Source organism: Shinella sp. H4-D48 (assembly GCF_022637395.1).
In the GTDB taxonomy this organism is placed as follows: domain Bacteria; phylum Pseudomonadota; class Alphaproteobacteria; order Rhizobiales; family Rhizobiaceae; genus Shinella; species Shinella sedimenti.
Genome location: NZ_CP093337.1, coordinates 1776405 through 1887801, shown reverse-complemented (window position 1 = coordinate 1887801; position 111397 = coordinate 1776405). Strand labels below are relative to the sequence as shown.

Here is a 111397-nt window from a genome sequence, read left to right as displayed (position 1 = left end):
CACGCCGATCCAGGTTGCGGCCACACATGCGCTGAACGGCGACGGCTCCGACATTGCGGAAGTGCGCAACGTCTACAAGCGTCGCCGCGACGTAATGGTCGACACCTTCGGCAAGGCCGGCTTCGAGGTTCCGCCGCCGGCGGCCACCATGTTCGCCTGGGCGAAGATCCCGGAAAAGTTCCGCCATCTCGGTTCGCTGGAATTCTCCAAGCTGCTCGTCGAAAAGGCGGATGTGGCAGTTGCGCCTGGCGTCGGCTTCGGCGAGATGGGCGATGATTATGTGCGCCTCGCGCTCGTCGAGAACGAGCACCGCATCCGCCAGGCGGCGCGCAATATCAAGAAGTTCCTGTCGACGGCCGACGAGACGATGCACAACGTTATCTCGCTCAACGCCCATCGCTGAAATCCACCCTCCGCGGTCTGCGGAGGGTCTCTTCCAAAACGTTAGGACATGACCATGGCTGATGCCCTGAAGATCGGCATTGCGGGCTTGGGAACCGTTGGTGCCTCGCTCGCGAAGATTCTCGTCGAACGCAGGGACATGCTCACCACGACGTGCGGTCGCCCGATCGAGATCGTCGCGGTGACGGCCCGCACCAAGGGACGTGACCGTGGCATCGATCTTTCCGTAGCTGAATGGTTCGACGATCCGGCCGCCCTGGCGCGCGATGCGAAGATCGACGTCTTCGTAGAGCTGATGGGCGGGGCAGGCGACCCGGCGCTCGCGGCGGTAAAAGCCGCGCTGTCACGCGGCGTCCATGTCGTCACCGCCAATAAGGCGCTGCTCGCCGCCCATGGCGTCGAGCTTGCAGGCATCGCCGAGAAGAACGGCTGCATTCTGAATTACGAGGCGGCGGTCGCGGGCGGCATCCCGGTCATCAAGGCTTTGCGGGAATCGCTGACTGGCAACACGATCTCGCGCGTCTACGGCATCATGAACGGCACCTGCAACTACATCCTTACCAAGATGGAGAAGGAGGGCCTATCCTTCGAGGCGTGCCTCAAGGAAGCCCAGCGCCTGGGTTACGCCGAAGCCGATCCGGCCTTCGACATCGAGGGCAACGACACCGCCCACAAGCTCTCGATCCTGACGACGCTGGCCTTCGGTACGAAGATCGCGGCTGATGACATCTATCTCGAAGGCATCACCAACATCTCCATAGACGACATCCGCGCGGCGGCCGATCTCGGCTATCGCATCAAGCTCCTGGGCGTTGCACAAAAGACTGATACGGGCGTAGAGCAGCGTGTTCATCCGACCATGGTGCCGCTCGACAGCGTCATTGCGCAGGTGGATGGTGTGACGAATGCCGTCGCGATCGAATCGGACATCCTCGGCGAACTGCTGATGGTCGGTCCTGGTGCCGGCGGCAACGCCACGGCTTCCGCTGTGCTGGGCGACATTGCCGATATCGCAAAGAGCCGTCCCGGCGCGCAGACCGTTCCGGCACTCGGACGCCCGGCCGCCGCACTTTCCCCCTACAAGCGCGCGCAGATCCGCAAGCATCACGGCGGCTACTTCATCCGCCTTTCGGTCGAGGATCGCACCGGCGTCTTCGCCAGCATCGCCAAGCATATGGCGGAGAACGGCATCTCGCTCGAATCCATCGTGCAGCGTGCGCAGTCCACGGCCGAATCGACGGATCCGAAGACCATCATCCTCGTCACCCATGCGACGATGGAGGATTCCGTCCGCAAGGCCGTGGCATCGGTCAAGGCCGAGGGTTATCTGGTCGGCGAGCCGCAGGTGATTCGAATCGAGCGCCCGAAGACGGCCTGATTATCGCTGACCGCATTTCGGGACGGACTGGCTCGTCACTATAACCTTCTTCCGGCAACGAACGAGGGATTTGCCCCACGTTCTGTTTGGGGGCTTGGGGAAATTGGCGCGGTACTCTTCCTTCTTCCCTCTTACGGGGAGAAGGTGGTCGGCAGGCCGGGTGAGTGAGTGCAGGCCTTCAGATGCAGGGGCGTAAAACGACCGGAGCCGCGATGAGCATGTTGGAAAACGCCGATCCCGTCACCCGCGCCTTTCTCGGTGTCGAGCGCTCTGCGACCGGGCAGCGCTGGATGGCGCGGCTCGATCAGGCGGGAGAAAACCGCGCACTGGCGATGAGCCAGACCCACGGCCTGCCGGACCTGATCAGCCGGGTGCTGGCTGGTCGCGGCGTACCGTTTGAAAACGCGCTCGAATTTCTGGACCCGACATTGCGCCGGCTGATGCCGGAACCCTATAGCCTGTTGGACTGTGAAGCGGCCACCGAGCGGCTGGCGCGCGCCATTGCCAATCGGGAGCGTGTGGCGATCTTCGGCGATTACGATGTCGATGGGGCATCCTCGTCCGCACTGCTTTACCGTTTCCTCGTGCATTTCGGCATCGAGGCCGAAATCTACATTCCCGACCGCATTTTCGAAGGTTATGGCCCCAATCCGACGGCGATCGACCAGTTGATCGAACGCGGCGCACAACTGATCGTGACAGTCGATTGTGGCTCAACCAGCCACGAGTCGCTTGCCGTGGCGCGCGAACGCGGCGTGGATGTCGTGGTGATCGACCACCATCAGGTGGGCGTGGACCTGCCGCCCGCGCTTGCCCTGGTCAATCCGAACCGTGAAGACGATCTATCGGGGCAGGGGCACCTGTCGGCCGCCGGCGTCGTCTTCCTCGTGCTGGTCGCCCTGCAGCGGCTTCTGCGAGGGCGTGGCGATGCCCGCGCGGGGACGTTCGATCTTTTGTCCATGCTCGATATCGTAGCGCTGTCGACGGTTTGCGATGTCGTACCGCTCAAGGGCCTGAACCGTGCCTATGTCGTAAAGGGCCTCGTCGCCGCCCGTCATCTTGGCAACGCGGGATTGACTGCGTTGCTCAAGCAGGCCGGCATCGGCGGGCCCGTGACACCCTATCATCTCGGCTTCCTCGTCGGCCCCCGCATCAATGCTGGTGGGCGCATCGGGGACGCGGCGCTCGGTAGCCGGCTCCTCACCATCGATGAGCCCGGCGAGGCCGAGCGCATCGCCCGCCAACTGGACGAACTCAACCGCGAGCGTCAGGCGATGGAGGCGGCCATGCTGGCGGAGGCGGAGGCAGAGGCGCAGGCGGAATACGGCACAGGAGAGAACGCTTCCGTGATCATCACAGCCCGCGAGGGGTGGCATCCCGGCGTCGTTGGCCTACTTGCCTCCCGTCTCAAGGACCGGTTCCGGCGGCCGGCCTTCGCCATCGCCTTCGATCCATCCGGCAAGGGTACGGGCTCAGGCCGCTCGGTCAGCGGGTTCGATCTTGGGCGCATGGTGCGTGCGGCAGTGGATGAGGGCATTCTTGTCAAGGGCGGTGGGCATGCCATGGCGGCAGGCCTCACCGTGGAGCGCGCCAACCTTGGCCGGCTGCGCAGTTTCTTCGAGGAGCGTGCCGAGCGTGTCGTGCGCGATCTCGTGGCGGTGGAAACGCTGAAGATCGACGGCGCGCTCAGCGCCAGCGGCGCGACGCTCGCGCTTGCCGATCAGCTGGAACAGGCGGGGCCTTACGGGTCCGGACATCCGCAACCGATCTTCGCCTTGCCGGCGCATCGGATCCGCGATGTGCGACCCGTCGGCGTCAATCACTTGCGCGTCAGCCTGGAAGGCCCTGATGGTGGTCGTCTCGACGCCATGGCGTTTCGCGCAGCGGAAGCCGATCTCGGTCTTTTCCTGACGAAGGAACGCGGGCAGGCGGTGCATTTCGCCGGCACGCTTTCAGCCGACAGCTGGCAGGGCAACCGCCGCATACAGTTTCGTATTCTGGATGCCGCAAAGGTATTCTGAGCGCAGCTGTTTGTGGAAATATGGGAGAGGACCGTGGCACGCCCTAGGGGAGTCGAACCCCTCTTTTCAGAATGAAAATCTGACGTCCTAACCGATAGACGAAGGGCGCGTGCGGTGGGCGTCTTCTAATCAGGACAGCGGATTCGTGCAAGCCCTAAATGCAGGATTTTTCTATTTTTCTTGCCCTCAAACAAAGGCCGCAGAGCAAGCTCGAACAAGGAACGAAAAGTTTCTGAGGGAAGAACCGTGGCACGCCCTAGGGGAGTCGAACCCCTCTTTTCAGAATGAAAATCTGACGTCCTAACCGATAGACGAAGGGCGCGTGCGGTGGGCGTCTTCTAATCAGGACCGGCCGGATGCGCAAGACGAAAAATGCCGTAAGTCGCAACTTTTTCAATGCCGAACGCACGGCTCCGGATGATGGCGCGATACAAATATGGGACGGGAGAGAAGAGCCGTGGCACGCCCTAGGGGAGTCGAACCCCTCTTTTCAGAATGAAAATCTGACGTCCTAACCGATAGACGAAGGGCGCGTGCGGTGGGCGTCTTATAGAAGGGCGTTTTCGGTTCCGCAAGCGGGAAAAAGCCGTTGTGACAAAAAAATGAAAGGCCACCTCAACGGCGGCCTCCATGTCTTGAAAGCTGAGCGATCTCAGCTGTTTACGGCGGCGATGGCGCTACTTGCGCCGGCAGCGCCAGTTCCAGTCGCGCTCGGGGCCAATGTCGATATGAACAGACTCCGTATGGCAGTAGGTGCCCACACCGCCGCGGCCGGGCATGCTGCGCAGATATTCGGCGAGTTCCCATTTGCTTACACCGGCAATCTGGATATCGGCCGCCTCGCACCGCGTGTGCAGCGATTGCTTTGCACGGTTGACCTTCACATCGCGCAAGCCGGATGTGACGATGATGGGCTTGTCGTAATGGTGCTCGATCTTCTTGAGAACCTGCAGCAGTTCAGGCTTGAAACAGCCGGTCTTGACCTTCTCGGTCTGCAGCCACAGGCCGTTCGGCGCCAGGCGGGCAAGACCGGCCAGCGAGGCCACTTCCTTGAACTGCGGCGCGTCATCTTCGACTTCGTCGGATTCCGAATGGTTCGTCGAGAACATCGCGTTGGCGGTGGAAACGCCAGGCAGGGTTCCCAGTGACGCCTTCTGAGTCGTGCCGGCGGTGTCGCGGTTCAGCACCCGACGCTGTTGCGTGGCGAAGCGCTCGCCGTTGAATTCCTCCTTCGCCGCATCCCGCTTGTTAGCAAAGAGTGAGGCGAGGGTGACCTGCTTGCGCTTTCCGGTCTGCGTTTCCGGCACGCTGCCCACAGTGGCGGCAAGATTGTTCGTGCCTTCTTCGGCGGCAATCGCCATTTCGGCAGCGTTGAGGTTCTGCGGTTCCGCGACGAGCGCCGTGCGCGCTGTCTTCGGGATCGGACCGGTCTCCGGCAAGACAAGCGCCTGCTCGCCATCAGCCAATGGCTGCGCGTATGCGCCGACCTGCGGCATGTCCTCGACCGGCAGGCGCCCGCCCACCTCGGTCGCCTGCGCGGCGCCCGCGGCGTAGAGGCTCGTCGTTGCCGGATTGGTGCCGGTCCTCTCAGCTCCATAGGCGGTTCCCGACGGCGTCACCTGGCCACCATTGGAATAGATGCTGGCCCTGTTCGCATCGAGCGAAGCGGGCTGCATGACGAGGCCCGCCATCTCGGCCTTCTCCGCCTGTTGACCGGTCGCGGCCGGATCGGCCGCAGCCTCGGCAGACGCCGCTGCGGCGACGACAGGCGTGGTCGTTTCCTCGCCGCTCGCGGCGACGGTGTCGTCTTTTTCCCGGGCGGTCACGTTGTCCGCACGCAAATCTGTAGAGACTGCGGAAACGCAGCCCGAGAGTGTGGCGACCGAGACGGCCAGCAGCAATCCATACCGCAGCGTCTTGAGGCCGGGCCACTTTCCTTGCATGTCCTGCAAAGGCTTTCCCCCGCTTTCGACGTTCGGGCCTCCGATCTTGCCGCCGGAAAGGCCAATTCTTCAAACAGTCGCAACCGCAGTCGAGAAAGCCTTTTGGCCAAGCTGCGGTTGCCGCGATGTTAGCGCTTCAGCCGGTGGTGTAAAGGCTGGAGCGTCAGGTGCCGTGAGCGCAAATGGGCGCAATCCGGCCGAACAAAGGCCCGAATCGCCGCGTTACGCTTGAAGAACGGCCGGAAGGACAAGAAATCCCGGCCGAATACGGCGAAACGATGGTCTGACGGTGTTACCCTTAAGGCCCGGGGTTTGCCCGGGGCTTGCGCTTGGTGCGAATTACCAGTTGCCGGTATTCTGCATCGACGCCCAGGGTTCGGCCGGCGCAAGGTTTTCGCCCTTCTGCAGAATCTCGATGGAGATGCCGTCCGGCGAGCGCACGAACGCCATATGGCCATCACGCGGCGGGCGGTTGATGACGACTCCATTGTCCATCAGCTTCTGGCAGATGGCATAGATATCATCGACCTCATAGGCGAGGTGGCCGAAATTGCGCCCGCCGGCGTAATCCTCGCTGTCCCAGTTATAAGTGAGTTCAAGGCAAGGCGCAGCGTTCGCGCGCGCCGCCTCGACATCCGCGGGGGCGGCGAGGAAGATGAGAGTGAAGCGGCCCTTCTCGTTTTCGTACCGGCGAACTTCCTCAAGCCCGAAGAGCGTGCAGTAGAAGTGGAGGGACTGGTCGATGTCTTTGACGCGAACCATCGTGTGAAGATAACGCATGAAAATGTCCTCTGAACCCGGGATCAAGCGGAAGGTTATGGTTTTGTCAGCCTCAGGCAAGCCTTGAAGGCTACCAATGCAGCCGGCAAAAGTTTCAAGGGGGCTTGCGCAGTCGCATCGGGACAATGTTATTCTTATTCTCAAGAATCAGTTAACCGTAACTCATGTGACGCGTAAACGAGGGGCTGGCAGATCATGGCAGACAGGGTGTCTTCAAAGGAAATCACGGAGCGTGATGACCAGAGCAATGACGCCGTTGATCTGATCGAGATCACCGGGGTCATCAAGTGGTTCGACGTCGCCAAGGGGTTTGGCTTCATCGTGCCCGACAACGGCATGCAGGACATTCTCCTGCACGTGACTTGCCTGCGCCGTGACGGCTATCAGACCGTTCTGGAAGGTACGCGCGTCGTCGCGCTCGTCCAGAAGCGTGAGCGTGGACACCAGGCCTTCCGCATCCTGTCCATGGACCAGTCGACGGCCGTGCATCCCTCGCAGATGCCACCGGTGCGCACCCATGTGCAGGTCACGCCATCGAGCGGGCTCGAGCGCGTGCTGGTAAAATGGTTCAACCGTACCAAGGGCTTCGGCTTCCTGACGCGCGGCGAGGGCACCGAAGACATCTTCATTCATATGGAGACCCTGCGCCGCTTCGGCCTGACGGAACTACGGCCGGGCCAGGTCGTGCTGGTACGCTTCGGCGATGGTGAGAAGGGCCTGATGGCGGCTGAAATCCACCCGGATCTCCCGGTTGCGGGCAACAGGCCGCATTGATGGCTGTCGGCGCGCGAATGGCAGGCCTTTCACGTCTGGCCGGGTTTTTCGCGGCATTCTTTCTCCTGATTTCCTTTAGCGTTTCGGCTGCGGAAACGTTCGATACCCAGCCGCTGACCATCGTCACGCGCGACGGCCGCAGTCATGCCTTCACGGTTGAGTTGGCCGTAACGCCACGCCAGCGAGAGCAGGGCCTGATGCACCGCCACGAGATGGGGTCGGACCACGGCATGCTCTTCGCCTTTGGCGAGACGCGGCAGGTCTTCATGTGGATGAAGAACACCTATATCCCGCTCGACATGCTGTTCATCGCGAAGGACGGCAAGATCACCGCGATCAAGGAAAACGCCGAGCCCCATTCCGAATCGATCATCGATTCCAGGGGGCCGATCGACTATGTGCTGGAACTCAACGGCGGCACGGTCAAGCGCCTCGGCATCCGCACGGGCAATCGCATCCAGAACGAACTCGTGGACTCCATGCGCAAGGCGAAATAGCGCTAGGCAAAGCAGTTCTGGAGAATTCATCCACAAGCGCACGAAAACAACCGTTTGCTGTTGCGGCAGAGTTCAGATGCGTGTATCTCCCCATCGCCGGGACGGACGGAGTGTAGCGCAGTCTGGTAGCGCATCTGGTTTGGGACCAGAGGGTCGGGAGTTCGAATCTCTCCACTCCGACCACCGGCGAAATCTTCAGAACATTGTTCTCCGTGATCTCTGCAAGCGACTTTACCGGCAGTTCGCGGTGCCGTGTCGCAGCGCATTCACGCGCATCGACCGCATCAATATTAACCACGCATAAACCATAATTCGCGGAAGCCGCGCCGCAGTTTGGCGTTCGCTCGCAATTTCGCCACGTTGCTGGCATGATTAACGCACTGTTATTTACTGAGTGGCATTGACGGTCGACTTTGCAGGGGCAGGGTTAGGCTGGCACACCGTCGGGGACAATAGCGGCGTGGGACATAAAGACATCAAGAACACCGTGAACCGATTTGGCACGGCCCTCCGGTTCATCGCGATTCCGCTTGTATGCGCGGGCCTTGCAGCCTGCGCGACAACGACTGCGCCGACCAAGAAGAAACCCCGCAGCAAGGAATTCTTTGCCGAATCCGAATATGGCGTGAAGGCAAGTCCGCGCGTCGTCGAGGAGGGGCAGGCCGTTCCCAAGGGCGGTGGCCGCTATCAGGTGGGCAAGGCCTACCAGGTGCGCGGCAAGTGGTACCAGCCCAAGGAAGAGATGGGCTACAACAAGACGGGGCTCGCTTCCTGGTATGGTTCCGCCTTCCATGGCCGCCGTACGGCCAATGGCGAGGTCTACGACAAGTACCATCTGTCCGCTGCGCATCCGACATTTCCGCTGCCCAGCTATGCGCGCGTCACGAACATGGAAAACGGTACGTCCGTCGTCGTGCGCGTCAACGACCGCGGCCCGTTCCATGAAGGGCGTGTGATCGACGTCTCCTCCAAGACGGCCGACCTGCTCGACATGAAACGCACCGGCACGGCGAAGGTCCGGGTGCAATATGTCGGCAAGGCGCCGCTCGAGGGCAACGATATGCCCTATCTCATGGCATCCTATGTCACGAAGGGCTCGCGGGTTCCCGCTGCCGATCCCGGCGGCCAGATTGCAACGGGCGTGATGGTGGCGTCCGCCGACAGCCGTTCGCTGCCGAGCGACGGTTCCGGCACGCTTTCTGCTCCCACGGGCAGTGCGATGACGGCGCTTGCCAACACCGCAGCCCAGGAAAGCACGCCGTTCCAGGTGATGGAGCAGTTCGTTTCGCTGCCCGATATCGGGCCGATGCCGATGGAGCGTCCGAATTTCGTGCCCCAGCTATCCGCAGATCCGAGCTACGCAGCGGCTTATGCGGACGAGCGCGTGCGTGATGCCTCCGGCGCTTTCGACGCGATCCTCACCATCGACGGCAAACTGACGCCGCTTTCCGCACTCGCCGATAACGCCGGCTGATCGTAGCGGTTATCAAAGCCGTTTGCGATTGCCGCGTGCCTATGGGAATGTGACGGCATCCGGAGTCGTCATGCATCATCGTCTGTTCATTCTTCTCGCTTTCCTCGTCTTGATGCCGGGCTTCGCGCTGGCTCAGTCTGCAGCGCCGCAGGCCGGTTTCGACGTAAAGGCGAAGCAGGTCTACCTGATCGAGGCGGAGACCGGCACAGTGCTTTTCGCACGGGCTGAAGACGAGCCGGTGCCCGCCGCCTCGCTTGCCAAGCTGATGACCATGGCGACGGTCTTCAAGGCTCTGGCGGCCGGCGAAACCACGCTGGAAACGCAATATCCCGTCAGCGAATATGCCTGGCGCACGGGCGGCGCGCCGTCGCGCACCTCGACGATGTTTGCCGCGCTGAAATCGAATATCCGCGTCGAGGACCTCATTCGCGGCATTGCGGTGCAGTTCGCCAACGATGCCTGCATCATCCTCGCCGAGGGGCTGGCCGGTTCGGAAAGTGCCTTTGCCGAGCGCATGACGAGGGAGGCGAGGGCGCTCGGGCTGGAACGCTCGGTCTTTGCCAATGCCACCGGCCTGCCGAACCCTGATAACAAGGTGACGATGCGCGAGATGGTGGCTCTCGCCCGCCACCTCCAGACGACCTATCCAGACCGGATGGGTTACTTTGTCGAGCCGGAATTTGAGTGGAACAGGATCGCGCAGCGCAACCGCAATCCGCTTCTGGCGCTGAACATCGGCGTGACCGGCTTTGTTACGGGGTTCTCCGAAGAGGGTGGCTATTCCATCGTCGCTGCGGTCAACCGCGACGGCAAGCACCTGCTGCTGGCCATGAGCGGGCTTGAGAACGACAAGGTCCGCATCGACGAATCGCGCCGGATCATCGAATGGGCACTGTCGTCCTTCGAGCGGCGTACGCTCTTCCGCGAAGGCGAGACGATTGCCGATGCGAGCGTCTATGGCGGGGCAAGCGGCAAGGTGCCGCTGGTGGCTGGCGAGCAGGTCGATGTCTTCCTGCCGAAGGACAATTCGCAGCGCCTGGTCGCCCGCGTGGTCTACACCTGGCCGCTGCGGGCGCCTGTCCAGCCGGGGCAGGCCGTCGGCACGCTCCGGATATCCAACGAGAAACAGCTGCTGCGCGAGGTTCCGGTGAAGACTGCGGGAACGGTCGCTGTCGGCCCCCTTCGCTCGCGGGCGCTGGATGCGCTGCTGGAACTCTTCTTCTTCTGGATCTGAACGGTCAGGACGGGGCGAAAAGCGTTTCGCCTACCGGAAACATGGGGTAGTAGTGGTCCGATTCATCTCGGCCCTGCCGGATTTCGACTGAAGACGCCGCGTTGCGGCCAAAGCAACGGAAACAGGATTTGTCTGCCGCACCCGGTTTGTTTGTCACGTTCGAAGGCGGCGAGGGCGCCGGAAAGTCGACGCAGATCCAGCTTCTCGCACAGGCCTTGCGCGCGCGCGGCATGACAGTGCTCACGACGCGCGAACCCGGCGGCTCGAAAGGCGCGGAAGCCGTGCGTCACGTTCTCCTTTCCGGCGCCGCGGAACCGTACGGCATCCGCATGGAGGCGATCCTGTTTGCCGCCGCGCGCAGCGATCATGTCGAACAGGTCATCCGTCCGGCCCTTGCGGCGGGCAGCGTCGTGCTCTGTGATCGCTTCATGGATTCTTCGCGCGTTTATCAGGGCATTACCGGCAATCTTGAGCAGCCCTTCATCGAGGCGTTGGAGCGGGTCGCAGTCAATGGCGTCATGCCGGACTGTACGGTGATTTTTGACCTGCCGGCCGCCATCGGCCTCGAGCGTGCCCGCAAGCGCGCGACCGGACCGAACGAGCAACCCGACCGTTTCGAAAAGGAAGAGTTGCAGACCCACGAGAAGCGGCGCGAGGCCTTCCTCGATATCGCGGAACGCGAACCGCTGCGCTGCCGGGTCATCGATGCGACGAGGACGCAGGAGACGATTGCGGCGGACGTTCTCGCCATCATCGAGCCACTGCTGCCCATCACTGCCGCGCGTCGGCCGGACCCGGAGCACGTTTCGTGAGCGACGAGCGGCCGGGCATTCTGGATGGGGCGGTCCATCCCGCCGAGCAGACGAAACTCTTCGGCCATGCCGAGGCGGAAGATTTCCTGGCGCGCTCCTATCGCTCGGGCAAGGGCCACCACGCCGTCCTCATGGAGGGGCAGGAGGGCATTGGCAAAGCGACGCTCGCCTTTCGCTTTGCCAACCATGTGCTGCATCACCCCGAGCCGTCGTTAGCACCGGAGAGCCTTGTCGCGCCTTCGCTCGCCTCGCCGATCACCCGCCAGCTGGCGGCCGGCTCCTCGCACAATCTGCTGCACCTCACCCGCCCGGTTGACGAGAAAAGCGGCAAGGTGAAATCAGCCATCACCGTGGATGAGGTGCGCAAGGCCGGAAAATTCCTGGCACAGACATCAGGCACGGGCAACTGGCGCATCGTCATCATCGATCCCGCGGACGATCTCAATCGGAACGCTGCCAACGCCATTCTGAAAATCCTGGAGGAGCCGCCAAAGCGCGCGCTCTTCCTCGTGCTGACCCATGCGCCGGGCAAGCTGTTGCCGACCATCCGCTCGCGCTGCATGCCGCTGGCGCTGGCGCCATTGTCTGATGCCGATCTCGTTTCCGCCCTCGATAGCCTCTCCGTCGCACCGTCTGGTGAGCGGGCAGGGGCGCTGATCGCCGCCGCTCATGGCAGTGTTTCTGAGGCACTGAAGCTGGTGAATTACGGCGGCTTCGATATCGTGGAGGCTTTCCGTGCCATCGTCGGCGGGCCTGCGGAGCCACCGCGTCGAGACGTGCACAAGCTCGCCGACGTGCTCTCCGCGAAAGATAGCGACACCGTCTTTTCCTTCTTCTGCCAGCACGCGGCGGATTTCGTGACGGACAGCGCCCGCGCGGCGGCCCTCGCCGGCGACATCACCCGCGCCGACCGCCTCGCCCAGCTTTCCTCGCAGCTCAGCGAGCGGATCGCCATCGCGCAGGGCTACAATCTCGATCGCAAGCAGACGATCATCACCGTACTCGACGACATCAGGGCGGCGCTTTAAGCAACTTGCTGTTTCCCTCTGCGGCGGCATGGTCTAATACCTTGCGGCAACGCACAACCGAAAACAGAACGTAGCCTTCATGACCGACACGTCCCGCTTCTACATCACGACCGCTATTTCCTATCCCAACGGCAAGCCGCATATCGGCCATGCCTATGAGCTGATCGCCACCGATGCCATGGCGCGCTACCAGCGGCTGGACGGACGCGATGTGTTCTTTCTGACGGGCACGGACGAGCACGGCCAGAAGATGCAGCAGACCGCACGGAAGGAAGGTATCACGCCGCGGGAGTTGGCGGATCGGAATTCAAAAGAATTCAAGGATATGGCCGCTCTTCTTAACGCATCGAACGATGATTTCATTCGCACCACCGAGCAGCGGCATTACGAAGCCTGCGCCGAGATCTGGCGCCGGATGGAAGCCAGTGGCGATATCTACAAGGGCGGCTATGCAGGATGGTATTCCGTCCGGGACGAAGCCTATTACCAGGAGAGCGAGACCGAGAAGCGTGACGACGGCGTACGCTACGGCCCGCAGGGCACACCCGTCGAATGGGTCGAGGAGGAGAGCTACTTCTTCAAGCTTTCGGCCTATCAGGATCGCCTTCTGAAGCACTACGAGGACAACCCCGACTTCATCGGTCCGGCCGAGCGCCGCAACGAGGTCATCTCGTTCGTCAAGTCCGGCCTCAAGGATCTGTCGGTGTCGCGCACGACCTTCGATTGGGGTATTCCGGTTCCCGGCGACCCGGATCATGTGATGTATGTCTGGGTGGATGCGCTGACCAACTACATCACCGCCACCGGTTACCTGACCGATCCCGAGGGACCGCGTGCGAAGTACTGGCCGGCGAACATCCACATCATCGGCAAGGACATCATCCGCTTCCACGCCGTCTACTGGCCGGCTTTCCTGATGTCGGCCGGCGTGCCGTTGCCGGAGCGGGTCTTCGCCCACGGCTTCCTGCTCAACAAGGGCGAGAAGATGTCGAAGTCGTTGGGCAATGTGGTTGACCCGGTCAACCTCGTCAGCCATTTCGGCCTCGATCCCATCCGCTACTTCTTCCTGCGCGAAGTCTCCTTCGGCCAGGACGGAAGCTATAGCGAGGAAGGTATTGCGACCCGTATCAATTCGGATCTCGCCAATGGCATCGGCAATCTGGCGAGCCGCTCGCTGTCGATGATCGTCAAGAACTGCGACGGCAAGGTGCCGGAATGCGGTGAACTGACGGACGCCGACCGCGGGATGCTCGCCTCCGTCGACGCCCTGCATGCCCTTACGCGTGAGGACATGGGCAAGCAGCAGATTCACAAGGCGCTGGCTGCTATCATCGCCGTCGTCTCGGAGGCCGACCGTTACTTCGCGGGCGAGGCGCCTTGGGCACTCAAAAAGACCGATTCCGTGCGTATGGGCACCGTGCTCTATGTGACGGCGGAAGTGGTGCGGCAGATCGCAATCCTGCTGCAGCCCTTCATGCCTGAATCGGGCGGGAAACTGCTGGATCTGGTCGGAGCTCCCGCCGACAAGCGCGATTTTGCGGCACTTGGCGCGGCCGGCCGGCTGGTCAGCGGCAAGCCGTTGGAAGCACCGGCCCCGGTCTTCCCGCGCTACGTGGCGCCCGAGGCGTAAGGCTACCATGTTGATCGACACCCACTGCCATCTGGACTTTCCGGACTTTGCGGCGGAGCGCGACGATATCGTCGCGCGTGCGCACGCGGCCGGTGTGAAGCAGATGATCACCATCTCGACGCGGGTGCGGAAATTTCCAGAAATACTGGCGATCGCCGAGACCTATCCGAGCGTGTTCTGCTCGGTCGGCACACATCCGCACAATGCGGATGAGGAACTCGATATTACCGTGGCGGAGCTTGTAGCGTTGTCCCGGCATCCGCGCGTTGTAGCGATCGGGGAGGCGGGTCTCGATTATTTCTACGACAACGCGCCGCGTGATGCGCAGGCGACCGGCCTGCGCAATCACATTGCCGCTGCCCGGGAAACCGGTCTGCCGCTCGTCATCCACAGCCGCTCCGCGGACGACGACATGGCGGCCCTCCTGACGGAGGAAACGGGGAAGGGCGCTTTCCCGTTCCTGCTGCATTGCTTCTCGTCCGGTCCGGACCTCGCCCGCGTCGGTGTGGAGCTGGGCGGTTATGTCTCCTTCTCGGGCATCCTGACCTTCCCAAAGTCGGAAGAAATCCGCGAAATCGCCAAGACCGTGCCGCCGGAGCGCATGCTGGTCGAGACCGACGCTCCCTACCTTGCGCCAAAACCGTTCCGCGGCAAGCGCAACGAGCCCGCCTATGTCGCGCACACGGCAGCGGTGCTGGCCGAGACTATTGGCGTGAGCACCGATGACATCGCGCGCATAACGACCGAGAACGCCTTCCGTATCTTCTCGAAGATGCCACGGGTGTAGCCGTGGTCTATCGTCGGCGCTTCACCATTCTCGGCTGCGGCTCGTCGCCCGGCGTGCCGCGCATCACCGGCGATTGGGGCGCCTGCGATCCGCAAAATCCGAAGAACCGGCGGACGCGCGCGTCCTTCCTGGTGGAGCAGTTCGGGCCGCATGGCGTGACGACCGTCGTCATCGATACGGGGCCTGACTTCCGCACGCAGATGATCGCAGCCGGCGTCGCCGAGATTGATGCCGTTCTCTATACGCATCCCCACGCCGATCATATTCATGGCATCGATGACATCAGGGGATTCGTGCTCCAGAACCACCGCCAGGTGCCGATCTGGGCCGATGAGCCGACCATGGAGCGCATTCGCGAGGGCTTCGGCTATTGCCTGAAAACGCCCGCCGGCAGCATGTATCCGCCGATCATCACGGAGAACCTGATAGAGCCGAAGGACGCGCCGGTGACCATCGATGGGCGAGGGGGTGCCATAACCTTCCGGCCTCACCTCCAGGTGCACGGCCAGATCCATTCGCTGGGCTTTCGAATCGGTGATGTCGCCTACTGCTCCGACGTCAGCGATTTTTCCGAGGAAACCGTGTCGCGTCTGCAGAACCTCGATATGCTGATCATCGACGCGCTGCAGTACCGCTATCACTCCAGCCACCTGTCACTCAGCCAGGCGCTGGAATGGATCGATCGGTTGAAGCCGTCCCGCGCGATCCTGACACACATGCATGTGCCGCTCGATTACGACACCGTGCAACGGGAAACGCCCGATCACGTCGAGCCGGCCTACGACGGCCTGAGCTTTGAAATCACGCTGACTGACGATCAGGTGAAGTAAGGCGCCAGATTCTTACGGATGCGGTCGAGAACCGTGTTATCGGAAAGGTCGGGTACGAACGTGTTTCCAGTAATCTGTTCAAAGGCCTGGATATAAACCTTGGATGTCTGCTCGACCAGTTCGCGCGGAATTTCCGGTATTGCGTCCTTGTAGGGATCACAGCGTTCGGTGACCCAGGCGCGCACGAAATCCTTGTCGAAGCTCGCCGGGCGGCCGCCTGAGGCGAAACTCTTCTCGTAACTGTCGGCAATCCAGTAGCGGCTGGAATCGGGCGTATGGATTTCGTCGGCCAGCACGATACGGCCGTCCTTGTCCGTGCCGAACTCATATTTGGTATCGACGAGGATCAGTCCTCGTTCGGCAGCTCGCGCCTGTCCGCGTGCAAAGAGCGCCAGCGCATAGCGCGATACCGTTTCCCACTGGTCCGGCGTCAGCAGGCCTTGGGCGAGGATTTCCGCGCCCGACAGCGGCTCATCATGGCCGCCATCGAAGGCCTTGCTGGTGGGCGTGATGATCGGTTCCGGAAGTTTCTCATTGTCGCGAAGGCCATCCGGCAGCGTGATGCCGTACATCTCGCGCTCGCCCTTGCGATACTTGGTCAGGATCGACGTGCTGGTCGTTCCGGCGAGATAGCCACGCACAACGATCTCGACCGGCAGGATGTCGAGCCGCGTGCCGATCACGACATTCGGGTCCGGATAGGACTGGACGTGGTTCGGGCAGATATCGGCGGTTTCCTCGAACCAGTAGCGCGCTGTCTGCGTCAGGACCTGGCCCTTGAACGGAATGGCCGTCAGGATGACGTCGAATGCGCTGAGCCTGTCCGTCGCGATAATGATACGGCTGCCATCCGGCAGATCGTAATTCTCGCGAACCTTGCCATTGTAGCGGTTCGGCAATTCCGGAATGTAGGCGTCGGAGAGAATGCGCAAATCGCTCATGGATGAAGGCTTTCGCTGTTGGTTCCGTCTGCCGTTTCGCTTAAGGCTGGGAGAGGTTCCGGGTCAAGGCGGAAACCGATTTTCCAGCGCCTTTGGCGTATTTCGTCGAGACATTAGTTCCATAATCTATATTATGTGATTTTCGTATGGACTGAACCGAACCCACCGATTTGCCTTACTCGTCCTCGAAACGCCCCTCGTTATCCCTGTCACGTTCGTAGTGTTTCTTCACAGGAAATGGCGGTAACCAGGACTCGCGGCGGATGGTCCAGAGTTCGTAGCTCGGTGCGAACTGGTCCGGTGCGTCAAGTGAGCCCAGGTTCACTTCGATCTCGTCTTCGCTGCGTGAGAAGACGGACGAACCGCAACGCGGACAGAAGAAGCGGCCCTGATAGTCCTGTGTCTCGCCCTGCACCGTCACCGCCTCCTCGTCAAAGATCGCCGACGCATGGAACAGCGCGCCATGGTGCTTGCGGCAGTCCATGCAATGACACAGGCCGACGCGATACGGCTGTCCCACCGCCTCGATACGGACGGCACCGCAAAGACAACCCCCCGTGAGCCGCTGCATGTTTCGACCTCCACTCCCGTCGTTATACCCCGGCAGCTTAGGCCAATTCACCCGGCGTCGCATGGACTATTTCCCTTGCAAGAGCCGGCATAGGGGCGGTCATCTTCGTAGGCTAAAATTCATCTGTTTACATCGCGGGGAATGAGATAATTAGATTAAAATTATCTCATAATATATTGAAATATAAAATAAAAACTAGCATATCAGCATCAGTGAAATTTTCGGTTTTCTTTTCAGATTTTTGTGAGGAAACAGGGTATTCTGCCTCAAGATCGGAGTGAGGAGCGTGCCATGAGGTGTCCTGCCGCCATATTCCTGTGTCTCTATTCGCCCTTGCTCTTGCCGTCAGCTGCGGTGGCAGCCGAGCCGCTGGATACAGTCCAGAGTACCATCGAAAGCCAGATCGCAGCGTTCCTGAACGACGATGCGGCAACCGCATACGCATTCGCCTCGCCGGCCATCCGCGAAAAATTCGCAACCGAGGACGCCTTCTTCGACATGGTCAGGAAAAGCTATGCACCCGTTTATCGCGCCGGCAACTTTGCGTTCGGTCGATCGAAGATCGTTGGCGACATGGTGGTGCAGGAGGTGTTGATATCAGGGCCTGACGGCAAGGACTGGACGGCACTCTACCAGCTCCTGCGACAACCGGACGGCAGTTATAGAATTAACGGCGTGCATATCGTGCGCGCGGCGCCGGGTCCTGAAATCTGAAAGCGCGGGCAGTCAGAGCGGGGCGACATCGCCCCTCGCCCAGTTCTCCTGCGTCTCGGCCATGAAGTCGGCGAAACGGCTCTCCTCGATCGCCTTTCGCATGCCGGCCATCAAGTCCTGATAATAAGAGAGATTATTCCACGTCAGCAGCATGCCGCCGAGGGATTCGTTGGCGCGAATGAGGTGGTGCAGATAGGCGCGCGAATAATCGCGGGCCGCTGGGCAGTTCGATTCTTCGTCCAGCGGACGCGTGTCCTCGGCATGGCGGGCGTTGCGCAGGTTGATGCGGCCGCGTCGGGTGAAGGCCAGGCCATGGCGGCCCGAGCGGGTTGGCATAACGCAGTCGAACATGTCGATGCCGCGTGCGACGGATTTCAGCATATCGTCGGGTGTGCCCACGCCCATCAGGTAACGCGGCTTTTCGAAGGGCATGTGTGGAATGGTCGTGTCGATCATGTCGAGCATGACGTCCTGCGGCTCGCCCACCGCAAGGCCGCCGATTGCATAGCCCTTGAGATCCAGCCCCGCGAGCGCCTGGGCGGAGCGCACGCGCAGATGCGGGATATCGCCACCCTGCACGATGCCGAACATCGCCTTGCCGGGCTGGTCGCCGAAGGCCACCTTGCAGCGCTCGGCCCAGCGCAGCGACATTTCCATGGCGCGTTCGATTTCCGTGGGCGATGCCGGCAGCGCCACGCATTCGTCGAGCTGCATCTGGATATCGCTGTCGAGCAGGCCCTGGATTTCGATGGAGCGTTCCGGCGACATGTGGTGCAGCGCACCGTCCACATGGCTCTTGAACGTCACACCCTGCTCGTCGAGCTTGCGCAGGCCCGAGAGCGACATGACCTGGAATCCGCCCGAATCCGTCAGGATCGGATACGGCCAGCGGATGAGGTCGTGCAGGCCGCCCAGGCGCGCGACGCGCTCCGGGCCGGGCCGCAGCATCAGGTGATAGGTGTTGCCGAGAATGATGTCGGCGCCAAGCTCTCGGACCTGGTCAAGATACATCGCCTTGACCGTGCCGACCGTGCCGACCGGCATGAAGGCGGGGGTGCGAATGGTGCCGCGCGGCATCAAAACCTCACCGCGACGGGCCTTGCCATCCGTGGCGAGAAGCTTGAACTGGAAGGTTTCGGTCATGCGTCGTCCCGGAAAAGCAGGCTGGAATCGCCGTAGGAATAAAAACGGTAGCCGGTCGAAATGGCATGCGCATAGGCGCCGCGCATCGTCTCCAGACCGGAAAAGGCCGAAACGAGCATGAACAGCGTCGATTTCGGCAGATGGAAGTTCGTCATCAGGATATCGGCCGTGCGGAAGCGGTAGCCCGGCGTGATGAAAATACCCGTCGCACCGGACCATGGCTTGATCGTGCCGTCTTCGTCGGCAGCACTTTCCAGCAGGCGAAGCGACGTCGTGCCCACGGAGACGATGCGGCCGCCCCTCGCCTTCACGGCATTCAGCGCTGCGGCGGTCTCCTCGGAGACGTGACCGATTTCTTCATGCATGACATGCTCGGTCGTGTCGTCGGCCTTAACCGGCAGGAAGGTGCCGGCCCCGACATGCAGCGTCACAAAATGCCTGTCGACGCCGAGCGCATCGAGCTTTTCGAACAGCGCGTCGGTGAAGTGCAAGCCGGCAGTCGGCGCGGCCACGGCGCCCTCCTCGCGGGCGTAGATTGTCTGGTAATCCTTCCGGTCCGCCTCGTCTTCGGCGCGCTTGGAGGCAATGTAGGGCGGTAGAGGAATATGGCCGACGGTCGCGATGGCGCGGTCGAGTTCAGGGCCGGTCGCATCGAAATGCAGCGTGACCTCGCCGCCCTCGCCCTTGTTTTCCACGGTCGCCCAGAGCGTGCCGAAGGCGATGCGGTCGCCCGGCTTGATGCGTTTGCCGGGCTTGGCAAATGCCTTCCAGCGGTCGCCGGCGATGCGCATGTGAAGGGTGGTCGACACAGCCTGTCGGCCAGCGCCCTCCCGATGGCGGATGCCTTCCAGCTGGGCGGGGATGACGCGCGTATCGTTGAAAACAAGCGCATCCCCTGCCCTGAGCAGCGACGGCAGATCGCCGACGGTGAAATCGTCGTAGGGCGACTGCGCGCCAGGACGCACCACAAGCAGCTTTGCCGCCTCGCGTGGCGTGACCGGGCGCAACGCGATGTTTTCTTCCGGCAGATCGAAATCGAAAAGGTCGACGCGCATGGCTTTCTCAGAGGAAGCGGATCATCAGGGCGCCCGCAACGAGCAGAACGGCGCCGCTGATGCGCCCCACCGAGACTTCGCGCACGGCCATGCCGAGGAAACCGATACGATCAAGCAGGATGCCGGCAAGAAGCTGGCCGGACACGGCAAAAGCCATGACGGCCGCCGCGCCGATACGCGGTGTGAGAAAGATCGCCGTTGTGACATAGACCGTGCCCAACGCGCCGCCGGCGATGTAGAGCCAGAGGTCCGGGCCGCGCCAATCCGGTGAACGTGCTTCAAATGCGGACGTTAGCAGAACGACAAGCGCGAGGATGGCAGCGCCCGACAGGAAGGAAACGCAGGCGGCTGCGACCGGCATGCCGAGGCCACGTCCAAGCATGGCATTGATCGGCGCCTGAATTGCAATGCATGCGCCGGCCGCGATGCCGAGCAGCGCCCAGAGGAAAGCAGCCATATCGCCGATCCTTGAAAAGCGAACAAACAAAACCGCGCCCGCCAGGGCGGGCGCGGTCGAAAACGATCGGTTTCTATCAGGCCGCTACGTCGGCGGCAACCTTCATCGAAACGATGGTATCGGGATCGCGCACCGGCTCGCCGCGCTTGATCTTGTCAATATTGTCCATGCCCTCGATGACTTGGCCCCAGACGGAGTACTGCTTGTTAAGCCAGGGAGCATCGGTGAAGCAGATGAAGAACTGCGAGTTGGCGGAGTTCGGCATCTGCGAGCGGGCCATGGAGCAGGTGCCGCGGACATGGCTCATGTTGGAAAACTCGGCCTTGAGGTCCGGCTTTTCGGAGCCGCCCATGCCGGCGCGCGATGGATTGAAGTCCTTGCCGCCCGTCTTTCCGTACTGCACGTCGCCTGTCTGGGCCATGAAGTCCTCGATCACGCGGTGGAAGACGACGCCGTCATAGGCGCCTTCGCGCGTCAGTTCCTTGACGCGTGCCACGTGGCCCGGTGCAAGGTCCGGAAGCAGCTGGATGACCACCTTGCCCTTCGTGGTTTCCATGATGATGGTGTTTTCCGGATCCTTGATCTCGGCCATGGTCTCTCTCCTTCAAAAGCCTGCCCCAAAGGTGTGTCCTACCTTCGGGATTACAACAGGCACCAAATCAAAAAATGCCTTTACTTGCCGACGGTGACCTTGATCATGCGGTCAGGGTCGGTGACGGAACCGTTATTGGCATCGTCGCCGCGCTTGATCTTGTCGACATTCTCCATGCCCGAAACGACCTTGCCGACGACCGTATACTGGCCGTTCAGGAAGTCGCCGGGGGCGAACATGATGAAGAACTGCGAGTTGGCGGAATTCGGATCCTGCGCGCGCGCCATACCGACCGTGCCGCGCTCGAACGGGATATCCGAGAACTCGGCCGGCAGGTCCGGCTGGCTGGAACCGCCCGTACCGGCTGCCTGGGGCTGGAAGCCGTTCTCCATATCGCCGTACTGCACGTCACCCGTCTGGGCCATGAAGCCGTCGATCACGCGATGGAAGGCGACGTTGTCGTACTCGCCGGCGGCAGCCAGCGCCTTGATGCGCTCGGCGTGCTTCGGCGCCTTGTCGTTCAGTTCGATGACGACGGGCCCGTCCTTGAGCTGGATCGTGATGAAGTCGGCGGCCTGGGCCACGAAGGCGCCGGTCGCTGTCGCCAGGAACAGGGCGCCTGCAAAGGCGGTGCGGAGAATGTTCATGATAGCTCCCTTGATGGGTTCAGGATAATGGGGCTCAGCCCTTGTGGCGGGCCTTGAGGGCCGCAAAGACGGGCGCCGGAACGAAAGCACTGACATCGCCGCCCATGGCCGCGATCTGGCGGACCAATGTGGCGGTAATGGGCCGCGAGGCGACGCCGGCGGGCAGAAACACCGTCTGCACATCGGGCGCCATTTGCCGGTTCATGCCGGCCATCTGCATTTCATAATCGAGATCCGTTCCGTCCCGCAGGCCGCGGATCAGCAACCGCGCGCCATGCGACCGTGCGGCATCCACAACCAGATTGGAAAATGAAACAACACTGACATCCCCTGCCCGCGCCGGCAGCGCATCGGCGATCGATCGCTGAATAAGGTCGGCGCGCTCCTCGAAGGAAAAAAGCGGCGTCTTGCCGGGGTGTACGCCGATCGCAACGACAAGTTTGGATGCGACGTTCAGCGCCTGCACGAGTACGTCGATGTGGCCGTTTGTGAACGGATCGAAAGAGCCAGGATAAAAGGCGACTGTCATCGGCGAGGTCCCGTTTGCCCGCCTTTTGTCACGGACAGCGGTGATCCGCAAGGGTGCGGCCTGACGCACCCGCACCTATCCCCTGCCGAGATCATGAACAGCACATGAATGGCCCGTTCAAGGTCATTTCAGGCACGCCATGTCTAAATGACAGCATAGGGTCGGGAACAAAAGTCGTCGCGGGGCATTTTACCGACCGAATGAAGTGAATGAAGCATTGCGTTTCCTTAAACGGAAAGGAACACCAAGATGGCACTCGCTCTACTTTGCATGACCATGTTCATCGCCCTCAGCGTTGCGGCTTTCCACGCCCTTCGCGAAGAGGATCGCCCGGCAGCTGCCGAAGGTGCGGGCCGCGGCAAGTGGCTGCGTTGAGCGGGGATATGGCAATGGCGTTGCTGACGATTTTCGCTACGCTCTTCATCAGTGTGGTGTTCACATTCGACTTTTCTCGCACGATCCTCGACCTGAAGCGGGACCGTGCAGAGCTGAAGGCCGCAAGGCTGAAAACAGAAGCAGGCGGCTTCGGCGTGTAGCGCCCCTTTGCCGCCGTTAGTGCGGGTGGCTTTCCTCCAGGCCGCCCGCCAACATTGAAAAGCCGGACGGTCGTTCCCTGCCCGTCCGGCTTTTTCACGTTTTCTTGGCTGTATTGGGGAGGCTTATGCCTCGCCCTCGCCACCAGCTTCGATCTCGACATCCACGACAGCGGCTTCGCCGTCGATTTCAACCTCGTCGTCACCTTCCGGCTCGCTGATGCGTTCCACGGAGACAACCTTCTCGTCCTTGGCCGTAGAGAAGATCGTGACGCCCTTCGTGGCGCGGCTGGCGATACGGATACCGTTGACCGGCACACGGATCAGCTGGCCACCGTCGGAGACGAGCATCAGCTGGTTCGTTTCCTCGACCGGGAAGGCGGCGACGAGTTCGCCGATCTCGTTGGTCTTGGAGGTGTCCGTGGCACGAATACCCTTGCCACCGCGGCCTGACGTGCGGAAGTCATAGGAAGACGACCGCTTGCCGAAGCCCTTCTGCGAAACGGTAAGGATGAACTGCTCGCGAGCCTTGAGTTCCTGATACTTATCTTCAGTGAGGTCACCGATTTCGCCGACCTCCTCGCCGACCAGCGCAATATCCTCCTCATCGACGCCACTCGCGCGGCGTTCTGCTGCGGAACGCTTGAGATAGGCGGCACGTTGCCACGGCTCGGCATCGACATGGTTGACGATCGTCATCGAGATGATGCGGTCGCCAGCACCCAGATTGATCCCGCGCACGCCGACCGAATTGCGGCCTGCGAAGACGCGCACGTCATCAACCGGGAAGCGGATGCACTGACCGAGCGCGGTCGTCAGCAACACGTCGTCGCGGTCGGTGCAGGTCTCGACATTGAGGATCTCGTCGCCCTCTTCCTCGAGCTTCATCGCGATCTTGCCGTTGCGGTTGACCTGGACGAAATCGCTGAGCTTGTTGCGGCGCACCGTTCCGCGTGTCGTCGAGAACATGACGTCGAGGTTTTCCCACGTCGTCTCGTCTTCCGGCAGCGGCATGATGGTGGTGATGCGCTCGCCGGGCTCGATCGGCAGCATGTTGATGAGCGCCTTGCCCTTGGACTGCGGCGTGCCGATCGGCAGGCGCCAGACCTTCTCCTTGTAGACGATGCCATGCGAGGAGAAGAACAGGACGGGCGTGTGCGTATTGGCGACGAACAGACGGGTTGCGAAATCCTCGTCCTTCATGGCCATGCCGGAGCGGCCCTTGCCGCCGCGGCGCTGCGCGCGATAGGTCGCCAGCGGCACGCGCTTGACGTAACCGGCATGCGAGACGGTGACCACCATGTCCTCGCGGGCGATCAGGTCCTCGTCGTCCATGTCGGGACCACCTTCGGTGATCTCCGTGCGGCGCGGCGTGCCGAACTCGTCCCTGATGGCGCCGAGTTCGTCCTTGACGATCGTCATGATGCGCACGCGCGACGACAGGATATCGAGGTAATCCTTGATCTCCTCGCCGATCTTGTTGAGTTCCTCGTCGATTTCGTCGCGGCCGAGCGCCGTCAGGCGGGCAAGACGCAGTTCGAGGATGGCGCGGGCCTGCTCCTCCGAGAGATTGTAGGTCAGGTCCTCGTTGATGCGGTGGCGCGGGTCGTCGATGAGCTTGATCAGCACATCGACGTCCTTCGCCGGCCAGCGGCGCTGCATCAACTGCTCGCGCGCCGTCTGCGGATCGGGCGCGCGGCGGATGAGGGCGATCACCTCGTCGATATTGGCAACCGCGATGGCAAGTCCGACCAAGACATGGGCGCGGTCGCGCGCCTTGCGCAGCAGGTACTTCGTGCGGCGGCTGACGACTTCCTCACGGAAAGCGACGAAGGCACGCAGCATGTCCAGCAGCGTCATCTGCTCCGGCTTGCCGCCGTTGAGCGCCACCATGTTGCAGCCGAAGGAGGTCTGCAGTGGCGTGTAGCGGTAAAGCTGGTTGAGAATGACGTCGGCATTGGCATCACGCTTCAGCTCGATGACGACGCGGTAGCCGTCGCGGTCTGACTCGTCGCGAAGATCTGAAATGCCCTCGATACGCTTGTCGCGCACCAGCTCGGCCATCTTCTCGATCATCGTCGCCTTGTTCACCTGGAAGGGAACTTCGGTGATGATGATCTGCTCGCGATCGCCGCGCATCGGCTCGATGGTGGCGCGGCCACGCATCACGACGGAACCGCGGCCGGTCTCATAGGCCTGCCGGATGCCGGAACGACCGAGGATCAGCGCGCCGGTCGGGAAATCCGGGCCCGGAATGTGCTGCATCAGCTCGATGAGATCGATCGCCGGGTTGTCGATCAGCGCGATACAGCCGTTGATGACTTCCGCAAGGTTGTGCGGCGGGATGTTCGTCGCCATGCCCACGGCAATGCCGCCCGCGCCGTTGACCAGAAGGTTCGGGAACTTGGCGGGAACGACAACCGGCTCGCTCATCGTGCCGTCGTAGTTGTCGCGGAAGTTGACGGTCTCCTTGTCGAGATCGTCGAGCAGCGAGTGGGCGGCCTTTTCCAGGCGGCATTCCGTATAGCGCTGGGCTGCCGGCGGGTCGCCATCGATGGAACCGAAATTCCCCTGGCCGTCGATCAGCGGCAGGCGGAGCGACCAGTCCTGTGCCATACGCGCCAAGGCGTCGTAGATCGCCGAGTCGCCGTGCGGATGGTATTTACCCATCACGTCACCGGTGACGCGTGCCGACTTCACGTACTTCTTGTTCCAGTCGACGCCCATCTCGCTCATCGAGTAGAGGATGCGCCGGTGCACGGGCTTGAGACCATCGCGCACATCCGGCAGCGCACGGGACACGATCACGCTCATAGCGTAATCGAGATAGGACCGCTGCATTTCCTCGATGATGGAAATCGGCTCAATGCCGGGAGGGTTCTTGCCGCCGGGTGTCGTTTGTTCTGTCAATTTCGGTCACGATCGTTGTTCAGAATCAGATGCAATTTTATAGCCTACCGGCGGCATAAGCGCCAATTTTGCGAAGGGTTGTGAACAGCCTTTTCCCAGGAAATCCGCGAATTTGCGCATTTTCATGGTCGCGCGGGCGCCGCTTTGCGCGCGCCCTTCCCTTATGCGGCGCCCTCGCCTAACAATGTCTCTATAAGGCTTCGTGAAACGGCCGCGCAACGGCGAGGGGAATGACCGGATGCTCACCACAGACACGGTGATCAACGCGATCACGACGCTGCTCGTCACCATCGATCCGCCCGGCCTTGCGCCGATTTTTCTCGGGCTCACCGTCGGCATGACGCGCGCACAGCGCAAGCAGGTGGCGCTGCGCGGCTCGCTGATCGCCTTCTGCATCCTGGCCGTCTTCGCCGTCACCGGATCGAGCGTGCTCTCGCTGCTCGGCATCTCCATCGGCGCCTTCCGCATCGCCGGCGGCCTGCTGCTCTTCTGGATCGCTTTCGAGATGATCTTCGAACGCCGCAACGAGCGGAAGGAAAAGACCAGCGAGGTGGCAATCACCCGCGACCATATCCATAACATCGCCGTCTTCCCGCTTGCCTTGCCACTGATTGCCGGCCCCGGCGCCATTTCCGCGACGATCCTGCTGTCCGGCTCGTTTCCGTCGGCGCTGGAGCGTACCGCCCTTATCGGCGTTCTGGCGCTTTGCATCGCCATTCTCTTCCTCGCCCTCGTCATCGCCGACCGCATCGATCGCTTCCTCGGTAACACCGGCCGCGCCATCCTCACCCGCTTGCTTGGCGTGATCCTTGCTGCACTGGCCGTGCAGTTCGTGGTCGATGGTGTGAAATCGGTGTTTATTCTCTGAGAGGGACAGTCAGCGCTATCGCGCGCCGAATGTTTTCTCGAAAAGGTCAGGGATGTCGTGTTGTGAGAAAAGCTTTACACCCGTCATCATAGCCAATGCGTTGGCGCTAGGCGTGAAGCTGGCGTTGGTGAGGACTCCCGCGGCATCAACACCGTAATAGACCATGCCTGCATGGGCCTCCTGCACCGCCTTGTTGCCGACAGGGCTTCCATAAAGCTTGCATTGCAAACCGAGACGCCTGCCCGCTTTCTCGGCTATGACGTCCAGTCCCTGGTCGCCGGAGCCGCGTGTCACCTCAGCCTTCCAACCGAACCGGGTGAGTGAATGGGCTACCCACTGTTCGAAGTTGTGCCCGTCCCTTGGAAGAGTGTCGGCGTCGAATCCTGTGGCCGCTTGTGCACGCCTGCGGATGTTGAGCTGTTCAAAAACCAGCGCTTTTGCTTCCTCGAAAGAAAACAGCGCACTGTCGAGCGCAACGCTGGCAAAAAACTCGACGAGCGCCTCGTCGGTCGTGTCCTTGACGACAGCGCCGTAATCGTTGGTCCTGATGGCGAGCGCGAGATTGCGGTTCAGGGCACTGAAGTGCCTGTCCACCGCGTCGATCAACCTTTGGTGTTCGATGGATCGCCGCCGCAGAAGGTTCTGCTGGTATTCCTGCTCTTGCGCGAGCGCGGCCATGCGCATCGACGCGTCTCGTGCCTTCGCTATGCTGCGTCGCCGCCACATCCAGGTCGCGGCGAGAAAAGGGCTGAGCAAAATGATGATCGCGCCAATAATGCCCAAGGCGGTCAGTCCGGGCGTCCCACCGGCCGGCACGTCCATGGCCGCGATCAGGCTTCCGAAAAGACCGATCGCGAGTGTCAGCAATACAAAACGTACTGCACCTTTAAGAAGACTCAAAACGGCGCCCTCCTCTCACGAATGGGCGCCGTCAACCTTGACGTCAGACCGCAGCCCCCACGTAATCCCCGGGAGCCAAGGTAATTTGCTTAGAATGGGATGTCATCATCCATGTCGCGAGAAAGCGAACCGCCACCCGAACGGCTGCTGCTTCCGCCGCCACCGCCAGCCGCGCCGCCGGATGCCGGACGCGAACCGTAGTCGTCATAGCCCTGGCCGCCGCTGGCGCCGCCGAAATTGCTGCTGCCGCCGAAATCGCCGCCGCGGCTTGCACCACCGCCTTCGCCACGGCCGTCCAGCATGGTCAGGGTGGAGCCGAAGCCCTGCAGCACCACTTCCGTCGAGTAGCGGTCATTACCCGTCTGGTCCTGCCACTTGCGTGTCTGCAGCGCGCCTTCGATATAGAGCTTCGCACCCTTCTTCACATACTGCTCGACGACCTTGCACAGGCCTTCGTTGAATACGACGACATTGTGCCACTCCGTCTTCTCGCGGCGCTCGCCGCTGTTGCGGTCGCGCCAGGTTTCGGACGTGGCGATGCGCAGGTTGGCGATCGGCCGACCATCCTGCGTGCGCCGGATTTCCGGGTCCGCACCGACGTTCCCGATCAAGATAACCTTGTTGACGCTTCCAGCCATACCCGTATTTCCCGTTGTCGCGCCGGGCGAAGGGCACCCGGCATTTGTCACTAGATCGACGATACCTTATCGACTGGAGCGCGCCAGCGCGCCCCACGCAAGCGACAATCCACAGATTGCGCATTTTTGTTCTTTTTTTGTTCTATTAATTCCCTACACTCTTGTCAACCGAATCGGAAACGGGCACGGAATCTTCTCGAGGGCGCATGGACACGCGGCTGCCAATCCCTACATAGAAGCCGACCTTTCCTGAATGCGCAACGATTTCTGACGCTGGATACCATGAGCGAACTCAAGACCATTTCCATACGCGGCGCGCGCGAGCACAATCTCAAGGGCGTCGATCTCGATCTGCCGCGCAACAAGCTGATCGTCATGACCGGGCTTTCCGGCTCGGGCAAGTCGTCGCTCGCCTTCGACACGATCTATGCCGAGGGCCAACGCCGCTATGTCGAGAGCCTCTCGGCCTATGCGCGCCAGTTCCTTGAGATGATGCAGAAGCCTGACGTCGACCAGATCGACGGCCTTTCCCCGGCCATCTCCATCGAGCAGAAGACGACCTCGAAGAACCCGCGCTCGACCGTCGGCACGGTCACCGAAATCTACGACTACATGCGTCTGCTCTTCGCGCGTGTCGGCGTGCCCTATTCCCCGGCCACCGGCCTGCCGATCGAAAGCCAGACGGTCAGCCAGATGGTCGACCGGGTTATCGATTTCGGCGAGGGCACCCGCCTTTATATCCTCGCGCCCATCGTGCGCGGCCGCAAGGGCGAATATAAGAAGGAACTCGCCGAGCTCATGAAGAAGGGCTTCCAGCGCGTCAAGGTGGACGGCCAGTTCTACGAGATCGCCGAGGTGCCGGCTCTCGACAAGAAGTACAAGCATGACATCGATGTCGTTGTCGACCGCGTTGTCGTGCGCCCTGATCTCGCCTCGCGCCTCGCCGACAGCCTTGAGACGTGCCTGAAGCTCGCCGATGGCCTTGCCATCGCGGAATTCGCCGACAAGCCGCTGCCGCCTGAGGAAACCTCGGCCGGCGGCTCGGCCAACAAGTCACTCAACGACACGCATGAGCGTGTGCTGTTTTCGGAAAAGTTCGCCTGCCCGGTCTCCGGCTTCACCATTCCGGAAATCGAGCCACGGCTCTTTTCGTTCAACAACCCCTTCGGCGCCTGCCCGACCTGCGACGGTCTTGGCAGCCAGCAGAAGATCGATCCGGATCTTATCGTGCCGGAAACGGAGCGAACGCTGAAAGACGGTGCAATTGCGCCCTGGGCCAAGTCCTCGTCACCCTATTATAACCAGACGCTGGAAGCGCTCGGCACAGCCTATGGCTTCAAGCTGTCCAACCGCTGGTCGGAACTGTCACAAGAAGCGCAGAACGCCATCCTGCACGGCACGGATGAGAAGATAGAGTTCAACTACAAGGACGGTGCGCGCTCCTACAAGACCGTGAAGACCTTTGAAGGCATCGTGCCGAACCTCGAGCGTCGCTGGAAGGAAACGGATTCCGCCTGGTCACGCGAAGAGATCGAACGCTACATGTCGGCCGCGCCCTGCCCGGCCTGCAATGGTTTCCGCCTCAAACCAGAGGCACTGGCGGTCAAGATCAACAAGCTGCATATCGGCGAGACGACGGCCATGTCGATCCGCGTGGCGCGCGACTGGTTCGAGGCGCTACCGGAGCATCTGAACACCAAGCAGAACGAAATCGCGGTCCGCATCCTGAAGGAAATCCGCGAGCGGCTACGCTTCCTCAACGATGTCGGCTTGGAATATCTGTCGCTGTCGCGCAATTCCGGCACGCTGTCGGGCGGCGAAAGCCAGCGCATCCGGCTTGCCTCGCAGATCGGCTCCGGCCTGACGGGCGTGCTCTACGTGCTGGACGAACCGTCCATCGGCCTGCACCAGCGCGACAACGCGCGCCTGCTGGATACGCTCCGGCACCTGCGCGACATCGGCAACACCGTCATCGTCGTCGAGCATGACGAGGATGCGATCCTGACGGCTGACTATGTCGTCGATATCGGTCCCGCCGCCGGCATCCATGGCGGCCAGGTCATTGCACAGGGCACGCCGGAGGAGGTCATCGCCAATCCGGCCTCGCTGACCGGCAAGTATCTTTCTGGCGAGCTGTCGGTCGCCGTTCCAAGCGAACGCCGCAAGCCGAAGAAGAAAAAGGAAATCAAGGTCGTCGGCGCCAAGGCCAACAATCTGAAGAATGTCACGGCTTCCATTCCGCTCGGCGTCTTCACGGCTGTCACGGGCGTGTCCGGTGGCGGCAAGTCGACCTTCCTGATCGAGACGCTCTACAAGTCCGCCGCCCGTCGTATCATGGGCGCACGCGAAATTCCCGCTGAACACGAGCGTATCGACGGCTTCGAATTTATAGACAAGGTCATCGATATCGACCAGTCGCCGATCGGCCGCACGCCGCGCTCCAACCCGGCGACCTATACCGGCGCCTTCACGCCGATCCGTGATTGGTTCGCGGGGCTTCCGGAAGCGAAAGCGCGCGGCTATCAGCCGGGTCGTTTCTCCTTCAACGTCAAGGGCGGGCGCTGCGAGGCCTGCCAGGGCGACGGCGTCATCAAGATCGAGATGCACTTCCTGCCGGATGTCTACGTCACCTGCGACGTCTGCCACGGCAAGCGCTATAACCGCGAGACGCTTGATGTCACCTTCAAGGGCAAGTCCATCGCCGATGTGCTCGACATGACGGTGGAGGAAGGCGTCGAGTTCTTCGCCGCCGTACCGGCCGTGCGTGACAAGCTGGTGACGCTCAACCAGGTCGGTCTGGGCTATATCAAGGTCGGCCAGCAGGCGAACACGCTGTCGGGCGGCGAGGCGCAACGCGTCAAGCTCGCCAAGGAACTGTCCAAGCGCTCCACCGGCCGCACGCTCTACATTCTCGACGAGCCGACAACAGGCCTTCATTTCCATGACGTGGCAAAACTGCTGGAAGTGCTGCACGAGCTGGTCAACCAGGGCAATTCCGTCGTCGTCATCGAGCACAATCTGGAGGTCATCAAGACCGCCGACTGGATCATCGATTTCGGCCCGGAGGGCGGCGATGGTGGTGGTGAAGTGATCGCCGAGGGTACGCCGGAGGATGTCGTGAAGGTCGAGCGGTCCTATACCGGACAGTTCCTGAAAGAGTTGCTGGAAAGGCGTCCGATCAAGCGGATCGCGGCGGAATGAGTGACAAGGGAGGACGATGATGAGTACATCCGGCGCGATAAGAACCGGCATCGGCGGCTGGACCTTCGAGCCTTGGGAGGGAACGTTCTACCCGGAAAAACTGGTGAAGAAGCGCCAGCTTGAATTCGCAAGCCGCGAACTGACGACGATCGAGGTCAACGGCACCTATTACGGCTCGCAGAAACCGGAAACCTTCGCCAAATGGGCGTCGGAAGTGCCTGACGGTTTCATCTTCTCGCTCAAGGCCAGCCGGTTCACCACCAACCGCAAGGTTCTGGCCGATGGTGGCGAATCCGTCGAAAAGTTCCTGACGCAGGGCCTGACGGAGCTTGGCGAGCATCTCGGCCCGATCCTCTGGCAGTTCGCGCCGACCAAGAAGTTCGAACCGGAGGATTTCGAGGGTTTTCTCAAGCTCCTGCCGGAAAAGCAGGACGGGCTTGCGCTGAAACATGCGCTAGAAGTGCGCAACGAGAGCTTCATGAACCCGGAATTTGCTGCCTTGGCGCGCAAGTACAACGCTGCCATCGTCTATGCGCAGCATGCGGACTATCCTGAAATCGCAGACGTGACGGCCGATTTTGTCTATGCGCGCCTGCAGAAGGGATCCGACGATGTCGAAACCTGCTATCCGCCAAAGGCACTGGACGAGTGGGCGGAGCGGTTGAAGGATTGGTCAGCAGGCGGCGAGCCGTCCGACCTGCCGAAGATCGATCCAGACACGAAGCCAGCCAAGAAACCGCGCGACGTCTTCGCCTTCTTTATCACGTCGGGCAAGGTCAATGCGCCGAACGGCGCGCGCGAATTGCAAAAACGTACGCAGCCGCGCTCATAATCTATATCATTGGGGCCGAGCGCTCGGCAGCCGGGCGGCCATGCCCTGCGAACGCTCATTTGAACTGATCGACGCCGCCCAGAGCGTCGATCAACGTTTCGGCCGTCAGTCCCTCGCCGGCCGTGCGTCCCGCCTCTCCATGGCGCCAGACCGCGCTGGCGGCCGCCTCGAACGCCGGCATGCCTTGTGCAAGATGCGCGCCGACGAGACCGGCCAACACGTCGCCGGACCCGGCGGTCGCAAGCCATGGTGGCGCGTTTTCATTGACGAGTGCCCGGCCGTCCGGTGCGGCGATTACCGTATCCGCGCCCTTGAGGATAACCACGCCATTGCTGCGCGCCGCGGCCTTTTGGCCCCTCTCGATCTTCGAAAGCGTGCTGTCTTCGGCAAGATCGGGAAACAGCCGGGCGAATTCGCCGTCATGCGGTGTCAGGACCAGCCGCGGCTCTCCTTCGGCAAAGAGGTCGAAAAGCATCTGCGGGTCGTTGCGAAAAGCCGTGATGCCGTCGGCATCGAGAACCAGCCTTCGTTCGCCCGAGGCGATAAGATCGGCATAGCGCCGCGCTCGTTCTCCATCCCCGAAGCCAGGCCCAAGCACGAAGGTCTTGAGGCGGACATCCTCCAGCAAGGCCGAGAGGTCGCCGTCCCCATCGACCGGCTTCAGCATGACCGCGGTGAGATGAGCGGCATTGGAGGATAATGCTGCGGTCGGCGATAACAGCGTGACGAGCCCGGCGCCGGCACGGAGCCCGGCCATTGCAGAGAGCCGACACGCCCCCGTTGCCGTGGCAGGCCCGGAGAAGACGGCGAGATGACCCCGCACATATTTATGTCCCGCCCCCGTCTTCACCGGCAGAAGATGGCGCCACGCCGCTGGTGCATTCACCCCGATCTTTCCGCCATGGGAGAGCAGGATGCGCTCGGGTATGCCGATGTCGAAGATTTCCAAGTCACCTGCCATCATTCGGCCCGGCAGGAGAAGATGCCCTGGCTTGCGGCACATGAAGGTGACGGTCGCAGTGGCCTGGAAGGCTGCCCCCCGCACTGCGCCGGTTCTTCCGTCGATACCTGAGGGCAGATCAACCGCAAGCACGGGAACAGCGCTTTCGTTGATGGCCTCGATGGTCGTGATCACGTCGGCCGCGAGGTTCCGTGCCAGCCCAGCCCCGAACAGGGCATCCACCACGACGTCGCCGCTCTGGGGATGATAAGACGCAAGCGGCGCGACGGAGCCGGTAAAGTGCGCGTAAGCGGTTGCCGCATCGCCGCGCAGAGCCGCCGGCTCGCCCAAAACATGAACGGCGATCTCCGCGCCGGCCGCAAGCAACGCGCGCGCCGCGACATACCCGTCTCCGCCGTTATTTCCGGGGCCGCAAAGGATGACGAAGCGCAACGCGCCGGGAAAGCGGCGCAGCGCGCAGGCGGCGACCGCCTGCCCCGCCCGCTCCATAAGACCGTAGCTGGAAAGACCGGATGCCGCGGCGGCGTGATCCACCTGCTCCATCTGTTCGGGTTTAAGAAGCAATGTGTCATTATGGCTTTGCATGCCCCACCATGCCCGCAAAATCGCCTTCCCGACAAGAGTGGTGTCCCAATCCACCAACAAGGCTATTATTTATGCACTTGCTCATAATGAATGCTCAAATTTGCAGCTTTTAAAGCCATGGCGCTCAGTGGCGCCGTCTTGCATCCCTCTCACCCATGGAAAGTGATAAATTTTAGGCAGATTTCACTAGCCCTTTTGCCTGCAAAGCCGCATCATCCGGGATGTGAGGACGAGCCGGGTCTTCGGGAAACGGGATTTTTCGGATTAGGCACCCATCCTGCCTCAAGTTGGCATGCTACATGCATCAGATGTTTGCAGCGGGCGCAAACCGCGCGCAAACGGGAGAAGCGGAGAGACATTTTCTCATGAAAAAGATCGAAGCGATCATCAAGCCCTTCAAGCTCGATGAGGTGAAGGAAGCCCTTCAGGAAGTTGGCCTGCAGGGTATCACCGTCACCGAGGCGAAGGGCTTTGGACGCCAGAAGGGGCACACGGAGCTTTACCGTGGTGCCGAATATGTTGTCGACTTTCTGCCCAAGGTGAAGGTCGAGGTCGTTCTGGCCGACGAGAATGCGGAGGCCGTCATCGAGGCTATCCGCAATGCCGCTCAGACCGGCCGCATCGGCGACGGCAAGATCTTCGTCTCCAATGTCGAAGAAGTCATCCGCATCCGCACCGGCGAGACCGGTGTCGACGCCATCTAATCCCGCCTGGCCGTCCGGCCCGGGCTTTCATAACCTCGTCATCTCACACAGGGACTACACACATGACGACTGCCAATGACATCCTCAAGCAAATCAAGGACAACGACGTCAAGTTCGTCGACCTGCGCTTCACCGACCCGCGCGGCAAGCTGCATCACGTCACGATGGACATCGACTGCGTCGACGAAGACATGTTCGCCGACGGCGTCATGTTCGACGGTTCCTCGATCGGCGGCTGGAAGGCCATCAACGAGTCCGACATGGTGCTGATGCCCGATCCCGCAACGGTTCACATCGACCCGTTCTTCGCGCAGTCCACCCTCGTCGTGATGTGCGACATTCTCGATCCGGTCTCGGGCGAATCCTATAACCGCGACCCGCGCGGCACGGCCAAGAAGGCCGAAGCCTACCTCAAGGCATCGGGCATCGGCGACACCATCTATGCCGGTCCGGAACCTGAATTCTTCGTCTTCGACGACGTCAAGTACAAGGCCGACCCGTACAACACCGGCTTCAAGCTGGATTCGTCGGAGCTTCCCTCCAACGACGACACCGACTACGAGACCGGTAACCTCGGCCATCGTCCGCGCGTCAAGGGCGGCTACTTCCCGGTTCCGCCGGTCGACAGCTGCCAGGACATGCGTTCCGAAATGCTGACCGTCCTCAAGGAAATGGGCGTCACCGTCGAAAAGCAGCACCACGAAGTGGCTGCCGCCCAGCACGAGCTCGGCGTGAAGTTCGACACGCTCGTCCGCAGTGCCGACAAGGTGCAGATCTACAAGTATGTCGTGCACCAGGTCGCTAATGCCTATGGCAAGACGGCAACCTTCATGCCGAAGCCGATCTTCGGTGACAACGGCTCGGGCATGCACGTCCACCTGTCGATCTGGAAGGACGCCAAGCCGCAGTTCGCTGGCGACGAATATGCCGGCCTGTCGGAAACCTGCCTGTACTTCATCGGCGGCATCATCAAGCATGCCAAGGCGATCAACGCCTTCACCAACCCGACGACGAACTCCTACAAGCGTCTTGTCCCGGGTTATGAAGCACCGGTTCTGCTTGCCTACTCGGCACGCAACCGCTCGGCATCGTGCCGCATTCCGTTCGGCACGGGTCCGAAGTCCAAGCGCGTTGAAATCCGCTTCCCCGATCCGCTCGGCAACCCCTACCTCGGCTTCGCTTCCATGCTGATGGCTGGTCTCGACGGCATCAAGAACAAGATCCATCCCGGCAAGGCCATGGACAAGGACCTCTACGACCTGCCGCCGAAGGAACTGAAGAAGATCCCGACGGTCTGCGGCTCGCTGCGCGAAGCTCTGGAAAGCCTCGACAAGGACCGCAAGTTCCTCACGGCCGGCGGCGTCTTCGACGACGACCAGATCGACGCCTATATCGAACTGAAGATGGCGGAAGTCATGCGCTTCGAAATGACGCCGCACCCGGTCGAGTTCGACATGTACTACTCCGCCTGATCGTCGCTGTTCCTCCCGCCTTCGGGCGGGAGGCCTCCCAAGACGAAAAACCCGGCCATTGGCCGGGTTTTTTGTTGGTCTGCGATCCGGTCAGGGCTTCAGCCGCTGCTTGAGGAGGTTGAGATACTCCTCGTTCGAATCGTCCGTGGCGCCGGTTGCCGTGCCGGCTTGCGGCTTGCAGGCCGGCTTGTAGTCCAGCGCCATGCCGGCCTTGACGCAGACCCCGACCTGCCAGCCCGGCGGCAGCGCGGTCAGGTCGACGGTCTTCCATTTCGGGTGTCCGGTCGCCTTCAGCTTGTCGAGACCACCGACGATCAGGCTCGAGAAGTCGGCGACGGTCTTGCAGCTGTCGCGATGATAGGCGTTGCGCTTGACGTCGTAGTCATACGTCATCATCACGGCCTTCACCGCGACGAGATCAACAGGTTGATCCTGAAACGAATAGGTTCCAGCCTCTATGCGCGAGGGCGTATAGGTCGCAAGCAGCGGCGCCTCGGTGATCGGCAGAAGGTGGAATTTCGCCTTGTCGATCGTGTTGCCGGAAAACAGCGCTGCCGGCGCGCCGGCGACATAGAAGAACGCGTCGATCTCGCCGGAAAGCAGCTTCGGCAGCGCCTCGTCCGGGTTGATATCGACCCGCTCGCCCGCCTTCACCTGAAGAATATCCATCACCAGCGTCGCAGTCAGGAAGGTTCCGGAATCCTTCTTGCCGACGGCGACCTTCTTGCCGGCGAGATCCTTCACGCCGGCAATGTCCTTGCGCGCCAGCACGTGGATCTCCTCGTTGTAGAGCGGGAACATGATGCGCACGCCCTTCACCGCCTTCTGCACCTCGGGATCGTTCGCCTCGAAGGTCTTCAGATATTCGAGCACGTCGCTCTGTACGATGCCGAACTGCGTGTTGCGGCGGTTGCGCACACCGACGAAATTCTCAAGCGACCCGGCGCTCTCCACGACGTTCAGCTTCAGTCCGCACTCGGCGCCGAGTGCGGCAATGTCGCGGCCGATCTTGATATAGGTGCCCTGCGGCCCCCCGGTCATGATGCTACGCTCGAACTCCTGGGCAGATGCCGTTCCCGTCGATAGGGCAAGGCCGAGCGCGGCCGCCAGAACTGATCGCTTCATGCAAATCTCCTTCCGTGAGCGGGCATTTCCCCCGCAGGTCAGGCTTTTCCTGAGGACGAAAAACGCCTCATAGAGTTTTCTTCACGACCTGCGAAAGCGAAACCATATCCACCTTCGCCGGAAAGGCCTAGCAATCGCTGTCGAGGTCGCGCATCAGGCCGCGAAGCGCCAGAATGGGCACACGGTTCAGCACGCTGCCAAGCGCATTGGTGACGCATTCTCCGGAAACGAGTGTCTGTTCCAGTTGCGTGCGTTGCGCGCCCGTCAGCCGGTCTAGCCCCGGCGTTCTCTCGATGACCTGTGCCACCAGTGCGGCGTTGCGGGGGCTGCGGCCGTCGGCCGGCTTGGCGTTATCACGCGCGCCATTGCTATCTGACTGTTGCGGGCTCTTCGGCTCGGTGGCCGTTTCCAGTGCGGCAATCCTCTCCGCAAGGGCGGCGTTGTTGGCCGTCAGCGTCGCGATCTCCTGGTTCTTGCGGGCGATTTCAGCCACCAGGTCGGGCAGTTCGCGGGTGCGGAGCCTTTTGGCGGCCTGCTCGGCCTCAGCAAGTTCTCCGCGCAGCGTTTCTGCCTCAGCTTCCAGGCGTTCGACCTCGTCATTCTGGCTTGTCGTTTGTGCGCTACGTGCCTCGGCAAGCACCTTTTCAAGCTGTGAGATTTGACCGGCCCGCGCTTTAAGCTGCCGGGCGCGGTCGGCTGCAGCCGCTTCGGCCTCTCGCTGCAGTCGTTCGGCTTCGGCGAGTTTCTGTTCCGTGTGCTGCAGTTCGCGTCTCAGACGGGGAACCACCTCTTGCGACAGTCGTGCGTTTTCCGCGACCGCCGCGGCGTCGGATTGGCCGGAATTGGCGCGCACGGCGTCAAGCTGGCGCTGGAGGGCATCGTTCTCGTCGGCCAAGGCTTTTGCCTTGCGGCTGTCTTCCTCGATCTGCGCCACACGCGCATCGAGTTCACCGGCCAGATCGGCGATGCGACGGTCACGTTCTTCCAGGGTTTTGTCGGAGGCTGAGCCGGACATGGCGCGGAACGCGCCGTAACCAGCAGCGCCGCCGAGCGCCAGGCAGATGACCGATGCGAACAGAATGCCACCAATGCCGCTACCGCCTCCGGTCGCTCCGCCGCTGCTTCTGCCCCATTGATTGTTCATGCATTACGATCCGCTTGACGCTGTCTTTTGGAGGTACGCCGAAACCGGAGCAGGCGCAAGCAGCACTGCCTTGTTCCGAACGCGCATCGCATTCGACTGGAACTATTGATGTTTTAGCACAATTACCCAAATATAAGGAGAAAGGTAGGTACGCCATGAAGATGCGTCATGCAAAATTTGCCATCGGCGACGTTGTCCGCCACCGGGTTTTCCCGTTCCGTGGCGTGGTCTTCGACGTTGACCCCGAATTCGCCAATACGGACGAGTGGTGGAACGCCATTCCTGCGGAAATCCGCCCGCCCAAGGATCAGCCGTTCTACCATCTCTTCGCGGAAAACGACGAGTCGGAATATGTCGCCTATGTCTCCGAACAGAATCTGGTCGCGGACGACAGCGGCAAGCCGGTGCGCCATCCGCAGGTCCGCGCGCTGATGGATGTCGATGAAGGCCACTACAGGTGGAAGGAACAGAGTGGTATCTTCCACTAGCCGTTCCGGCAGGCTGCGAGGCCGAACGTGACGTTCCGAAAGGTATGTCACGGTAGCTTCAAACGAAAAAAGGCGCTCCACCGGAGCGCCTTTCTGTTTTTGAGGTGATCGATACGATCACTTCGGCAGCTGGTCGTCCACGCCGGCGATGTAGAAGTTCATGCCGAGAAGCGTGCCGTCGTCCGAAACAGCACCGTCAGCCAGCCAGTCCGAGCCGTCCTGCTTCTTGATCGGGCCGGTGAAGGGGTGCAGTTCGCCGGAGCGGATTTTCGCTTCGGTCTCTTCCGCCAGCTTCTTCACGTCGTCAGGCATGTTCGTGTAGGGCGCCATGGTGAGGATACCGTCCTTCAGGCCGTCCCACATCTGTTCGGACTTCCACGTGCCGTCGAGAACGGCCTGGGTGCGCTTGATGTAGTAGGCGCCCCAGGTGTCGACGATGGCGGTCAGCTGCGTTTCCGGGCCGGCCTTGATCATGTCGGAAGCCTGGCCGAAGGCCTTGATGCCACGCTCGGAGGCAACCTGCATCGGCGCGGTCGTGTCGGTATGCTGCGTCAGGATATCGACGCCCTGGTCGACGAGCGCCTTGGCGGCATCGGCTTCTTTGCCCGGGTCGAACCAGGTGTTGGCCCAGATGACCTTGACCTTGAACTCCGGGTTCACGGACTGGGCGCCGTGGACGAACGAGTTGATGCCCATTACGACTTCCGGGATCGGGAAGGACGCGATGTAGCCGGCGAGGCCCTTCTGCGACAGCTTGGCGGCAATCACGCCCTGGATGTAGCGGCCTTCATAGAAACGCGCATTGTAGGTCGCGACGTTGGCGGCCGACTTGAAGCCGGTTGCATGCTCGAACTTCACGTCCGGGAATTTTTCTGCAACCTTGATGGTCGCGTCCATGAAGCCGAACGACGTGGTGAAGACGAGAGCGCAGCCAGAGCGGGCCATGCGCTCGATCGCGCGCTCGGCATCCGGGCCTTCCGGCACGTTTTCAAGGAAAGGCGTCTCGATCTTGTCGCCGAAGTGATCCTGCAGCGCCTGGCGGCCGATGTCGTGCGCCTGTGTCCAGCCGCCGTCGGTCTTGGAGCCGACATAGATGAAGCAGATCTTCGTCTTGTCCTGGGCGCTGGCGGCAGCGGCGAAGCCGAGAACGGCGGCCGATGTTGTGAGAGCGAGAATGATTTTCTTCATTTTATCCTCTGTAGGTGGGTTGGATTGGTTGTGTCCCGTCTTCTTGTTCTTCGTCACCGATCGGGCACGAATGGCTTGCCGAGGCAGGCGGGCGTGTTGATCAGCGTCATGCGCCGGTTATGCGATATCAGGATTAGTACGATAACAGTGGCGGCATAGGGAAGAGCCGACAGGAATTGCGAGGGAATGCCGAGGCCGAGCGCCTGGGCGTGCAGCTGGCTGATGGAGACGGCGCCGAACAGATAGCCGCCGGCCAGCAGCCGCCACGGCCGCCAGGAGGCGAAGACGACAAGCGCCAGCGCGATCCAGCCGCGCCCGGCCGACATGTTCTCCACCCATTGCGGCGTGTAGACGAGCGATAGCTGCGCGCCGGCGAGACCCGCGCATGCGCCGCCGAACATGACCGCCAGATAGCGCGTGCGGATGACATGGATGCCGAGCGCGTGCGCCGAGGCATGGTTGTCGCCGATCGCCCGGATCTTGAGCCCTGCCCGGCTGCGGAAAAGGAACCAGTTCACGCCGAAAACGAGCGCAATGGACAGGTAGAAGATCAGGTCCTGCTTGAAAAGCACCGCTCCGATGAACGGGATATCGGACAGGAGCGGAATGGCGATAGGCTGGAGCTTGATGCCGGACATGCCGACATAAGGCTCACCGATCTGTCCGGATATACCAAGGCCGAGAATGGTCAGCGCAAGGCCGGTCGCCACCTGATTGGCAACGAGCGTCAGTGTCAGAAAGCCGAAAAGCAGCGAAAACAGCGCGCCGCAGGCAATGCCCGCGAGAATGCCGACATAGGGCGAACCTGTGGCCTGCGTAGCGGCAAAGGCGAGCACCGCCCCCATCACCATCATGCCTTCAACGCCGAGATTGAGCACGCCCGCCCGCTCCGACACGAGCTCGCCGAGCGAGGCGAGCACCAGCGGCGTGGCGGCGGTGACGACCGTCAGGAGGATGGCTTCGACGATACCCATCAGTGCGCTCCCCCTTCGGTGGTCTGGCGGAACCGGGAGAACACCAGCCGGATCTTGTACTGGATCAGCGTATCGCAGGAGAGCACGAAGAACAGGAGCAGGCCCTGGAAAACACGCGTGACCTTGTCGGAGACACCGAGCGTCAGCTGCACGGCCTCGCCGCCGACATAGGTTAATGCCAGGAACAGGCCGGCGGCGATGATGCCGAGCGGATTGAGGCGACCAAGGAAGGCAACGATAATGGCGGTGAAGCCGTAGCCGGGCGAGATAACGGGTTGGAGCTTGCCGATGACGCCGCTGACTTCGGAAATCCCGGCAAGTCCGGCAAACGCGCCGGAAAGCAGCATGGAGAACCAGATCATGCGCCTGGAGGAAAAGCCGGCGAAGCGGCCTGCCCGTTCGGATTGGCCAAGCACGGTAATCTCGAAGCCCTTCAGCGTATAGCGCATCATGATCCACAGGCCGACGGCAGCGACGACGGCGAAGACGAAACCGAGATTGGCGCGCCCGGAGGACACGAGTTCAGGCAGGATTGCCTCCGGCGCAAAATCGCGGCTAACCGGGAAATTGTAGGCATCCGGGCTGCGCCAGGGACCGCGCACCAGCCAGTCGAGGAAGAGCTGGGCGATATAGACCAGCATCAGGCTCGTCAGGATTTCGTTGGTGTTCATATGCGCCTTGAGGAAGGCGGGTATGGCCGCATAGAGCGCACCACCGATCATGCCGAAAATCAGCATTAGCGGCAGAACCAGCGACGAATGCCAGTCGTGGAAGACGACCGGCACGATGGCGCCCGCAATCGCGCCGGCAATGAACTGCCCCTCGGCGCCGATGTTCCAGTTGTTGGAGCGATAGCACACCGAAAGACCCGCGCCGATCAGGATGAGGGGCGCAGCCTTGATGGCGATTTCGTGCAGCGACCAGATGTCGAGTAGTGGCTCGATGAAGAAGCTGTAGAGTGCAGAAACCGGGTCCTTGCCAAGCAGCGCGAACATGATGCCGCCCGCAAACACCGTCAGCGCCAACGCCAGAAACGGGGAAATCACGGAAAACAGCAGGGACGGGTTGGCGCGTCGTTCGAGTTCAATGCGCATGGGCAACCTCTTCGCCTTCCGTCTTGCCGTACATTCCACCCATCAGAAGGCCGATCGTTTCGCGCGTCAGCGCGTGCGCCGGATAGACATCCGACAGGCGTCCCTCGCTGATCACGGCGATCTCGGTCGCAACCTCGAAAATCTCGTCCAGATCCTGGCTGATGACGAGCACGGCCGAGCCGGATTTTGCGAGATCGACGAGCGCCTGGCGGATGCGGCTTGCCGCTCCCGCATCGACGCCCCAAGTCGGCTGATTGACGATCAGAACGGCGGGCTGGCGGTCGAGTTCGCGGCCGACAATGTACTTCTGGAGATTGCCCCCCGACAGCGAGCCGGCCGCCGGATCGTCACCGCTCTTGCGTACGTCCATCGTCTCGGAAATGCGCCGCGATGCGAGGCGCACGACCGCGTGCTTGATGATACCGAGCACGCCACCGCCGAGGAAGGTCCGCCGGTCGGACTGGCTGCGCGCCAAAACAAGGTTGTCCGATAGCGGCAGCGACGGCACGGCCGCATGGCCGTGGCGTTCCTCCGGCACGAAGCCCGCCCCCATCAGGCGGCGCGCCGTAATGCCGAGATTGCCGGCCGGCTTGTTGCGGATGAAAACGGCGGAGGCGTCCGCCGCGGGATATTCACCGGAAAGCGCGTCGAAAAGCTCGCCCTGCCCGTTACCGGCAACACCGGCGATAGCCAGCACTTCGCCACCGCGGACCTTGAGACAGACATTCTTGAGCGCGACTGCAAAGGGGGTGCGCGCGGGTACGCTCAGATGGCGCGCCTCCAGCAGCACGTCACCCTTGGTGTTCGTGCCGGCGGTGCTCACCGAGGCGACATCGCTGCCAACCATCATGCGCGCGAGCGAAGCCGGCGTTTCCTTGCGGGGGTCGCAGGCGCCCGTCACTTTGCCATGGCGCAGCACGGTCGCACGGTCGCAGATACGCTGCACCTCTTCCAGCCGGTGGCTGATATAGAGAACGGAACGCCCTTCAGCCTTCAGCTTGTCGAGTGTCTCAAACAGCCTGTCAGCCTCCTGCGGCGTCAGGACGGACGTGGGCTCGTCGAGAATGATCAGTTCGGGGTTTTGCAGCAGGGCGCGCACGATTTCGATGCGCTGGCGCTCCCCAACCGAGAGATCCGCAACATGCGCCTTTGGATCGAGCGGCAGGCCGTAAAGATGCGAAAGGCGCGATGCTTCCTCGGCGACCTTCGACAGCGATATGCCGGGGCTCAGCGATAGCGCGATGTTTTCGGCGACCGTCAGCGCCTCGAACAGGGAAAAATGCTGGAACACCATGCCGATGCCAAGACGGCGGGCGGCGCCGGGGCTCGGGATTCGCACGGAATCGCCCTTCCAGACGATCTCGCCGCTGGTCGGTGCCAGAACGCCGAAAAGCATCTTCACGAGCGTCGATTTTCCCGCACCGTTCTCGCCCAGCAGGGCATGGATCTCACCGGGCTGGATTTCGAGGTCGATGCCGTTGCAGGCGGCAAACGAACCGAACAATTTTGTCAGGCTGCGAACGGCCAATAAAGGTCCGCCCGCGGATGATCCAACGGCTGGCACTTTGCCCCTCTTTCCTGCGATCCCAGCCTTTATGCCCGTCCGGGCGGTCAGGGAATGAGCAGTGTCGTTCCACTCGTTTTTCTTGTTTCCAGATCCGTGTGCGCGCGCCCCGCGTCCGCCAACGGATAAGTCTGATTAATATTGATACGCACTTTGTTGCTTTGCACAATATCAAACAGCGAGTTTGCACATGCATCGAGTGCGTCGCGCGTGGCGATATAGGCAAACAATGTCGGGCGCGTCGCGAAGAGCGAGCCCTTCTGGGCGAGCAACCCCATGTTGAAGGCTTCGACCGGGCCGGAGGAATTGCCGAAGCTCACGAACATGCCGCGCGGTTTGAGGCAATCCAGCGATTTCGGAAAGGTGTCCTTGCCGACGGAATCGTAGACCACGTCGACACCCTTGCCGTCCGTCAACTCCCGCACGCGCTCGGCGAAATCTTCCTTGCCGTAATCGATGACATGGTCGTAGCCATGAGCCAGTGCGAGATCGATCTTGGTCTGCGAACCTGCCGTGCCGATCACGGTCGCGCCCAGTGCCTTTGCCCATTGCCCCGCGATCAGGCCGACGCCGCCTGCCGCAGCATGGAAGAGGATCACGGTGCCAGGCTTCACCTGATACGTCTGGAGAAGCAGATATTGCGCGGTCATGCCCTTCAGCATCATGGCTGCCGCCGTTTCCAGCGAAATGCCGTCCGGCACCCGCACGAGATGTCGCGTCGCGACATTGCGTTCTGCGGCATAGGCGCCGTCGGACGATCCGTAGGCTACGCGGTCACCAACGGCGAACTCCGTCACGCCCTCGCCCAGCGCCGTGACGATGCCCGCTCCCTCCTTGCCGGGAATGAATGGCAGGTCCGTCTTGTAGAGGCCTGTGCGGAAATAGACGTCGATGAAGTTGAGGCCCACGGCCGCCTGCCGGATCTGCACTTCGCCCGGACCGGGTGCCTCAAGCGCGACATCCTCGAGCTTCAGCACCTCCGGTCCACCCAGGCTGCGTATGACGATCGCCTTGGTCATGGCATGCTTCCTTGCTTTCTAGCGACGGCCGAGACGGGGGAATACCTGCATCACGGCGCCGATGACATAGAGATAGAGTCCTGTCGCGACCACGCCCCACACCACCCAGGTGGGCGATGCGAAATGCAGGAGCAGCGCATAGCCGCTCAGCAGTGCCCAGAGGAAGAAAACAGCGAGATTGACGTTGCGCAGCCGCTCCACCCGCACCGGGTGCAGGAAGTTGATCGGCATGAAAGTCAGCAGGACGGAAACGAAGACGATGATCGACGCGGTCAGTTCGCTCGCCTGTATGACGAACAGCGTGAAAACCACCATATTCCAGACCACGGGGAAGCCGGAGAAGAAATACTCGTCGGTCTTCATGCCCATGTCGGCGTAATAGATGGCGCTGGACACCACGATGGCGCCAGCCGCCACAAAGGACCACGGCTCGCCGATCATGCCGCTCTGGTAGAGCGCGAAGGCCGGCAGCAGCACATAGGTCACATAGTCGATAACATTGTCCAGCGTATCGCCGGACCAGTTCGGCAGCACTTCCTTGACGCGCACCTTGCGGGCGATCGGGCCGTCGATGCCGTCGACAAGGAGTGCGAGGCCCAACCACCAGAACATGTCGACGAAGCGGTGCTCCGCTGCGGCGACAACGCCGAGAAAGGCCAGGAAGGAACCGGATGCCGTCAGGATGTGAACGGAAAAGGCGCGGATTTCCGCGTAAGGCACGCGCTTGTAGTTGAAAAACTTCATTGCCGGTCGCAGTCCATCCTGGGGCTTTATCACGCGTTCGTCTTGTGCCGAACGCGCCCTCCTGTGCGGTCACGTCAGGTAATATGCATTGATTGCCCGCCATCGCCAGTGAAAATCCCGGCCTTTGCGCGCCGTTTGCGGCCTGCGCGGATTCATCCCATGGAAATTGCCTCTTTGCCGGCCTAGTCTTGCGGGATAGAAGCCCAGCAAAATCTGTGGGTAATCACGTCGCGCTGCGGAGGCCGGTCATGAGACAATTCGATATCGCCATCGTCGGGGCCGGTCTTGCCGGCAATCTCGCCGCTTTGGCGCTCGCCGACTCGGGCCGCAGCGTTGCGCTGGTGGCACCGCCCGCCCGCAAGCCGGATGGGCGCACGACCGCCCTCATGGACCAGTCCATCGCTTTCCTGAAGACGCTCGGCCTGTGGGAGGATATCGCCCCACACGCAGCGGCGCTGGAAACCATGCAGATCCTTGACGGGACCACGCGTCTGTTGCGCGCCTCGCCCGTTGCATTCCGCGCCGGTGAAGTCGGCCTTCCCGCCTTCGGCTACAACATCCCGAACTTGCCGTTCCTTGCGGTACTCGACCGCAAGATTTCCGAGAGCGCCGGCATCGCCCGCATAGAGAATGGCGTGACGGCGGCCAACAGATTCGAAACCGGCGTCGAACTGGTGCTGGATGACGGCGAGCGTGCCATGGCCTCGCTGGTCGTCGGCGCCGACGGTCGGCAATCGCTTGTCCGCCAGAGCGCGGGCATCGACGTGCGCGCCTGGTCCTATCCGCAATCCGCACTCGTGCTCAATTTTGCCCATGACCGCCCGCACGGCAACATCTCTACGGAGTTCCACACGGAGAGCGGTCCCTTCACCCAGGTTCCCCTGCCCGGCGATCGCTCCAGCCTTGTCTGGGTGCTGCCGCCGAAGGAAGCGGCAAGGCTCGCCGCCCTCCCCGTCGCAGACCTGAGCGTCGCCGTCGAGCAGCGCATGCAGTCCATGCTGGGCAAGGTTTCGGTGGAGGCAGGCGCCCAGAGTTTCCCGCTGTCCGGCATGACCGCCGACCATTTCGGCAAGGATCGTATCGTGCTGATCGGCGAAGCCGCCCATGCCTTCCCGCCGATCGGCGCGCAGGGCCTCAATCTCAGCCTGCGCGATATCATGGCCCTCAAGGACCTGCTGAAGACTTCAGAGACGGCGAACGATGCCGCGATCGGTATACGTTTCGACCGCAAGCGCCAGGCGGATGTGCGTTCGCGTACGCTCAGCGTCGATCTCCTCAATCGTTCGCTGCTGTCGGATTTCCTGCCTGTGCAGTTTCTCCGCTCGGCCGGCCTTCACCTGCTCTCGACCATCGGCCCACTCCGCAGCGTTGTCATGCGCGAGGGCATCGAGCCGCTCGGTTCGCTCAAGGCGTTTCGCGACACCTTACGGGAACGGGTCGGGCTGAAGCAGGCCTGATTTGATGAGGTAGAGAAGCGCCGTGACCGTCGCGACGGACAGCACCGTCGTCACGAGAATGGTCGCGGATGCCCGCTCCTGCCACACGCCGTATTGCTGGCCGATGACGAAGACGTTGGTCGCGGTCGGAAGGGCGGCAAGCAGCACCGCCGTATAGACCCAGACCGGATCGAAACTGCCGGCAAGCCCGAGCATGAGATACATAGTCACCGGCAGCAGGACTAGCTTCGCCGGCACGATGTAGCCGATCTCGACCGGCACCCGCTTCAAGGGCCGCAGCGCCAAGGTGACGCCCATAGCAAAAAGCGCGCAGGGCGCGGCGGCCTGCGCCAGATAGTCGATCAGGCGCTGCAGCGGTGCCGGCGCTTCGAAACCGGTGAAGGCGGCAAGAAAGCCGGCCGCCGTTGCGATGATGAAGGGATGGGTGACGATCCGGCGCGCAACGCCCGCCGCGAGCCTGTGCGCCGGCTGCTTTTCCCCGCCACCGAGCGCCATCAGGGCCGGCGCAATCGAGAAATGCAGCATGTTTTCAAAGCAGAAGACGAGCGCCACGGGAACGGCGGCCGGTTCCCCGAAGGCCAGCAGCGCCAGTCCCGGCCCCATATAACCGATATTGCCATAGGCGGCCGCAAGGCCCTGGATCGTCGCCTCCCCCGTCGTTGCGCGACGCAACAGCAGGCCGGCGGCGAAGATGAGCGCGAAAACCAGATAGGTGGCGCTGACATTGGCGAGGATGAAATCGATCCGCGTCAGCTGCTCGATAGGCGTCTTCGCCACGAGCTTGAAGAACAGCGCCGGCAGTGCGATGTAGATGATGAAAGTGTTGAGCCAGCCCAACGCCTCGATCGGCTGGCGCGTGATCCTTGCGACGACATAGCCCAGGAAAATCATGCCGAAGAACGGCAAAACCAGTCCGATAATGTCCGCCATGGCTGTCGCCCAATCCCGCGTGCTGAGGCTGATGCCCCGAACTAGCCGATTTGCGAGAGAATGGGAAACGTTTGCTGGAACCAGATGGCAACGGCGCTGATATAGCCGAAGATGAAGGCCAGTCCGGTGAGGATGAGCAGGATACCCATGACCTTCTCCACCGTGCCGAGGTGACGGCGGAACCGCACGAGAAAGCGCATGAAGGCGCCGGAGAAGCTGGCCGCGATCCAGAACGGAATTGCGAGCCCCAGCGAGTAGACGGCAAGCAGCGCCGCACCGTCCCCGACCGTTTCGCGTGCGGCCGCCACGCCGAGAATGGCGCCCAGCACCGGCCCAATACAGGGTGTCCAGCCGAAGGCGAAGGCAAGGCCCATCAGATACGCGCCCGATGCCGTCGCCGGCTTGCCGCCGCCCTGGAAGCGCGCCTCACGGGCAAAGAGCCCGATGCGCAGCACGCCGAGGAAATGAAGGCCCATCAGGATGATGATCACGCCGCCGACCTGGGCGAGGATGTCGAGATGCCGGCGCAGCACCATGCCGATGGTCGAGGCACCGGCCCCGAGCGCCACGAAGACCGTGGCGAAGCCGAGCGTGAAGAAGAAGGCGGCGAGCAGCACCGCTCCGCGCGTATCGTGCCTCACGGCAACCGCATCCCCGCCCTTGAACTGCTCCACGGAGATGCCGGCCATGTAGCAGAGATAGGGTGGCACCAGCGGCAGAACGCAGGGCGAGAGGAACGACAGCGCTCCGGCCAGCAGTGCGCTCAGAAGGGAAATATCGGCAATCGACACGGGCTACTCCGCAAGGCCGGGGCAAGACGGCCAAGCCGCGCAAAACCCCTCAAGCCTCCAAACATGCCTCCTGATAGCCGCCGCACCCCCGCCCTGCCAATCACCTTTTGGAGAACGCGGCGAAATGTCTTGCGCGAAGTCGAACAGGTTCAGAAAACTGGTGCGGGCGGCGGGGATCGAACCCGCACAGCCAAGGCCGAGGGATTTTAAGTCTTAAAATCAATGACATATGGGGATATGCCGAGCCGTTTCATGGCTTACGCCCCCTGAGTTTCGCGACATCATCATCGTGTAGGGCCGTGTCGGACCTGGTCTCGTACCGGGCCTGACTTCGGGTCCGGGCTCGAAGATGAGGATCACGAAACATGGGTACCAAGCTAACACAGGGAACGGTCAACAAGATAGCCGAGGAGCACGAGGCGGGACAGCAGGTCTACGACGCCGACGTGTCCGGCCTGCGCATTGTCGTGGGCAGCAAGTCATCCAGCTTCAAGCTGGTGGGGAGGATTAACGATGGGAGCAACCGCTATGTCTCCATCATCATCGGCCGCACCGACGAGGTGAGCCTCAAGACAGCCCGCGAAAAAGCCGCGGAACTGAAGCTGGCACTCCGGCGTGGCGAGGACCCACGGATAGCGAAGCGGACGGTCCCGAGCCTTCGGACGGCTTGGGAACGGTATAAGGAGACCAGAGGCGTCGAGCTCCAGCCTAGCACCGTGGCGTGGTACGAGGAGAAGGTCGTCGGCGTTTTGAGGTCCATCCTCGATATTCCGCTGGACAAGCTCGACCGCGAGACGGTCCGCGCCCTCCACGAGAGGATCACCAAGAAGAATGGACCCTACGGAGCGAACGGTGCCATGCGCGCCCTCAAGGCCGTCTACAACGATGCAGCCCGCACCCAGGACCTACCGCCGAACCCGGTCAGCCGCGCGGTGAGGATGAACAAGGAGGCTCCGCGCAAGTGGGCGCTGGACGCCGCGGGCCTTGCCGAAGCATGGCGCTGCCTTGACGCCATGGAAGATCACAACAGGGCTGCGTGCTGGACGGTCATGCTGCTGACCGGCCTGCGGTCGCACGATGCACGGTCGATGCGGTGGGAGCATCTGGACGCTGATGGCGTGCTCACGGTCCCGTCTCCCAAGGGTGGAGCCGACAGGGCGTTCCGGCTGCCGCTGCCCCGCCACCTGCTTCAGGTCCTTGAAAGGGTCAGGCAGGAGACCGCTCCGCTAGAAAGCCCATTCGTCTTCCCGTCGATTACCAGCAAGTCCGGCCACATCGAGGAAATGCGCCGCACCGACGAATTTCCCCACGCACCACACCAGATGCGGCACACCTACAGGACGTGGTCGCTTGAGGCAGGCGTGGATATGCAGACGGTCACGCTCCTGATGAACCATCGGCCTGCCGGTGTGACATGGGGATACGTAACCCGCGCTCATCTTCTCGGCCATATGCGTGAAGCGCAGGAGAAGGTTTGCGCCGCCTTGGTCAAGCACCGGGGCGGCTGAAAACGCCCTCCACACGGTCCGGCATGAAGTGTTGGTATGTCATGACCTGCCGCCTCGGTAGCCTTTCCCGATCGGACACAGATCGGAAAGGAGCCGAACATGGAACACCTTGTCAGAGAGGCGCTGATGCGCCTCGATCGCATCGAAGCGGGTCTTAGGACGCTGCACAAGGAATACCTCGATACAGAGGACGCAGCCGTCTTCACCAGCATCTCGGCGGTTCAGCTTGCCGAGTGGCGCTCGCGCGGCGGTGGCCCGCGATACATCAAGATGGGCCGGAAGGTCCTGTATGCCGTGCGCGACCTGCGGGAGTTCGTGGAGTCGTTCGGCAGGGAGGCGCTGTCATGAGCCCGCTCGAAACGAAGAGCGGGCGCGCCGCTGTCATCGACGCGCCCGCGAGCCGGCTTCTGGAGAAGGACGGAGCGGAGTTCAAGCGCGACGTCGGTTTCAAGGATGCCGCGCCCTCGGTAGCGGCGACGCCATTGCTCCTCGACCTCATCCCGCTCCACCGCCGCGACGCCGTCGATGCCAAGGGCCGCCCCATCGGCAAGGCCCCGCTGCATAGCGGCTGGCGCCGTGAAACGCCGCTGACCGAAACAGAGGCGGCGGCCCATGTCGCGAGGGGGATGAACCTTGGCGCCCGCCTCAAGGACGACCAGCTCGTAATTGACGCCGACCCGAGGAACTACCCGCCCGGTGACAATCCGCTCGCGCGGTTGATCGCAGATATGGGATTGCCTCATGGGCCAACGGTAGAGACAGGCGGCGGTGGATTTCACCTGTACATGCGCAAGCCTGCGGATATGCGGGTGCGCGACGCGTTGCCGGAACTCTATCCCGGCATTGAGTTCAAGACTGTCGGCCGTCAGGTCGTCGTTCCGCCTTCTGTGCATCCGAACGGCCGGCGCTACGATTGGGATCCTCTGTTCGGTGCCGATATGGCGGTGCCGAACGCACCGGATGCGCTTCTGAACCTTCTGCGGAGGTCGCCGAGGCCTTCGGCGACCGTAGACGGCGCGATGACCTCCGAACAGCTTTCGAAGCTCCTGGAAGGCCTGGATGCACGCGACTTCGGCAGCAACGACTTGTGGCTTCCAATCGCCATGGCCTGCCATCATGCGACCGGCGGGGATGGTATCGACGCCTTCCTCGACTGGTGCGCGACAGACCCGGACTATTCCGACAGGCTGAACACGGCGCGTGCAAGGTGGGAGTCTTTCGGCAGGGATCGCCCTGAGTCGGTGACGCGCCTTACCCTTTACAAGGCGCTGCACGAGGCAGGTCGCGGTGATCTGGTCGAGGCCGCAGAACGGTCTGACCCGCTGGACGATTTCCCGGTGGAAGAAACGGACGCACCTGAACCTCGGGAGCGTGACCTCATCGAACAGATGAACGAGCGCTTCTGCGTCGTCCTCAATGGCGGCAAGTTCGCGGTGTTCATGGAAGACGAGGACGGCATCTTCGATCCGCCGCGTCGTGTTTGGACAAAGATGTCTCGCGCCGATTTCCTCCACTTTCATGAGGATGAGCGCGTGAAGGCGATGGGCAGCAGGCGTGAGGTGAGCGTTGCCGAACTCTGGCTGGCAAGCCCTCGTCGGCGCAAGTATCCCGGCATCGTGCTTGATCCTGAGGGACGTGACCGTGGCAAGCTCAACCTCTGGCGTGGCTGGGCGGTCGAGCCGAAGCCAGGCAATTGGTCTATAATGCGCGAACTGATCGAGCAGGTGCTGTGCTCGGGAGACCGCGCATCCTCGGACTATGTCCTGCGCTGGATGGCCTTAATGTTCCAGCGCCCCGGCACTTCTCCTGAGGCGGCCATTACCTTTCGAGGCCGGGAAGGAACCGGCAAGGGTACGCTCGGCCGCGCACTCATGCAGATCACGGGGACGCACGGCCTCACGGTTTCGTCGCCTGCTCAGTTTGCTGGTCGCTTCAACGCCCACCTGCGCACCGTTGCCTTCCTGTTCGCCGACGAGGCGTTCTGGCCGGGGCATAAGGAGGCGGAAGGAGTGTTGAAACAGCTCGTGACGGAGCCGGTCATAGCGTTCGAGGGCAAGGGCGCTGACATCGTCCCCGGCCGCAATCTCATCCACCTGATGATGGCGAGCAACAACGAGTGGGTCATTCCCGCAGGGCTCGATGCTCGAAGGTTTGCGGTCTTCGACGTGTCGGATGCACGCCGCAACGACAAGGCTTTCTTCGGAGCGCTCAACGCCCAGATGGCGGCTGGCGGTCTTGCCGCGATGCTCCACGACCTGCTGGCGATGGACATCGAAGGTTGGCACCCTTCTCGGGGCATCCCGAAGACGCAGGCGCTTGCCGAGCAGAAGGCGTTGAGCCTTGATCCTGCTTCGAAGTGGTGGATGGGGTTGCTGGATCGAGGATCGTTGCCGGTCACGGAGCTTATCGCTTGGGACCACGGACCTGCGGAACTCGATCCGGTTTCGAAGGGGGAACTTCTGGAAGACTACGACCGCTTCCTGAAGACGAACAGGGTCTTCAGCGCCAAGGCCAGCCATCGTGCTCTGGCGACGGCTGGGAGGTCGCTCGGCCTTCAGACCGGCAAGACGAAGACCGGCGAGAGGGCCTGGACCGTTCCACCGCTGGCCGAGGCTCGACGGCTCTTTGAGGAGCGGCTTGGCGCCTCCGGCATGTTCGACTGACCGGCGATGCCCTCCCTTCACCACCGAGGGAGGGCCCCGGTCCCATCCGATGCACGGGATGCACGGGACCGGACGCTTAGAGACGCTTACAATTTTCAAAGCGTCCGAGGAAAAGGCCTTATATATCTTATATTTAGACACTAAGGACACTTTAGAAAGTATATAAATTGGTTCTATGAAAATTCAGCTTCGGATCAAGGGTCGGACTTAGGGGCATGTGAACCAGCGCGACGATAAAGTCCGGTACGCAGAAGTCGAAAACGAAGCGTCAGTGGTCTAAAGCGTCATTTTGCTTACGGATCATGCACTTAGAGCGGACGCATAGCTTTTTCATAACGACCGAAGCGTCTTCCAGGCATTCGGGCCTGTAACCCATATGGGGCCTCTCCCTGGTAGATAGGGAGTGCCGCCGCCTTGGCTTCGTCCTTCAGGCATGGCGCTTACTTCGGTGCTCTTCTCCAAGCCTTGACGGCCTCTCGATGGCCGCCCGCATTCCGTATGTCCTTGCGCGCGAGGATGGAGGCCTCCCAGCCATACCATCCCCGCGAGTGCCGCAGGCGACGCCCACGCTAGCACCAGCGTAGCCAGCCCGGCCGAGAGGGTAAGGCCGGGGTCGGCACGGTCGCATGGGTGCCAGCGCCAGAGCAGCGAAGCGGCGGCCTGGAGCGCAGACACAAGGGATCGTCTGTCCTACGTCCCTCCGGGAGGCCGAAAAGGCCAAGCATTGCAAGCGCTTGGAGGGAGCCTTTTTCCCGGCCCGGCCCCAAGTCCGACGAGAAGGGCAAACAACCTACTTCCCCGGAGGAACAGGCCGGCGTCCTGGGGTCTCCGTATGCTCCGTAGGCTCTCCTGGAACGGGGTGTCCCAGCATAGCGGTTCCAAAATTTTGAAAAGTGCTGGCGTGCAGGCGAGTCCACGGAGCGCACGGTGCACGGGAAATAACGCACGGAGGCATGACATGGCGAAGGATCGATCCGAGGAGGCTGCCCTCCGATTTGCCGATGGGCGCAGACGGCCTGAGTTGGATCGTCGGTGGTCGCCAGAGGTGGAGGACGCGGTCCTGGAAATCATCGGCCGCACGGGGAGCCCCAAGCGCGCCGCCGAAGAGGTCGGCCTCAGTACATCCACCATCCACGATCACCGCCGCCGTGACCACGAATTTCGGGCGCGGTACGCCGTGGCCATGGACGACGCATTCACCGCCGTCCTTGGCCACGCCTTCACGCGCTCCTTCGACGAGGTGCGACCCTCGGACCGGCTGACTGAGGTATTGCTGCGGCTGCGGTGGCCCGAACGGCTTGGTTCGTTCCTACAGGTTGCAGGGGAAGCCTCTGGCTCCGGCGCACTCGACCCGATGGTGATCGCCCGCATGCCATCCGAGGACAGGGCTTCGCTCATTGCCCTGCTGGAAAAGTATCAACAGGTGCAAGGCGACCTCGCACTCGCGGAGGGGCCCGATGGCGTCGCGCTCCTGGTCTGACACGCTACGCGACTTGCGCGAGGTCGAGCGGCTGGCCCGTTCGCTAGAGGGAACGGCCCCCGGCATTGTCGCGCTAGAGGGCGGCGGCGATGAGCTCGTGAGGCTGTATGGCCGACCGACCGGCGCTCAGTTTTGGCGGCTTAACCCGTTCCCCGAGGCGCTGTGGGAGGCCATGGCATCCGAGCACGCCGAGGGGACGCGGGCGTCATCCGTCGATTAGTCGATGAACGACCAGCCGGGCTCTCCTCTAGCGATGCGCTCCGCAACAGCCGACTGTCGGCAGTGCTCACCCTTCGCCGCCGCCCTTATGCTCCGGTAGACTACGTCCCCGACCCGCACGCGCCGCCCGTTTGGGTACCGGTCAAGCTTCCCATGCATATAGAGCCGGCGTAGGGCCTCGTATATCTGGCAGGACTGGCCGGTGTAGCCGCGTCCAAGGCTGTCCAGCATCTCCCGAATAAGTGCATACGTCGGTCTCACGCCCTGGTCGTTCAGGTGCAGCGCGTATGCACGGATCATCACCCATTCGTTGGAATATTGTCTGTCGCCGGGTCGTAACTGGCGCTGCTTCTCAATAATATCGGAGGTCCAACGTATCTCTCTCATGGGATGCAGTTTGTACTATCAAATGCCTTTCATATCAATATCTTAGTTTCGAACTTTGAGCCGTTCTGTCATTCTCCCTCCGCGCCCAAAACACATAGGGCTGAAACAGGAGGGTGAAAAAATGAACATGATCGTAGAAGGCCGACGCCCTATTTCGTCGGGGCGAACGCGCGTCTTCGCGTGCGACCTCGTCGCCATGGCGCGAATTCAACAGGTGATCACCGGCTTCATCAAGGATGTAGACCTTGAGCCGAAGCAGGTGGCGGCTTTGGCGGAGTTCGCCATTGAGGCGGGCGAATTGGCCAGGAGCGGCGTGCCTACAGATTGGATGCTCACCGCGATAGCAATTGGCGCTGAGGCCGACGACGTGTCTGGCGGGATTGAATATTGCGGCCTCTATGCGCTCGATCTGGAAAGGCACGCGATGACGCAGGCGCGCTCGATTTGGCGGGATCGAGCGCCGTGCGGCCAGGCTCCAGAAACTCTAGCTACTTCGAACGACAGCGCAGTCGTGCCGTTCCCGAAGCGGGCGATCGAGTAGACAGATTGACCTAAGTGCTGGTCCGATCCGGCGCGGCAATGAACCATGCTGAGAACGTCTACGGATCGGCCGATGGGCCGATCCGGTCACCTCAATGGAGGTGGACGCTCCTGCGGGCTGCGACCCGCGCCAAGGTCCTCCGGCCTGGTTGAGCGTGACGCTCAACGACGAAGGAGAAGACCAGATGGCAATTAAGAAGGCTCCACCCACCCTGACGAAGCCGTGGGTCGACGTGACGTCGATCAAGGCCTCGCTCACGCGGGCACGCGAGCTCCACTCGGAGAACGCAAAGCGCATTTCCGAGATGAACGTACGGGTTGCAAAGCGCCGGGAAGAGCTCGAAGCCACCCTGTACGACCTCACACCCTCCCAGCGATCACAGGTCGTCGGTCGTGCCCTCGGCGGGTTACGGGCGGACCTGAAGCGTTCCAGCCTCGACGCCCGAACGACCCGGTTGCGTGAAATTGAAGCCCTTCGGCGCTCGGTCGAGGACGCAGGGACGCACTACAATTCCAGCATCCAGATGCTGATGCGCGACAGCCTCGGCAGCGAGCGTCGGAGCCGGCTGATCCAGCAGCTCGAACATGCGGGCAAGGTCGAGCTCGCGAGCCTTGCGGCTCTCGCGGTATCCACGAAGGACCGCGAGCTCGGCGCCGTGCTCGCCTCACAGGTCGGCCGGATGCCGCATAGCGAACGTCCGTTCTCGCCGCACGAACTCGCCGATCGCTTGGTCGGAGACGATTACCGGGCCGTGCAGGCTGCCATCATGGAAGTGAGCGAACTAGCCCAGCGGGCGGTCCTAGACGACCGCGCCTTTGAGGCTGGCCGTGCATCTGCCGAGGGCAACATCGGCATCGCCCTCCGCGCCCGAGACCGGGCTGCACTCAATGCCCCAGAAATTCGAGATGACAACGAGGAGAACTGACCATGGCCACCTTTGCTTTCTTTCCCACCCGCGAGGAACACCGTCGCGCTGATGGGCTCAATTTCGCGCTAGCGGTCGGCGCATCGGCATCGGCTGCGCGCGTCGCAGCCGAAATTCTGCTTGGCGAGCCGAACGCGCTCGTCGGCTGGACGAGTGTAGACCTGACCTCCGCGCCCGCAGCCTTCGTGGGTGGCATGCCGGTTGGCGCAAGGGGACAGTCCGTGTGGCCAAGCCTCGACCGGGGGGGCTCCTACATGAGGGGAGCCTGACCATGGCCCGATCCCGCGACCCGGCGATGATCGAGCTAGCCCGCCGCAGCAAGGCGCACCGTGCCCGAATGATGGGCTGCCTCGCCGGATGCCCCGTGGTGCAGGTCAAGGACCTCTGGGTAGAGGCAGGAATCGACGCCGACCACGTCTACATGCAGGTCCACCACGCCGAGAGGCTTCTCAACCTTGGCTACCGGCCGTTGGTCATCCCTGCGATGTCGGGGGCGGCAAACGTCCTGATATTCGTCCGGGAACCCTGGGCACTGGATGCGCATGCAGGTGCGGTCCACCCACGCCTCCGGCCCTACCTCGAAGACGGCGACCCGCTTATGGCGCTGCTCGTCTACAGGGTGCAGCGCGACAGCATGCCGAAGGAGCTTCACTGATGGAAGGTGACGCCATCCTACCGCCGGACCCCGGCTCCGTGTGTGATTGAAAGGAAATCGGCCATGGCCGGACTTGATGACTTGGCAAAAAGGCTCGACCGCATCGCCGTACGGGTCGAAGGAAACGTTGAGCGGGCAATAAAGGACTGCGCCCAAGTCGTGCTCCGCTCCGTTGTCGAGGGGACGCCGGTCGATACGGGCACGGCCCGCTCAAACTGGACGCCGGAGTTGGATCGCGCCTTTGAGGGTCTGTTTCCTGCCCGCGTTCCCGGCACGATGGGCTCGACTGGCGACGCGAACTCCGTCGCGACGATCGAGGCCGGCGCGCCGATCATCGAGGCGTTCGAAATTGGCACGAACCGAGAAATCCACATCACGAACAACGCCGGACATATCCAGGCGCTCAACGACGGCCACTCGAAGCAGGCGCCTGCCGACTTCGTGCGCATCGCGGTGCTGGAAGGGCTCGCCACGGTGCGCGGCGGTAAGATCTTGGACGACTAGCGGAGATGCCGGATCAGCACGCGTATATCAAACCGCGATAGACGGCCCAGCCGTAGATGAATTCGCGGATCTCTTGGACGCGGCCGATAGGGTTTACCTTTCCCGAGCGAACCGCCAGTGCCGAGGGAGCGTCCAATATTCGATTGACCAGCCCTAGCCGGTCCCAGTTCTCACCCGGATCGTTATAGCCCGGATTGAGCCAGTGGACATAAAGGTCGAACCCTTTTTCCTTCACATACTCAAGAGTCTTTGTGACCTCTTCGGTGTATTGCATTGAGCACAGCACGATCCTGCTAGCTTGTTCTTCCAGCACATCGCCGGCGTACAGCTTGCGCTCCTCAAATGAACCGCTCACCAGAAATACCTCAACGCACTCGCCAGGTCTGAGCGTCAGAGACCGCGAATGCTTGCCGGTCTTAACCGTGCCGCCGAACAGAGTGTTCCAAGTTGTAGATTTCCCGGAATTGCGGTTCCCAAGCACCGCGACAAACAGCCTGTCTACCATGCTACTTCCCCGTCTGCTCTTGCGTCATGGGCGACAATAGCGCCGCTGGTGTCGTCTTCAGCCTTTCGGCAAGCTTGGCGATCATGGTCAGCGATGGGTTCCGTCTGCCCCGCTCAATCCCGCTAACATAGGTGCGATCAATGGCTGCCTCTAGCGCGAGGGCCTCCTGCGACAGATCGAGAGCCTTTCTCGCCGCCTTCACGTTCTCTGCCAGGACTCGTCTGTAATCCAACATGCCGACATAGCGCCGGCATGTAGACGGATCGTCCACGGACTTATCGTCACATTTCTGCTTACTTTCTGGAAATGTGGACTATATTCAACATCCATGGATAGCTTCGGAACGATCTTCGCGTGGGTCTATAAGGCGCTCGCTACATGGTATGTGGCGGCGATCGTCGGCGGCCTCCTGATGTTTGCTGCCGAGCGGCGCGACAGGCGGCGCGATCCGACCGATGACGAGGTTCGACACGCTGCAGCTTTGTATCGAGACTATTACGGAGCCGACGCACACAAAATCATCGGCGACCACATGCTAGCAGCGTCCTTTGCACCAGACGGCTGCCATAGACGCTTTCTGAAAAGGGTATCAGCCCACCTTATCACTCAACTGGTGAGCGATGAGGACCGTGAAAGAGCGATCGATCACCAGATTCCGTTTCGATGAATCGACGAAGCTTCCGCAGCCTAGTGGGCCGCTCCGTCAACGTCATCTAACTGTGCTTTGCCCATAATTGGATCGCGTCGTCTAGTAGCGCTCGACTATCCTCGCTTTCGAACATTACGAAGCGTAAGGAGCTCGACTCTTATTGAGCGTCCGCCTGCTCAACGATCAATTCCGCATACCACGTCATCATAGCCACTGACATCCACTACTAGCCGGCGATCCAGGTGCTCAGAGCGCCATGCTGCCGGGCCCGCGGCGCCCCCGAATCTGCCGCAGGCGCGTCCGGCAGCTCGGAAGCGTGGTCGATACCGGTGGAAACCTCACATGACTTTCGTGCGCCGCTGGATGGAGACGTCCATCCGCGGCCGGTCGATCTCAGACCAGACGAGTTCCGCCATCGGCGGGCTGCGGCTAGGCACCGACTCGCCGCCTGCACTGCACCTGCCCGGCGACGGTCTACCTCCTCCTCAGCAGCAACCCACGGCTCTATGACGATTTCCGCTAGGCCATTTTGCAGGCACGGGCTTGGCTCGCAAACGTGAGCCGCCGAACCGGCTGAACCCAATCGTGCTGTTCAATCGCTGCCCCAAACTTCGGCCGACTGCTATGGCGCGCAGTGCCTCCGACTTAAAACACAATCAAACATTGCAAGTACTTGATTTCCGAAACTTTCGGTGCGATCTTTCAGCGACATCTGGGAGTAAATCGTGCGTCGGCATGCAAAGCAAGATCGGGAAGATAAGTACGCAAGCAGAAGGGACTATCAGCAGGTTCATGAAAGCTTCGGCAGCAGATTAAGCAAAGACCGTCCAATAGATTCGATTAAGTTCGTTGCCGAGCTTAAATTGCCGGTCGAGCCCTGTAGGGGTGGCATAGGAGGCTTTATTTTTACCCCGACCAGCACGGCTGCGGTTTTACGAACCCGCTTAGCGGGGGTCCTCCATGAACGGGAATTTCAGAGCGGGCCAGCTTGGTCGCGTTTCGGTCTTGGCTTTTCTGTAAGCGAAAGCACAACGGTAGTCGCCGAACTGATCTTCCAATCTCCGCAGGACTACGTTGACTTATGGGGCCTGGCGATTGGCCTTTCACATTTTCCGCAACACGGTAGTGATGAAGTACCAGCTTTAGCAGAGTTGAACGTTGCTCATCTCGCGCCCGAGACCTTCTATCTCGATCATGAGGCCGACAACATCACTATGCTTGATGATGTCGTTACACGGCAAACCCAGGGCTCCCCTATAGAGCTGAAAAAATGCTCGTACTGTGGGCGATTACTTCCGATAGGTCCCGGGCAACCTGGGAGGCTTAGTTTTCATAAGCACAATGCAAAGCCGAGCGGTCATCAGAACGAGTGTCGAGCATGTAAAAAATGGAGAATTAACAACTCTTTTAATCCCTTGCGGACTGCTGATCAACACAATGAAAGCGGCCTAATTACTCGGGAACGTCGTCTACTGTTACGCGAACCAGAGATCTTGCAATCCATCAAGGACCGACAGGGGCGAGGATTGAAGAGTATCACATGGGATCGCTTTCAGCGGCGATGCTTTTACTGTGAGAAGCCATTAACGTTGAAACAAGTACAGTTAGATCACACTCGGCCTTTAGCCTACCTTTGGCCAATCGATGAGCACGCCACTTGTTTATGTGCCGAGCATAATAACCATAAGAAGGACAAGTTTCCCGCCGATTTTTACACTCCCGCACAACTAGAGCGTTTATCACAGATAACTGGTCTCCCACTGGCGGACCTTCAAACACGGGATGTCTGCGAGCCGCAGCTGCAGCGAATCCGGGCGGATATCGCCGGCTTTGCCAGGGAGGCTGATGCGCGAGCGTTTAATGCCATCGCAAGGAAAGTACGGGAGATTAGGCCTAACGTGGATCTTTGGGATGAGCTGCGAGCAGCGGATATCGACATATATGCCCAGGTTCGAGACGCTGCAGACCGACGGCCAACAGACGATATTCCTGAGCTAGTCGACCCAGAAATCGACGAGCAATTAGCGGCGCTCGAATACTAGCAGTATGTGTTCGCTCGTGGTTCCTTTATCCTTAATTCCATGCTTTTCAACGTTCTCTACGTTCTCAATTATCGTTGAGCAGTGATGTAAGTAACGACTTCCAATCGCAGTCAATTTCTCTGTCATATCATAGGCTTTGGATCCACCGACGTGAAGGATGACCGGACTTCCGATGGTCGATACGTCCCGGCATACTTGAAAGAATTCGCTGTAGACTTCAAAGGTGCGGCCTTGCTGCCGCTCCAGAAATCCACGGCTAGTTTCGTGGAAATCGTTTTCCATCCAGCCGCAGAACCACATTCGCAGCCAATTTGGGCGATCAAATCTCATTCCAGGGAACGGAGGGGAGCAGATAATTGCGTTTACCGGCTCTGATAATAGATTTGGAATTTCCCGAAAATCTGAATGCCAGGATGTTCCCGGCACAAACTCCTCGGGCCATTGCAAGGACATCAAACGCTCGCATCGCGTGCGTAGCCGTTCCATGAGCGATCGATACTCGAATGGGCCAGTTGGACTAAACGGTGTGATCGGGTGCGACACTCGCGATAGCGCGTATGGCCTATTTCCGTGAAGGATATGAAGGAGGCACGCCTTAATGAAATTGCGCGGCCGCGAATGGTCTGAGCCGAGCAGGATCCGCCGAGCCTTCAAAACTTCCGCGAGTGTTTCTTCGTGGAAGTAGTCACGGACTCGTGCGTTCAATCCGAACTCTGCCGCGGCGTAATCGCTTTCCCTTAAGCTTATGCTCGCTAAATCTTCGGCAAAGGCATCCAGCTCGTGCATCAGCTCACTGCACCTAGGCGGATCTAGTTTGGCACGCGCTACCGCTGAAGCGAATGGACTTAGGTCGCAACTAAAGGCGGTCCTACCAAGAAGAGACGCCTCGAAGGCTACGGTCCCGACCCCACCCAAGGGATCTAAAACCCTATCGCCCGGGTCGGTGAAATGCCGGACTAGCCAATGCGCAAGAGAAGGTTTTAACTTCCCTTGGTATGAAGACAACGAGTGGAGCCCGTGCCCCCATGCTCGGCTTCGATAAGGTGGCTCGGTGTGAGGGAGCGTAGATCTAAAGCTGGAAGCTGTATGTTCTAGTGTCGATTCGGCATCAGGCAGCATGAGTAAATGTCAACTCCACCTGCTTAAGAGGCGTCTTATCGCGTGAGTGCCGCCGGGCAAGCAGTCTCTCCTCTTTCAAGCGAAGTCCAGCGCTTCTTGCTACCTCTACCAACAGAAGATCTGTTGGTACGTGAACACCGTAAAACTGAGAATCGCCAATATCCAGGATCAGACGACCATCGTCTCGCAAGTATCTGGCACAGTTCTGGAGTATCGGATACATGTCCGAGCAGTAGCCTCGAACGAGTGCAGGGATACGCAAATCCGGGCTAACATTGTCCAATTCGGCGGCAATAGTCTCGACGTAATCAAAACGATATTCAGCTGGCCGGTTTTTGACTACATTATTGATGCCACATACCATACATGTCTTATTTAGTGCCACGAGTTCACGCTCGGAACTGATAAAGCCCATCAGCCACAACTCTAACTTTGTATTCCGAATATAGCTTGTTCCATTCAAGTAGGGCGGTGAAGTTAGAATTAGTTCAACTTCGCCAGACAAGCTCTCTACGGGTTCACGGCAATCTGCCGAAGCAAAAAAAGCAGGAGCATGGCGGGCAGGAGCTGTGCCTATATCGCGCTGCATTGAAGTTAGTTTCTCGATGACCGCACTGCGAACATTTACTATTCGCGTTTTGTACTCGTCATCGCGGCGTCTACGAAGATCGGCACGACGCGTCATATGAGAGCAAGCAACGGTGACAGATGCTACCGCAAGTAAAAGGATGTCCCTAAATTCAGGAGCTTCCGCGCCGAGGACCAGCGCAGCATCTCTAAGAGCCTGAAGCTCGCGAATATCTTTGTCGGCGAAGAAATCTTTTCCTGCAAAGGCATGCAGATACGAGGTTAGATCTTGCTCGCGCGACGATCGTTCAAAATTGGGGCTGTATGCCCAATCTTTAAACCTCGCAACGCAACGCTCGAATTCGGAAAACCGTAGACGTGCGCTATTGCGGGCGTTCACTTTCGTTTCTGCAACGAAACGCATGAACGGATTGGCCTCTGAAAATGCACTCGGCACTCCCATCATGGACGCGACTAGGTTTACGGTGCCACTTCCCCCGAACGGGTCATACACCGTGGAACCACGGCTGTAGTTCCTCACAAGATCCTCGATATAGCCGGCCGAAAAACCTTCCACATAGGGGTACCAACCGTGAACCGGCAATTTCTTAGAGTCTCGAAATGTCAGACCCAAGATTTGAGAATCCTGACTGTCTTCGCTAGACACCAGTTGAGTTTCGTCTGACAACAGCGATGGCGCTTCAAACAAGTCTAATGATTCAGCAGACATACGCCGCATGCTTCAGTTTTCCCCTGCAGATGGATGAGCCTTGGAAGCCAAGCGAATCGTACCGCCAGGTTTCTAGCACGGTCACCATACCGATCGTCTCACGACAAGGACACTCACTATCGCAGTTTCAACAGCGATGGAGCGCCCAATATGTATCGGTGCGACATGAAAGTTGCGTTGGTGGCCGCTGTGGGAATCGAACCCACACGGGCGTAGCCCGAGGCATTTTAAGTGCCTTCCGTCTACCAATTTCGGCAAGCGGCCTTCTATTCCAACGCGTCCAAACTCATAGCAGGAACACGCTCATCGGGCCTATATCAGGCCTTCATCGGCTCGAAAAGGCTTAAACTCATGATCCGGTTGCGTTTTTATGCGGACACGTCGGGATTTTAAGTCCCTTGCGTCTACCAGTTTCGCCACGCCCGCATTGCGCTTCCAATACCATGCCGGGGCGACATTGGAAGCTCCGCTCGGCGCGAATATCTGCAAATTTCGTTTCCCGTTGCCATTCGGCAAAGAGGCATTGCCCCGTTACGGGAAAACAAAAAGGATGCGGCCGCTGACGCTGGCCGCACCCTCTTGTTCAGCGATGTTTCAGGAGAACATCAGGCCGAAAGCTTGGCCGCAAGCTTCGCGACATGGGCGCCCTGGAAGCGGGCGGCATCCAGTTCGACCTGCGAAGGCTGGCGCGAACCGTCGCCGTCGGTGATGGTAGAGGCACCGTAGGGCGAGCCGCCCTTGATTTCGTCGACGCCCATCTGGCCCTGGAAGGCATAGGGAAGGCCGGCGACGACCAGACCGTGGTGGAGAAGGGTCGGGATGAAGCCGAGGATCGTCGATTCCTGGCCGCCGTGCTGCGTGGCCGACGAGGTGAAGACCGATCCGACCTTGCCGACGAGCTTGCCGGCAGCCCACAGGGCACCCGTCTGGTCCCAGAAGTTGCGCATCTGCGAAGCAACCGTGCCGAAGCGCGTGCCGGCGCCGACAATGATGGCATCGTAATCAGCGAGTTCGTTGACCGTGGCGATCTCGGCCTTCTGGTCGAGCTTGTAGTAGGATGCCTTGGCGACTTCTTCGGAAACCAGTTCCGGAACGCGCTTGACGGTCACGTCGGCGCCGGCCGACTTTGCGCCTTCCGCCACGGCATACGCCATCGCTTCGATATGTCCGTAGGCCGAATAATAAAGAACCAGTACTTTCGCCATTGTCGTCTCCTGTTCGAAAAGGGCTTTCCGCTTGATCGCGGTGTCGTCTTGGATGTAGCACTTCGATGTGACAGCGTCACAACCCGCAGGGTCGACAGACTGTTCACCCAGTGTTGACAATACCCTCCGCCCGGTCGGGTTTCCATCCGAAATTCAGGACATCACCATGAGTTCCACGTCTGTCGCCACCGCCGCCATGCTCGCTATTGGTGACGAACTGCTGTCAGGCCGCACCAAGGACAAGAATATCGGCCAGCTCGCCGACGTACTGTTCCTCGCCGGCATCGACCTCAAGGAGGTGCGCATCGTCGGCGACGACGAGGATGCCATCGTCGAGGCGCTTAATGCGCTGCGCGCGCGCTATACCTATGTCTTCACCTCCGGCGGCATCGGTCCGACGCATGACGACATTACGGCAGACGCGATATCGAAGGCCTTCGGCGTACCGTGCCTGCATGATCTGCTCGCCATGCAGCTTCTGGGCGCGATGTACGAACGGCGCGGCGTGGAGTTCAACGAGGCCCGCCAGCGCATGGCGCGCATGCCGCAAGGGGCGGTCCACATCGAGAACGCAGTCTCGACTGCGCCTGGCTTCAATATCGGCAATGTCTATGTCATGGCCGGCGTTCCCCAGGTCTTCACCGCCATGCTCGGAACGGTCATTCCCAAGCTGGAAGGGGGCGTTCCCATGCTGTCGCGCTCCGTCGCATCGCCCTTTGGCGAGGGCGATATCGGCAGCGCGCTCGCGGCCATCCAGAAGAACCATCCAGAGACCAGCATCGGTTCCTATCCGCGCTTTTCCGAAAACCGGTTCTCGACGGAAATCGTCATTCGCAGCCGAGAAGAGGCCCCCGCCGAGGCCGCCGAACGTGATATAATGGCGATGATCGCCGAAATCGCTGCCGGCAAGGCAGCTTCTTGATCCTGATCAAGGTTCTGGCTGTATTGCGGGCGCAGATTTCGAGCGAACCAGACAGGAGGCCGAAATGACCTATAAGACCATTGTCGCGGTGCTGAGCACCGCAGAAGACGCCGGCAAGGTGACGGATCATGCCCTTGCGCTTGCGCGTCGCACGGGCGGCCACGTCATCGGCATTCACGCGGAAGCGCCCGTCATCGTGACGCTGATCGCACCGATGGAATATCCCGATCCGAATGCCGTCCTGCAATTGCAGGAAAGGGCACAGCAACAGTCCCGCGCGGTGGAGGAAGCCTTCCGTTCCCGTTGCGAGCGTGATGACATTTCCTATGAATGGCGGCTGTTTACCGGTTCGGCCGGATACGCCTCCGCGGGTGTCATCGACAGCGCGCGCAGTGCCGACATCGTGCTTGCCGCGCAGTTCGACCCGGACATGGATGGCCCGGCCCGGGAAGATATCGAGGACCTGCTCTATGAAAGCGGCCGCCCGCTTTATCTTGTCTCCAACGCGCCGGCAGGCCCCGTCCCGATCGAGCGTGTGCTCGTGGCCTGGAACGGCTCGCGTGAAGTGACCCGCGCCGTATTCGATGCCCTGCCCTTCCTCACCGCCGCCAAGGAGGTCGAGATTTTCGCCATCGATCCGCCGGAGACCTCGATGCAGTCGCGCGATTTCTGCGGCGCCGAACTCGCCTCCACCCTGGCGCGCCATGGTGTTAGGGCGACGGTATCCTCCGGTGCTTCCGAGGGGCGATCGGTGGCCGATGTGCTCAATCATCGCGCCACTGAAATCGACGCCGGCCTCATCGTCATGGGTGCCTACAGTCACTCGCGGCTGCGTCAGCGTCTGTTCGGCGGTGTCACCAGCGCGCTGATGCGTGATGCCCGCGTGCCGACGCTGATGTCGCGCTGACCGGTTGAATGCGATGACTTGCCTGTGGATCGGCGGCTGACGAGGGTCTGCCGCCGATTTTCTTGGGGTCAGGTTTGCAGTAGAGAGGTGGAATCTTCTTTTTCCGCCGTTCAGGAGCCCGTCATGTCGCTGCCCGACAAAGCCTTTCCCGTTTCCTGGGACCAGTTTCACCGCGACGCGCGCGCCCTCGCCTGGCGCCTGGCCGACGGCGACCGAGAATGGAAGGCGATCGTCTGTATTACGCGCGGCGGCCTCGTGCCGGCTGCGGTCATTTCGCGCGAGCTCAACATCCGCCTCATTGAGACGGTGTGCGTCGCCTCCTACCACGACTATGTCTCGCAAGGGGAAATGCACGTTCTGAAGGGAATTTCACCAGAGCTCACCCAACAGGGCGGCGAAGGCATCCTCATCGTTGATGACCTCACAGACACCGGCAAGACCGCCGCACAGGTTCGCGCCATGCTGCCGAAGGCGCATTTCGCAGCCGTCTACGCCAAGCCGAAAGGCCGTCCGCTCGTGGATACCTTTGTGACCGAGGTCAGCCAGGACACCTGGATCTATTTTCCCTGGGATATGGGTTTCACGTACCAGGAACCGATTGCCAAGGGCTCGCGCGGCTGACACGTCGCCGCCCTTGAGCCGCGCCATGCGCGGCGCACCAGCCTTTCCAAGCCGGCGCATATGTCTTATGCCGCCGGCTTTTCCTTGCCGGCGGACGGCTGGAAGGGCGGCAGACAGAATCACTTTCTCCACGGATCACAAAGCGGCCGGGATGACCATTCCCAAAAGTCCGAACCGGGATAATGCCCCGTGTTTTTACCCCTCATTTTTTCTCGTTTTCCACAGCGGTGTATGGGCTGCCCTGCCCGTTTGGCCGGAACCGCCTGAGTTATCAGGCGTTGAGCTCTGTCCCCATTTTCCACAGCCGCATGGCACAAGATATAGGGTTCAAACTTCGTTCACAAACCAGCCCTTGACGAGAATCAGGCAGATGGGGTTAATGAGAACCAAGGTTGCGGCGGCGCCTGAACCGTAAGTCACGAGGTCGGTTCTCATCACGAAATCGCGTTGGATGCACATGTGGCCGGGCGGAAGGTCCGCTCGCCACAAGGGTATTTTCGCGTCCTTTTTCTGGTGCGCCAAAGTTCCCTGAAGCACTGGCATAAAGAAACTGTTAATACTATATTTAGCGTTTGCAGCCAGAATAAGCACAAGATACAGGAATACCCGAGATCAAATCGGGTTTCCCATACGGACTGGAAGATCAGGGCTGGCTGCAGGGATATTGCGGCCTGGCGGGGTTATTTTTGCCCTGTTTTGCGACAGGATGCGGCACAGAGGACAACGGACAATGCGTATAGAACGTCGTTTCACCAAACCGGGCCAATCGGCCTATGCGGACATCGAGTTCCGCAAGGCCACCAGCGAGATCAAGAACCCGGATGGATCCATCGTCTTCCGGCTGGCCGATATCGATGTGCCCCAGCAGTTCAGCCAGGTCGCAGCCGACATCCTCGCCCAGAAGTACTTCCGCAAGGCTGGCGTGCCCGCGCGCCTGAAGAAGGTCGAGGAAAACGACGTACCGTCGTTCCTGTGGCGCTCCGTGCCGGACGCCGAAGCCTTGAAGGCGCTCCCCGAGGGTGAGCGCTTCGGCTCGGAAACCGATGCGCGCCAGGTCTTCGACCGTCTCGCCGGCACCTGGACCTACTGGGGCTGGAAGGGTAAGTACTTCGCAACCGAGGAAGACGCCGCCGCCTTCAAGGACGAACTGGCCTATATGCTCGCCACCCAGCGCGTCGCACCGAACTCGCCGCAGTGGTTCAACACCGGCCTGCACTGGGCCTATGGCATCGACGGCCCCGGTCAGGGCCATTTCTATGTCGACCCCTTCACCGGCAAGCTGACCAAGTCCAAGTCGGCTTACGAGCATCCCCAGCCGCATGCCTGCTTCATCCAGTCCGTCGAGGACGATCTCGTCAACGAGAACGGCATCATGGACCTGTGGGTGCGTGAAGCCCGCCTCTTCAAATACGGCTCGGGCACCGGCTCGAACTTCTCGCATCTGCGCGGCGAAGGCGAAAAGCTGTCGGGCGGCGGCCGTTCCTCCGGCCTGATGAGCTTCCTGAAGATCGGCGACCGGGCAGCCGGCGCTATCAAGTCGGGCGGCACGACGCGTCGTGCGGCCAAGATGGTCGTGGTCGACATCGACCATCCGGATATCGAGGCCTACATCAACTGGAAGGTCAAGGAAGAGCAGAAGGTCGCGGCCCTCGTCACCGGCTCCAAGATCGTCGCCGGTCATCTGAAGGCCATCATGAAGGCCTGTGTCAACTGCTCGGCCGAAGGCGACCGTTGCTATGACCCGGCGGAAAACCCGGCGCTGAAGCGCGAAATCCGCGCCGCCAAGAAGAGCCAGGTACCGGAAAACTACATCAAGCGCGTTATCCAGTTCGCCAAGCAGGGCTACAAGGACCTTGAGTTCAAGACCTACGACACGGACTGGGATTCGGAAGCCTACCTCACGGTCTCCGGCCAGAACTCCAACAACTCCGTCTCGCTCAAGGACGACTTCCTGCGCGCCGTCGAAAACGATGGCGACTGGAACCTGACCGCCCGCAAGGACGGCAAGGTCATGAAGACGCTGAAGGCCCGCGACCTCTGGGAGCAGATCTCCTACGCCGCCTGGGCGTCCGCCGATCCGGGCCTGCACTTCAACACGACGATGAACGACTGGCACACCTCGCCGGCCGCGGGCCCGATCCGCGCCTCGAACCCGTGCTCGGAATACATGTTCCTCGACGATACCGCCTGCAACCTCGCCTCGCTGAACCTGCTTCAGTTCAAGGATGCGGTTACCAAGAACATCAACATTGCCGATTACGAACACGCCGTGCGCCTCTGGACCATCGTGCTGGAAGTCTCGGTCATGATGGCGCAGTTCCCCTCGCGCCAGATCGCGGAACGCTCCTACGAGTACCGCACGCTCGGCCTCGGCTACGCCAATATCGGCGGCCTGCTGATGTCCTCCGGCATTCCGTATGACTCGACGGAAGGCCGCGCCATCGCCGGTGCACTGACCGCCATCATGACGGGCGTCTCTTATGCGACCTCCGCCGAGATGGCGAGCGAGCTCGGTCCGTTCCCGAATTTCGGGCCGAACCGCGAAAACATGCTGCGCGTCATGCGCAACCACCGCCGCGCCGCCTATGGCGAGACCACCGGTTATGAGGCTCTCTCCGTCAACCCGGTCGCCCTCATCCATGACGAGTGCCCGGACCAGACGCTGATCGTTCATGCCAAGGCTGCCTGGGACAAGGCCGTCGCGCTCGGTGAAAAGCACGGCTACCGCAATGCCCAGACGACCGTTATCGCGCCGACCGGCACGATCGGCCTCGTCATGGACTGCGACACGACCGGCATCGAGCCCGACTTCGCGCTGGTGAAGTTCAAGAAGCTGGCCGGCGGCGGTTACTTCAAGATCATCAACCGCGCCGTTCCCGAAGCGCTGCGCACGCTCGGCTACTCCGAAAGCCAGATCGCCGAGATCGAGGCCTATGCCGTCGGCCACGGCAACCTCAATCAGGCGCCGGCCGTCAACCCCGGCTCGCTGAAGGCAAAGGGCTTTACCGACGAGAAGATCGAAGCGGTCAGCGCCGGCCTCAAGGCGGCCTTCGACATCAAGTTCGCCTTCAACCAGTGGACGCTTGGCGCCGACTTCCTCAAGGAAACCCTCAGGGTTACCGACGAACAGCTGTCCGACATGTCCTTCAACCTTCTGGAGCATATCGGCTTCTCGAAGAAGGAGATCGAGGCCGCCAACATCCACGTCTGCGGTGCCATGACGCTGGAAGGCGCGCCGTTCCTCAAGGCCGAGCATCTCGCCGTCTTCGATTGCGCCAACCCCTGCGGCAAGATCGGCAAGCGCTACCTTTCGGTCGAAAGCCACATCCGCATGATGGCGGCCGCCCAGCCGTTCATCTCGGGCGCGATTTCCAAGACGATCAACATGCCGAACGAGGCGACCGTCGAGGATTGCAAGAACGCCTACATGCTTTCTTGGAAGCTTGCGCTGAAGGCCAACGCCCTCTACCGCGACGGCTCCAAGCTCTCCCAGCCGCTCAACGCCTCGCTGATCGAGGATGAAGAGGACGAGGACGACGCGATCGAGGCGCTGGTTGCAGCCCCCGCTGCCGCACAGGCCGTCACGGTCACGGAAAAGATCGTCGAGCGCATCATCGAGCGTGTTGTCCGCGACCGCGAAAAGCTGCCGAACCGTCGCCAGGGCTACACCCAGAAGGCCGTCGTCGGCGGGCACAAGGTATATCTGCGCACCGGCGAGTTCGGTGACGGCCGCCTTGGCGAGATCTTCATCGATATGCACAAGGAAGGCGCGGCCTTCCGGGCGATGATGAACAACTTCGCCATCGCCATCTCGCTGGGTCTTCAGTACGGTGTGCCGCTGGAGGAATATGTGGAAGCCTTCACCTTCACAAAGTTCGAGCCGGCCGGCATGGTCCAGGGCAACGACGCGATCAAGAACGCGACGTCGATCCTCGACTACGTGTTCCGCGAACTCGCCGTGTCCTATCTCGGCCGCCATGACCTCGCGCATGTCGACCAGTCGGACTTCTCTAACACGGCGCTCGGCAAGGGCATTCAGGAAGGCAAGACCAACCCGTTCTCGACCGGCTGGACGCGCGGCCATAAGCCGACCCTCATTCAGGGCGGCCAGTCGGGCGAGCGCCAGCTCGGCGAACCGAAGGGTGCGGCGACTGCCGCTCCGGCAAAGGCAGCCGCGACCGGCAACGTGACGGCTTTCGCCGGCAGCGCCGCGCGCAAGATCGAGCCGACCGTGGCGATCTCCACCAACGAAATCGTCGCCTTCAAGCGCGATTACGAGGAGCGCGCGGCCGACCTGGCCGAGGAGATCGCGGAAGAGGTCGCCGGAGAAGCCGAACAGAGCGTAACCGCCCTCTTCTCCGACAAGGCCGCAGCCGAAGCGGCATCTGCGAAGGCCGATGCCAAGAAGCTCGAAGCCGAACGCCGCATGCGCTCGATTGCTCAAGGCTACACCGGCAACATGTGCTCCGAGTGCCAGAACTTCACCATGGTGCGCAACGGCACCTGCGAGAAGTGCGACACCTGCGGCGCAACAAGCGGCTGCTCCTGATCCATCGGGGTAACGCGGGAACAGAGGACCGGGGCGGCTATGCCGCCCCGGTCCTTCTTCTTTTGGTGAGGCTGACTTGCAGAACAAAAAAGGCCCGGCGCATGACGCCGGGCCTTTTGTCTTGCAGTTCTCGCTTAGATCAGAACTTGACCTTGAGGGAGGTCGAGATGGCGGAAACCAGGTCGTTGTCGAAATCGTAGGATGCGCGCTGGCCGTAAGGCCGGCCGTCTTTGACGATTTGACGGGAAGAACCGCTGGTCAGAACCCCGAGGGCGCCGCTAAGGCGAAGCTCGATATTCTCCGTCGGGGTATAGGAAACGCCCGCGCCGAGCGTCCAGGTATCCGTATGCGTGCCAATTCCGGTGCTGACACCGCGATCCCATGTCAGGCTGGCCGCACCGCTCCACTGCTCATTGAACTTGTGTCCAACACCACCCGAAATCGTCCAGCCGTCACGGTACATGAGATCAAGCGAGGTGAGTTCATTCGAAGGGTTGGTTGGAGTTCTGGTGGAGCATCCAGCGCTACGAAGCGCCGTTGGGCAGAACGGGAGGCTCTGCAGCTGACTCCAGTCCGTCCACTTGACAGAGCCGAAGACCAGCCAACCTGGAGCGACGCCGGTCTGGAACTTGAGTTCAAGCGAGTCAGGCATGCTCGCGGAGCCGAAGACCGAATGCGTTAAACCTGTAATCCCGGGGCTCACGCCCCCTGGAACCTGGGTCAGGTCGAGCGTGCCGGTGATGTTATCGAGATCAACGGCACTATTATAGACTAAGCTGGTACGCAGGGCGTATTCTTCGATTTCATAAGCGATGCCAGCGCGCCAACCCCAGCCATCGCCTTTCAGCCCGAGATGACCGACACCACTGATCGATGCCCCTGTCGGCATCTCGAATACAAGACGATCCTGAAAGCCGGAGACCTCCTGATAGAAGCCACCACCAATGATGCGCAACTGGCCGGGTCCGACATCGAAAGAGTACGAGCACGTCGTCGCATAATTGTTGCTTTTGATCTTCGTCTCGATGTTTTCATTCGCACCGACCCAGTTTCGACCCTGATTAAGGTGCGCGCCCCAAGGCTGCGAATAGTCGAACATGCAGTCTACTGCCTCACCAAGGCCGGCCTTGAACCCGATCCGTGGAACCCAATATCCTTCCGTGGCGCGGATGCCATTGCTTGGACGACCGGTGTCTATACCGTCGGCGGATTCCGTATCCTGCACATTGTTCAGCTTGCGCTGCGGATTGACGTAGGTCACGGACGAATCGATGACGTAGTCCGAAGGATCGAACAGGAGGTCGATATTGTAGCCGCCCCGTTCAAGGCCGCCTGCCTGTGCGGATGTGGCCGCCAAAAGCGTGGCGGCTGTCATGGCCCCGAGACCGAAATTCTTCTTACGCATGCGCTCCTCCCCTGCGAATAGCGACGTGCCGAAAGTGCCCCTCGCACACGCCTGTCCATCAAGACTATCGAAGACGACATCCGACTTGGCAAACCCCAGTTTTTCGCGGTGTTTTCCAGCGCAGGTCGCAAAATTACGTAAGTTTTTTCTGAAGCCCCTCAACATACGAGGCCCGCGGAAAATCTTTCCAAGAATCACTTAATAATTCCTGAAATTGAGATGGCGGTTTCCATTGAGAGGCGCGATGTCACATTTTTGATACAGCGGGGCTTTTGTGCCCCGCCCTCAAATACAAAACCGCGCCGAAAGGTTTCGGCGCGGTTTCGCAGGTTAGGCAATCGGGAATCAGCCGGCTTCGCTGACCCGCGAAAGCGCCAAGGCAAGGCTGGCGAGTTGCTGCTCGAGTTCCGCAAAGCGCTCCCGCTCCGCTTCCACGAGTTCCGGCTTGGCATTCGCGACGAACTTTTCGTTCGAAAGCTTGCTTTCGATACGTGTGGCCTCTGCCTTCGCCTTGTCGATTGCTTTTTCGAGGCGGGCTTTTTCCACTGCGAGATCGATCAGGCTGCCGAGCGGCAGGCAGGCCGTGGCCTCGCCGACGACGATCTGGGCCGCACCCTTCGGAGCCGTATCCTCGAGCCGGATTTCTGAAACGCGTGCGAGACGGCGGATGGCCGAATCGTGCGTGACCAGCCGGCCCTTCGTCTGCGCACTGGTGCCGACCATGACGAGCGGCGCCGTCGCACTCGGCGGCACGTTCATTTCTGCCCGCACCGAACGGATACCGGAAACGAGATCCACCAGCCAGTTGATCTCGTCGGCAGCGGATTCGTCGGCATAGGCGGGAGCCGGCCAGTCCGCATGGCAGATGAGACCGTCGCGGCTCTTACCCTCGCCGGCGGTGTGCGCCCATAGTTCCTCCGTCATGAACGGCATGAACGGATGGAGCAGTTTGTAGATCTCCTCCAGAACATAGGCGGCGCAGGCCTGGGATTCGGCCTTGGCCGCCGCGTCCTCGCCACCGAAGACGGGCTTCAGCAGTTCGAGATACCAGTCGCAGAACTGGTTCCAGACAAAGCGATAAAGCGAACTTGCCGCATCGTTGAAGCGGTAGGTCTCGATCGCCTCGGTGACATCCCGCGCCGTGCGGGCGAGCTCCGTCAGAATCCAGCGGTTGATGGTGAGCGATGCGGTCTCCGGCACGAACTTCGGGTCGCTCGCCACGCCGTTCATCTCGGCGAAGCGCGTGGCGTTCCAGAGCTTGGTGCCGAAATTGCGGTAGCCGGCGATCCGGGCCGGGTCGAGCTTCACATCGCGCCCCTGCGCCGCCATGATGGCAAGCGTGAAGCGCAGCGCATCCGCACCGTATTCATCGATCAGTTCGAGCGGGTCGATGACGTTGCCTTTCGACTTCGACATCTTCTGCCCGTTCTTGTCGCGCACGAGGGCGTGAACATAGACCGTGTGGAACGGCTCGACCGGGTTGCCGGCCCCGTCCTTCATGAAATGCAGGCCCATCATCATCATGCGGGCAACCCAGAAGAAGATGATGTCGAAACCAGTGACGAGAACATCGGTCTGGTAGTACTTTTCCAGTTCCTTCGTCTGTTCCGGCCAGCCGAGCGTCGAAAACGGCCAGAGCGCGGAAGAGAACCAGGTGTCTAGCACATCCTCGTCCCGCGTCAGGATCTCGCCCGGCGCGAAATTCTCCAGCTTTTCCTCGACCCACGCCTTCCACGGCCCTTCATGGGCAATGTAGTGCTGGATGGCAGCGTGAAGCGCCTCTTCTTCGGTCTTTTCGACGAAGACCTGGCCGTCCGGGCCGTACCAGGCCGGGATCTGGTGACCCCACCAGAGCTGGCGCGAAATGCACCACGGCTCGATGTTTTCCATCCAGTCGAAATAGGTCTTTTCCCAATTCTTTGGAACGAAGTTGGTGCGCCCCTCGCGGACGGACGCAATGGCCGGCTCCGCCAGCGTCTTGGCGTCGGCGAACCACTGGTCTGTCAGCATCGGCTCGATGACGACGCCGGAGCGGTCGCCGAAGGGCTGCATGATCTTCTTGTTCTCGACATAGGGAATGTCGTTGCCTTCGGCATCCTTCACGGTGACCGCAAGCCCCTCGGCATTGATCGCATCGACGATGCGCTTGCGCGCTTCGTAGCGGTCCAGGCCGCGATACTCGTCGGGAACGAGGTTGATGTCATCAACCTCGGCCTCGGTGGGAACCGCACCCGTGCGCGCAATGTCCAGCGCCTGCGCCGCATAGACGGCATAGGGTTCGCCATCGGCGCGCATGTCCGCGCGGGTATCCATCAGGCGATACAGCGGAATGTTGTTGCGGCGGGCAACCTGATAGTCATTGAAGTCGTGCGCGCCGGTGATCTTGACCGCACCCGAGCCGAAATCCTTTTCCGGATATTCGTCCGTGATGATGGGTATCAGACGGCGATGTTCCTTCGGACCGACCGGGATCTCGCAGAGCTTGCCGACGATCGGCGCATAGCGTTCATCCGTCGGATGAACCGCGACGGCGCCGTCACCCAGCATGGTTTCGGGGCGCGTCGTGGCAATGGAGATATAGTCGCGCTGTTCCTGGAAGACGACGTTACCATCGGCGTCCTTCTCGACATAGGTATAGGTCGCCCCGTCGGCCAGCGGGTACTTGAAGTGCCACATATGCCCGTCGACTTCCTTGTTCTCGACCTCAAGGTCGGAAATCGCCGTCTCGAACTTGGGATCCCAGTTGACCAGACGCTTGCCGCGATAGATCAGGCCTTCCTTGTAAAGCGAAACGAAGACCTCGCGAACGGCTTCCGACAGGCCCTCATCCATGGTGAAGCGCTCACGCGACCAGTCGCAGGAGGCGCCGAGGCGCTTCAACTGGTTGAAGATCAGCCCGCCGGATTCCGCCTTCCATTCCCAGACCTTCTCAATGAAGGCCTCGCGGCCCATCTCGCGACGGCCCGGCAGCTTTTCGGCGGCGAGCTTGCGCTCGACAACCATCTGGGTCGCGATACCGGCATGGTCCATGCCCGGCTGCCACAACACGTCCTTGCCGCGCATACGCTCGAAGCGGACCATGATGTCCTGGAGCGTGTTGTTCAGCGCATGGCCCATATGCAGTGAGCCCGTCACGTTCGGCGGCGGGATAACGATGGTGAAGGTCTCGGCGCCGGGCTCGGCGCCCTCACCGGCGCGGAAGGCATCCGCGTCTTCCCATGCCTTGGCAATGCGCGGCTCGACCGCTGCGGAATCGTAATTTTTCTCAAGCATTTTCGTGCGTGGCCTGCTGTTTATCGGTGAAGTTTGTAAACCGGATGGCCGGCATGAAGTCAACAATATCAGAAGAAAAGCCGCCCCGGGGGTCCGGTGCGGCTCAAATCGTATCCTGTTTCGGAAGCGGCGTCTTCGATCAGCGGCGAGAGCCGCGCGCCACCCGCTCGATTTCCTCGCGCACGAGACGCTCCACCAGCGTCGGCAGGTTGTCATCCAGCCATTCCTGGAGCATCGGGCGCAGCATGTCCTCGGCAATCTCGTCGAAGGAGCGGCGCGGGCCGGCATCGACGGCCTGCGCAAGAGCGCCGAAGGACAGCGCCACACGTTCGCCGACAGCCGGCGACACCAGCGCTGCAATGTCCCTGTTGACCTCGGTCGGGGCGGCCTCTTCCTGCTGGACCGGCTGCACGTCAGGGGTCTCGATCGGAGCCGGCTGAGGGTCGGATACCAGCGCGAGTGCCGGTTCAACGACGGGCTCCATGCGGGCAACAGGCTCTTCGGCGGACGGAAGCCGGCCGGCGCCTGCGGACATGCGGCTCGTGACCAGCGGGTTCTCCTCACGGGAGACAGGCGACGGAACGACCGGTTCGCTTTCGACTGGCTCGCGGTGCGCAGCGACGTGACGCTCGGAGGCGGCACGAACACGGGCGGCGACGTCGGCCAGAGAAAGCGCCGGCTGTGCAGGTTCGCTGTGACGAATCACGGGCTCGACCGGAGCCGGCCGCGGCTCTTCCATCCTGAAGCGCTCGATCATGGCGGGATGTTCCGGCAGCGCGGAATGGCTTTCCGTCGTGATGTCGAAACCGTCGTCCTGTGCATCGGGAGCGAGATCCGGCTGGGCCTCGTTGTTCTCGATGATCTTGCGGATGGACGCCAGGATTTCATCCATGGACGGTTCACGCGCTACATTTGGCTGAGCCATTTTTTTCCCCGTTCTCTCGCGGCGGGCGCGACGCACAAGACGTGGCATGCCGGACCTGCTGAAGACCCTAGGCGAGTTCACAGACGAACTAAATCGCCGCGAATCATGTGTCACCAGTGATGCACAGATTTGTTTACCCTGCCAAGGCCGTGGCCCGCGCAATGCCTTGCGGCCCGGCAAAAGAAAGAGCCCGCGGCGGTTGCTGCGGGCTCCTCGAATCTTGTTCCGGAAAGGGTCTCGTCAGAAAACGAAATCCTTGGCCTTGCGGAAGCCGGGCAGCGGCTTGACTGCCGTATTGAAGGCATAGCGTTCGGAAACGCGACCGCCTTCCTTGATATAGAGGCGAGCTTGCGAAGCATTACCATAGCCTTCCACGACGACGAGGCGGCCACCGTCGCGCAACTGCGCGAAAAGCGCTTCCGGCACGAATTCGACAGCGCCGTGCACGAAGATCACGTCATAGGGTGCTTCAGCCGCATGGCCGGCCTCGAGATCGCCGGCAACGACGGCGACATTGTCATAGCCGAGACGCGCGAGCGTTTCCGTCGCGGTCGCGGCAAGTTCCGCATCGCTTTCGAGGGCCACGACGGAGCTGCCAAGCAGCGACAGGATCGCCGAGGCGTAACCCGTGCCGCAGCCCACTTCCAGCACCACATCGCTTGCCGCGATCTCGGCGAGCTGAATAAGCTTGGCGAGAGGCGACGGCTCCATCAGATAGCGGCCGGCCGTCAGCTGAATGTCGTTGTCGATATAGGCGAGCGGCTTTGCAGCCGCGGGCACGAACTCCTCGCGCGCAACGGTCAGGAAGGCGTCAAGCACTTCGTGCGACGTCACATCCGTCGTACGGATCTGGTTGTCCACCATCTTCGTGCGCGCTGCTTTGTAGTCAATCATCTCTAGCCCTTGAAGTGAGACGGCGTGAACCGGCGCAAAGGCCCGGTCCGGTGCCGGATGCATCGCAGTTCTCTTAGTGCGCTTTCGGGCCGGGTGTCCAGTGGCGCAAGGAGATTGCGCGCAAAAACCGCGACGTTTCCCGAGTGCACCCTCAGGGTTTGGATTGCGGCGGGTTATCATGAACAAAACAGTCAACATATTATTGCTTCAAGCACCGGAAATGTCGTATTGGACACTCATGTTTTACGGCGCCTGCGCCGTGCCCTCGCCCTTCCCGGGCTCTTGAACTTGAAGACGCAAGAGGAATACGCCGTGCTGAAACGGTCTCGACTGCTATTCGCGATCATCCTGATGGCGATCACCGCCCCGCATATCGTTCTGGCGCAGGCACAGACCCCGACGGTCCAGACGGAAGGCCAGCCGGAGGCCGGCCAGAGCGAAGGCTCCACGCCGGCGGTTACAACGCAAACCACCTCACAACCGGCGACAACAGATAATTCGGTCGAGGCCGCCACCGAACTCGACGCGCTCGATGCAGACGAGGCGGCGGATGACGAGCGACAGGCCGGCCTGCCGCACGATCTGTCGCCCTGGGGCATGTTCATGGCGGCGGATATCGTGGTGAAGGGCGTGATGCTCGGCCTTGCCTTCGCCTCCGTCGTCACCTGGACTGTGCTGCTTGTGAAACTGGCCGAACTCGGTGCAGCTCAGCGCTCGGCAAGCCTTGCCGTTCGCGAACTTGTCGCCGCACGTGGCCTCGTTGATGGCGAAGCGGCCGTCGGGCGCGGCATCGTCGGCCGCATGACGCAGGCGGCACGCGCGGAAATGAGCGCGTCGGAAGGCGTTCTCGACCATGTCTCCGACGGCGGCGTGAAGGAGCGCATCGCGTCGCGTCTCTCCCGCATGGAAATCCATGCCGGCCGCAGCATCGCCAAGGGAACGGGCCTGCTTGCGACCATCGGTTCGACGGCCCCCTTCGTCGGCCTGTTCGGCACGGTCTGGGGCATCATGAACTCCTTCATCGGAATCTCGAAGGCGCAGACCACGAACCTCGCCATCGTAGCGCCCGGCATTGCCGAGGCACTGCTGGCGACCGCCATCGGCCTTGTCGCCGCTATCCCGGCCGTTGTGATCTACAACTTCCTCGCCCGCGCCATCACCGGCTATCGCCAGAAGCTGGGCGACGCCTCGGCCGCGATCGAACGGCTTGCCAGCCGCGATCTCGATGTGCGCCGCGCCCACCGCCAGCACGCCCAGCGCGCCGCAGGCACCATCGCGAAGGTCGGGTAACGTCATGGCCAGCAAGATCAAGGAAGGCGGCGGCGACGACCTCGAGGAGAACAGCGAAATCAACGTGACGCCATTCATCGACGTCATGCTCGTGCTGCTCATCATCTTCATGGTCGCGGCCCCGCTGGCCACCGTCGATATCAATGTCGACCTGCCCTCCTCCGTCGCCCAGCCGACACCGCGGGAAGACAAGCCGGTCTTCATGACACTGAAGAAGGACCTCACGGTCTCCATCGGCAACGGCGAGATCGCGCGGGATAATTTCGGTCCCGAACTCGATGCGGTGACCGAAGCCAACAAGGATACGCGCATCCTGCTGCGCGCCGACAAGAGCGTAGACTATGGCAGCGTCATGGATGTGATGAACCTGCTGCGCGCGGCGGGCTACGGCAAGATCGCCCTAGTCGGCCTGGAAGGCGCTGCGGCGCAGTAAACGCATGAGAGGCACGCCCAGCGGCGTGCCTCTCATAAATACTACCTTGATCTACCACTTAACCGTTCAGGCGGCCTTGGCTTTTGCCGTCGTCTTGTTGATGGCGGTGACGGCAAGGTTGGTGAGCTTGTTGTTCGTCGCTTTTTCCTGGTCGAGGATTTCGCTCAGGATCTTGTGCGCCTCGTCATGGCCGAGGTCCTTGGCCCATTCCCTCAGCGACCCGTACCGGGCGATCTCGTAATGCTCCACGGCTTGGCACGCGGCCAGCAGTCCGGCATCGAGCGCGGTGCCCTTGGCGTCCTTCATGAGACCGTCGGCCTCCTTGATCAGCCCTTCGATGGCATCACACTTCTCGCCGGATGCCGTCTTGCCGATCGATTTGAAGACCTGCTCCAGCTTCTTGATCTGCTCCTTGGTTTCCGCAAGATGGTCCTCGGCGGCCTTGCGAAGCTCCGCGCTTCCCGCGGCCTTGGCCACCTTTGGCAAAGCCTTGGTGATGGCATTCTCAGCGTAGTAGACGTCCTGCAGCGTATGTTCGAAAATGTCGGACAGCGATTTCATGGGGTCTCTCCTTTGAGGTAATGACCCGAAGAAAATCCATCGACCGGGGAAACGTTCCGGCCCGTCGGCAAAATAGGTCGCACGACGACCGTCACCTATCGATACATTTGGGGAAGAGAGTGGAGGCCTCGCCCGGAATCGAACCGGGGTGCAAGGATTTGCAGTCCTCTGCGTAACCACTCCGCCACGAGGCCGTCCGTTTGCTATAAAGCGAGTGGTGCCGGGCGTTTAGAACGAATTGAGAGTGCGCGCAAGGGGCTTCGCTGCGATTGTCTTGCTTTTTTCATTGAGACGGCTCCTGGAGCCGTCGCGGCAGGACGTGGCTGCCCTGCCCGGCTTGACGCTGCCAATGTAGCGAATGAAAAAGACCAATCTAATATATTGTTTTCCTTACAGGAATGTAATGTTTGCATTCAGTTTTCGTTCATCCTGTCCGCAATAGGGTCTCCTCATCAACAACGAGGAAACGTTCACATGAAGCTCTTCACCCGCACTCTTCTCGCCGCCGTCGCCCTGTCCTTCGCGGCCGCACCGATGGCGCAGGCGCAGCAGCATGGCCATGATCGCAAGCCGGGCTATTCCTCCTCCTGGAAGAAGAACGACTACAAGAAGAAGCGGCACCACTGGAGCAAGGGCCAGCGCTATTCCGACTGGAAGCGCCGTCCTCCCGTGCGTGACTACCACCGCCACGGTCTGCGCAAGCCCGGTCGCGGCCAGCAGTGGGTGAAGGTCGACAACACCTATCTTCTGCTGAGCGTCGCATCAGGCCTGATTCTCGGCGTCGCCGCAGCCCGGTAAGAGTAATAAGACAAAACGCCACCGTAGCCCTCGGCCGCGGTGGCGTTTTGACGTTTCAGCGCAAAAACAGCGCCGTTGTATAAAGCCCCAGTCCGAAGACCGTATGGGCGAGCAGGTTGAAGATCCGCACCGTGTTGGCATTCGGCAGCCTCGAAGCGGCAACGCCGATGCCGAGGCCCGGCTGCAATAGGAACCACCCCGCAGCCACCGTGACGACGCCCCAGATCCACGCCGGCAGGAACGTCGGCGCGGCAAGCCAAGTCGGCCCGACAATCAGCACGAGCATCACGCCGTAAAGGATACCGACGGCATAATGGCCGATCCATCCCAGTGCCAGCTCGTGTTCATAAGGCGCAGATCGACCTATATCGTCGTGAAAGACGGTTCCGTTCTTCAGATGCCAGAACCAGCGCCCGACGGGCGTCCAATTGGGCCGCGGCTGGCGAAAGACCTTCCACAGCAGGATCGCCCATATATCCATCAGGAGCGTGGCGCCCGTCCCGATCAGGACACCCTTCAAAAGCAATTCCATCATTTCCCCCATCACGAACCAGCTTCGCGTTTAGAGCAGGTTCGTATGGGAGAGGCAATCAAGGCTGCCGGCGGCCGTCACGTCGCATCTTTCGTGTCGCCCACCACACGGCGAGGCGGCGGCGCTGCCGGCGCACGAAATGGGAATCATGGGAAAGCACGAGCAGGCCGAGCGGCAGCATCCAGAATCCGAGCACCGGCAGGAAGCCCAGCAGGCCGCCAATCATCAAAAGCACACCGATAAGCGTGCGTAGCCAGCGTGATTCCGGCAATTTGATCCTGAGCGAACCGATGACGATCTGCCGTGTCCTGGGATCGATCCCGAAATGCATGTTGGATTTTCGCACGGACATTCACGGCTCATTTTCTTGTAAAGCCCGGAATATCAGGGCTCTTCCTCACCCCAGTTGGAGACTTCTCCACAATCAATCAAGCCCATTGCATTTTTTTGTCAAAAAGCGCTTGGCAAATCGATCAGGCGTTTGTATTACGCGCTCACTCCGCAGCGAGCGGATGATCCCTGGTAGCTCAGCGGTAGAGCATTCGACTGTTAATCGACAGGTCGCCGGTTCGAATCCGGCCCGGGGAGCCAGATTGAAAAGTAAGCGCCCGTTATCGTTGAGAAATCCGATAACGGGCGTTTCTTTCCCCACAAATCCTCCCCACTTTTGAAATCAAGCAGGGTTGATAGTGGAGTCGAACCTCAGTGAGGGTTAACGGCCGCGGCCAGGCCAACTACCTCTGTTTTGTCCTCGGCAACAGATTCGTCCGCCTCTTCATCGATTTCCCGCTCAGCCTGAAGCCAGTGACCGAGACTGCGGCCATCGAGCGACCCTTCTTTCTGCCAGAGCTCAAATGCCCTCGCTTTGATCCGGCGTTCTCTCTCATCGATCATGGCGATCACCTGAGGCCGAAGAAGGACAGAATAGCGACCACGATGACGACAAGCCCGACGATGTAGATAATCTGGTTCATGGTGAGTCTCCTGTTAGGGAGACGCAACGCTGGCGCCCTGAAGATGTTCCTGGCAAAACCGCCCGCCCGGTGTCCGGATGGGTAGAGCCGTGTTCCGAGACGTAGTCGTGCAGGCGCTTCTCGAAGAACCGAGCGGTTAGCTCGATACGCGTGGCAATAGAAGTTGCGTGGCCAAGTCCTCCGAGGCGATAAGCAGATGTTCCGCGTGTCGGCGACAGCGGACTTGAAGGTTCGCGGATAGCGAGATAATTTGTTGGCCGCAATAAACTTCAGGAGGTATGTATGGGGTACTTCTCTTCCAAAACCGCCTTCGAACCAGATGAGCTTGGAGCGCTGAAGCAAGTTTTTGACGAGATCACATCTCAGCCATGGTTCGACGCCTCTGAGGAAAACAAGCAAAGCTTTGCGCGGTATCTTTTCGAGACTTTCCCCGCCGGGCATTTGAATCCGGATAAGCACAGGTCGATTATCGAAGCGTCGGCTCGGATGTTTTACACACGCGACGAAGCGCCTTGAGTTTAAACAGGTAGTCGAGGCGACGGCGGGCAGACGCGGCTGGCCTGTCCCGATATGGAAGCGGCGTTGCGGATGGTAGGGTAACGTGTCCCCAAAACTGGGGACACCCCATAACTGGATTTTCAGTTCTTCTTAAAAATCAGCCGAATGATTTCAGGCGGTTGGGGCAGCAGTCCGCGCAGATGCCGCAAAGGAAGAACCGCCCGCTCCGTGGTATGAAGCGAGCGGCGTTGGGTGATCGGCCGCAATGGGCAATGAAATGGCCAGCGGGCAACGCATGTCTAGGCGTTGTTATCCGGGTGGTGCGGCGGATATGCCCCGCTGGCCTTCTGGTGACTTGGAGCCCCTGGCGAGATTCGAACTCGCATCATCCGTTACCGCTATCGGGCTAGAAGTCCCGCGCGGGTACAGGGGCGAAGGATCAGAAGCTCCCGTCTATGTATCGAACGGGACGAGAGTTATGGCGCTGCTCGGCAGGCGCCGAGCGCTTCGGCGGTTCTGCCGGAAAGCGGATGCTCTCGACGTTATCCTTGAGCCACTGCTCGCTGACCGTAAGGAGCCGCCTGCCATCGTCCATCAGATCGACGCCGGGAAGCTCAGGCCAGAACTTGCCGGCCGTGAAGGTCGTCCCGTTCTTCAGGCGGACGATCGTGCCGGGCTCGTACAGGTCGAGGTAGGTCATAGGGGTCGGGGTCATTGCACTGTGTCTCCCCAGAGATTGCCGAATCCCTGCTCGATAAGACCGTCGTAGTCGGCGATCCCCCTCTCAGCGGGGTCGTCTTCACGCTCGTCGTCGCCTTCGGCGTCGTTGCTGCCGTAAGGATTATAGCCCAGCGAGGGCTCAAGGTCCGGATCGCCGTCAGCGGCATCCAGGAGGGCGATCAGCACGTCGATGGCCTTCTCGATTTTGTGGCGCTGAATGTTCATGCCGCCACCTCGCCCTCAATGTCCAGACCGACCAGCGCGCGGTACATGTCGACGGCCTCGCAACCGCATTCCTCAATCCGGATGACGCGCAGCGCATTGAGGTCGGCCATTGTCAGGCGAACCAGATGCGGGTTGCCATCATAACAGACGACGTCGAAATCATTGCCGCGGATATCGAGGATCAGCAGCGGCCAGTTCTGATCGTCCATCTTCACAAAAGTCACGTTGTCGCCGACGCGGAAGCGCGCCGGATTCGGGCCGCGAACGTGCGCCAGATAGCGGGCGATGGTCTTCGGGTTGTTTCCGTTCTTTAACGAACTGTTAGGTACGTTCTGCTTCGGCATGGCGGCCTCCGTTGCGTCTGTTCTGAAATCGGTATACCGTACTGATATCCGAACATTATCGGTACGTCAACAGGAAATCGGTACGGTGTCACGATGAATGCAGTTCAGTGCAAAATGGCGCGCGCCGCGCTGGGTCTCGGCGTGAGAGAATTAGCAAAGCTCGCTGAAGTGTCCGTCGATACCGTGTCCCGCCTCGAGCGCGGCGAGGAGCTTATGCCCCGCACCATCACCGCCATCCAGGCTGCCCTTACCGAGGCCGGCGTGATCTTCATCGACCAGAACGGCAACGGTCCTGGCGTGCGCCTCAGGGATCGGCAGCCTTAACGGAACTATGGCCAGCAATGCGCATTATCTCCCCGCCATTCGACACCGAGGAGATCATCATGAAAAATCTGGCTGATATTTTCGAGCACACACTGCAGGACGTCTACTATGCGGAGAACGCGATCACCAAGGCGCTACCGAAGGTCGCCAAGGCAGCGAAGAGCGCCGAGTTGAAGAAGGCGGCCGAAGAGCACCTTGCGGAGACCAAGGACCAGATCAAAAAGTTGGAACAGGTCTTCAAATCGATCGGCAAGAAGGCTTCCGGCGAGAAGTGCGATGCCATCGAGGGCCTGATCAAAGAAGCCGACGGCCTCATGGAAGAGGCTGAGGGAACCGCTCTTGATGCCGGCCTTCTCGCAGCTTGTCAGGCTGTCGAGCACTACGAGATTGCGCGCTATGGCTCGCTTCGTGAATGGGCGAAGGATCTCGGCCACGACGAGGCGCACAAGCTCCTCAGCGAGATCCTCGACCAGGAGAAGGCGACGAACAACAAGCTGACGAACCTCGCCGTGACGGCGATCAACAAAACGACGGCCGCTAAGAAGGCTGCCTGACATTTCCGTCTCTGGAATCAGTAAAGCCGGCCAATAGGCCGGCTTTTTTTAATCCGCGCTTGAAGGTGGTTGACTAGGGCCGGCAGCGATTTATCCTCCAACTGCGGCCTCACTACCCGCATTACCACGAAGAGGAGACCTGACAACGCGGTCGGCATCCGTGCCGGCGGCAAGCCTCCTAACGTGGATTTGGTGACGATATGGATGAAGCACCCACCTTACTCGATCAAGTTATTACCCCGACTGAGGCAGCGCGGAGAATTCAAGCCTCAAGTGGTGTCGCGGTTTCGGCTCGAACTATCTGGGAGAAGGCGCGGCGGATCGGAATAGCCAAGAAGCTCGGCAGGGATTGCTTCCTGCTTATTTCGGACCTCCCGAAGCTTATGGAGCCAGAGAGCGCTCCGAGAGGTAAAAGACGCGGACGTATCGACAGCACCGCCGCTGTCATTCGCTTACTGCGGTCGAAGAAATGACCGATAATCCCCGTCTCATCAGCCGCGCAGAGGCGGCCGCATACTGCGGCATCACGCCGACATGCTTTTCGATGTGGGTGGCCAGTCATATAATGCCACCGTCAATCCCAGGCATGCGGAAGTGGGAGAAGCGAGCGATCGACGCTAAGCTCGACGAGATCAGCGGGTTGGGCGCGAATGACAACGAAGACCCATATGAGAAGTGGATGAAGGAAAATGCGGGCTCCTCTTAAGGGCCTGATGAAGGTCAAAAAGACCTTAGCCAGCGGCAAGACCATCTACTACTGCTACGCGTGGCGAAAAGGGCCGCTTTTAAAGAACAAGAAGGGCGAGCCGATGCAGCCGGGTGACGTCGGCCTGCAAGCAGCGTTCGACGCAGCGCACGACAGACTACGCTACCCGAACCCCGAGACGCTCCACGGGCTGATCACTAGCTATCTCCGTTCGTCGGAGTTCCGATCTAAACGGCCTCAGACAAGGCGCCATTACACGGGGTATCTGGACATAATCCGCGACGAATTCGGTTCTCTGACGTTCGGCGACCTGGAGGCCATGCAAACTCGCGGACGATTTAAGTCCTGGCGCGATACCATGGCCGACACCCCACGAAAGGCGGACTTCGCCTGGAGCGTCCTTTCGCGCGTTCTCTCCTTCGGAAAGGACCGCGGGATGCTTTCCCGCAATATTGCAGAACGCGGTGGCCGTCTCTACCGGGCCGATCGGCGAGAGAGCATTTGGACAGACGCCGATATCGCGGCTTTCAATGCCGTCGCCGGACAAGAACTTCGCTTAGCCCTTCTGCTCGCCTTGTGGACTGGCCAGCGCAAGGGCGATCTATTGGCGCTGAAGTGGGCAGCCTATGACGGCGCCAGCTTCCGATTAAAACAGAGCAAGACCGGCAGGCGGGTCGCAATACCCGCCTCGAGTGCTGTCCGCGCTGCGCTGGAGACGATCCCCCGGCCGTGCCCGGCTGTGCTCTGCAACTCAAGGGGAAAGCCTTGGACGGAGGCCGGATTCAACACCAGCTGGCGCAAGGCAATCACGGCCTCTGGTGTAGAAGGACTGACATTCCATGACCTCAGGGGGACGACCGTGACCCGTCTGGCGCTCGCTGGGTGTTCGATCGCGGAAATCGGCGCGATCACTGGTCATTCTCCGAAAGACATCGACGCCATCCTTCACGCCCACTACCTCGGCGGCCAGCGGGAGTTGGCGGCGCAGGCGATGAACAAGTGGGAACATCGATGACCGACCTACTCTCGAAGCTCCCGCTTTTCGCCACTGACCGGGAGATCGCCGTAGCGGTCGTCGGAAAGGAGCGCGCTGCGATGTATGTGAAGGTGGTCATCCCCATGCTCGAGCGGCAGGGCTTCCCTAGAATCGACCCGCTACACGATGGCAGACCAACACTGTTAGTTCGCCGGTTCTACGACGGCTATCTCGGAATCACGGCCGGTTTTCAGGTGGCCGCTCCGGATGGCGAGGACAAACTCAGCGAATGGAAGGGGCGGCAGCAGCGTCGAAATGAACGCAGACCCCAACTGGGCCTGAACGCTCGATGCCTCGGCGCGCTTCGTTACATGGTGGAACATCCCGACGTCCGGACGAGTGTCGAAGTACCACGCGCAACGGATTTCACGATGAAGGAGCTGGCCGGAAAAGGCGCGCTCAAGGAAGGCAGCAAGGACCCCCATGGCGATCGGACATGGACCGTAACGGACGCCGGCCGGGAAGAGATGGCGCGTGTCAATGACTGGCACGGTGGGAGGCGTCGGTTGTAGGCGCCGAGCACCACCTCACATGCCGTCTGATTTCCCCCAGCCCAACTCACGGCACAGCGCTTCCCCGGCGCTCACCGCCTGTTTCTGGGTCTTGAAAGGGCCCGGAAAATAATGTGGTTGCCCGCGGAATTCAACCAAGATGCCCTTATTTAGAACGTCATAAACAATTTGCATCCCAGTTTCATACTTCATGAGATCACCTCTATCCCTCAATTCGGCCGGCAGCGTGATAGCACCAAAGCAATCAGCCCGTTAACCCAAAGAATTGACGATATTCAAGCAACCGGTGTCGGCGCAGGCCGCAACCTCCTTGACACCGGCACATCCGAATGAGAACATATAGAGAACACAACGGAGGTCGTCATGCAAACAGATGCCATCGAGAAGGCTCTCGAAACCATCGCTGCCAGCCGCGCGCTGCGTGAGCGCCAACTGGCGAACCGCGCTGAGCTCCAGCGAAAGGCAGCGGCGTCGGCGAAACCCCTGTACGTCCTCAGGTCCAAGCGCCAGCTGGAGCTCCGACTTCAGTGAAGCCCGAACTGCGCAACGACAAGGATGAGGCTTTTCAGGTGCTTGCCCTGCACGAATGGGACGCGCTGGAGGCCATTCGCACTGTGCTCGCTGAGCGGGATGCAATCGAAGAGCGCCTGCGCATTGCCACCATCGCTATGGGGCGCGGGTGGCCGCAGGTGCGAAGCGGAAGTTGACGACCGACCTGGGTCGTGCCACCGTTGAGTTGCAAAGGGAGAACCGGATGAGCAATGATTATGTTAGGATCGGCATCAACAACGTTTTGCAGTCAGAGGTGCGCGATATCAAGAAGGCATTGAGTGATGGTGACATCGCCAAGGCCGCGAAGAAGGTGGATGAGCTTGAGAAGAAACTGCGTAGTTTAACAGCGTTCCTCTAGGGACAGTAATCTGTGAGCGTTCATTTTCGGACCCGTTGAGGAGCTCAAATGCCGGTGGAGACGAAGGGTGACGGTTTCCCGATCACATTGAAGGCACCTTCCCAAAGGTTTTCCAAGCGGTTCAACTCAGAAGAAGAAGTGCGTCGATGGTTGCAATCCGAGATCGCTTGGTGGGAAGAGCGAGGGGCTCAAACACTTAATCCCTACTTCCCCGACGCGCGGCATCAGTTGCAGTTCCTCCCGTTACTCACGACCAATATCTTACAGGAGGCGATGAGGGAGACACCGGGCCGTTCCGCCTTGGAATTCGTTGAGTCACGCGGTGTTGTAATCTCGCAGGGCCGGCAGGGCATTTTGCTGTCGAAAATCTATGACGAGCAGCCGCAGTTGTATCCAGGTGCACTTATGTGCCTTTCTGCGTCAGTGTTGAATTTGAAGGTCGGTAATCTGGCCGCGCATCTCATCAATTTACACATCCCTTCGTCCGTTCTCATGTCTGGTTTGGGAGCCGTGTTGACTGCGGTCGCAGAGGATCGGACCAGCACTGCCGAAAGGAAGATGTTCGACGAACTAGTGGCTCGGACGCAGATGGCAGCAGAAGAGAGCGAAAGCCAACGTATTCAGATCGATGAGCTTTACGAGTTCTCCAAGAACCGGTTCGATTTGGAGCACGATGCGCAAATACAGGTAGGTGAGAAGACGGCAGACCATTTTCGTGCCATGTTGCAGTCGGAGCTTGATTTCTCCAAGGCGCGAGTTGCCGAACTCGAAGAGCAGGTCCGTGACCGCCTAGTGCTTGAAGCGCCCACAAAGTACTGGACAGAGAAAGCTAAATCCCATCGCACCACCGCTATTTGGTTTGGTGTAATCTTCGTCCTCGCGCTTGCGGGCGGCGTGTACTGGCTGACTCACTGGGGCGTCGGCCTCGTCAGCGAAGCCTACCAGACCATAGTCGGCGAGCGTGAGAACCCCGGTCTACTGGCGCTTGTGCCACTGGCCTTCATAACGCTCCCGACACTTGCCTTCGCTTGGCTCCTTCGCCACGTCAGTCGCATCATTGTACAGAACCTGTCCCTGCAAGCCGATGCTCAGCTGCGTGGGACCATTGCCACCACCTATAGCGCCCTGGTCCACGAACAGAGTGGCACAACGCCGGAGTTGGCGATCGCATTGAATGCCCTCTTCCGGCCGGTAGACGGTAGCGGTCATGCTGAGATCGCACCGCCTAACGTGAAAGACATCATTGAGATGGGTAAGTCTGGCTAAAGCCATTGACAGCCGCCCGAAGCGGAACATAATAGGAACATAAGCCTAAGAAACCCGCCAGACCGGTTGGAAATGCCTGCTGTGGCATAGACACAGGAGAACGACGACGTGCGCCCACTCGAAACGCGACCTGAAACTATGAGCGCCATTGATGAAGCCCTCGCCTGGCACAACGGCGATGCCCGCGCAGCAATCGCTTTCCTTATTGCGGACTGCGCCTATCTCCGCTGGCAGCTCGATCTCGCTGGCCGGGCCATGGGCGCCGGCTTCACCCGGGGCTGGCGGCCGCGGGCGGATCGCGACTGACCTTCGGCCGCTCCGATGCGCTACAAGAAGACACCTCCGCCCAGAGATACGAGCCCAACGAATGGAAAGCTAGGCGGCCCGAAGACGACGGATGGCCTTCCCGACGAGGACAACTATGAAATCCAGGTATGGGAGAGCGAGAACGGGAAGTTCCTGGGATACGCCGTGAAGACGGCCATCAGCGGCGTGGTTGTAGATGCTTGGAAGCAGGCGATCGAGAAGTATCCGGGCAAGTACCTCGCCCAGACGAACGGCAATTATCTCATTCGTGATGTCGTCGCCCCGAGCGGGATACCCGATAAATCGGGGTGGGCCAGCGCCCAGCAAGTGACGCTTGCAGAACTACCACAATGGTACGGGCTGATCGCCCGCTGTTCTTGCGGGTATCGGGCGGAGGTCGATCGCTATGATCAGAAGCTGAAAAAGTGGTTTGGACACCCACTTCAGACCGTCGCGGAAAAGCTTTCATGCCGGGCATGCAGGCAGGCCGGAAGAACTGGCATGAAGATCGAAATCGGCATTTTCAAGCTGGCGAGGTGACCCGGTGTCTAGACTCGCATACACCGCCGACATGGCTACAGAGCACACAGACACTCACCCGCACGCTCCCGATGAGCATTACTGCGAGCACACCGGCTGCGATGAGTGGGGCGGCTACGGCATGGCCCGCTCCAGAGGCGAGCCCGTCCGCTGGTGGTGCTGGCCGCACTACCCGTACAAAGAGCCGGGTTCGGTCCGCACCGGTGGAGCCTTGCCGAACGCCTGAGCCGCCCTATCTCCTCGATCGGAGGCGGCCATGGACATTCGGGGACCTAGCTCAAGCGAGCGTGATGAAGACCGTTTCCTGCTCTGCGAGCAGGCATTGGAAACGGCATTTCAGGAATTGGTTTGGCGTGCAATTCGAGCGGGATGGGATGAGGGCGAGACCTGCGTGGCTCTTGCTTCCTTGGCGGACCATCATATCCTGTCGATGCGGTATAACGAGGAGGTGGCTGCCTCCATCCACAAGCTCAAGCTCTAGGCCGAGGGAACATGTGCGGTCGCTTCACGCAAATGCTGCCATGGCGCGAACTGGTCGCGCTCTACCGCCTCACTGAGAACATCAAGTCGAGAAACACCGAGGCGCGCTTCAATGTAGCGCCGACCCAAACCGTGCCGTTCGTCCGCCTGGACGATGAGGGCAATCAGACCGTTGACGACGGCCGGTGGTGGCTGGTGCCACACTGGGCCAAGGATATGCCGAAAGCGGCTATGTTCAATGCGCGCATCGAGACGGTCGATTCCTCGCCGGCTTTTCGCGAGGCCTTCAAGACGAAACGCTGCCTCATCCCGGCCGACGGCTTCTATGAATGGACGAAAGCTCTCGACGGCGGCAAGGATCCTTGGCTGATCCAGATGCCCGGCGGTGCCCCATACGCATTTGCTGGCCTGTGGGCGCACAACACCAGGATGGAGGCACCGGTCACCAGCTGCACGATCATAACGGCGCCGGCCGTGTCACCCATCAGCCAGATCCATGACCGGATGCCGATCATTCTGGCGCCAGACGAGTTCGATGCCTGGCTAAATCCGGCCACGCCAGTCAATGACCTCAAGGGCATTTTGGCGCACCATCTCGATGGCCAGATGCAGATGCATCGCGTCAGCCGCGACATCAACCGTTCGAAGTTCACCGACCGGCCGGCGCCGATTGTGAACTCTCTATGAGCCTGGCCTATGCCGTTTCTGCCGTGGGTATCGTCGTCGCCATCCTTGCCTGGAAGACACAGGCCATGTGGGCAATGTTCGCAGCAGCGGCGATCAATGCTGCGGCGTTCCTCATTATACTCTTGACCTACTTTGCGGCCTGAGCCGCCGCGATCGGACGATGCACCTGGTGCGCAGTTGCCGGAACAACCCAACGGCGGCGTCGTTGAGGACGCGAAATTACAGTTCAACCCTGCTTTGTTTCGCGTGAGGTGCAGGATGGAAACGGGTCGATGGGAAGAGCCGGTGACATTTGAGACCGGCAAGCTTGGCCAATACAGGACGATATCAAGCACGGCTGAAGCGGCGCATGTCCTGATCTCGCAATGGCCATACAAGGGCGGAAAAGCATATGCGAAAGCTCAGGAGACTTGCCTGGCTGTTCTCGAGGGCCGTAGGAAGGCAAGTGCCGCTCGAAAGGCGTTTTTGAAGGCCGCAGGGGAAGCGAACGTTTTCGTTCGGCAATGAGCAGACCGGCAAGCGCGCGATCGGCACTGTGGACAAAGATATTGGGTCCGCCCCAACGTCCTAGTACTCCACCGGTCGATTGGACCAAAGCCCTATCGACAACCTCAGAGCGATCTGCTTTCATTGCGTCGCAATTCTGGGGGCTAACATGAAATTCAGATATCTCGCCGTCGCGCTGGCCGCGGCGTCTATCACGTCGTGCGCCAAGCGTCCCGACGCAATCGTGCCTGCCGATATACCGATGGCGGCTTACACTGGGCAGAGCTGCGCTTCGCTGGGCACCGAGCTAGCCAAGGAGAAAGCTGCTCTGCACGCAGTCTCTAAGCAACAGAACGATGCCGCGAGCGGCGACGCGTTTGGCGTTTTCCTAATAGGCGTACCCATGTCCAGCACCTTTGGAGGGGACAAGGAAGGACAGGTTGCTGTTGCCAAGGGTAAGGTCCAGGCGATCGAAAATGCTATGAAGAGTAAGGGCTGCGGAAATAAATAGATATCGTCCGCATTGCTAATTAAAACAATAAATAGTGGGGTAATCATGAGTGAGAGTTTAGAGTACCCAATTTTTAGTAATGTTCAGCGTCGAGAATGGGTACAAGATTTGCAGCAAATTCTATCTCAACAAGAGACATTATTGCAGGCCTATCGAAATTACCTAATAGTCCTTCATTCGTTAATGGCAGCTGGGGCGGCAACTCTTTTGGTATCTCTTCATACAGAGTTTGCGACTTGGACAGGTGTCATCTACCAATTTGCCAATATCGGCACACATGGTGTTCGGGCGCTATCAAGCGCCATACAATATGGCCTCTTGATCGTGTTCGTTTGTTACGCTTGGACGTCCTTAAACGACCTGTACAGTCTGATAAAAAACCGCGCTAGAAATGTAACTCTGATGCAGCGCTTGCTCGCAAACATACAGGTAGGGAAATTGCGTAAGGTGTTTCCTCCTCTAACCAGGGATGAAGCGAGTAATCTTAGCGTGTATGTCGCGTTCAAGATGGTTGAAGGGACAGAGCCTAACGCCGAAGCCTTCGGTATCGATGACCAGGCGCATTTGTCCACTAGGGACTTGTGGTACGGGTTGAAAATGAGCAGCGATGGACATCGAGTAGGCGGCACCAGACGTAAGATTGACCATACCATTGTGACATTGTTCAGGATCGTCTGGGTCGCGATGGCGGCATTCATTTTGGTCGTAACGGTAAATGCCGCGAGCGCGCTGCCAAGCGCAACGTTGAACGCTCTAAGTAAGTAGCGCCTTAGAGAACCGATGAGCACTCTACGCCAGATCTTACCGATGCCGTTCTCGCTGGGCTACGTATCTGGCAGGGTATCCCTTGAGCACTAGTTTCTGCGCCGCACTCACTCTAGGTCGTTGCACCCGAGGCCAGCAAAAAAATAGCCCCCTCCGCCGTCAAAGCAGAGGGGGCTATGCCTAGGAAACGAATGATGGCACTTTAACTACGCTGTGTCGCGCGAAACTGGCGCGACCAGAGTATCAGTGTCGGTTTCACCTTTAACGTCTTGGAGTGAAACAGTCTTGGTATCAGTCACGAGTAACTCTGGCTGCGCAAAAATCTTTAGAGCGTCAATCACATCTCTGGCGGGAAACTCCCTACGCTCCTCTAGAATTCGGCAAATTTCTCGGTCGACCGGTCGCGGCAGTACGGCCTCTTTTGGGACCTTTGCATCTGCAGCCAGAAATGCCTGCACAATGCGCCACCCTTCATAGAAGACCTGCATAAAGTCCGCGTCATGATGTAAGGGACATATAACCAGTCCGCGCCCCTCATCCAGCCGTACGCGATCGCTTTTCCCCTGTTTTGTAGGAACGATACCAATTCTGAGGCCCGCCGCTCCTTCGAGATGCGCCGGATTAATTTTAACGCTGGTACCCACCCATTGCTGGCTCTCAACTGAACCCAAAAACAAGTCAGCCTTCCACAAACCTCTTATGGAATATGGCAGAGCAACCCTTGTGGTCGGCTTTCGAAAAGCGGCTGCAAGAACATTTAATCGCCTAAGAAGCTTTGGGGGCTGGCCGACACTTCCTGTCAGGCTGCGGGAATCGTCCGTCAGTATGTCGCGCGCTGTGCTAATCAGCTGGACAGCCCCTGATTTTTCAATACCGAAGAGGATTGATTTGGGGTCGCCTCTATTGATTCTGCATAGCCTAATCGCATCTTGAACGCGCTCTACAACTCTTGGGTCTTCATTGTTCATTGCTTCATGAACGGCATACTCAAAGCAAATTCCAACATCCCCGTCGCCCGGGCGATACAATCTTGGAAGCATCTTTAATTTGACGTTCTCAATCCCGCCGGCCTCATGCACAACGTCCGCCTTGAGAGCGTGGAGCACCCCTGTGAGGATCGGCCTTACAATCGCGGTTAGAGCAAGAACCTCGTCTCCAACCGCATTCAACTGCTTCTCTTTTCGAATTTCCATCAGCGCCCCATTAGTTTGTCGTGCTGGGGCTTCCGTTAACAGATCGCGTTTCGATCGTAAATTGCGCGAGGCGTGATTTTCAGCCATAGGTCACCCTTGTGCGTTACTATCTTACGCTGCGTTCTACTTTATGCTCAAATACCCTATCTAAGCGATCAGTTATGGCATCGATCCGGTTACCGACGCTTTCGATCGACCGCAGGATTTGCGACGTCTGCTCCTGCATCCCGGCCTTGGTCACATAGGTCTCTGAGACATGCAGCTTGTGCTCCGCGAGTTCCTGGCGGGCGAGCATGGCAAGCGCATTGGCGGAAGAGGCCAGCGTGGACGCATCAACCTTAGCCTTCTCTACCCTGCCCTCGATGCGCCACCAGACGCCCCAGAGCGTACCGGATAGCATGACGAAGAAGCCGACGACGGCCATGATCTCAGAGCCGCTCATTTCTTGCCTCCAATCGCTTTCGCGATCAACTGGGCACCGGCAACACCACCACCCACATAGAAGATGTTTGCAAACACGATGTCCGCATACTCCTTGAGCTGCGGCGGCAGTTCCGAAACGTCCGGGAGCGTACCGTTGAACAGCGAGTCCGTCATGCCCCAGCCGAACCACGCCGCAGTCGGCACGGCAGCTATGAGCCAAGGAATCCAGAACGCCTTATGCTGCATGCCCTCGCGCACGACCGCTGCGTTGGCAGCCTGCGCCGCCATCTGGGCCTCGATCGCCTTGATGGACACGTCCGCCTTGATGCGGTCGGCGTCATTCGCGGCGTTCAGCTTGAGCTCGTAGGCGCGCGTCAGGGCGGTGGCGAGATCGCCACCGAGCCATTTCAGGATAAGCTTGATCACGTTGCCCAGCCAAGTTTCTTGGCGGTTGCGTAGGCCATCTCGACAGCCAGAGCGACACCCGCGCCAACGAGGACGAGCAAATCGGGGTCTGCGCCGATCTGGCTAGCTATATCAGCATCGACAAGGCCAAGCGCTACAAGAGCGCCAGCGCCATAGCGCAGGAGGATTCGTGCGATAATTGCGATCATTTCGAGCGTCCTTGAAAAATTGCAACAGCCAGGGCGACCAGCACCTCCAGCCAACTAGCCTTTTTGGTCGGCGTGGCGCTGGGCGGCATTTCCGGCTTGGGCGTGGTGGGAGCGGGTGCCGGTGCGGCGGATGGAACGGATAGGTTGAGCTTCATGGCCCGACCGCGCGCGTCCTTTACCTCGGCGAGGCCAAGGCTGCCTCCGTTCCACCGTTTGCGAATGGCAGTGGTCTGGCCGGCGTCGGCCATTTCGTTAAGGCCCCACTTCTGCCAGAGGATAAGGGCCGCCTTCATCCCGCTATCCGCCTGGCGAAGAAGGTCTGGGTTGGCAACGACAGGAAGGCCGCTTTCCTTCTCGACCTTGGCGAAGTTGGCGCGACCAGTCACCTGTCCGGGGCCGGAGCCGCGATAGTCCCAGCCGTCGTTCGGCTGAGTGTTGCCGAGGTTGGTGCGACCCCAGTCGCCGCCGTAGACCTTGTTGGCGATTGCCTTCTGGTCAGCCGCACGCTTGCCGGAACGCCCGAGCCGGTTGGCGTCAGCGGTGCTGATGCGATGGCGTCCGAATGTTTTGAGTAGGCCGTCGACCGAGTAGTTCAGGTTCTCGGCGAGTTTCGTAAAGCCGCCCGTCTCGTGCGAGACGTTCGCCAGAAACTCGGCAATTCGCTTCTGGTTGCTCACGCCGTAGCTGGCGGCATACTTGTTGAACGCGGCCGCGAGGTCGTCGTGCATCTGCACGCGCTTCGTCGTTCCCGCGATCGCTCGCAGGTCGTTTGCGGTTATCATGTTGTGGTCCTTCAGATTGTGCCGGCGCGCCACGCCGCCCTAGACAACCCTGCATCGCGGTGCGAGGATGGCGCACCTAGAGGGAGGGCGCGGAATGGACTGGGGGATCGTAGCCGCGCTAGCTGCGATGGTGAGTGCTGGCGCAGCGATATATGCTGCGGTATACGCCAAGCAGACGCTGCGGCTTGAACACGTTGCTAGAATTCCCCCGCCATCTGTGAAGCTTGGCCCCGAAAACCGCTACGAAATTTCCATGCCGAAAGATGGAGAGTTTCGTATTTCGGAGATTTCCATGGGCCGCACGCTGGGATCGCTTCATAAATCCCGGTACCTATCGTTTGACGATCAAACCGGGGAGTCTTTGTTCGAGGACTCGCCGCGAGCCTGTCGCGCGCTGAAGGTTATTCCACCATCAACTTCGGTCTGGTTGAAGATCGATACTTCAGACCCTTGCCCGACCTTGGAAACGAAAATCACCTCTGACCGCTTTAGCAGCGAAACAATCTCCGTCACGTTGTACACAAAATAGGCGCCCCAGATCGTCACGCACAACCAAGTTGCCGCAGCAAGCGCGGCAAACATCGCTCCAACTTCCATCATCATATCCCCGCCTTCTCTAGCGATTCGTTCTATTTTCGCGGTCACTCCGCTTCTCCTTAATTCGCGTCCGTTAGCCCGTTACGCTGATACTGCGCCCAGCCATCAGGGGTCGCAGGCGTGCCGGACGGGGAGTCCTTCGCGACAGTCCCGGTCTCGCCAACGGTCTTCGTGCCCCCGCTCGTCGCGCCGTCCTGCGCGGGAGCCTTGCCACCTTTGCCTGACTTGCCGTCGTATAGCTTGGCGCTGATCGCGGTCGTGTAGCCGCCCGACTTGTCGTACTTGTGGGTCGCCGTGTCGATGACATAGGGCACGCCGTCCAGACCGGGGCGCACGCCGCTGAACAGCAGCGCTGAGCCTGCGGTTATGGCGGTGTCGCCGATGACCGTGACACTGGCGGAGCCCTCGCCGCGCTTGAGCTCCCGCGCCTTCGCCTGAGCAGCCTTGTCGGCCTCTTCCAGCGATGAATACGGCTCAGGGATGCGGTAAACGCTGTCCCCGTCCTCGTCACCCTCCGCCTCGATCTCGACCCGCTCGGCTTTGTCTTTGTCTTGGTGGTAGGCGACGACCTTGCTGTACTTCGTGCGGTCGTTGGCCTCAAACGAGCACGAGCCCTGCACGATCAAGTTGGGCGTGACGACGACCGTGCCAGCAAAGGTCCCTGTCGAAGACAGGCCAGAGCCTCGCTTGGCGAAGACCATCTTGCCGTCTTTGATGGCGAACAGCGCATTGTGTCGACGCTCGAGGCGCCGCATGAATTCAAGGTTGGATTCGTCCTGCTGGCCGATCCACTCGTATTCGAAGTCTCCGATTTCAGAATCGACGGATGCGGACAGCCCGCTTTCTCCAGCGATCTCGGACACAACGTCCTTGAGTTTCTTCTTGTCCCAGTGCCGCTCCTGCTTCTCCTTGAGCTTGCCGTTTCGCAGGTCGGCGGACTTGCCACCGATCGTCATGGAGTACGGCAGGCATTTCGGCGTCACCTTGTCGACGGTGAAGCGGCCGAGTGACCGTGTGGTGCCGTAGCCAATGCGGATGTCGACGATCGCCCCCTTGCGCGGAATGGCGAGGAACTGCGGCGGGCCGTCGTTCAACTCCATGTCAAAAGTATCAGCCTTCACACCTTCTTTGTCGGTGACGGTGACGGATATCAGCCGCTCATAGAAGGCGCCGGCAACCGGCTGGCCGTCGATCGTGATTTCAATTCTGGGCTTCATTGCTTACTCCCAGAGCTTCACCAGTTCGCGCGCCACCGGCCGCGTATCGATGTCAGGCATGATGAGCGCGGTCCCGATCGGCAAAACCGGGCCAAGTGCAGCGATGCCGGGGTTTGCGTCTAGGACGATTTCAGTTGTCGACCGGGTGCGGCCGTAGAAATCCAAGCAGACCAGATCGACGGTCTGGCCGGATTTTGTGATGTATGTCGATGGCATTTGACTCCCCTCGCACCTCCGAAGAATATGGCGCGACTGCTATTGGAGGTAGATCGTGACCCTTAGTATCCCGCACAACTTCGTTGCCGCTATCGGCGTAGCGCTAGGATACAAAGCAGTGGCGGACGAATTGCTGCGCAGGTTGTCTGCCACGTCACCGCAACCTGTAGACGTCGCCGAACTGCGAGATTGCATCGTCCAGGAGTTCAAATCCCTACCAGTTGAGGGCCTTTCCTATGAGAAAGACCACATGGCGATAAAGGCGGGCGTGGACGCGATCATCGACTATTTCGATAGCTCCCCTAGATGAGCCGCTGTCAATGAGTACGTGACCTCGTGTGAAGACAATTCTCATGTGCGCACCTAACCGAACAGATTGAGGATCGGAGCGAACAGGCCGCCGCCCGCAGCCGATTGGCCGTAGCGCATGAGCGTGATCGAGTAGCTGTTCTTTCGCGCGGCGCCGGCAGCGTTGTGGTAGCTGCGGTCCTCATCGATGCCGTGCACCGTGAACATCCCGTGGATCACGCCTTCGTAGTCGTCGCCCGAAACCAGCATCATGGGCGTGCCTGCCTGCGCGGCGGCGATGATTCCGTCGAGCGACGCCTGGCCGCCGTATTCCTGCGGGAACAGTACGCCGCGGATCGTCACCTCCTCAGAAGTCGGGCCGGTCCACTGCTGCTGATCCATCGTCTGCGCGACCTTGATCTCAGCCCACGGCGTCTGCACCTTGCGTTGCACGCCTTCGTAGCCAAGCCTGTCGCGCGCTTCGAAGGCAAAGCCTCCGAGCATCATAGAAACGGTCATGGGGGCTCCTTGCGAGGTAAACCTGAAATAGTTCTTGCGCGACCTTAATCTTCGCCCCTAGATTGAGGGCAGACAGGGAGGTTCAATTGGTCAGAATATTGGGCGTGTGCGCGGCCGGCTGCTTCGGAACACTCGTTTTCGGCTATGGAGCCTGTAACGCCGATGACGCGTCATTCTCTGACGTGGCGCACCAACTCGGCAACGTCATCGCGTCCGAGCAGCCGTGCGGGCTTTCTTACAATCAGGACGCCATAGCCAAGTACATCGAGGACAATGTATCGGACGAGGCGATGGGCTTCGCATCGATGCTAGACCTGATGACGCGGGGAGCCGCCGCCAGCATTGAAGAGCTAACGAATTCAGGAAAAACAGCCCACTGCGCGCAAACGCGCCGCGTTGCGAAAAGGTACGGTTTCATAAAATGAAGTTTTTCATAGCCTGCCTTGCCTACGTGCTCACCTCAAACACTTCTGCACTCGCTCAAATGACCTTCTGTCAAAACGACGTGTGCGTAGAAGAACATGACGGCGTTAAGCGAACGCTGTCAAAAGAGGAGGTAGGCAAGCTCCAACGCGGAAATTCTCGAACTGCGATCGGCAATATCCAGTGCAAATTCTCCACAGACCAATCTACATGCGAGAAGAAAGTCGGTGAGATTTTCGCGCTTTTTCCGTACTAACAGCTCGCCTTCCGTTTAGCCCGTCGCGCCCTCGCCTCACATGGCAGATCAAACGCGCCCCGCCATATGCCGCGCTTGGCTCGGCTAGCTTCCTCCTGTGCGTCTGCGAACCTGCCGCCGCTATACCGCACCCAGTCAACCGCCCATCCGCTTCGAACGAGCCACTCCCCTACAGAGGCACCATCGGCACGGAAGCAGTTACCAACCATCCGTCCATAACGATCGCGCTCCACGAACTCACAGCGAGTTGGCCGTGACGCGGCAAGCCAGTCGTCAAGCGCGAATGCTGCATCTTTGCCGCAGCGGTACTCCTTGCCGCCCTCGTCAGCGCAACGCTGCCAGCTTTCAGGCGCGTCAACGCCGTTGAGCCTGATCCGTTCGCCGCTGATCTCGATGGTGTCGCCATCAATCACTGAAGCTCGGCCATCCATCGTCTGTGCTATGGCCGGTGTGGTGAAGATAAGGATGAGTGCGGCAAGCAAACGAGTCATTGCGATCTTGTATTGCATTGCCGCGCCCTTCTCAACTTAGAAGCCACCGCCGCCACTGAAGCTCGACTCCAGCGCCGACTTCGCCGCCTGGCCAAGTCGCGAGGCGGCAGCCTCAACAGCGTCCTGGGGCGAAGAGATGTTGCTAATGGTGACAGGTGCGTGAACGGTTATGTTTGGCCGCGTCAGATTCGTCACCGCCACCTGCTGAACGCCAGACGGCTGTGTCATTGCGGCGATGCTGCTGGAGTCGATGATGACCGGGCTGCGGCTGTTGTCGACCGCCTGTTGCAGGGGGTTGATCTGCGTGCCGCGTTGAGCCGCCAGCTGGGCGTCGACGTTTTCGGGCGAGACGGTAGGCTTGTCGAGGCCAAGCATGTTCTTGAGCCAGCGGATATTCTGCGCGGACTTTTCGTTGTCACGAGCCTGTCGGGCAGGGTCGTCCCTGAGGCGCTGCGCACCCTTGTCCATAAGCCAAGCAAAACCAAGGAGGCCAGCGGCGGCAAGGCCAGCGCCACGTCCTGCCGTTCCTGCGGCACCAGCTGCTGCACCCGCAGCAGTTCGGCCGCCGGCTCCAGCAGCCGCTCCGGCGGCCGCGCCCCCACCGAGGCCGCCGAGAATGCTGCCCACCTTACCGAAGGATTTGAAGATGCCTATGGCCGTCGTGATCCCCGTCAGGAAGGCGATCGCCCTCGCGAGTTTCATAATCGAGCTAGCGACAAGGCCAATCCCAACGGCCGCAAGCATCAGCTTGAAGCCGTCCGCCCCTAGCTCACCGAGGAACTGGGCGATCGGATTGTTGCGGATCGCATCGGACAGTTCGCGGACGGACGCGCCATATTCCTTGAACTTGGCGAATATCCGGCCAAGTTGGTCGGCCGAAGCAGAGCCATCCGCCTTGCCAAACAGCAAGTCGCCGATGCTCTCGACGGTCTCGCGAATGCCGCTGTCTACGCCGAAACCCTGCAGAAAGGCCTTCATTGCGGCGCCCATCTTGTCGAAGATGGTGGCGCGTTGGCCCATGGTGTCTAGGATATGCCCGACGCCGAGCGCCGCCTGCTTGATGCCGGGCAGCATGTCGTCGCCCATGCTGCGGAAGAAGTCGGCGAACTTGTTTTTCAATATCTGCAGCACGTTTCCGACCGTGCTGGCGCGTACAGTGTACTCCTTGAAAGCGCTGCCCGCGTAGTTGGCTTCATCGCCCACGAGACCAAGCTGGCGCCGCAACTCCGTGGCATTGTTGATTACTGGCATCAGCGCACGCGCTTCGTCGCCGAACAGTGCCGAGGCGATCGATATCCGCTCCCACTCAGGAAGCGCCTGGATGCGGTCGATGACATCAAGGGTCGTCTTCAGCGCGTTCTTCTGCATCGACTTCGCGGTCTTAACCGCATCGAGGCCGAGCCGCTTGAAGGCTGTGTTGTGTGTTTTCGTCGCGCGTGTACCGATCGTGAGCGCGCGGCCCATGTTACGGAACGACGTCGCTGCGACTTCCGCTTCGCCGCCGGATGAGATCATGGCGCCGCCGAACGCCAGCGTCTCCTGCGCAGAGAAGCCAAACATCTCGCCGGTTGCCGCAACGTGCTTGGTATATTCCAGAAGCCGCGGCGCATTGGCTGCCGTGTTGTTCGACAGGTGGTTGAGGCTGTCGGCGAAAAGCCCGACCTCGTTCACGCCGAGGTTCAGCTGGTTCTTGATCTCCGCGAGCGCCTGCCCGGTTTCGGCAACGGGCACGTCCCACGCCGTCGACACCTTGGCGACCATCTCGCTGAACTTGGTGATTTCCGCCAGCGGGATGTTCGACTGACCAGCCGCGGCGTAGATCTCGGCAATGCCGCTTGCCGCAATCGGCAGTTCCTTAGACATGGCGATGATCGAGCGGCGAACGTTCGCCATCTGCTCTTCATTCGCATCCAGCACCTTGCGGACGTCCGCGAAGGCGGACTCGAACTCCAGCGCTGCCCCGACCGTCCCGCCGATCCCCTGCGTGACGCCCACATAGGCGCCACCAAAAGCGGCGAGCCGACCGGCCATACCAAGGAAGGAGGCATGTCCGCGCTGGAGGCTTCCGAGCGCGCTGTTGATGCCCTTCGCCCGGCCTGACACATTGTCGATGAGCGAGAGGATAAGGCTTGATTTCAAGACGGCCATGCTGCCCTCGCGCTACATGCCGCCGCCGAACAGGCGACGGATTTCCATTGCTTTTTCGAAGTAGGCCATGGCCTTGGCGGGCGGCCACTTTTCGAGCCGGTCCACGTCCTGCTTGAGTTCGCGAGCGATAACGCTCACGATCAGGCGCCAGTCGTGACCGGCGGCTCCTCCCCCAAGAGGTCTTTGGTGGCGGCCATGATGGCGTTGAGGTCGCGAGACTTGACCTTGCGGAAGGCGGGAAGCGGTACGTCGGCCATCGATGCCAGGACGGCGATGATCTTGGACATCTCGCCCTTCACGGCGTCGGCAAGCATCAGGTCGCCGACTTCGGCTTCGCGGAAGGTGAACTCGTCGTAAATCTTGCCGTTGTGCTCAACGGGCTTCGAAAGCTTGACAGTCGTCATGCTGGTCTCCTCATCAGGAAAGAAAAAGCCCGCATTCGCGCGGGCTGAGTTTGCGGCGTGGAGTGCTAGAGAAGCAGCGAGTTCCGCATGCCGCTATGCTGGCTGATGCCCCCGATTTTCACGTCGAAGTCATCCATTTCGATCAGCTCGTCGCCGTCGACTTCCAGCTTGTAGTAGTTGACCGAGACCGAATAGTCGTTCTCCGCCATGTCACCCGGCTTCCAGTTGCCGGGATCGGCCTGCTTGAGGAAGCCGCGGATCGTCATCACCGCCGAATGCTCGACGCCGTCCTCGTCCACCAGCGCGCCAGTGATGAGGAACAGGTTTTCCGTACCAGCCTTGAGGCCGAAAAGCTTGAGGATCTGCGGGTCGAAGCCGGGCATCTTGAAGCTGAATTCCAGCTTCTCGTAACCCATATGGACCTCGCGCGGCTTGATCATGCCTGCGTTGCGAAGTTCCTCGAGCTTGGCCTGCGGGACCGGGGGCGTGATGTCCCCGATCTGGCCAAGCTTGGATTCGCGATCGGCCCACAGCATGCAGTTGCGCAGGAGGTAGCGCGGAAGATTGCTCATCGTGTATTCCTTGTGATTAGACGGCGAGCGTCAGGGGGCCGTTCTCGATCGCGCCGCGCACCTCATCCAGCAGCAGCTGGTAGTAGAGAATGTTGCGGTGTGTCGTGATGTTGATCTGTTCCATGATGCCGACCGGCTCGAACTCGACGTTCAGGAACACCTTGCCGTTGGCATTTACCGTCGGCTCGTTCAGGTCGGACAGCCAGACGCGGCCACCGAGGATGTCGTCGTTCTTCTGGAAGACGCGAAGCGCGGCGTTGCCGTCTTCGATCATCATCTTCAGGTTGGCCTTGGTCAGCTTGCGGTCGACATAGACGAAGTACAGGTCTTCCAGCGCTTCGTTGATCATGTCAGCCGTGGCGCGAACGCTGTCGAACTGCCAGATGTCCACGTCGGTCGCTAGGCGCGAACCCCAGGTGCGCAGTCCACCACGCTCATCGATGACGGTCGAAACCTGCCGCTCGTTGAGGTAGTTGCTGTCGACCGGGTACTGGATCGTGCGCGCAACGCCGTCGAGCGTGCGGATGATCTTGTTCGATACCGAGCCGGACACGCCTTCCGGAGATGCTACGACGCGAGCGCGAACACCTGCAAAGACCGGAGCGATCGGAACCGTAACGGGCGTACCGTTGACGTTCTTGATGCCCTTGGGGTCGATGATCAGGATGCGGTCGCTGTTGACCGTGTTGCGGAAGCGAACGGCCTCTGCATTGGTCGAGTTCGGGCCGTGGATGTAGGCACGCGCACGTATCTGTGGGCAGATGGTCGCGAGGGCCGAAACAAACGGGCTGGTGACGTCGCCAAGGTTGGCAATGGCCGCAGCACTGGAACCGCCACCACCGGAGAAGCTGACCGTCGGCGCGGAGATGTAGCCTTCACCAGGCTCCGAGACGGTAACGCCCGTCACCGGGCCGCCGAGGACAGCCGTCAGGATAGCGCCGGAGCCGCCGCCGCCGGAGATCGTGACCGCAGGGGCGTCGACATAGCCGGAGCCCTTGTTAGTCATCGTGATGGCAGTGATTTCGCCGTCCGCAACGGTTGCGGTAGCCGTCGCCTGAACGCCTCCGGCCGGGGGCGCTGCAATCGCGATCGTGGGCGCGCTGGTGTAGTCCGCGCCAGGATTCGTGATCGTCAGCGACACGACCTTGTGCTTGTTGACGGTGGCTGTGGCCGCAGCGTCGCCGCCACCGGAGAATGCCACGGTGGGCGCAGAGGTGTAATCCGCGCCGCCATCCGTCACGGTGACAGACAGCACGCCATCCTCGACGTAGGCGCCAGTGTCGCCGGCCGTCACAATGACGCGCGGCTGGACTCCCAGGAGCGACTTGGCGCGCAACGCGGCATAGAGGCCGGTGCGAGCAGCAGCGTCGCCGATCAGGTTGGCCTGCACGACTTCGGGGTCTTCGTCGTCCTCAACGCGGTTGACGATGACGGTCGAACCACCCTCCCCCATCACAGTCAAAACGTCCGCAAGCAGCGTGCCGGCGGAGCCAAGCAGAGCGGCGGCAGCCTGAGACGTGACGAGCGTCGGGGTATTGATCGGGAAAGCCGCAGCATCCGCGTCGGGAGCCGTGCCGTTGACGAACGTCACACCGAAATTCTGGACGCGCAGAAGCGATGGCGTGTCGGGGCTTTCCCCAAGGTTCACGCCATGGAAATACGATAGGTCAGCCAATGCGGCCTCCTTTAGGATGTGGTTGGGTGATGGGTGGTTGGGCGCTAGGGCCAGATGATTGCAGGCAGTTCCATCAGGAAGTCATCGACCGTCGGCTGTTCGCGCTGGCCGGCCTGCACCTTGGCAAGCTCGGTGTAAGAATAGGCCCAAACAGCATCGCGCCAAGCGACGAACGCAGCAGCTTCGGACGCCCACTGCGGGTTGGTGGATGCCGTGTAGGAGGCAAGCGTTACGCCGTCTCGGAACTGGCGAGAGCGGGCCGAATCGTCAACATGGGCTTGAATTGCGTCTTCGTAGTCGGAAATAATCGGCGGCAATGCGCCCCACTCCTGCCCTACGAAATCCCACACCTGACGCGCATCGTTAGGCGGGGTTGGGACGGCTATGGCGTTTGCAGGCGGGTTAGCGTCCCACGCGCCGAGGTACGACCCTTGAGAGTCAACGTAATGAAAAACAGCGCTCATGCCCAAGCCCTCACGACTGCCTGTATGTTCGCGTTCGGTATCGTTGATGGTGCTCCTGATGTATCGTTCGCCACAACGAATGACCCTCCGGCATTATTGCCAAATCGCCCGCTTATCTGCGCAGTTCCTACTTTTCTAATGAAGTAGCCGGTATTTCCCGTCCCCCATTGGCCAGCGGCGCTTAACCCCATGTGCAGTTTGTCGCCCGCGGCGTAACCGTTCACTGCTGATGTGACCACCAACTCCAATGCAATGAATTTTGGCTCGACACCTAGAGTGTGGGTGAGCGAGAACGACCCGCCCGAGACTACGGCAAACGGATCGCTTACGTAATATTTAGGCAGTGGGATGAACGATAATATCCAAGCCTTCAAGTTTGCGAACGTCATCTTCTTCGGGACGTTTGACGTCGCGCTGTCTGAAATTAACACCGCGTCAGCATCGACCGGCATCGTTTTCGCCGTCTGACCGAAGACGAAATCAGCAGCGGCCTTGACAGCCGTCAGAAAGCCGTCTGCCATCTTCGCGCGCCCTGCCGTGTCGGCGGAGAGCGCTCCGTTTGCAAGCTTGTCGGTGTTTACAAAGCCATCAGCCATCTTGGCGCGGCCCGGACTGTCTGCCGTAAGCGCGCCAACGTCCATCTTCGTCCCGATCAGCGCCGTCATCGTGGCGGCGAAATTCGGATCATCACCAAGCGCCGCGGCTAGCTCGTTCAGCGTATCCAGCGCACCAGGGGCGCTATCCACCAACGCCGCCAAGGCGGCTTTCACGAACGCCGTCGTCGCCAGCTGACCGCTATCGGTGCCAGGTGCCGCGGTTGGCGCGGTCGGAGTGCCAGTGAACGCAGGGCTATTAAGCCCAGCCTTGATGACGATAGCCGCAAAGGCGGAGGCCATGTCCGTATCGATAGCGCGCAGGGCTGCAATCAGCCGCCCTACATCCACCTCAAGCGTATTCCCGACCTCGGGCTCTTGATACCCGCGGTTCGGGGTAGTGTTTTCAGTCACCATTTCGGGATATCCTTACGAAGTGAATGCCCGCAGGTCAGCGACCGAAGGCCGCGCCGCTGGCGTGCCGGTCAGGGTCAGCCGCAGACGGCCACCAGTCGGAGCCACGACGCTCGTGTCCCTGTAGGACCGTTCGATAAAACCGAGATCGATAGGTGATGCCGATATCTGCGGCACGGAGCCCCAGTTATCGTCCTTGGCGTCGCACTCGACCGTGAACGTTGAGCCGACCGGAAGTTTCGTGGAAGCGATGACGTCAAGCTGCACATCTGCGCCGAACGTAAACGCACGGCTCACATACACACCGTTAGCCTGCATCGTTCCGAGAACAGCCAGGATATCCCGCCCAACAACTGGCGTGACCAAAGGCCCGCCCGTTAGGATGGCTCTGATGGTCAGGTTTCCGGTGAAGAACGATGTACGCTCCCAGACCTGATCGGGGAGCACCCGAACCGGCGTTTCCGTTCCAAAGACCAGTTCGAAGACAACGGAGGTTGCCTCGGTGGGCAGGAAGACGTTGCCGCGGACGATGATATCAGACACGTCTGTAACCGCGTACGTGCCAAGATCTACGGTGCGCTGCGTAGGATTAAACCTGGCGCAGTTGATCTTGAACGTGATGTCCGAATCCTGGTGGATCGTCCAGCTGACCGCGTTACTAGAACTGAACCGCGTTCCGACCGTGTAGGGCTGGGCCGCGATCCACTGCTGATTCACGGCGTCAAAGGCGCCGCGGTCAGCAACGCTGATGCTGTGATCCGGGTCGTTGGTCTTGACCACAAACGCGAACATCTGGTCCGGCGGCAGGTAGAACGGCACAGGAAACGCAAAGTTCGTCCATGTGCCGGTCAGCACCGACTGCATGTCCACTTCGGTCTGGGCAATGACTTCCGTCGTCGGGAAGCCGTTGTCGACCGTCACAAACTCCAGGATCACTGGCTGCGTGCGGTCGCCGATCGCGCAGAACTTGATGTCGACGCTGCTGACGTGCCGCCCCTGCGTGAAGCTGAAGCTTTGCGCCTGCGGGTCGAGGCCGCGCGAGCCGTCCGCGCCGCTGCCACGGCCGCCGCCGCCGCTCACGCCACCTGTCTGGAAGCGCTGCACGGTCGTGTTGCGCTGGAGTTCAATCGTCTCCAGACGCCCCTCGCCCGTGAAGGTCGCGGAACAAACCGTGCCAGAACCTCCAACCGCCCGAACACTCTTCGCGCCGGACGTGACGCCCGCAGGGATTGTGAACGTATCCGCGATGACGCCGCTACCATTGGCAACAAGGCCGCCTGGATTGACATCGACGCCATCGAACGTCAGCTCGTCGAGTGTTTCGCCTGGCCCGAACTGACTGATGGTGAAATCAATGTCGATCTCACGCAGGAAGCGGATCGGCTGGGTACGGACGCTTTGCAGCACCTCGGTGCTCGTCACGCGCTCACTGTTGCCGGTTCCAAAAATCTGCGTCTGCTCGGAAAGCCAGACCGTCTGCGTCTCGGTCCAGAAGTCTTCCGACGGAATGATCCGCAGGATTGCAGGTAGCGGAGCGAATGACTGGTAGGGGTTGATTTTCACGCAGCCGGAAACGAGTTCCTGGCTAACAACAGTATCCTCGCCGAAAGGCAGGAAGAGCGGTGTGCCCGCATCGATCTGTTGAAATGCCGCAGTGATCGGGATCTGGAGCGATCCATTGAAGACCGCGCCGTTCTGCGTTTCGCCAGCATCACGGAAGTCGTCGTTCAATAGCGGATCGCTGAAAATGCCAGTGGTTTCTGCTGGCGCGCGCGAGTTGATATCGATCTTCTGCTTTTGAAGCGACACCTGATTGAACAGGTCCAGCACGTTGTTATACATGCGGTCAATCGCGGAGAAAGGATAGGCGCGGATCGAGTCATTGACGACAGTCGGCGTGCCGAACCAGTCATTGTAAATCGTTGCCAGCGACAGCAGGGTCTTGGGGACCTGCGGAGGCTGTGGTTGCGTCGGCGCGGAAAGACCCTTGAGGTAGACGACATTGCCGTCCGCATCGAGGCAGATTCTGTCCGTGCGGGGCAGCTTGTTGGTGTACCCAAGAAAGACCGGCTGGCCGGTCACTCCGCCCGCAACCGATATGGTTGTCGACGTCACCGCCGTGGGCGTCACTGCGTCCAGGTAGCGGTAGGTCACGTTGTAGGAAGACGACGTAGCGGGCTCGATGCCGCCAGATAGCCAGTCAACTGAATCGCCGCTGCGCTGGTAATCTACGCCCTGCGTGTACGTGGTTCCACCCTGCACCACCGAGATGATCGAGGTGACGCCGTCGTCAGGGAGCAGGTCGGCTCCGTCGGTTACGCCCTTGGTGAGCGTTACGGTACGCTGCTTCGTGACAATGGCCGATGTGACGGAAGACACCGGAGGGCGGCGAACGGTGATTACCGCAGTGCCAGTTCCACCGTCATCGAAATTGTGGGGCTCAGCGTCGATCGTGCCGGTATCCGGCTCCTCGGTTTCAGAGAAGCGCGATGCCGTTGGGCGGTTGCGCTTGAAACCCATGATATTGGCGCGGCCCTCGGAAATGGCGAAGACCTGCTTTCCGGCCTCCAGCCCAAGTGGCGACACGCTGCAGCCGCGCACGACATAGTTTTCGTGCGCATCATAGTCGTAGGTTGCAATCTGCTGCTGGACGCCAGAGAGCGTCGGCGGAGCGTCCTGCGAGATGATCACGCCGTCGCGCAACACAAGGTACGGATAAAACTGGCCAGTACCGCCGTCGCCTTCGAATGCCCACGAGAAACTGACGACAGTACGCACTGCGCCCGGCTCGCCGTAGCTTTCCTCCGCCTCCGGCACGAGGCCGAGGTAGATATCGTCGTCCTCTGCCGTCACGATGGTCGTGGTCGATCGAACGCCAATCTTCACGTCGCCCGTCATAGGGACGTCTACCAGCGCGCCTTCCGGCACCTTCCGGCGCGAGCCGTCGATGTAGAGTTCACCGGCCGTAATGGTTACGGTTTCATCTTCTACGTTGACGAGAACATCGGCCCCGTCGATGCGGTCGCCGTCGCGGGCGATCAGGTCGCCAATACCCTTGCGCTTGCGCGCCTCGATCGAGAAGGCCTCGTTCAGATCAGCACCCTGCGAAAGGTCACCCTCTCCGAGGTAGACACGATCATTGTTCGGACGTTCGGAAATTCGGTCGCGAATCTTCGAAAGATCCGGCCTTTCGACCGGATCAAAGACTAGAGTTGTCATAATGCCCTCAGATGGTGAGATTGATGACAATGCGCTCGCGCACTGTTTCCAAGAACGTGAAGGAAATCGGCGACTCCCCCACGCGAACCTCGCCATCGGGAAAGTCGATCTGGTCTGGATCGAGCCATGTTTTGAAAGGCGCCACGCCCTGCGCTACGCCGCCGAACACGACAGCAGCGAAAGCAACGTCGCCTGTCGCTACGCTAAAACCGACCGTTGCGTCGTAAGTGAGGACCACTGTGTCGTTGGCGTCGCCGTAGTCGGTGATATCCTGAACCGCGCGAACAACGCGCGCATATCCAATCGGATCGCCGTCGGCGTCATACAGGCCGATATGCGCGCTCTTCTGGAGCATAAGCCAGGACTTGAGAACGCGCGCGTCAGTGACGCCGCCCCACGTCAGCCCAGGCGCCCCCCAGGTGAGCGAGCCAAGCCATGTGACGTCATCACCGTCAGCGAAATCCACGCCCAGTTCGGCAGCCACTCCGGCCTCTGCTGTGGCGTCGAGCTCATGGGTCCGCCCGTGCGACCACTTCACCTTTCCGCCCGCAATGCGAACGCCGGAGCTATCGCCCCATATGGACCGGCCCCAACGCGACCGTCCGTAAACATGGCCACGCACGTCGTATCCGAAATAGCCGCGCCAGAAGAACGAGCGCGCCGGATCGGATAAGCCGGCCAGGTATTCTGCGTTGGTCAGCCGCTGGATTTCGTCGACGCCCGGAAGCTCGCCCATCTGGATCTGGTAAAGATGCCAGCGCCTGCGGCCGCGAACCTGGTCCTGGATGTCGATGTCATCGTAGTCGACCCATGACAGTGACGTCGTGATGGCCTGTGGCGTGCCTCGGAGGCGCTGCCACACCCTGCCCTCATCGATCAGGTCTTCTACCGTGTCGAAGAAGTCAGAAATCGGGCCGAGGCCGTATTCATTCACCAGCCACGGCGCGACCGTGATGTTGAGCGGCCGCGCGTATTTCAGGCCGTGGATCGCGTCGATAGCGGGACCGATCTCGCTTGCGATGTCGGTCGCCTCTTCCAGCGCCAACTCAAAAGCGGTGCTGTTGGATGGCAGAAGAGAAACAACCATTACCGAAGCCTCCCCATGTAGGACAGGTTCACCGTCCCGAACGCCGCCGCGCTGAACTTGTCCATGACGACGTCCTCCACCGGGGCAGTCAGCGTCACTTTCGCGGCTCCCGCTGCCATCAGGCGCGAGATGATCCACGAGGTATTGACGTCGAAGCCAATGCCGCCCTCATTGTCGAGTGCGTCACGGAGCGTCTGCTCGAGTCCATCGAAGACCGACATGGGTGCCTCCGGCAGAAGCCAGATGCTTGCCGTCACGTTGACTATGGTCTTGACTGCCGGCACCACAGAAATCACGTCGTTGACGGATCGCACGGCGGGGGCACTCAAGGCCTCTAGCACAGAGCCCAGCAGCGGTGCGCCGGGCGTCCCGCCATTGCTCGTTGTCAGGATGGCGACTTCGATCTCCGGGCCCGTTCCTGGCCGGTAGACCGCCACATCGCGGACATCAGCATCGACCGACCGCGCGTGGAACTTGTACCATTCCTCCGGCCCGGCTGTTGATCTGCCCTGGTCGGCAAGCACGATGCGCTCGCGCAACGCCTTGTCGGATTCGTTCGGCAGGCGGGTTACGTTGTGGTCTGCCGCCAGTTGGTCCAGATCGCCCTTGGTGGAATACCCAAGCAGGTTGGCCCGTGCGGCATCGTTGATGCGCGCCCGCTCCAGCATCTCGCGGTAGGCGTTTTCCTGGATGATGATCATCGCCGGGTCGGTTTCGAGCATTTCGACGTCGTAGTCCGGAAGGCCCGCGTCAGGATTGGCAAGGCGCACAGCCTCCCACAAGTCCTG

General features: G+C 60.7%; 121 protein-coding genes, 8 tRNA genes and 1 pseudogene (2 of these 130 only partly in view). 61 read left to right on the top strand and 69 right to left on the bottom strand.

Annotation, left to right across the window (positions count from 1 at the left end):
* The 3 genes from MNR02_RS09235 to recJ form a co-directional block, all read left to right on the top strand.
* Positions 1-403: the 3' end of an LL-diaminopimelate aminotransferase gene (locus tag MNR02_RS09235; protein ID WP_241946608.1), read on the top strand. The gene continues 818 nt to the left of window position 1, outside the view; 403 of the gene's 1221 nt are visible here — the last part of the coding sequence; the start codon falls outside the window, past its left edge; it ends in the stop codon at positions 401-403.
* A 54-nt stretch (positions 404-457) separates the two neighbouring features.
* Entirely contained in the window at positions 458-1780 is a 1323-nt protein-coding gene (locus MNR02_RS09230; RefSeq protein ID WP_241946607.1) for a homoserine dehydrogenase, read from the top strand.
* Positions 1781-1992: 212 nt separating this feature from the next.
* A complete protein-coding gene (recJ, locus tag MNR02_RS09225) occupies positions 1993-3801 on the top strand; it encodes a single-stranded-DNA-specific exonuclease RecJ (protein ID WP_241946606.1) in 1809 nt (602 codons plus the stop codon).
* Between the two features lie 34 nt (positions 3802-3835).
* Here recJ and MNR02_RS09220 read toward each other — a convergent pair.
* The 5 genes from MNR02_RS09220 to MNR02_RS09200 form a co-directional block, all read right to left on the bottom strand.
* A tRNA-Glu gene (locus tag MNR02_RS09220) sits at positions 3836-3910 on the bottom strand.
* Positions 3911-4048: 138 nt separating this feature from the next.
* Positions 4049-4123, bottom strand: a tRNA-Glu gene (locus MNR02_RS09215).
* A gap of 136 nt (positions 4124-4259) precedes the next feature.
* Positions 4260-4334 (bottom strand) — tRNA-Glu (locus MNR02_RS09210).
* A 144-nt stretch (positions 4335-4478) separates the two neighbouring features.
* Complete coding sequence (locus MNR02_RS09205) at positions 4479-5744, bottom strand: YcbK family protein (protein WP_241946605.1); 1266 nt, start codon at positions 5742-5744, stop codon at positions 4479-4481.
* A gap of 339 nt (positions 5745-6083) precedes the next feature.
* The gene (locus MNR02_RS09200; RefSeq protein WP_241946604.1) at positions 6084-6524 is read right to left on the bottom strand and encodes a VOC family protein; all 441 of its coding nucleotides are present in this window, start codon (positions 6522-6524) and stop codon (positions 6084-6086) included.
* Between the two features lie 195 nt (positions 6525-6719).
* Between MNR02_RS09200 and MNR02_RS09195 the strand changes: the two genes are divergently transcribed.
* From MNR02_RS09195 to MNR02_RS09150, 10 genes are all read left to right on the top strand, one after another.
* Positions 6720-7298, top strand: coding sequence for a cold-shock protein (locus MNR02_RS09195; RefSeq protein ID WP_241595823.1), 579 nt, complete (start codon positions 6720-6722; stop codon positions 7296-7298).
* 17 nt (positions 7299-7315) lie between these two features.
* Complete coding sequence (locus tag MNR02_RS09190; protein ID WP_241946603.1) at positions 7316-7795, top strand: DUF192 domain-containing protein; 480 nt, start codon at positions 7316-7318, stop codon at positions 7793-7795.
* 106 nt (positions 7796-7901) lie between these two features.
* Positions 7902-7978 (top strand) — tRNA-Pro (locus MNR02_RS09185).
* A gap of 277 nt (positions 7979-8255) precedes the next feature.
* Positions 8256-9269, top strand: coding sequence for a septal ring lytic transglycosylase RlpA family protein (locus MNR02_RS22940; RefSeq protein WP_305853952.1), 1014 nt, complete (start codon positions 8256-8258; stop codon positions 9267-9269).
* Positions 9270-9339: 70 nt separating this feature from the next.
* Positions 9340-10503 carry a D-alanyl-D-alanine carboxypeptidase family protein gene (locus MNR02_RS09175; RefSeq protein ID WP_241946602.1) on the top strand — a complete coding sequence of 388 codons (1164 nt, stop codon included), beginning with the start codon at positions 9340-9342 and terminating at the stop codon, positions 10501-10503.
* Between the two features lie 128 nt (positions 10504-10631).
* Positions 10632-11315 carry a dTMP kinase gene (tmk, locus tag MNR02_RS09170; protein WP_241946601.1) on the top strand — a complete coding sequence of 228 codons (684 nt, stop codon included), beginning with the start codon at positions 10632-10634 and terminating at the stop codon, positions 11313-11315.
* Positions 11312-12343 (top strand): DNA polymerase III subunit delta', encoded by a 1032-nt coding sequence (locus MNR02_RS09165; RefSeq protein WP_241946600.1) that lies wholly within the window; start codon positions 11312-11314, stop codon positions 12341-12343. Before tmk ends, MNR02_RS09165 begins: the two co-directional genes overlap by 4 nt.
* A 79-nt stretch (positions 12344-12422) precedes the next feature.
* Positions 12423-13973 (top strand): methionine--tRNA ligase, encoded by a 1551-nt coding sequence (metG, locus tag MNR02_RS09160; RefSeq protein ID WP_241946599.1) that lies wholly within the window; start codon positions 12423-12425, stop codon positions 13971-13973.
* Positions 13974-13980: 7 nt separating this feature from the next.
* A complete protein-coding gene (locus tag MNR02_RS09155) occupies positions 13981-14760 on the top strand; it encodes a TatD family hydrolase (RefSeq protein WP_241946598.1) in 780 nt (259 codons plus the stop codon).
* Positions 14761-14762: 2 nt separating this feature from the next.
* On the top strand, positions 14763-15590 hold the full coding sequence (locus MNR02_RS09150) for an MBL fold metallo-hydrolase (RefSeq protein WP_241946597.1): 828 nt from the start codon (positions 14763-14765) through the stop codon (positions 15588-15590).
* Here the strand turns inward: MNR02_RS09150 and MNR02_RS09145 are convergent.
* Together MNR02_RS09145 and MNR02_RS09140 are read right to left on the bottom strand one after the other, a co-directional pair.
* Positions 15578-16522 carry a phosphoribosylaminoimidazolesuccinocarboxamide synthase gene (locus MNR02_RS09145; RefSeq protein WP_241597716.1) on the bottom strand — a complete coding sequence of 315 codons (945 nt, stop codon included), beginning with the start codon at positions 16520-16522 and terminating at the stop codon, positions 15578-15580. The genes MNR02_RS09150 and MNR02_RS09145 overlap by 13 nt on opposite strands.
* A gap of 184 nt (positions 16523-16706) precedes the next feature.
* A complete protein-coding gene (locus MNR02_RS09140; RefSeq protein ID WP_241946596.1) occupies positions 16707-17102 on the bottom strand; it encodes a GFA family protein in 396 nt (131 codons plus the stop codon).
* Positions 17103-17393: 291 nt separating this feature from the next.
* On the opposite strand from MNR02_RS09140, the gene MNR02_RS09135 reads away from it, so the two are divergent.
* A complete protein-coding gene (locus MNR02_RS09135) occupies positions 17394-17816 on the top strand; it encodes a DUF4864 domain-containing protein (RefSeq protein WP_241946595.1) in 423 nt (140 codons plus the stop codon).
* A gap of 12 nt (positions 17817-17828) precedes the next feature.
* On the opposite strand, the gene tgt is transcribed toward MNR02_RS09135, so the two are convergent.
* From tgt to coaD, 6 genes are all read right to left on the bottom strand, one after another.
* A complete protein-coding gene (gene tgt / locus MNR02_RS09130) occupies positions 17829-18959 on the bottom strand; it encodes a tRNA guanosine(34) transglycosylase Tgt (RefSeq protein ID WP_241946594.1) in 1131 nt (376 codons plus the stop codon).
* Positions 18956-20014: a tRNA preQ1(34) S-adenosylmethionine ribosyltransferase-isomerase QueA gene (gene queA, locus MNR02_RS09125; protein WP_241946593.1), complete on the bottom strand. Its 1059-nt coding sequence runs from the start codon at positions 20012-20014 to the stop codon at positions 18956-18958. Before queA ends, tgt begins: the two co-directional genes overlap by 4 nt.
* 7 nt (positions 20015-20021) lie before the next feature.
* Positions 20022-20471: a DMT family transporter gene (locus MNR02_RS09120; protein WP_241595789.1), complete on the bottom strand. Its 450-nt coding sequence runs from the start codon at positions 20469-20471 to the stop codon at positions 20022-20024.
* 76 nt (positions 20472-20547) lie between these two features.
* Complete coding sequence (locus tag MNR02_RS09115) at positions 20548-21063, bottom strand: peptidylprolyl isomerase (protein ID WP_241595786.1); 516 nt, start codon at positions 21061-21063, stop codon at positions 20548-20550.
* An 80-nt stretch (positions 21064-21143) separates the two neighbouring features.
* A complete protein-coding gene (locus MNR02_RS09110; protein WP_241946592.1) occupies positions 21144-21710 on the bottom strand; it encodes a peptidylprolyl isomerase in 567 nt (188 codons plus the stop codon).
* A gap of 34 nt (positions 21711-21744) precedes the next feature.
* A complete protein-coding gene (gene coaD / locus MNR02_RS09105) occupies positions 21745-22239 on the bottom strand; it encodes a pantetheine-phosphate adenylyltransferase (RefSeq protein ID WP_241595781.1) in 495 nt (164 codons plus the stop codon).
* A 249-nt stretch (positions 22240-22488) separates the two neighbouring features.
* On the opposite strand from coaD, the gene MNR02_RS22915 reads away from it, so the two are divergent.
* Both MNR02_RS22915 and MNR02_RS09100 read left to right on the top strand, forming a co-directional pair.
* Positions 22489-22614, top strand: coding sequence for a hypothetical protein (locus tag MNR02_RS22915; protein WP_256464445.1), 126 nt, complete (start codon positions 22489-22491; stop codon positions 22612-22614).
* Positions 22615-22628: 14 nt separating this feature from the next.
* A complete protein-coding gene (locus tag MNR02_RS09100; protein ID WP_241595778.1) occupies positions 22629-22775 on the top strand; it encodes a hypothetical protein in 147 nt (48 codons plus the stop codon).
* Between the two features lie 123 nt (positions 22776-22898).
* Here the strand turns inward: MNR02_RS09100 and gyrA are convergent, their stop codons facing one another.
* Positions 22899-25682, bottom strand: a complete 2784-nt coding sequence (gyrA, locus tag MNR02_RS09095; protein ID WP_241946591.1) for a DNA gyrase subunit A — start codon at positions 25680-25682, stop codon at positions 22899-22901.
* Between the two features lie 238 nt (positions 25683-25920).
* Here gyrA and MNR02_RS09090 point away from each other — a divergent pair, with 238 nt between their 5' ends.
* Complete coding sequence (locus tag MNR02_RS09090) at positions 25921-26550, top strand: MarC family protein (RefSeq protein ID WP_241595772.1); 630 nt, start codon at positions 25921-25923, stop codon at positions 26548-26550.
* Positions 26551-26565: 15 nt separating this feature from the next.
* Here MNR02_RS09090 and MNR02_RS09085 read toward each other — a convergent pair whose 3' ends face one another.
* Together MNR02_RS09085 and MNR02_RS09080 are read right to left on the bottom strand one after the other, a co-directional pair.
* Positions 26566-27450: a restriction endonuclease gene (locus MNR02_RS09085; RefSeq protein WP_241946590.1), complete on the bottom strand. Its 885-nt coding sequence runs from the start codon at positions 27448-27450 to the stop codon at positions 26566-26568.
* Between the two features lie 89 nt (positions 27451-27539).
* Positions 27540-28088 carry a single-stranded DNA-binding protein gene (locus MNR02_RS09080; protein ID WP_241595764.1) on the bottom strand — a complete coding sequence of 183 codons (549 nt, stop codon included), beginning with the start codon at positions 28086-28088 and terminating at the stop codon, positions 27540-27542.
* A gap of 282 nt (positions 28089-28370) precedes the next feature.
* Here MNR02_RS09080 and uvrA point away from each other — a divergent pair, with 282 nt between their 5' ends.
* Entirely contained in the window at positions 28371-31289 is a 2919-nt protein-coding gene (gene uvrA, locus MNR02_RS09075; protein ID WP_241946589.1) for an excinuclease ABC subunit UvrA, read from the top strand.
* 19 nt (positions 31290-31308) lie between these two features.
* On the top strand, positions 31309-32121 hold the full coding sequence (locus MNR02_RS09070) for a DUF72 domain-containing protein (protein WP_241946588.1): 813 nt from the start codon (positions 31309-31311) through the stop codon (positions 32119-32121).
* 55 nt (positions 32122-32176) lie between these two features.
* On the opposite strand, the gene MNR02_RS09065 is transcribed toward MNR02_RS09070, so the two are convergent.
* Positions 32177-33667, bottom strand: coding sequence for an NAD(P)H-hydrate dehydratase (locus MNR02_RS09065; protein ID WP_241946587.1), 1491 nt, complete (start codon positions 33665-33667; stop codon positions 32177-32179).
* A gap of 365 nt (positions 33668-34032) precedes the next feature.
* Between MNR02_RS09065 and MNR02_RS09060 the strand changes: the two genes are divergently transcribed.
* Positions 34033-34371: a P-II family nitrogen regulator gene (locus MNR02_RS09060; protein WP_003515720.1), complete on the top strand. Its 339-nt coding sequence runs from the start codon at positions 34033-34035 to the stop codon at positions 34369-34371.
* A gap of 62 nt (positions 34372-34433) precedes the next feature.
* The gene (glnA, locus tag MNR02_RS09055; RefSeq protein ID WP_241595749.1) at positions 34434-35843 is read left to right on the top strand and encodes a type I glutamate--ammonia ligase; all 1410 of its coding nucleotides are present in this window, start codon (positions 34434-34436) and stop codon (positions 35841-35843) included.
* A 90-nt stretch (positions 35844-35933) separates the two neighbouring features.
* Here glnA and MNR02_RS09050 read toward each other — a convergent pair whose 3' ends face one another.
* Both MNR02_RS09050 and MNR02_RS09045 read right to left on the bottom strand, forming a co-directional pair.
* Positions 35934-36968: a TAXI family TRAP transporter solute-binding subunit gene (locus MNR02_RS09050; RefSeq protein ID WP_241946586.1), complete on the bottom strand. Its 1035-nt coding sequence runs from the start codon at positions 36966-36968 to the stop codon at positions 35934-35936.
* Positions 36969-37095: 127 nt separating this feature from the next.
* Positions 37096-38112: a hypothetical protein gene (locus MNR02_RS09045; protein WP_241946585.1), complete on the bottom strand. Its 1017-nt coding sequence runs from the start codon at positions 38110-38112 to the stop codon at positions 37096-37098.
* Between the two features lie 155 nt (positions 38113-38267).
* Between MNR02_RS09045 and hspQ the strand changes: the two genes are divergently transcribed.
* A complete protein-coding gene (hspQ, locus tag MNR02_RS09040) occupies positions 38268-38600 on the top strand; it encodes a heat shock protein HspQ (protein WP_241595742.1) in 333 nt (110 codons plus the stop codon).
* A 117-nt stretch (positions 38601-38717) separates the two neighbouring features.
* Here the strand turns inward: hspQ and MNR02_RS09035 are convergent, their stop codons facing one another.
* The 6 genes from MNR02_RS09035 to pcsA are packed head-to-tail and all read right to left on the bottom strand — an operon-like array spanning position 38718 to position 45183.
* Positions 38718-39788 (bottom strand): BMP family ABC transporter substrate-binding protein, encoded by a 1071-nt coding sequence (locus tag MNR02_RS09035; RefSeq protein ID WP_241595739.1) that lies wholly within the window; start codon positions 39786-39788, stop codon positions 38718-38720.
* A gap of 53 nt (positions 39789-39841) precedes the next feature.
* A complete protein-coding gene (locus tag MNR02_RS09030) occupies positions 39842-40762 on the bottom strand; it encodes an ABC transporter permease (RefSeq protein ID WP_241595736.1) in 921 nt (306 codons plus the stop codon).
* The gene (locus MNR02_RS09025) at positions 40762-41856 is read right to left on the bottom strand and encodes an ABC transporter permease (RefSeq protein WP_241946584.1); all 1095 of its coding nucleotides are present in this window, start codon (positions 41854-41856) and stop codon (positions 40762-40764) included. The genes MNR02_RS09030 and MNR02_RS09025 overlap by 1 nt, the downstream gene beginning before the upstream one ends.
* On the bottom strand, positions 41846-43420 hold the full coding sequence (locus MNR02_RS09020; RefSeq protein WP_241946583.1) for an ABC transporter ATP-binding protein: 1575 nt from the start codon (positions 43418-43420) through the stop codon (positions 41846-41848). Before MNR02_RS09020 ends, MNR02_RS09025 begins: the two co-directional genes overlap by 11 nt.
* A 47-nt stretch (positions 43421-43467) precedes the next feature.
* Positions 43468-44439 carry a quinone oxidoreductase gene (locus MNR02_RS09015; RefSeq protein ID WP_241946582.1) on the bottom strand — a complete coding sequence of 324 codons (972 nt, stop codon included), beginning with the start codon at positions 44437-44439 and terminating at the stop codon, positions 43468-43470.
* 18 nt (positions 44440-44457) lie between these two features.
* Positions 44458-45183 (bottom strand): phosphatidylcholine synthase, encoded by a 726-nt coding sequence (gene pcsA, locus MNR02_RS09010; protein ID WP_241946581.1) that lies wholly within the window; start codon positions 45181-45183, stop codon positions 44458-44460.
* 248 nt (positions 45184-45431) lie between these two features.
* On the opposite strand from pcsA, the gene MNR02_RS09005 reads away from it, so the two are divergent.
* Complete coding sequence (locus MNR02_RS09005; RefSeq protein WP_241946580.1) at positions 45432-46640, top strand: UbiH/UbiF family hydroxylase; 1209 nt, start codon at positions 45432-45434, stop codon at positions 46638-46640.
* Here the strand turns inward: MNR02_RS09005 and MNR02_RS09000 are convergent.
* Complete coding sequence (locus MNR02_RS09000) at positions 46608-47570, bottom strand: AEC family transporter (protein WP_241946579.1); 963 nt, start codon at positions 47568-47570, stop codon at positions 46608-46610. The two genes, MNR02_RS09005 and MNR02_RS09000, sit on opposite strands and share 33 nt — an antisense overlap.
* Before the next feature lie 41 nt (positions 47571-47611).
* Complete coding sequence (locus MNR02_RS08995) at positions 47612-48361, bottom strand: cytochrome c biogenesis CcdA family protein (protein WP_241946578.1); 750 nt, start codon at positions 48359-48361, stop codon at positions 47612-47614.
* A gap of 365 nt (positions 48362-48726) precedes the next feature.
* On the opposite strand from MNR02_RS08995, the gene MNR02_RS08990 reads away from it, so the two are divergent.
* The 4 genes from MNR02_RS08990 (at position 48727) to MNR02_RS08975 (ending at position 54012) form a co-directional block, all read left to right on the top strand.
* The gene (locus tag MNR02_RS08990) at positions 48727-49869 is read left to right on the top strand and encodes an integrase family protein (RefSeq protein ID WP_241946577.1); all 1143 of its coding nucleotides are present in this window, start codon (positions 48727-48729) and stop codon (positions 49867-49869) included.
* 99 nt (positions 49870-49968) lie between these two features.
* On the top strand, positions 49969-50217 hold the full coding sequence (locus MNR02_RS08985; protein ID WP_241946576.1) for an AlpA family transcriptional regulator: 249 nt from the start codon (positions 49969-49971) through the stop codon (positions 50215-50217).
* Positions 50214-52532 (top strand): bifunctional DNA primase/polymerase, encoded by a 2319-nt coding sequence (locus MNR02_RS08980; protein ID WP_241946575.1) that lies wholly within the window; start codon positions 50214-50216, stop codon positions 52530-52532. The genes MNR02_RS08985 and MNR02_RS08980 overlap by 4 nt, the downstream gene beginning before the upstream one ends.
* A gap of 1045 nt (positions 52533-53577) precedes the next feature.
* Entirely contained in the window at positions 53578-54012 is a 435-nt protein-coding gene (locus MNR02_RS08975; RefSeq protein ID WP_241946574.1) for a hypothetical protein, read from the top strand.
* A 216-nt stretch (positions 54013-54228) separates the two neighbouring features.
* Here MNR02_RS08975 and MNR02_RS08970 read toward each other — a convergent pair whose 3' ends face one another.
* The gene (locus tag MNR02_RS08970; RefSeq protein ID WP_241946573.1) at positions 54229-54531 is read right to left on the bottom strand and encodes a hypothetical protein; all 303 of its coding nucleotides are present in this window, start codon (positions 54529-54531) and stop codon (positions 54229-54231) included.
* 208 nt (positions 54532-54739) lie between these two features.
* On the opposite strand from MNR02_RS08970, the gene MNR02_RS08965 reads away from it, so the two are divergent.
* The 5 genes from MNR02_RS08965 (at position 54740) to MNR02_RS08945 (ending at position 57243) form a co-directional block, all read left to right on the top strand.
* Positions 54740-55159 carry a hypothetical protein gene (locus tag MNR02_RS08965; RefSeq protein WP_241946572.1) on the top strand — a complete coding sequence of 140 codons (420 nt, stop codon included), beginning with the start codon at positions 54740-54742 and terminating at the stop codon, positions 55157-55159.
* Between the two features lie 184 nt (positions 55160-55343).
* Positions 55344-56084: a hypothetical protein gene (locus MNR02_RS08960; RefSeq protein WP_241946571.1), complete on the top strand. Its 741-nt coding sequence runs from the start codon at positions 55344-55346 to the stop codon at positions 56082-56084.
* 2 nt (positions 56085-56086) lie between these two features.
* Positions 56087-56353 (top strand): hypothetical protein, encoded by a 267-nt coding sequence (locus MNR02_RS08955; RefSeq protein WP_241946570.1) that lies wholly within the window; start codon positions 56087-56089, stop codon positions 56351-56353.
* Positions 56354-56355: 2 nt separating this feature from the next.
* On the top strand, positions 56356-56739 hold the full coding sequence (locus tag MNR02_RS08950) for a hypothetical protein (protein WP_241946569.1): 384 nt from the start codon (positions 56356-56358) through the stop codon (positions 56737-56739).
* Positions 56740-56802: 63 nt separating this feature from the next.
* Positions 56803-57243, top strand: coding sequence for an HK97 gp10 family phage protein (locus MNR02_RS08945; protein ID WP_241946568.1), 441 nt, complete (start codon positions 56803-56805; stop codon positions 57241-57243).
* A 13-nt stretch (positions 57244-57256) separates the two neighbouring features.
* On the opposite strand, the gene MNR02_RS08940 is transcribed toward MNR02_RS08945, so the two are convergent.
* Together MNR02_RS08940 and MNR02_RS08935 are read right to left on the bottom strand one after the other, a co-directional pair.
* On the bottom strand, positions 57257-57748 hold the full coding sequence (locus MNR02_RS08940) for a hypothetical protein (RefSeq protein WP_241946567.1): 492 nt from the start codon (positions 57746-57748) through the stop codon (positions 57257-57259).
* Position 57749: 1 nt separating this feature from the next.
* A complete protein-coding gene (locus MNR02_RS08935) occupies positions 57750-58019 on the bottom strand; it encodes a helix-turn-helix domain-containing protein (protein ID WP_241946566.1) in 270 nt (89 codons plus the stop codon).
* 57 nt (positions 58020-58076) lie between these two features.
* On the opposite strand from MNR02_RS08935, the gene MNR02_RS08930 reads away from it, so the two are divergent.
* Both MNR02_RS08930 and MNR02_RS08925 read left to right on the top strand, forming a co-directional pair.
* Complete coding sequence (locus MNR02_RS08930; protein WP_241946565.1) at positions 58077-58415, top strand: hypothetical protein; 339 nt, start codon at positions 58077-58079, stop codon at positions 58413-58415.
* Between the two features lie 707 nt (positions 58416-59122).
* Entirely contained in the window at positions 59123-60439 is a 1317-nt protein-coding gene (locus MNR02_RS08925) for an HNH endonuclease (RefSeq protein WP_241946564.1), read from the top strand.
* Here MNR02_RS08925 and MNR02_RS08920 read toward each other — a convergent pair.
* The 5 genes and pseudogenes from MNR02_RS08920 to wrbA all read right to left on the bottom strand — a co-directional run bounded on the left by MNR02_RS08920 (position 60419) and on the right by wrbA (position 64060).
* Positions 60419-61225 (bottom strand): hypothetical protein, encoded by an 807-nt coding sequence (locus MNR02_RS08920; RefSeq protein WP_241946563.1) that lies wholly within the window; start codon positions 61223-61225, stop codon positions 60419-60421. The genes MNR02_RS08925 and MNR02_RS08920 overlap by 21 nt on opposite strands.
* Before the next feature lie 111 nt (positions 61226-61336).
* Positions 61337-61558: pseudogene (locus MNR02_RS22965) on the bottom strand (hypothetical protein); the annotation flags it as partial.
* A complete protein-coding gene (locus tag MNR02_RS08915; RefSeq protein ID WP_241946562.1) occupies positions 61548-62864 on the bottom strand; it encodes a site-specific DNA-methyltransferase in 1317 nt (438 codons plus the stop codon). The gene MNR02_RS08915 and the pseudogene MNR02_RS22965, both read right to left, overlap by 11 nt.
* A gap of 169 nt (positions 62865-63033) precedes the next feature.
* Positions 63034-63119 (bottom strand) — tRNA-Leu (locus MNR02_RS08910).
* Positions 63120-63460: 341 nt separating this feature from the next.
* Complete coding sequence (wrbA, locus tag MNR02_RS08905; RefSeq protein ID WP_241946561.1) at positions 63461-64060, bottom strand: NAD(P)H:quinone oxidoreductase type IV; 600 nt, start codon at positions 64058-64060, stop codon at positions 63461-63463.
* A 166-nt stretch (positions 64061-64226) separates the two neighbouring features.
* Between wrbA and MNR02_RS08900 the strand changes: the two genes are divergently transcribed.
* The 4 genes from MNR02_RS08900 (at position 64227) to MNR02_RS08885 (ending at position 71059) form a co-directional block, all read left to right on the top strand.
* Entirely contained in the window at positions 64227-64982 is a 756-nt protein-coding gene (locus MNR02_RS08900; RefSeq protein WP_241946560.1) for a competence/damage-inducible protein A, read from the top strand.
* Between the two features lie 64 nt (positions 64983-65046).
* Positions 65047-65889 carry a universal stress protein gene (locus MNR02_RS08895; protein WP_241946559.1) on the top strand — a complete coding sequence of 281 codons (843 nt, stop codon included), beginning with the start codon at positions 65047-65049 and terminating at the stop codon, positions 65887-65889.
* A 123-nt stretch (positions 65890-66012) separates the two neighbouring features.
* Positions 66013-66510, top strand: a complete 498-nt coding sequence (gene gpt, locus MNR02_RS08890) for a xanthine phosphoribosyltransferase (protein ID WP_134649223.1) — start codon at positions 66013-66015, stop codon at positions 66508-66510.
* Between the two features lie 730 nt (positions 66511-67240).
* Complete coding sequence (locus MNR02_RS08885; protein WP_241946558.1) at positions 67241-71059, top strand: vitamin B12-dependent ribonucleotide reductase; 3819 nt, start codon at positions 67241-67243, stop codon at positions 71057-71059.
* Positions 71060-71198: 139 nt separating this feature from the next.
* Here the strand turns inward: MNR02_RS08885 and MNR02_RS08880 are convergent, their stop codons facing one another.
* The 4 genes from MNR02_RS08880 to MNR02_RS08865 form a co-directional block, all read right to left on the bottom strand.
* Complete coding sequence (locus MNR02_RS08880) at positions 71199-72464, bottom strand: OmpP1/FadL family transporter (protein WP_241946557.1); 1266 nt, start codon at positions 72462-72464, stop codon at positions 71199-71201.
* Positions 72465-72809: 345 nt separating this feature from the next.
* On the bottom strand, positions 72810-75737 hold the full coding sequence (locus MNR02_RS08875) for a valine--tRNA ligase (RefSeq protein WP_241946556.1): 2928 nt from the start codon (positions 75735-75737) through the stop codon (positions 72810-72812).
* A 139-nt stretch (positions 75738-75876) separates the two neighbouring features.
* Complete coding sequence (locus MNR02_RS08870; protein ID WP_241946555.1) at positions 75877-76662, bottom strand: PopZ family protein; 786 nt, start codon at positions 76660-76662, stop codon at positions 75877-75879.
* A 240-nt stretch (positions 76663-76902) separates the two neighbouring features.
* Complete coding sequence (locus MNR02_RS08865) at positions 76903-77553, bottom strand: protein-L-isoaspartate O-methyltransferase (RefSeq protein ID WP_241948847.1); 651 nt, start codon at positions 77551-77553, stop codon at positions 76903-76905.
* A 318-nt stretch (positions 77554-77871) separates the two neighbouring features.
* Here MNR02_RS08865 and exbB point away from each other — a divergent pair, with 318 nt between their 5' ends.
* Complete coding sequence (gene exbB, locus MNR02_RS08860; protein ID WP_371746742.1) at positions 77872-78846, top strand: tonB-system energizer ExbB; 975 nt, start codon at positions 77872-77874, stop codon at positions 78844-78846.
* A gap of 4 nt (positions 78847-78850) precedes the next feature.
* Complete coding sequence (gene exbD, locus MNR02_RS08855) at positions 78851-79279, top strand: TonB system transport protein ExbD (protein WP_241595687.1); 429 nt, start codon at positions 78851-78853, stop codon at positions 79277-79279.
* Positions 79280-79345: 66 nt separating this feature from the next.
* Here the strand turns inward: exbD and MNR02_RS08850 are convergent, their stop codons facing one another.
* On the bottom strand, positions 79346-79840 hold the full coding sequence (locus tag MNR02_RS08850; RefSeq protein WP_241595684.1) for a ferritin-like domain-containing protein: 495 nt from the start codon (positions 79838-79840) through the stop codon (positions 79346-79348).
* Positions 79841-79960: 120 nt separating this feature from the next.
* Positions 79961-80034: transfer RNA gene (locus MNR02_RS08845), tRNA-Cys, on the bottom strand.
* 280 nt (positions 80035-80314) lie between these two features.
* Between MNR02_RS08845 and MNR02_RS08840 the strand changes: the two genes are divergently transcribed.
* Positions 80315-80638: an RcnB family protein gene (locus MNR02_RS08840; RefSeq protein WP_241595682.1), complete on the top strand. Its 324-nt coding sequence runs from the start codon at positions 80315-80317 to the stop codon at positions 80636-80638.
* A 55-nt stretch (positions 80639-80693) separates the two neighbouring features.
* Here the strand turns inward: MNR02_RS08840 and MNR02_RS08835 are convergent, their stop codons facing one another.
* Positions 80694-81173: a DUF2938 domain-containing protein gene (locus tag MNR02_RS08835; RefSeq protein ID WP_241946553.1), complete on the bottom strand. Its 480-nt coding sequence runs from the start codon at positions 81171-81173 to the stop codon at positions 80694-80696.
* Positions 81174-81228: 55 nt separating this feature from the next.
* Positions 81229-81522, bottom strand: a complete 294-nt coding sequence (locus MNR02_RS08830) for a hypothetical protein (protein ID WP_241595678.1) — start codon at positions 81520-81522, stop codon at positions 81229-81231.
* A 164-nt stretch (positions 81523-81686) separates the two neighbouring features.
* Between MNR02_RS08830 and MNR02_RS08825 the strand changes: the two genes are divergently transcribed.
* Positions 81687-81761, top strand: a tRNA-Asn gene (locus MNR02_RS08825).
* A 111-nt stretch (positions 81762-81872) separates the two neighbouring features.
* On the opposite strand, the gene MNR02_RS08820 is transcribed toward MNR02_RS08825, so the two are convergent.
* The gene (locus MNR02_RS08820) at positions 81873-82064 is read right to left on the bottom strand and encodes a DUF2934 domain-containing protein (protein ID WP_241946552.1); all 192 of its coding nucleotides are present in this window, start codon (positions 82062-82064) and stop codon (positions 81873-81875) included.
* Positions 82065-82426: 362 nt separating this feature from the next.
* Between MNR02_RS08820 and MNR02_RS08815 the strand changes: the two genes are divergently transcribed.
* Positions 82427-82660: a hypothetical protein gene (locus tag MNR02_RS08815; protein ID WP_241946551.1), complete on the top strand. Its 234-nt coding sequence runs from the start codon at positions 82427-82429 to the stop codon at positions 82658-82660.
* A gap of 338 nt (positions 82661-82998) precedes the next feature.
* Here MNR02_RS08815 and MNR02_RS08810 read toward each other — a convergent pair.
* The 4 genes from MNR02_RS08810 to MNR02_RS08795 form a co-directional block, all read right to left on the bottom strand.
* A tRNA-OTHER gene (locus MNR02_RS08810) sits at positions 82999-83075 on the bottom strand.
* A gap of 6 nt (positions 83076-83081) precedes the next feature.
* Positions 83082-83357, bottom strand: coding sequence for a hypothetical protein (locus tag MNR02_RS08805; protein WP_241946550.1), 276 nt, complete (start codon positions 83355-83357; stop codon positions 83082-83084).
* A complete protein-coding gene (locus MNR02_RS08800) occupies positions 83354-83587 on the bottom strand; it encodes a hypothetical protein (protein ID WP_241946549.1) in 234 nt (77 codons plus the stop codon). Before MNR02_RS08800 ends, MNR02_RS08805 begins: the two co-directional genes overlap by 4 nt.
* Positions 83584-83931: a hypothetical protein gene (locus tag MNR02_RS08795; RefSeq protein WP_241946548.1), complete on the bottom strand. Its 348-nt coding sequence runs from the start codon at positions 83929-83931 to the stop codon at positions 83584-83586. The genes MNR02_RS08800 and MNR02_RS08795 overlap by 4 nt, the downstream gene beginning before the upstream one ends.
* Before the next feature lie 93 nt (positions 83932-84024).
* On the opposite strand from MNR02_RS08795, the gene MNR02_RS08790 reads away from it, so the two are divergent.
* The 4 genes from MNR02_RS08790 (at position 84025) to MNR02_RS08775 (ending at position 87063) form a co-directional block, all read left to right on the top strand.
* Positions 84025-84255 carry a helix-turn-helix transcriptional regulator gene (locus MNR02_RS08790; protein ID WP_241946547.1) on the top strand — a complete coding sequence of 77 codons (231 nt, stop codon included), beginning with the start codon at positions 84025-84027 and terminating at the stop codon, positions 84253-84255.
* Between the two features lie 59 nt (positions 84256-84314).
* Positions 84315-84809, top strand: a complete 495-nt coding sequence (locus MNR02_RS08785) for a ferritin-like domain-containing protein (RefSeq protein ID WP_241946546.1) — start codon at positions 84315-84317, stop codon at positions 84807-84809.
* Between the two features lie 713 nt (positions 84810-85522).
* Positions 85523-86530: a tyrosine-type recombinase/integrase gene (locus MNR02_RS08780; protein WP_241946545.1), complete on the top strand. Its 1008-nt coding sequence runs from the start codon at positions 85523-85525 to the stop codon at positions 86528-86530.
* Entirely contained in the window at positions 86527-87063 is a 537-nt protein-coding gene (locus MNR02_RS08775) for a hypothetical protein (RefSeq protein WP_241946544.1), read from the top strand. Before MNR02_RS08780 ends, MNR02_RS08775 begins: the two co-directional genes overlap by 4 nt.
* A 15-nt stretch (positions 87064-87078) precedes the next feature.
* Here MNR02_RS08775 and MNR02_RS08770 read toward each other — a convergent pair whose 3' ends face one another.
* A complete protein-coding gene (locus MNR02_RS08770; RefSeq protein WP_241946543.1) occupies positions 87079-87255 on the bottom strand; it encodes a hypothetical protein in 177 nt (58 codons plus the stop codon).
* 171 nt (positions 87256-87426) lie between these two features.
* On the opposite strand from MNR02_RS08770, the gene MNR02_RS08765 reads away from it, so the two are divergent.
* From MNR02_RS08765 to MNR02_RS08715, 12 genes are all read left to right on the top strand, one after another.
* On the top strand, positions 87427-87594 hold the full coding sequence (locus MNR02_RS08765; protein ID WP_241946542.1) for a hypothetical protein: 168 nt from the start codon (positions 87427-87429) through the stop codon (positions 87592-87594).
* On the top strand, positions 87591-87770 hold the full coding sequence (locus MNR02_RS08760) for a hypothetical protein (protein WP_241946541.1): 180 nt from the start codon (positions 87591-87593) through the stop codon (positions 87768-87770). The genes MNR02_RS08765 and MNR02_RS08760 overlap by 4 nt, the downstream gene beginning before the upstream one ends.
* Complete coding sequence (locus MNR02_RS08755) at positions 87767-87973, top strand: hypothetical protein (RefSeq protein WP_241946540.1); 207 nt, start codon at positions 87767-87769, stop codon at positions 87971-87973. The genes MNR02_RS08760 and MNR02_RS08755 overlap by 4 nt, the downstream gene beginning before the upstream one ends.
* 48 nt (positions 87974-88021) lie before the next feature.
* Positions 88022-89239 carry a DUF6161 domain-containing protein gene (locus MNR02_RS08750; protein WP_241946539.1) on the top strand — a complete coding sequence of 406 codons (1218 nt, stop codon included), beginning with the start codon at positions 88022-88024 and terminating at the stop codon, positions 89237-89239.
* A 138-nt stretch (positions 89240-89377) separates the two neighbouring features.
* On the top strand, positions 89378-89545 hold the full coding sequence (locus MNR02_RS08745; protein WP_241946538.1) for a hypothetical protein: 168 nt from the start codon (positions 89378-89380) through the stop codon (positions 89543-89545).
* Positions 89546-89560: 15 nt separating this feature from the next.
* Positions 89561-90085, top strand: coding sequence for a hypothetical protein (locus MNR02_RS08740; RefSeq protein ID WP_241946537.1), 525 nt, complete (start codon positions 89561-89563; stop codon positions 90083-90085).
* A gap of 256 nt (positions 90086-90341) precedes the next feature.
* A complete protein-coding gene (locus tag MNR02_RS08735) occupies positions 90342-90566 on the top strand; it encodes a hypothetical protein (RefSeq protein WP_241946536.1) in 225 nt (74 codons plus the stop codon).
* Positions 90567-90598: 32 nt separating this feature from the next.
* A complete protein-coding gene (locus tag MNR02_RS08730) occupies positions 90599-91252 on the top strand; it encodes an SOS response-associated peptidase (protein ID WP_241946535.1) in 654 nt (217 codons plus the stop codon).
* Positions 91249-91395, top strand: coding sequence for a hypothetical protein (locus tag MNR02_RS08725; RefSeq protein WP_241946534.1), 147 nt, complete (start codon positions 91249-91251; stop codon positions 91393-91395). The genes MNR02_RS08730 and MNR02_RS08725 overlap by 4 nt, the downstream gene beginning before the upstream one ends.
* Before the next feature lie 115 nt (positions 91396-91510).
* A complete protein-coding gene (locus tag MNR02_RS22960; protein WP_370340515.1) occupies positions 91511-91759 on the top strand; it encodes a DUF982 domain-containing protein in 249 nt (82 codons plus the stop codon).
* A 148-nt stretch (positions 91760-91907) separates the two neighbouring features.
* Positions 91908-92249 (top strand): hypothetical protein, encoded by a 342-nt coding sequence (locus MNR02_RS08720; RefSeq protein ID WP_241946533.1) that lies wholly within the window; start codon positions 91908-91910, stop codon positions 92247-92249.
* Positions 92250-92294: 45 nt separating this feature from the next.
* Positions 92295-93014: a hypothetical protein gene (locus MNR02_RS08715; protein ID WP_241946532.1), complete on the top strand. Its 720-nt coding sequence runs from the start codon at positions 92295-92297 to the stop codon at positions 93012-93014.
* Between the two features lie 206 nt (positions 93015-93220).
* On the opposite strand, the gene MNR02_RS08710 is transcribed toward MNR02_RS08715, so the two are convergent.
* The 8 genes from MNR02_RS08710 to MNR02_RS08675 all read right to left on the bottom strand — a co-directional run bounded on the left by MNR02_RS08710 (position 93221) and on the right by MNR02_RS08675 (position 98056).
* Entirely contained in the window at positions 93221-94294 is a 1074-nt protein-coding gene (locus tag MNR02_RS08710; protein ID WP_241946531.1) for a hypothetical protein, read from the bottom strand.
* A gap of 19 nt (positions 94295-94313) precedes the next feature.
* A complete protein-coding gene (locus tag MNR02_RS08705; RefSeq protein WP_241946530.1) occupies positions 94314-94649 on the bottom strand; it encodes a hypothetical protein in 336 nt (111 codons plus the stop codon).
* The gene (locus tag MNR02_RS08700; protein WP_241946529.1) at positions 94646-95056 is read right to left on the bottom strand and encodes a hypothetical protein; all 411 of its coding nucleotides are present in this window, start codon (positions 95054-95056) and stop codon (positions 94646-94648) included. The genes MNR02_RS08705 and MNR02_RS08700 overlap by 4 nt, the downstream gene beginning before the upstream one ends.
* Complete coding sequence (locus tag MNR02_RS08695) at positions 95053-95244, bottom strand: hypothetical protein (protein ID WP_241946528.1); 192 nt, start codon at positions 95242-95244, stop codon at positions 95053-95055. The genes MNR02_RS08700 and MNR02_RS08695 overlap by 4 nt, the downstream gene beginning before the upstream one ends.
* Complete coding sequence (locus tag MNR02_RS08690; RefSeq protein ID WP_241946527.1) at positions 95241-96026, bottom strand: hypothetical protein; 786 nt, start codon at positions 96024-96026, stop codon at positions 95241-95243. Before MNR02_RS08690 ends, MNR02_RS08695 begins: the two co-directional genes overlap by 4 nt.
* Before the next feature lie 345 nt (positions 96027-96371).
* Entirely contained in the window at positions 96372-96671 is a 300-nt protein-coding gene (locus MNR02_RS08685; RefSeq protein WP_241946526.1) for a hypothetical protein, read from the bottom strand.
* Positions 96672-96682: 11 nt separating this feature from the next.
* Positions 96683-97840 (bottom strand): phage late control D family protein, encoded by a 1158-nt coding sequence (locus tag MNR02_RS08680; protein ID WP_241946525.1) that lies wholly within the window; start codon positions 97838-97840, stop codon positions 96683-96685.
* A gap of 3 nt (positions 97841-97843) precedes the next feature.
* Positions 97844-98056: a tail protein X gene (locus MNR02_RS08675; RefSeq protein WP_241946524.1), complete on the bottom strand. Its 213-nt coding sequence runs from the start codon at positions 98054-98056 to the stop codon at positions 97844-97846.
* 55 nt (positions 98057-98111) lie between these two features.
* Here MNR02_RS08675 and MNR02_RS08670 point away from each other — a divergent pair, with 55 nt between their 5' ends.
* On the top strand, positions 98112-98366 hold the full coding sequence (locus MNR02_RS08670; RefSeq protein ID WP_241946523.1) for a hypothetical protein: 255 nt from the start codon (positions 98112-98114) through the stop codon (positions 98364-98366).
* A 53-nt stretch (positions 98367-98419) separates the two neighbouring features.
* Here MNR02_RS08670 and MNR02_RS08665 read toward each other — a convergent pair whose 3' ends face one another.
* The gene (locus MNR02_RS08665) at positions 98420-98863 is read right to left on the bottom strand and encodes a phage tail protein (protein ID WP_241946522.1); all 444 of its coding nucleotides are present in this window, start codon (positions 98861-98863) and stop codon (positions 98420-98422) included.
* An 86-nt stretch (positions 98864-98949) separates the two neighbouring features.
* Between MNR02_RS08665 and MNR02_RS08660 the strand changes: the two genes are divergently transcribed.
* Positions 98950-99288 carry a signal recognition particle gene (locus MNR02_RS08660; protein WP_241946521.1) on the top strand — a complete coding sequence of 113 codons (339 nt, stop codon included), beginning with the start codon at positions 98950-98952 and terminating at the stop codon, positions 99286-99288.
* 250 nt (positions 99289-99538) lie between these two features.
* Here MNR02_RS08660 and MNR02_RS08655 read toward each other — a convergent pair whose 3' ends face one another.
* The 11 genes from MNR02_RS08655 to MNR02_RS08610 all read right to left on the bottom strand — a co-directional run.
* Positions 99539-100051 (bottom strand): thermonuclease family protein, encoded by a 513-nt coding sequence (locus tag MNR02_RS08655; protein WP_371746647.1) that lies wholly within the window; start codon positions 100049-100051, stop codon positions 99539-99541.
* 18 nt (positions 100052-100069) lie between these two features.
* Entirely contained in the window at positions 100070-102181 is a 2112-nt protein-coding gene (locus MNR02_RS08650) for a phage tail tape measure protein (protein ID WP_241946520.1), read from the bottom strand.
* 12 nt (positions 102182-102193) lie between these two features.
* Entirely contained in the window at positions 102194-102319 is a 126-nt protein-coding gene (locus tag MNR02_RS22910; RefSeq protein WP_256464422.1) for a hypothetical protein, read from the bottom strand.
* Between the two features lie 2 nt (positions 102320-102321).
* On the bottom strand, positions 102322-102585 hold the full coding sequence (locus MNR02_RS08645) for a phage tail assembly protein (protein WP_241946519.1): 264 nt from the start codon (positions 102583-102585) through the stop codon (positions 102322-102324).
* 65 nt (positions 102586-102650) lie between these two features.
* Entirely contained in the window at positions 102651-103157 is a 507-nt protein-coding gene (locus tag MNR02_RS08640) for a phage major tail tube protein (RefSeq protein WP_241946518.1), read from the bottom strand.
* A 16-nt stretch (positions 103158-103173) separates the two neighbouring features.
* Positions 103174-104832, bottom strand: coding sequence for a phage tail protein (locus MNR02_RS08635; protein WP_241946517.1), 1659 nt, complete (start codon positions 104830-104832; stop codon positions 103174-103176).
* A gap of 44 nt (positions 104833-104876) precedes the next feature.
* Positions 104877-105296 (bottom strand): hypothetical protein, encoded by a 420-nt coding sequence (locus tag MNR02_RS08630; protein ID WP_241946516.1) that lies wholly within the window; start codon positions 105294-105296, stop codon positions 104877-104879.
* Positions 105293-106306: a hypothetical protein gene (locus tag MNR02_RS08625; protein ID WP_241946515.1), complete on the bottom strand. Its 1014-nt coding sequence runs from the start codon at positions 106304-106306 to the stop codon at positions 105293-105295. Before MNR02_RS08625 ends, MNR02_RS08630 begins: the two co-directional genes overlap by 4 nt.
* Positions 106307-106318: 12 nt before the next feature.
* Positions 106319-109522 carry a DUF4815 domain-containing protein gene (locus MNR02_RS08620; protein WP_241946514.1) on the bottom strand — a complete coding sequence of 1068 codons (3204 nt, stop codon included), beginning with the start codon at positions 109520-109522 and terminating at the stop codon, positions 106319-106321.
* A 7-nt stretch (positions 109523-109529) separates the two neighbouring features.
* Positions 109530-110609: a phage tail protein gene (locus MNR02_RS08615; RefSeq protein ID WP_241946513.1), complete on the bottom strand. Its 1080-nt coding sequence runs from the start codon at positions 110607-110609 to the stop codon at positions 109530-109532.
* Positions 110609-111397, bottom strand: the 3' portion of a protein-coding gene (locus tag MNR02_RS08610; RefSeq protein ID WP_241946512.1) for a baseplate J/gp47 family protein. The gene runs 87 nt beyond the window's last position; the window shows 789 of its 876 coding nt (coding positions 88-876); its start codon lies off the right edge, out of view; the stop codon is at positions 110609-110611. Before MNR02_RS08610 ends, MNR02_RS08615 begins: the two co-directional genes overlap by 1 nt.

Bases quoted from the DNA above. Each gene is read 5' to 3' on its own strand.
- MNR02_RS09230 (WP_241946607.1), top strand. From the start codon at position 458: ATGGCTGATGCCCTGAAGATCGGCATTGCGGGCTTGGGAACCGTTGGT.
- recJ (WP_241946606.1), top strand. From the start codon at position 1,993: ATGAGCATGTTGGAAAACGCCGATCCCGTCACCCGCGCCTTTCTCGGT.
- MNR02_RS09205 (WP_241946605.1), bottom strand. From the start codon at position 5,744: ATGCAAGGAAAGTGGCCCGGCCTCAAGACGCTGCGGTATGGATTGCTG.
- MNR02_RS09200 (WP_241946604.1), bottom strand. From the start codon at position 6,524: ATGCGTTATCTTCACACGATGGTTCGCGTCAAAGACATCGACCAGTCC.
- MNR02_RS09195 (WP_241595823.1), top strand. From the start codon at position 6,720: ATGGCAGACAGGGTGTCTTCAAAGGAAATCACGGAGCGTGATGACCAG.
- MNR02_RS09190 (WP_241946603.1), top strand. From the start codon at position 7,316: ATGGCAGGCCTTTCACGTCTGGCCGGGTTTTTCGCGGCATTCTTTCTC.
- MNR02_RS09175 (WP_241946602.1), top strand. From the start codon at position 9,340: ATGCATCATCGTCTGTTCATTCTTCTCGCTTTCCTCGTCTTGATGCCG.
- metG (WP_241946599.1), top strand. From the start codon at position 12,423: ATGACCGACACGTCCCGCTTCTACATCACGACCGCTATTTCCTATCCC.
- MNR02_RS09155 (WP_241946598.1), top strand. From the start codon at position 13,981: ATGTTGATCGACACCCACTGCCATCTGGACTTTCCGGACTTTGCGGCG.
- MNR02_RS09140 (WP_241946596.1), bottom strand. From the start codon at position 17,102: ATGCAGCGGCTCACGGGGGGTTGTCTTTGCGGTGCCGTCCGTATCGAG.
- MNR02_RS09135 (WP_241946595.1), top strand. From the start codon at position 17,394: ATGAGGTGTCCTGCCGCCATATTCCTGTGTCTCTATTCGCCCTTGCTC.
- tgt (WP_241946594.1), bottom strand. From the start codon at position 18,959: ATGACCGAAACCTTCCAGTTCAAGCTTCTCGCCACGGATGGCAAGGCC.
- queA (WP_241946593.1), bottom strand. From the start codon at position 20,014: ATGCGCGTCGACCTTTTCGATTTCGATCTGCCGGAAGAAAACATCGCG.
- MNR02_RS09120 (WP_241595789.1), bottom strand. From the start codon at position 20,471: ATGGCTGCTTTCCTCTGGGCGCTGCTCGGCATCGCGGCCGGCGCATGC.
- MNR02_RS09115 (WP_241595786.1), bottom strand. From the start codon at position 21,063: ATGGCCGAGATCAAGGATCCGGAAAACACCATCATCATGGAAACCACG.
- MNR02_RS09110 (WP_241946592.1), bottom strand. From the start codon at position 21,710: ATGAACATTCTCCGCACCGCCTTTGCAGGCGCCCTGTTCCTGGCGACA.
- coaD (WP_241595781.1), bottom strand. From the start codon at position 22,239: ATGACAGTCGCCTTTTATCCTGGCTCTTTCGATCCGTTCACAAACGGC.
- MNR02_RS22915 (WP_256464445.1), top strand. From the start codon at position 22,489: ATGGCACTCGCTCTACTTTGCATGACCATGTTCATCGCCCTCAGCGTT.
- MNR02_RS09100 (WP_241595778.1), top strand. From the start codon at position 22,629: ATGGCGTTGCTGACGATTTTCGCTACGCTCTTCATCAGTGTGGTGTTC.
- MNR02_RS09090 (WP_241595772.1), top strand. From the start codon at position 25,921: ATGCTCACCACAGACACGGTGATCAACGCGATCACGACGCTGCTCGTC.
- MNR02_RS09080 (WP_241595764.1), bottom strand. From the start codon at position 28,088: ATGGCTGGAAGCGTCAACAAGGTTATCTTGATCGGGAACGTCGGTGCG.
- uvrA (WP_241946589.1), top strand. From the start codon at position 28,371: ATGAGCGAACTCAAGACCATTTCCATACGCGGCGCGCGCGAGCACAAT.
- MNR02_RS09070 (WP_241946588.1), top strand. From the start codon at position 31,309: ATGAGTACATCCGGCGCGATAAGAACCGGCATCGGCGGCTGGACCTTC.
- MNR02_RS09065 (WP_241946587.1), bottom strand. From the start codon at position 33,667: ATGCAAAGCCATAATGACACATTGCTTCTTAAACCCGAACAGATGGAG.
- MNR02_RS09060 (WP_003515720.1), top strand. From the start codon at position 34,033: ATGAAAAAGATCGAAGCGATCATCAAGCCCTTCAAGCTCGATGAGGTG.
- glnA (WP_241595749.1), top strand. From the start codon at position 34,434: ATGACGACTGCCAATGACATCCTCAAGCAAATCAAGGACAACGACGTC.
- MNR02_RS09050 (WP_241946586.1), bottom strand. From the start codon at position 36,968: ATGAAGCGATCAGTTCTGGCGGCCGCGCTCGGCCTTGCCCTATCGACG.
- MNR02_RS09045 (WP_241946585.1), bottom strand. From the start codon at position 38,112: ATGAACAATCAATGGGGCAGAAGCAGCGGCGGAGCGACCGGAGGCGGT.
- hspQ (WP_241595742.1), top strand. From the start codon at position 38,268: ATGAAGATGCGTCATGCAAAATTTGCCATCGGCGACGTTGTCCGCCAC.
- MNR02_RS09035 (WP_241595739.1), bottom strand. From the start codon at position 39,788: ATGAAGAAAATCATTCTCGCTCTCACAACATCGGCCGCCGTTCTCGGC.
- MNR02_RS09030 (WP_241595736.1), bottom strand. From the start codon at position 40,762: ATGGGTATCGTCGAAGCCATCCTCCTGACGGTCGTCACCGCCGCCACG.
- MNR02_RS09025 (WP_241946584.1), bottom strand. From the start codon at position 41,856: ATGCGCATTGAACTCGAACGACGCGCCAACCCGTCCCTGCTGTTTTCC.
- MNR02_RS09015 (WP_241946582.1), bottom strand. From the start codon at position 44,439: ATGACCAAGGCGATCGTCATACGCAGCCTGGGTGGACCGGAGGTGCTG.
- pcsA (WP_241946581.1), bottom strand. From the start codon at position 45,183: ATGAAGTTTTTCAACTACAAGCGCGTGCCTTACGCGGAAATCCGCGCC.
- MNR02_RS09005 (WP_241946580.1), top strand. From the start codon at position 45,432: ATGAGACAATTCGATATCGCCATCGTCGGGGCCGGTCTTGCCGGCAAT.
- MNR02_RS09000 (WP_241946579.1), bottom strand. From the start codon at position 47,570: ATGGCGGACATTATCGGACTGGTTTTGCCGTTCTTCGGCATGATTTTC.
- MNR02_RS08990 (WP_241946577.1), top strand. From the start codon at position 48,727: ATGGGTACCAAGCTAACACAGGGAACGGTCAACAAGATAGCCGAGGAG.
- MNR02_RS08985 (WP_241946576.1), top strand. From the start codon at position 49,969: ATGGAACACCTTGTCAGAGAGGCGCTGATGCGCCTCGATCGCATCGAA.
- MNR02_RS08980 (WP_241946575.1), top strand. From the start codon at position 50,214: ATGAGCCCGCTCGAAACGAAGAGCGGGCGCGCCGCTGTCATCGACGCG.
- MNR02_RS08970 (WP_241946573.1), bottom strand. From the start codon at position 54,531: ATGATCCGTGCATACGCGCTGCACCTGAACGACCAGGGCGTGAGACCG.
- MNR02_RS08965 (WP_241946572.1), top strand. From the start codon at position 54,740: ATGAACATGATCGTAGAAGGCCGACGCCCTATTTCGTCGGGGCGAACG.
- MNR02_RS08960 (WP_241946571.1), top strand. From the start codon at position 55,344: ATGGCAATTAAGAAGGCTCCACCCACCCTGACGAAGCCGTGGGTCGAC.
- MNR02_RS08955 (WP_241946570.1), top strand. From the start codon at position 56,087: ATGGCCACCTTTGCTTTCTTTCCCACCCGCGAGGAACACCGTCGCGCT.
- MNR02_RS08950 (WP_241946569.1), top strand. From the start codon at position 56,356: ATGGCCCGATCCCGCGACCCGGCGATGATCGAGCTAGCCCGCCGCAGC.
- MNR02_RS08945 (WP_241946568.1), top strand. From the start codon at position 56,803: ATGGCCGGACTTGATGACTTGGCAAAAAGGCTCGACCGCATCGCCGTA.
- MNR02_RS08940 (WP_241946567.1), bottom strand. From the start codon at position 57,748: ATGGTAGACAGGCTGTTTGTCGCGGTGCTTGGGAACCGCAATTCCGGG.
- MNR02_RS08930 (WP_241946565.1), top strand. From the start codon at position 58,077: ATGGATAGCTTCGGAACGATCTTCGCGTGGGTCTATAAGGCGCTCGCT.
- MNR02_RS08920 (WP_241946563.1), bottom strand. From the start codon at position 61,225: ATGCACGAGCTGGATGCCTTTGCCGAAGATTTAGCGAGCATAAGCTTA.
- MNR02_RS08915 (WP_241946562.1), bottom strand. From the start codon at position 62,864: ATGCGGCGTATGTCTGCTGAATCATTAGACTTGTTTGAAGCGCCATCG.
- wrbA (WP_241946561.1), bottom strand. From the start codon at position 64,060: ATGGCGAAAGTACTGGTTCTTTATTATTCGGCCTACGGACATATCGAA.
- MNR02_RS08900 (WP_241946560.1), top strand. From the start codon at position 64,227: ATGAGTTCCACGTCTGTCGCCACCGCCGCCATGCTCGCTATTGGTGAC.
- MNR02_RS08895 (WP_241946559.1), top strand. From the start codon at position 65,047: ATGACCTATAAGACCATTGTCGCGGTGCTGAGCACCGCAGAAGACGCC.
- gpt (WP_134649223.1), top strand. From the start codon at position 66,013: ATGTCGCTGCCCGACAAAGCCTTTCCCGTTTCCTGGGACCAGTTTCAC.
- MNR02_RS08885 (WP_241946558.1), top strand. From the start codon at position 67,241: ATGCGTATAGAACGTCGTTTCACCAAACCGGGCCAATCGGCCTATGCG.
- MNR02_RS08880 (WP_241946557.1), bottom strand. From the start codon at position 72,464: ATGCGTAAGAAGAATTTCGGTCTCGGGGCCATGACAGCCGCCACGCTT.
- MNR02_RS08875 (WP_241946556.1), bottom strand. From the start codon at position 75,737: ATGCTTGAGAAAAATTACGATTCCGCAGCGGTCGAGCCGCGCATTGCC.
- MNR02_RS08870 (WP_241946555.1), bottom strand. From the start codon at position 76,662: ATGGCTCAGCCAAATGTAGCGCGTGAACCGTCCATGGATGAAATCCTG.
- exbD (WP_241595687.1), top strand. From the start codon at position 78,851: ATGGCCAGCAAGATCAAGGAAGGCGGCGGCGACGACCTCGAGGAGAAC.
- MNR02_RS08850 (WP_241595684.1), bottom strand. From the start codon at position 79,840: ATGAAATCGCTGTCCGACATTTTCGAACATACGCTGCAGGACGTCTAC.
- MNR02_RS08840 (WP_241595682.1), top strand. From the start codon at position 80,315: ATGAAGCTCTTCACCCGCACTCTTCTCGCCGCCGTCGCCCTGTCCTTC.
- MNR02_RS08835 (WP_241946553.1), bottom strand. From the start codon at position 81,173: ATGATGGAATTGCTTTTGAAGGGTGTCCTGATCGGGACGGGCGCCACG.
- MNR02_RS08830 (WP_241595678.1), bottom strand. From the start codon at position 81,522: ATGTCCGTGCGAAAATCCAACATGCATTTCGGGATCGATCCCAGGACA.
- MNR02_RS08820 (WP_241946552.1), bottom strand. From the start codon at position 82,064: ATGATCGATGAGAGAGAACGCCGGATCAAAGCGAGGGCATTTGAGCTC.
- MNR02_RS08815 (WP_241946551.1), top strand. From the start codon at position 82,427: ATGGGGTACTTCTCTTCCAAAACCGCCTTCGAACCAGATGAGCTTGGA.
- MNR02_RS08805 (WP_241946550.1), bottom strand. From the start codon at position 83,357: ATGACCCCGACCCCTATGACCTACCTCGACCTGTACGAGCCCGGCACG.
- MNR02_RS08800 (WP_241946549.1), bottom strand. From the start codon at position 83,587: ATGAACATTCAGCGCCACAAAATCGAGAAGGCCATCGACGTGCTGATC.
- MNR02_RS08795 (WP_241946548.1), bottom strand. From the start codon at position 83,931: ATGCCGAAGCAGAACGTACCTAACAGTTCGTTAAAGAACGGAAACAAC.
- MNR02_RS08790 (WP_241946547.1), top strand. From the start codon at position 84,025: ATGAATGCAGTTCAGTGCAAAATGGCGCGCGCCGCGCTGGGTCTCGGC.
- MNR02_RS08785 (WP_241946546.1), top strand. From the start codon at position 84,315: ATGAAAAATCTGGCTGATATTTTCGAGCACACACTGCAGGACGTCTAC.
- MNR02_RS08780 (WP_241946545.1), top strand. From the start codon at position 85,523: ATGAAGGTCAAAAAGACCTTAGCCAGCGGCAAGACCATCTACTACTGC.
- MNR02_RS08775 (WP_241946544.1), top strand. From the start codon at position 86,527: ATGACCGACCTACTCTCGAAGCTCCCGCTTTTCGCCACTGACCGGGAG.
- MNR02_RS08770 (WP_241946543.1), bottom strand. From the start codon at position 87,255: ATGAAGTATGAAACTGGGATGCAAATTGTTTATGACGTTCTAAATAAG.
- MNR02_RS08765 (WP_241946542.1), top strand. From the start codon at position 87,427: ATGCAAACAGATGCCATCGAGAAGGCTCTCGAAACCATCGCTGCCAGC.
- MNR02_RS08750 (WP_241946539.1), top strand. From the start codon at position 88,022: ATGCCGGTGGAGACGAAGGGTGACGGTTTCCCGATCACATTGAAGGCA.
- MNR02_RS08745 (WP_241946538.1), top strand. From the start codon at position 89,378: ATGAGCGCCATTGATGAAGCCCTCGCCTGGCACAACGGCGATGCCCGC.
- MNR02_RS08740 (WP_241946537.1), top strand. From the start codon at position 89,561: ATGCGCTACAAGAAGACACCTCCGCCCAGAGATACGAGCCCAACGAAT.
- MNR02_RS08735 (WP_241946536.1), top strand. From the start codon at position 90,342: ATGGACATTCGGGGACCTAGCTCAAGCGAGCGTGATGAAGACCGTTTC.
- MNR02_RS08730 (WP_241946535.1), top strand. From the start codon at position 90,599: ATGCTGCCATGGCGCGAACTGGTCGCGCTCTACCGCCTCACTGAGAAC.
- MNR02_RS08725 (WP_241946534.1), top strand. From the start codon at position 91,249: ATGAGCCTGGCCTATGCCGTTTCTGCCGTGGGTATCGTCGTCGCCATC.
- MNR02_RS22960 (WP_370340515.1), top strand. From the start codon at position 91,511: ATGGAAACGGGTCGATGGGAAGAGCCGGTGACATTTGAGACCGGCAAG.
- MNR02_RS08720 (WP_241946533.1), top strand. From the start codon at position 91,908: ATGAAATTCAGATATCTCGCCGTCGCGCTGGCCGCGGCGTCTATCACG.
- MNR02_RS08715 (WP_241946532.1), top strand. From the start codon at position 92,295: ATGAGTGAGAGTTTAGAGTACCCAATTTTTAGTAATGTTCAGCGTCGA.
- MNR02_RS08710 (WP_241946531.1), bottom strand. From the start codon at position 94,294: ATGGCTGAAAATCACGCCTCGCGCAATTTACGATCGAAACGCGATCTG.
- MNR02_RS08705 (WP_241946530.1), bottom strand. From the start codon at position 94,649: ATGAGCGGCTCTGAGATCATGGCCGTCGTCGGCTTCTTCGTCATGCTA.
- MNR02_RS08695 (WP_241946528.1), bottom strand. From the start codon at position 95,244: ATGATCGCAATTATCGCACGAATCCTCCTGCGCTATGGCGCTGGCGCT.
- MNR02_RS08690 (WP_241946527.1), bottom strand. From the start codon at position 96,026: ATGATAACCGCAAACGACCTGCGAGCGATCGCGGGAACGACGAAGCGC.
- MNR02_RS08680 (WP_241946525.1), bottom strand. From the start codon at position 97,840: ATGAAGCCCAGAATTGAAATCACGATCGACGGCCAGCCGGTTGCCGGC.
- MNR02_RS08675 (WP_241946524.1), bottom strand. From the start codon at position 98,056: ATGCCATCGACATACATCACAAAATCCGGCCAGACCGTCGATCTGGTC.
- MNR02_RS08665 (WP_241946522.1), bottom strand. From the start codon at position 98,863: ATGACCGTTTCTATGATGCTCGGAGGCTTTGCCTTCGAAGCGCGCGAC.
- MNR02_RS08655 (WP_371746647.1), bottom strand. From the start codon at position 100,051: ATGCAATACAAGATCGCAATGACTCGTTTGCTTGCCGCACTCATCCTT.
- MNR02_RS08650 (WP_241946520.1), bottom strand. From the start codon at position 102,181: ATGGCCGTCTTGAAATCAAGCCTTATCCTCTCGCTCATCGACAATGTG.
- MNR02_RS08645 (WP_241946519.1), bottom strand. From the start codon at position 102,585: ATGACGACTGTCAAGCTTTCGAAGCCCGTTGAGCACAACGGCAAGATT.
- MNR02_RS08640 (WP_241946518.1), bottom strand. From the start codon at position 103,157: ATGAGCAATCTTCCGCGCTACCTCCTGCGCAACTGCATGCTGTGGGCC.
- MNR02_RS08630 (WP_241946516.1), bottom strand. From the start codon at position 105,296: ATGAGCGCTGTTTTTCATTACGTTGACTCTCAAGGGTCGTACCTCGGC.
- MNR02_RS08625 (WP_241946515.1), bottom strand. From the start codon at position 106,306: ATGGTGACTGAAAACACTACCCCGAACCGCGGGTATCAAGAGCCCGAG.
- MNR02_RS08620 (WP_241946514.1), bottom strand. From the start codon at position 109,522: ATGACAACTCTAGTCTTTGATCCGGTCGAAAGGCCGGATCTTTCGAAG.
- MNR02_RS08615 (WP_241946513.1), bottom strand. From the start codon at position 110,609: ATGGTTGTTTCTCTTCTGCCATCCAACAGCACCGCTTTTGAGTTGGCG.